Below are 86,321 nucleotides of genomic sequence, written 5' to 3' on the forward strand. Positions count from 1 at the left end.
TCCCTTCTTCTCGCCCACACTTCACAATGTAAACCTTGGGAGTCGCTTTATAGTTCGTCAGTAGCTACGCCTATGTGGACTTCCACCATAGAACACGGGCATGCCCGTCATACAAAAATAGTGGGGTATAACATTGCTGATGTTATACCCCGTTTATTGCGAATGAATCCTACACTTCCTTATAAATCCACATAAATTATTAAGAATACCGTTTATCGTTAGTTATGTTTTTATTTATTATCATTCATAATCATTTTACTTTATGTCTGCTAAATCTACGGCAGTATCTCCCAGTCCGTAACAGGTTCATTTCTTGAGTAATTATATAATCTCCTATACAATACATTATCAACCACCTTATATTGGTATCTTATATCATCTTTCCGTTCAACAATATCAGATGTATTAGCTTCAGTATAACCACCGTTTACAGGTGTCGAAGCCCATGCTGACATTGCGTTCAACGAAACTAATGCTATTGTACAACAAACTATAAATCTTTTTTTCATTTCAATTCCTCCTTATATACTGGTAAATCTTTAAAATCTTCGTGAATTTTAGAAGTCTTATAGACACATTCGCCACCTATATATAATCTATAAATTGTACCATCCCATATGTAATAAGATAATTCTTCATTCCCTTCAAACACTTCATTCCCCATTTCGTCATATGTTGGTCGAAAAGATGGTTCAAAAACAAATGTGAAAGAGCAAATAAATAAAATAATGCTTACTATAATCCCTTTGAATGTAAGTCCATTTACTTTTGAGCTTATAATACAATTCAGCCTTTGCAATATATTTAATGGATGTTCATCTGACAAAGCATAAATAGGTTTTCTCTTCTTTTTATTTTTACAAATATAATCTGCTGTTTTCGATATAACATTTAAATATACAAGCTTTTCATTTTTAGTCAGCCCTTTACTTGCTTCGTAATCAACATTTAATTCCTGAACATGATTTATGATATCAAATAGATATATACGTATAACAGGATTCCACCAATATGCCGCTATCAGGAAATCTGTGGCCACCTTTATTATAAAATCGCGATGCTTTAAATGTATCAGTTCATGATAAAAAACAAACTTTAATTCCTCTTCTGTAAATAAAATATCCGGCAGTATTATAATGGGATTCGGTGATAAAAAAATCGCCGGGCTACTTAAAATATTTGACTGAACAATTTTTATATCAAATTTCCTGTCCTGAGGAAATATAGTATAAAAAACATCCTCACAAATTTGTAAAGCGCCTGCCTTATTATAGAGTGGCGCTGAATTTATAAATTTGTTAAAGGCAAAGTAACCATATATTTTTTTACATAACATCCAAATCCATCCAATTATAAAAATTATGAGTGTTATCTGCCTGACAGTCATAATTTTTCCGCCTGCATTTATCTTATAATAGAAAATTTCTCTCAGAAAAGGAAGCACCTTATGTGAATAAAAGCTCGTGGTTAAATTTATCTTATAAAAATCAAAAGGAAGATAACCTCGCATTAAAATCAGAATCACCAACACATACAGACCCGTGATTCCGAACTTCAATATAGTATCCGTTTTATGCATGATAAACTTTAGCACAAGCAGTAAAAGCACTAATCCAAGTGAAGCCGCAAAATACGAAGATAAATCGAACTCCATGTATTAATCCTCTTCATTTTCATACGTATCTATAATTTTCTTCATCTCATCAATAAATGCCTCGTCAATACTGTCCGACGAAACTAACGTAGATACAAACGATAACACCCCCTTCTGCACGCTGGTATCCTTTTCTACCAGGGAAAATAAATTTTTCTGATGCTCATATTCTTCTTTCGATACGATCGGCGCATAGGCCCTTCCATACCGCGTAGCTGTCTTTACAAGTGAATCTACTTTTAAATATTTCTTCTTCTCCAGCAAGACCAGAACCTTGGCAAGAGTATTTCTCTTTTGGGATGGATCATGTTTCAATATCTCAGAAATAATGCATGGATGTCCGATGTCCCATATCGCATACATAATCTCTTCTTCTTTCGGGAACAATGGTAACATTTAGTTCCTCCTCTCTCTGTAGATGTATCTCTGATGCATATTATAAGGTATATTACTCCAATTTTCAAGTAAAATTTGAATTTTTAATGAATCTTTAAATAAATCAATAATATGAGTTGACAATATCTGCACGTTTTTGTATTATTATTACATAATATAAACTGGTTTTGTTCTGTTCATTTACAGGAATTATGTTTTTATTCAGAACAGAATGCATACACTCCAAGATCCTTTTTCATCCCGCAAGATATACCCTGATCATATTGCCCGGGCGGACCTTTATGATTGCTCGGTTGTGAAAACAACGCCTTATGCATGAGGCACATTTATCGCCGCCATTGCTGTGATTATCACCCCTGTTTTGTTGTTTAAACAAAACAAGGCCATCCTACAGTTGATCATACTTGACCGCATTTCCCTTCACCTTCTCTACAGGGTACTTTGCCGCGTTTTTAACCATCTTTGCTCGCACAATATCGTCTGCATCCAGTCCCAGCTTATCCAGCATGTCCTGGCAATATATGATTACATCCGCCAGCTCCTCTTTGACATGCTCCGGATCATAATCCGTGTCACTCCACTGAAAACATTCCAGCAGCTCGTTTGCCTCAATGGATATGCTCTTCGCCAGATTGCCCGGTGAATGAAACTTGTCCCAGTCACGATCAGCTATAAACTTTCTGATAATGTCAACGGTTTCCTTGTTCAAAATATTCTCCTTTCAATAAAAATTTTTACAGTTTCCTTTAATTCATCACTGAAGCCCTCGAGATCCGCAAAATGGATAACGCCTTCATCGATAAGGGAAACAAGATTATCAATCAGAACGGATCGTCTCATATCCAATTGAACTCCTGCGCCTTTTTTATCTTTCCTGACACGTTTTTCCAGCTCCCAGAACTTATCCGCTGGGTTCATATCCCGGCTTAACAGCTCTATATATTCCTTATTGAGCTTATCCATATGGGCTTCCTGCCAGTCAACTGCTTTCTTCCTGAAAAGCTTCCAATCCTTCTCTGTAAATCTCTGTCCCTGCATCATCCTTTTCTCATCTTCTCTTTGCCATGATTACGCCGACTCATCCCTGCGGCGCTGCCCCTGATTAGCGCTATCTCTTTTAGTATATCATATGATGGGAAAAATAGCGCGAACAATTTCGCCGAAAATGAATTGACAGTATGAAAATATTACATATAATGAGCTTATAGGTGAGTTCCTGTATGTTTTTCCGAATTCGATTAGCTCAGAGAAAAGCAGGGATTTCATGCCCTTAAGAGTATTGCTCAAAAACCGGGATCTCCTTTAGGAAATTATGAAACAACTGCAAGGGAACCCGGACATAGATTTTTAAAACACATATCCGGTTTCTTTATACTCAAATTTATCGGGAAAGGGGAATATGATCCATGGCATTAACACAGAACCAAATCCATACAGTCAAAGACATCTACGATTTGCCAGAGGGACAGCGGGCGGAACTGATTGACGGGCAGATTTACAGCATGGCTCCGCCAAAAAGGATACATCAGAGATTAATTCATCAGCTTGATAAACGGATTGGAAACTACATCGATACAAGGGGAGGAGACTGCGAAGTTTATCCTGCCCCATTTGCAGTCTTTCTCAGCGCTGATGATAAAAACTATGTTGAACCGGATATTTCTGTAATATGTGACAAAAATAAGCTCGATGAATATGGATGCAATGGCGCGCCGGATTGGATTATTGAAATTGTCTCCCCCAGCACGGAGCGGATGGACTATGGCATAAAACTTTTTAAGTACTGTTCTGCAGGCGTGAGAGAATATTGGATCATTAATCCTGTGAACCGTACCGTCAACATCTATGATTTTCAGAGCAATGAAAAGACCGGCCAATACAGCTTTGATAACGATATCCGTTCTTGTATTTATGATGATTTGAGTATTAAAATAGCGGATTTGCTTTTATAGAATGGGGAAGTCAAAAATCATCTGAGAAAGATATTTATTTGTAACCGTTCAGTGTTATCTGAACGGTTACACTTATTATACGACGTACTGATTAGATCTGTATATCCACACCCTGCCGGTAAACGTCCAAAATGCCGGTATCTTTTCTGATAATCACCCGCATCGCTCAGGCTCATACCGGGTGTGCCATAGGGATTCCCTTGCGTTCTCTGAGAAATCCCTCCAATCCGCTGTTGCTGCTGACTTTGCACTATCTCCGTAATTATCATAGAATAATCTCCTGTTCATCTGACTGTTAATCGAAAATGGTTTCAATTTTCGCCGTAAAACCCATTTTTACTATATTGCGCCCATTTTAAATACATCTCATGATAATTATCTTTTATAAATGCCTCTATTTTTCTTATATCTCTGTCACTCAGAATCCCCTTGTTTTGCAACTCACAGTCACCATTAGCTTTAACAAAAAATTTGGCGGATCCGCCTTCGGTTAATGTCCTGTCACTGGCATGAACATGCATACACTCAACTGTGCAAAATGACGTGAAGTACAAATAATATCCAGCTACTTTAAACTGATAGTATTTCGGCACATCAATCCTCCATATATTTTCTGTTCTTTTCCAAATAATTTCTGGTTATATCAAGTTCAATATCATCCATTGTAGTTTCCAACACTTCACCTGCCTGTGAGAAAACCGCCGCACATTCCGGATGATTCAGATTAAGAACCCGAAATCCTAAATGACATTTTGTAAATGCGTATCCATTCACAATCACGTCTGCCGCATCCGCTACTTCCTGAATATCAATCATACCGAATCCTCACCTCTTTTATTTGGCTTACAAAACTATCTGCATCTATATATAAATCTTCCAAAATCGGAATTAAATCAATATATTCCTCTTCGTCTTCTTTATTATGGCTGTATTTTGCCATGACAACTAAATAACCATTTTCCCACGCTTTTACAGACGAGTAATACTCTAATGAATATGCTGTTTTAAACCTGATAATCCGATTATGGAATCTAAATATTGTATAATCTTTTTCACTGCTTAGTATTGCATACTCCAAATTTACACCTTCTTTTAGCTTTTATCAATCTTAGCAGGCGTTTGCGAAACGCCAGAATCCGCATAAATACGGGATTTCTGCGGATTTGATGTTGTCCCGGACGCTTCTAAATTCACCCGCTTCAAACAGGATTTCTTATTGGACTTACACTCTTAATCTCTGTCCCTGCATCATCCTTCTCTTTGCCGTGCTTACGCCGACTCATCCCTGCGGCGCTGGCCCTGATTAGCGTCATCTCTTTTAGTATATCATATGATGGGAAAAATAGCGCGAACAATTTCGTCGAAAATGAATTGACAGTATGAAAATATTGTAGCAGTTCAGATAGCAATGGCATTTAGTTAAGCGGCACGGTTGCGGGGTTCCGTTGGATACAGGAGCTGGCGACGGCGGCCTCTTCACAATGAACCATAGCTCATATACACCTTAACTAAATGCCATTAGTTCAGTGTTATCTGAACGGTTACATTTATTTATTATTCGACGTACTGATTAGATCTGTATATCCACACCCTGCCGGTAACCGTCCAAAATGCCGGTATCAAAAGGCTCGCCCCAGTTCCAGCCCGGGTCGTGCTGATGGACAAACTCGCCAAGCCTGGCGGCCTCGCTGTGGAACATCTCATTCAGTGTCCAGGACGCGCTGAGCCGCTGTTCCGGCGCCAGAGACATCGTATAGTCCCGGATGACCTTGCTGATGTCCTCGCCATCACTGACCCCATAGCCGTTTTTCATGTGGTCAAACGCGATCTGTCTGACCTGCTGCGCCACATCCTCGTCCACGGGAACCATTTTCTGATAATCACCTGCATCGTTCAGGCTCATACCGGGTGTGCCATAGGGATTGACATGGGGTTTCCCCTGCGTTCTCTGAGAAATCCCTCCAATCCGCTGTTGCTGCTGACTTTGTACGATCTGCGTAATTGTCATAGAATAACCTCCTGTTAATCTGACTGTTAATCGAAATATGATATCTGTCAATCCCTTTTTCAATTTTTATCCTTTTTTATTATGTCGGCATTTCATGATGGAAGTTAAGCGTTTGGGTGAAACGCATATGAGGGGCAATGCGAGTGTGCCACACTGCGCGATTCTGCCCGGCCGGGCCTGCTGGATTTGCTTGTCAGTTTGCCCATTTTGCCATATCCCGCCGTTCGCCAAAACAGATATTCTCACAAAAAGCACAAATATATCTTGCAAAACGCTCCGATATATGGTATTAATATATTATAACAATATATGACGTCTGTATCGAGAGGCGGGCAATTTGCCGTTTTCAGTTCCCGCCGCTTCAAAGCGGACAGGCCGGCCGCCGCGGACATGAAATAACAGGGAAAGGAGAATGTGTATTCGCTATGGAGTATACGGTATGAGGTATGAAGATGGTGCGTTCTGTCGGAAAAGCGATTGGCAAAGTGAATGATGTCCTGGAAGTCTTTACGGGATATGCGATCTTTGTATTTATGCTTCTTTTATTCCTTCAGGTGGTGATGCGCTTCGTATTTAAGCGTCCCATCTACGGAATTGACGAAGCGGTGGTTGCGCTGATGATCTGGTCCATGTGCCTGGGGTGGTGTACGGTATATTGGGACAATGGCCATGCGGTTCTGGAATTTATCATGAACCGTATGCCGGGGGGATTTCGCCGGGTTATCTTTACGCTGACCAACTTCCTGGTGGTTGTGATTAGCTGGGTGTACATCCCGGCATCCTGGCAGCTATTCCAGATGCAGAAGAAAATGCCGCCTGTGGGCGGGCTTCCCTTCAGCAAGGGATACTATTACGCGCTGCCTGTTCTGGTAATGAGTGTGGTAATGTTGATTATGTCAGTATATAAGGCGGCTGCCTATCTGCTGACGGGTGATGAATCCATCTGTGTTCCGGTGGAAAAGGAAGGAGGCGGTCTGCTTGACTAATCTGGATCCGTATCTGGCGGTCTATTTTATCACCTTTGTGGTGTTGATTCTCCTGGAAGTGCCGATTGCCTATGCGATGATGGCCTCTGCCTTTGAGTTTATTATATTTAACAACCAGTCCTTTGTGATGTTTGCCCAGAAGACGGCTAATTCTCTGGCTGATTTTAACATGCTGGCCCTGCCCGCCTTCCTGTTTGTGGGCTGTTTTATGAATCAGGTGGGGCTGACTGACCGGTTGTTCGGCATGTTTGAGAAATGGATCGGCCATCTGCCGGGCGGCCTGGCCCATGCCAATATCCTTTCTTCGATGGTATTTGCCGGCATGTCCGGCTCGGCTCTGGCTGACGCCGGCGGCCTGGGAACGATCGAAGTGTCTGCTATGACCAAGGCAGGCTATGATCCCAGCTTTTCCGTGGCCGTGACAGCGGCTTCCGCCGGAATCGGACCGATCATCCCGCCATCCATCAACTTTGTGGTCTGGGCATTTTTAAGCCAGACCTCCACGCTGGCCATGTTCCAGGCCGGCATGGGGCCTGGTGTGCTGATGGGCCTGGCCATGATGATTTGGGTTCCCATTGCGGTGAAGACACAGCATATTCCTTGTCCCCGCGCCCCCAAAGCAAGCTGGGGAGAGAGGATGAAATCCATGTATACGGCGCTCCCGGCTCTGGGCGGCCCGGCCATCCTGGTTCTGGGAATCATGGCCGGTATTTTCACGCCCACTGAGTGTTCCGTGGTTGCAGCCATGTATTGTGTGATTCTTTCCATCATCCTTAAGAAGTTTAATCTGAAAATGCTGACGATTGCTTTAAAAGAGACGCTGGCCAGCGCCGGTATGTCCATGTGCCTGTGCGCCACGGGCCTGGTATTTAACTGGGTGATCGTGACCAGCGGACTGATTGGCTGGATGACCAGCCTGCTGATGTCACTGGGAAACCGGATCCTGATTCTCCTGGTGCTGAACGCCATGCTCCTGTTTTTGGGCTGCTTCATCGGTTCCATGCAGATCCTGATCATGGTGGCTCCCTTACTGATGAACCTGGCCAATGCCCTGGGCATGAGCTATGTGCAGATGGGCGTTATGGCGGTTCTTAACGTGACGCTGGGCCTCATTACCCCGCCGATGGCGCCTGCCCTGTTTGTGACGGCCAAGGCCACGGGCAACAAGTTTGAGGCGGCGTTAAAGTACACGGTGCAGTTCCTGATTCCCATGTTCATCACCCTGTTACTGACCACCTTCTGGGAGCCGCTGACGATGTGGCTGCCTAAGTTTCTCGGCGCTGTCTGAACAGCGTCTGAAATAACCCCGACGCAGTTATGAGTTACGGCAGGCGCAGTGAGCTGTGACAGGCGCAGTGAGCTGTGACAGGCGCGGTTAAGCTGTATCAAACTCAATATGAGCTGTGACAAATGCAATATAAGCTGTATCAGATGCTCTTTGAGCTGTGACAGGCACAGTTGTAAGTGACAACAAAAAAATGAAAATAAAAGGAGGCTACTGTTATGAAGAAAACGATTGCAATGAGTCTTGCGGCTGTAATGAGCGCCGCCGCTCTCGCAGGCTGCAGCGGCGGCTCTTCTGCCCCGGCCGCAACGGCGGCGGCAGAGACGTCAGCAGAAGCAAACGGGGCGGCGGGAGTAAAAGATACTCCGGGAAATGCCCGGGTTGTAAAGTTCGGCAACTCCGGCGCCATCGGCGAGCCGGCGCCCCAGACCTGCCAGGAGTTCTGCGATATTGTGAATGCGAAGATTGGCGATCGCTATTACTTTGAGTTTTACCCGGCAGAGCAGCTTGGCAATGAGACAACGATGCTGGAGAATATCCAGGTGGGGCTGCAGGAGGGCATGATGTGCGCCCTGGATACGCTGGCCACCTATGAGTCTGACTTAAATATCCTGTCCATGGCCTTTGCGTTCGACAGCTATGACAACATGATCGATTATTTAAAGAGCGATGTGGCCGCTCCCATCTGGGAGACGCTGGACGGTCAGGGTATTCATGTCATCAACTTTGAGTTCCAGAAGAATCCCCGTATCTTCTTTGCCAACAAGGAGTTAAAGAGCCCGGCTGACATGGTTGGCATGAAGTACCGCATACCGAACCTGCCGATTTTCGAGAAGAACGCCAGGGCCATGGGCGCGACTCCGGTTGTCGTGGCCTGGTCTGAGTATCCGTTTGCTCTGATGCAGGGCGTGGTGGACGGGGGCGAATGCTCAAAGGACTCCTATCGTTCCGCGGGCCTTTATGAATCCGCCAAATTTGTGGCTGATGTGGATTATGCGTACCCGGTTGAGCAGATTTGCTTCTCCACCCAGTTCTGGGACAGCTTATCTCCCGAGGATCAGAAGATCATCGAGGACGCGGCGGCTGAGGTTGCCTCCCATCACTCTGAGAGAACCCTGGATCAGTGGAATAAGGACAAGGAGTGGCTGATCAGCGAGGGCGGCGTAACCTTCTGTGACATTGACCGTCAGGCATTCATCAATGCAGCGGCCCCTCTGGGCGCAGAGCTGCAGTCCGAGGGATTCTTTACCACCCCGGATCTGTATGATCAGACCCGTCAGTTCAACCAATAAGGGAATGCGCTGACCGGATAACAGTCCCCGCTGCGGATTTTGGGAGGAATTAGGTATGGTTAAGGTATTAGGACTTGGAGACAATGTCTGCGATGTGTATCTGCACACCGGGCTGATGTACCCCGGCGGGCAGGCCGTCAATTTCGCTGTATTTGCCAGAGAATTGGGCGCAGAGGCCGATTTCATGGGCGTGTTCGGAATGGATGCCGCAGCGGATCACGTGCAGGCATCCCTTCAAAAGCATGGCGTGGGCTGTACTCACTGCCGATGTTATGAAGGGGAGAATGCTTTCGCGCGGGTGGCGCTCGTGGACGGCGATCGGGTGTTTCGCGGAAGCAACCGGGGCGGAGTTTTGCAGCAGCATCCGATTTACCTGGACGAGGCGGATCTTGCCTATGCGGACGCCTTTGATTTGATTCACACCACCAATAATGGCTTTATTGACGGACTGCTTCCGGCCCTTCATGAGCTGCGGCCGCTGATCAGCTATGATTTCTCTTATCGCTGGAACGAGGAAGACAGGGTGGATCAGGTCTGCCCCTACATTGACTTTGGATTTCTCTCGTGCAGTGATTTGGGAGATGAAGAAACCAAAGCCCTGTGCAGGCGGCTTTATGAAAAGGGCTGCGGCGTGGTGACAGCCACCCGGGGAAGCAAAGGGGCTGCGGTTTATGACGGCGCGCAGTTTTACAGCCAGCTTCCAGACTATGTGACGCCAATAGACACCATGGGCGCAGGGGACAGTTTTGCCACGGCGATGCTGGTGGCGATCCTCCAAAATATGGAGAAGCTGGGCCGAACGGATTGGGAGAATGCGATGCTGCGGGCGCATATTCTTCCCGGAGCTTTAAAAACAGCGGCCGCCTTCTCTGCCCGTACCTGCCTGGTAAATGGCGCTTTCGGCGGAGGCGCGGCGGTTCCGGAATCCCTGCGGGCGCGGTTTTACAGGGAAATCTGAACGCTTAAGAGCCGTAATTGATTTGAATGAAACATTTCTGATAATGTATTTCAGTTTATAGGGAGGAAATCGTATGTCTTATATGATTGGAGTAGACGTGGGCGGTACGTTCACCGACTTTTCCGTCTTTAATCAGGAGACGGGCGAACTGTTCAACTATAAGGACAGCTCCACACCGTCTGATCCGTCCAGAGCGATTGTAAAGGGTGTCCGGGATGTGCTTGAGCTGAGAAACGCGTCCCCGGAGGAGGTCATCTACCTGGCTCACGGAACGACGGTGGGAACCAACGCCCTGATAGAGAAAAAGGGCTGCAGGCTGGGACTGATCACCACGAAGGGATTCAAGGATTTAATGGAGATCGGCACGCAGCGCCGCCCGGCTCTCTACAATTTGCAGGCGCAAAAGCCGTATCCGCTGGTTCCGTCGGGGTTTAACTGTACCGTAACGGAGAGAATCCGCTATGACGGCAGCGTCGAGACTCCCCTGGATGAAGAGGATGTCCGGAAGACGGTGCGCTGGCTGAAGGAGCAGGGCGTTGCGGCCATCGCGGTCTGCACTCTCTTTTCCTTTATCAACCCTGTGCATGAAGAGCGGATCGAGGCTATCATCCATGAGGAATTCCCGGAAGCCTACGTGACCATATCCAGTAAACTGGCGCCTGAATTCCGTGAATTCAGCCGTATGAGCACCACGGTGATGAACAGCTACTTAGGGCCGGTGATGGAGAAATATGTCAATAACTTCCGTGATTCGATTGCAAAGATCGGCATCCGTGCAGAACCATATGTGACACAGTCCAATGGATCCATCATTTCGATTAAGGAGACGATCGACTGCCCTATCAAGACCGCCCTGTCCGGCCCGTCTGCCGGCGTTATCGCAGCGGCCTTCATAGGGAAACAGTGCGGCGCGGATAAAATTATTACATTTGATATGGGCGGAACCAGCGCAGATATCTCCCTGATCGAGAATTTCACGCCACAGGTGTCCAATGAGCGGTATGTAGAAGGCTATCCGGCGAGAATCCCGATGATCAACATCATCACCATCGGCGCAGGCGGCGGTTCTATTGCCAGAATCGATGAGGGCGGCGCGCTGAAGGTCGGACCCAGAAGCGCAGGCGCAACGCCCGGCCCGGCCTGTTATATGCGGGGCGGTGAGAATCCCTGTGTCACGGACGCCAATATCGTTCTGGGGAAACTGAACCAGACAAAGATTCTGGGCGGCCGGATGGATGTGGATATTGAACTCGCCAGGAACGCTGTCAGAACCAAAATCTGCGATAAGTCAGAGCTGGATATGAAGCGGGCCGCCAATGGCATCATTACAGTGGTAAACTCCAACATGGTCCGCGCCATCCGCAGCGTGTCTGTGGAGAAAGGCTATGATGTCCGGGAATTCAGCCTTATGGCATTTGGCGGCGCGGGCCCTTTACATGCCTGCGAGGTCGCCCGGGATCTGGGCATGAAGGAAGTGCTGATTCCGCCGAATCCCGGCACACTGTGCAGCCTCGGGCTTTTGCTGGCGGACACCCGGTTCGATCTTTCCCGCACCAAAGTCGTAAGCGGCGCGGCAAAGAACCTGAATACTGTCAACGAACAGTTTGACAACATGGTGGAACAGGGAACCGGCCTTCTGGACAGGGAAGGCGTCCCGGCAGAGCGGCGTTACTTTGAATTTGCTATTGATATGCGCTACCAGCGCCAGAATTTTGAAATCAGTATTCCCGTTCCGGCGGGCCGCATGACAGAAGAGACATTAAAGAAAGCGCTGGCTGATTTCCATGCAGAGCACAGGAGAAGCTACGGATACTGCAAGGAAGAGGCTGTCGTCCAGTTTGTCAGCTACCGCGTATCGGCTGTCGGCGTTATCGATAAACCCCGGTTGGAAGCGGAAGAACTGCGCCCTGAGGCAGCGCTGCCGGCGCCTGTCGAGACCCGTCAGGTGTTGTTTCAGAACAGCGACTACTATGTGGCGACTCCGGTGTACTTAAGAGACGACCTGGTTCCCGGCCAGTCGATTCCCGGCCCGTGCATCTGCGAGCAGATGGATACCACCCTGGTAGTTCCCAAAGGCTGGGTGATCCATGTGGACGGCTACCGCAATTTAAAGATTCACGACGAGGAGGCGAAGTAAAATGGCAAATCATATTGATACAGTAACGGTTGAGGTAGTGCGAAACCTCCTGATGTCCATCGCCGAGGAGACATACGGAATTATCGTCCGCAGCGCCTATTCCACCAATATGAAGGAGCGCCGCGACGTGTGTACCGCCGTCATTGATCCTGATGGAAACAGCGTGGCCCAGGTGGAGAGCCTGGCCGCCCTTCTGGGCTCCATGCTGAATGTAGTGCCCAATATCTATGAGAAGTTTGGCAAGGAAAATATCCGCCCCGGCGATATGTTTATCGCCAATGATCCCTATCACGGCGGGGGAAACCACCTGCCGGATATCGTTATCGCGGCCCCGGCCTTTGCGGGGGACAGGCTGATCGGCTGGATCGCCAATATCGGCCATCACTCTGACATCGGCGGCAAGGTTCCTGGTTCCACCTCCGGCGACGCTGACAGCCTGTTCCAGGAGGGCATCCGCATTCCGGTTCTGCGCATCCATCAGGACGGAAAACTGATTCCCAGCGTCATGGATCTGCTTCTGGACAACACCCGTGTTCCCCAGGAACGCGAGGGTGACTTAACAGCCCAGATGTCCGCCAACTTAATCGGCGTGCAGAGGATTCAGGAAGCCTATGAGCGGTATCAGGATGATCTGCCTGCCTGTATGAGGGAGCTGGTAAACTATTCTGAACGCCGTGTGCGCGCCGTGGTTTCCGGGCTTCCTGACGGCGAATACTGCTATACGGACTATGTGGACGGCTGCGGCGATAAGTACCCGGATCCCCTCCCCATTCAGGTGAAAGTGACGATCCGTGGCGACGAACTGACGATTGATTTCACCGGTACGGCAGAGCAGATCAAAGCTCCTATCAATGTGCCTTACCCCTGTACCAAGGCGGCGGTATTCTTCTCTGTGAAGGCATTGATGGGCGACGATATACCGGCTAATGAAGGAATCAACCGGGCGGTGAAGATCATTGCCCCCAAAGGCTGCATTGTAAACCCCACAGAGCCAAGCCCCATCGGCGCGCAGATCGACTGCCAGCAGCGGATCCCGGATGCCATCTTCGGCGCGCTGGCTCCCATCTTCCCGGACACGGTTGTAACCGCCGGAAATGGCGCCTGCACCACGACGATCCTGGCTGGCGAGGGCGCTATCGGAACAGACAGTGTATTTATCTTTCACGAGGTAATTGCAGGAGGCGGCGGCGCATCCCGGAATCAGGACGGCTTATCCGGCGTGCAGGTGAATATGACAAACACCTCCAACATGCCTATTGAGGCCACGGAGATGGAGTTTACGAAAATACTGGCCCGGAAGTATGAGCTGAAAGCAGATACCGGCGGCGCAGGGCAGTACCGCGGCGGCCTGGGCATTGAGCGCGAGCTGGAGGTGCTGCAGGACGACGTAGCCTACACGGGGCTGGGCGATCGCCACAAATTCCGCCCCTGGGGCCTGGCTGGCGGCAGGGAAGGCGCGGCAGGCGCATTTTACCGGGTGGCGGCAGCCGACAAAACGGTGACCCGCATGGGACACAAGACGACCAGCTTACCGCTTAAAAAGGGGGATATCATCCGCGTCATCACGCCCGGCGCAGGCGGCTACGGCGATCCCTTCCGGCGTAGTCCGGAACTTGTTTTGAAGGACGTGGTTGAGAGCAAGGTGTCGCCCCAGGCGGCAAAAAAGGAGTACGGCGTTGCCATTGTGTTTGACGGCGTTCATTACAGCGTGGATGAGACGGCTACAGCGGCGCTGAGGGCATCGTTTCAGCCAGCTTCAGATATGTAAGAATAGTGTACTCTCAGAGTCTCTCTGCACCAGAGGGATTCCGGGAGCGCATAATTAAAGAAAGAGAGGAAACCTCTATGATTAAGGGAATGCAGGAAGTCATTGACGTAATGGAACGGGTGAAATCGGATCTGGATAAAAACGGCGGCTTGAAGCAGGTAGTGTTTGTGGCCTGCGGCGGTTCTTTTGCCTCCTCCTATCCGGCCCGCTTTTTGCTGAATCAGGAGAGCGCGCTCCGGGTACAGGGCTACAACAGCAGTGAGTTTGTACACGCGACTCCAAAAAACATTGACAGGAATACGCTGGTGATCGGAACGTCCACCAAGGCGACGGCTGAAACGGTGGAGGCGCTGAAGGCCGCTAAGGAGAGAGGCGCGGTCACAGTGGGCCTGTCCGGCTATGCGGATTCACTGACGGCTCAGACGGCGGATTATTATATTACATATTATCATGCGGACGAATGGTATCAGGATCCCACCCTGATCCATTACAACAGCCAGGGAACAGCGCTTAAAATCGCCTTCTGGCTCCTGAAAGAGTATGATAACTACGCGGCCTATGATATGGCCCTGGAGGGCTTTGAGAAGCTGGAGGCTGTCTATGGCAGGGCTTACCAGAGCGTGAAGGCCGACGCGGCCAGGTTCGGTATGACCTACAAGGATGACCAGGTATGGAATGTGATGAGCAGCGGCGCTGCCTGGGAGGTTTCCTACTCGGATGCCTTCTGCTTCTTCCAGGAGATGCAGACCGTACACTGTGTGCCCATCCACTCCGGCGAGTATTTCCACGGTGCTTTTGAGACCTGTGAGAAGGATCTGGCGATCCTGCTGTTTAAGAGTATCGGACGCACCCGCCCGGTGGACGAGAGGGCGGAACGGTTCCTGAATCAGTTCGGCGGCCATCACTGGATTATGGATGCCAGGGACTTTGGTTTGGATGAGCTGGATGAGAGGGTGGCGGAATATTTTAACTCCCTGCTGTTCCATCCGCTGTCCAAGCAGTTTATTACGGCCATGGCCGATGTGAGAATGCATCCGATGGGATACCGGCGGTATATGTGGAAGTTTGATTATTGACTTGATTGTTGAAGCGGGATATATTTCATCGTGGGAAGAGGCGCGTAACAGTTCAGAGGTTGTCTGAACTGTTACAGAGGCGCATGTTTCGATAGGGTTGCATTAAAAAAATGAGTTGTAAGAAATGGTTGTAAATGGTAATATATATTATATATAACATTATATAACTACCTTGCCGCGGGATCTTATTTCTGCAATGCTTTAATACCTGCTGCTTTGTGCGCTTGTAAGGCAGATTTATTTGGATTGGTTACGGGCAAAAGCATTGACAGACAGATGAATATACATACGGATGCGGAAGAAAATCAGGAAAATGGCGGGCAAGGGCGGAGGTAGGCTTGATGGATGCAGCAATGAACCATGACAGTATTATCCCTTTATATGCGCAGGTAGAGGAACAGCTCAAGCGGGATATAGAAAACGGCGTATACAGCAAAAACGGGCGAATTCCCACTGAGGCGGAGCTGGCAAAGCAGTATAATGTAAGCCGGATCACGGTGCGGCGGGCTGTCGAGGATCTGGTCAGCCAGGGCCTGGTGGAGAAGAAGCAGGGCAAGGGAACCTTTGTGACGGCGCAAAAGTTCTCAAGGCGGCTGGACACCGGGCCGATGGGATTTACGGAAATGTGTGAATCCGTTGGACTGACACCCAGCGCGCAGAACTTAAAAGCGGAGATCTGTGTGCCCAAATCCGCGGAGATCCGCAAGTTCCTGCAGCTTCAGGACAGAGAACCGGCTATCCATATCAGCCGGCTGCGCTGCGGCAACAGCAAGCCCATTGCTTTTGAGGAGAGCTATTACCCGATGATATACTCGGATCTGCTGTCGCTGAATCTGGAAAAGGAATCGATCTATGCCTATCTCCGGGAGGTGAAGGGGATTGAGCTTCGCTCCACTACGATCCGTCTGAGCATCATCAAGGCTGATGCCAGGCTGGCCAAACTCCTCTGCGTGCCGCGCAACGCCGCGCAGCTTGAGATCAGGGGATTTGTCATCCAGCCTGACGGTCAGCCGGTGCATACCAGTTATCAGGTGGGGTATGGGGAAAATTTTGAATTTATTGTGAGGTAAGGGAACTGTTAGAGATTTGCTGCCCGCCATATGCAAAGTTATTTTTAACAGTTCCTAATGCGGTTCTTTTCCATACGCCGCGGCCTTGCCTGTTTTTATTGAGCATGATTATGTGAATTACTTAAAGGTTCCGCCAGGCCCTTAACTAATACATTGCTTCCATGATACAGTGTCATTGAAATCTCCCTTCAAATTTCTCAATTATTTCACCAGACGGGATTAAAACAGGCATACGGCCGTTTTCAAATTCTATATTCATATCGGTCTTTACGGCCATAGTTGTATCCTCTGTAAATAAATGCGTAATATAATTTACCATTACCCATTGTATCATAATAACCAGCCCGCAGCAAACAGCAAAAAAGAGAATCCCCTGCACAGCCCCCAATCCCGGCTGTACAGAGTCTTCTCTTCCCCCATCCAAACGATTATCCATCATCACGTCACAGCATCAACCGCGCTCCTCTTCACACCTCTTTTATGAGCACCAGCTTCTCCCCGACTGCCGTCTCATCTCCTGTAAGCCCGTTGATCTCCTTCACGTTATCCACGGTTGTGTGGAATCTGCGGGCAATTTTCCACAATGAATCCCCGGGCTGTACCACATAGCCCACAATGCCCGGCATTTCCTGCAGCTTTTTCATGTCAAGCGGCTCGGCCCGCACCCCGGCCACTACCTGTTCGCGGATCGGCTGCAGCACAAGGAGGTCGGCGGAAATGACAGCTTTTACCTCCACGGAATCGCCCCCGAGCATGACGGCGGTCATCTGATCCACGCCCATATTGAGCTGCCAGACGCTTTCCGGATTGATTCCGTCCGCCTCGGCTACAAAATGGAAGGGGATCACCTCTGTCGAAGCGCCGACCGGCTCTGTGTCGTCGTCGGTCAGGTACAGAAGGCTTACCTCCAGAACGCCCTCGATGTGGAGTCCGTCCTCCCCCGCCTCGGCCTCATCCAGCTTCACCGTGCCGTTGCTGTGGCATATCTGCAGGATGCGCTCCGGCTTTTGCAGCTTAAGCTGCTCGTTTACCTTGCATTTACAGATATTTCTTGTCAGCAGCTTATCAAAACATGCCTCGGTCGTATCCAGCACCAGCTCGCGGTCCGTGGCATAGAGATCGCTTAAGAGCTCGATATTTTCCTCGCGGTACAGCTTGATATCCAGATCCAGGACCGCGTCCAGATCAAACTCCCGCATCTCCCCGTCATAGTCAGGCTTTATCTCGATTCCGCGGTGCAGGATGCGGACCCCCACGGCCGGGATCATATCCTCTGTGGACTCGGAGAGCTCTACCTCGCCGGAAAACGGCACGCTTTCCTCGATCCACTGGACTGGCGTGTGCTCCCCTTCCGCCGCGTAGATCAGAAAGACCATCAGTTCTCCGTCAATGTGTACGGCCCCGTCCATGGGACGGCATGAAACGCCGCGCAGCCTCATATCAGTCCAGAGAATGCTCTCGACATTCGGCTTATTTCCGGATATCTGGATTGTTTCTTTTATGCGGTAGGTGTCCTTGCGCCGCACAGCGATCGCCGCGACGTCGATATTGCGCTTTAAGACCTCTGTCTTGGCCTCGTCTGTCTCGATATCCACGGCCGCCTCCGCGTCGGAAAGGCTCTCTACGCGCACCTCAAGCGTCACAACGGCCTTGATACTGAGCTTACGGGAATTGATCATACTGGCGTTCAGATCCTCCAGCACCCAGAGGCTCTGGATGTAATCCCTCTCTTCCAGATCCGGCACATTGATAACCTCGTCAAAGGGCGCTTCTCCGCCCAAGGCCTGCAGGCCGCCTCCTGCCTTCCGGTATAAAACCCTGAACAGAAGCTTTCCCCTGATTAAAACCTTATCTCCCTGCGCCCGTGTAGATTCAATCTGAATCTCCCCATTGTCCAGAAGCACCTGGGACACGTCTTCCATTGCATCCGGAATGATAAAATCGTCGTCCAGGGTGATCTGCGATACCGCGTTTCCTTTCTGCCGGTTCATATGTATATTTTTCTTTATCAGTTCCATCATAACCGTTTACACCTGCCCTTTCCACAAAAATTCCTTTATGGAAATTTATGCTTGCAAACGGGACAATATTCGCGCCTCAATAATTTTCCAGGAAATGATGCCTGGCGCCGTCTTTCACATATCCGATACAGGCGTCCAGATTGACATTTTCTACGCTCTTAAAAATATTTGTCTCTATATGGGAATTGATGCTCCGGAACCGGTTTATCAGCTCCTTCATCTCCTGTCTTTTGGAGAGATGCTCTCCCGCCAGCCCGGCCGCCTCGGCCGCTTCTGTGAAACGGCAGGCGCACTGCAGAAAGGTAAGGCTGTGATACTCCTTCCATGCCAGGATATCCGCCTCTTTTACCAGATACAGGGGGCGGATCAGCTCCATACCCTCGAAATTCGTGCTGCGCAGCTTGGGCATCATGGTATTCACCTGAGCGCCGTAGAGCATGCTCATGAGAATCGTCTCGATCACATCGTCAAAATGATGGCCGAGCGCAATTTTATTGCAGCCCAGCCTGCGGGCGTTCGCATACAGGTACCCGCGCCGCATTCTCGCACAGAGGTAGCAGGGGGACTGATCCACATCCGCCACAGCGTTAAAGATATCGGATTCAAAGATCGTGACCGGAATCCCCAAAAGCGCCGCGTTTTCCTCGATCTGCCTCCTGTTTGCCGGATTGTAGCCCGGATCCATCACCAGGAAATGCAGTCCGAACTCCATTTTACCGTGACGCAGGATTTCCTGCATGCATTTAGCCAGCAGCATGGAATCCTTTCCCCCGGAAATGCAGACCGCAATATGGTCGCCTTCCTGAATCAGGTCATATTCATTCAGCGCTTTGACAAAAGGACGCCAGATCTCCTTGCGGAATGTCTTTATAATGCTTCGTTCAATCTCCCGGCAGCGCCCGTCTGCCCTGGCAGAGGCTTCCTGCCGCCCCCCGTGCTCCGCTGTCCGTTCCGGCTGTTCTGCCATTCGCTCCTTCTGTTTAGCCGCCCGTTCCGGCTGCCCTGCCATCCGCTCTTTCTGTTCTGTCATTCATTTCCGCCTTTCGCGCCCTTTAGTTCTGAAAGCTCCTTTTTAAGCGCCTCTACCTGTTCTTTCAGCTCCGCCACCTGTTCCTGGAGCTTTCTGCTGTCCTCGCCGATTATCACCTTTGGTTTTGCAAGCGGAACCCCGTCTTTTTTCACTGGACGGGCCGGAATACCGACGGCTGTAATATTTTCCTCCAGAGGGCGCAGAAGAACCGCGTTGGCCGCGATCGAGCAGTTGTCTCCCACCTCAAAGGAACCCAGAATTTTGGCCCCGGCTCCCACGGTTACGTTATTTCCCAAGGTCGGGTGGCGCTTTCCCTTCTGCGTTCCCACGCCTCCCAGTGTTACGCCCTGATAGATCGTACAGTTATCCCCCACCACAGCCGTCTCTCCAATCACCACGCCGCTGCCGTGATCGATGAGGATCCCATGCCCCAGCTCCGCTCCCGGGTGTATCTCTATCAGCGTAAAAAAACGCGCGATCTGCGAAAGCAGCCTCGCTGTAAAAAACATGTGGCGCACATAAAACCAATGCGCTATCCGGTGCCAGATCAGGGCGTGGATCCCCTGATACAAGAGCAAAACCTCAAATGCGCTCCGCGCTGCGGGATCCCTCTCCTGCACAGCCTTCACATCCAGCCAAATATCTTTAAAAATCATTCTCTCTGCCTCTACTTTCCATGTCAGCCCTCACTCCGATGTATGTCTCTAAGGGTGAAGTATATCTTATTTTATTCTATGCTGTCAAGATTTTGCGGTGTAACCGTTCAGACATTGCGTATCAACAGGGGAACATTTCAGACAGATCCGCGCAATCTCCGCACGGCCATACGAACACGCAGCAGCCGCGCGGAGAAACAAGCTTAAGGGACGCTCCCCAAAATGCGAAACGTCCCTCAACTATCTTATCCACTTCACATTTACCGGCTCAGATACCTGCGCACTCTCCCTTACTTCCGCCAAACACCCGCCTGCACAGCTCCACATACTCCTGATACTCCGGCATACCGTCAAGCTCTCTCAGAAGCTCAATCATGGACGTATAATACCAGGCGTGCAGCTCCTTCTGCCTGACATTAAACCGCTCCCAAAGCCCTTCTCCGACCAATATATAATCTCTGGCCATGCTGCGGATGTTGCTGAGCTTATCAGCCAGCGTCAGAAGCTTTGTATCGCGATCCGCGTCCTTTAAATGCGCAAGGGTACATCCCTTTCGTTCCAGCCAGCTTTTTGACTTGTCCTCGCTCTCCTCAGCAACAAGCCTCGCCACCCTGACGCCGAATTGCTCCTGCAGCTCCCTGTACGTAACGCCGGCGTCCTCCACCGTGTCATGGAGCAGCGCTGCCGCTATCAGCTCCTCATCATCTGTCATCATCGCCGTGATCAGGGCCGTCTCCAGAGGATGTGTAATGTATGGGATCGAAGTTCCCTTGCGGAACATCCCCTTATGCGCCTGTTCTGCAAATTTAGCTGCTCTTGTTATCATCCGGTATTCCTTTCCATCGTCATTTAACGATATGGACATCTACCTGGCTGAATGGAATCTCAATTCCAGCCTCATCAAATGAAAGCTTGATCGTTTCCAGCAGATCCCATTTGGCCTTCCAGTAATCGCCTGGCGCCGTCCAGCCGCGCACGCCCAGCGTCACCGCGCTGTCTCCCAGGCTGTCCACAAATACCGTAATATCCTCTTCCTTACATATCAGAGGATGTTCCCTGAAGCTGCGCTCTAAAATTTCCTTCGCCGCCTTTATATCAGCCTGATACCCGATCCCCACCAGCAAATCCAGCCGCCGCTTCTCCATAGCCGTCACATCCGTAACCGTGGAATTGGCCAGCGAACCATTGGGAATCGTAATCCTTTTATTGTCTGCCGTCAGGAGCGTCGTATAGACCAGCCCAATCATGGATACCGTCCCCTCTCCCTCCGGGCAGATGATATACTCTCCCACCTTAAAAGGCTTTACCAGCAGCAGAAGCACTCCGCCTGCAAAGTTCTGCAGGGTTCCCTGCAGGGACAGGCTGAGGGCCAGGCTGGCCGTGCCTAAAATGGTGACCAGCGAGGCTGTGTTCAGCCCGAGCTGCCCTGCTATCATGAAAACCAGAATCCCGTATAGACATACCTCTATCAGAGATTTTAAAAACTTTGAAGCCCCCGCCTCCACGCCGGCCCGCTCAAAAGAGCGGCCCGCAAAACGCCTGATAAAGCCAATCGCCTTTTTTCCTATCAAAAAGACGGCCAGGGCTATCAAAAGCTTCCAGCAAAGGTTCAAAAACCACGGCCCCGCCTTCTCAAGCATCGCTGTAAACGCCCCCATGTCCACCGTTTCAGAGGGGAGCTCTGCCAGTAACAACAATCTGTCCGAAATACTCATCCTGTCTGTCCTGTCCTATATCCTCTCATGCCTTCTGACCGCGTGATTTTGACCCTTTTTTACTCTTCTTTGCCGGGGCGCGCTTCGCCGCTGCGCCGCTGCCCTTTGCAGATGCTTTTTCGGCCGGGACGTCGTCCTCTTTAACAGATGGCGCCTCAGATATTGTACCTTTTTCTTTCACAGGCGTCTCGCCGGACGGCATATCCGTTTTCTCTGCCGCTTCCTCCTGCGCCGCTACAGCCGCGCCGTTCTCCTTCACAGATGCCTTCCCTGCTGCTGCGCTTTTTCCTCTGGCAGATTTTTCCGCGGCTGACGCGCTCTTTGCATTTGCGCTTTTCTTTGGCTCCTTCTCCGGCGTGCAGCTAAATACCAGAATTCCCAGCGGCGGGATCTGTACCGTGATGGAATTCTCCTTCCCGTTGCACTCCTCCTCTTTTGAGCTCTTCTGGCGCGGATTGCCTGTTCCGCTTCCGCCGAAGCGTTCTGCATCGCTGTTAAAGATCTCTTTATATTTTCCTGCAAACGGCACGCCCAGCATATATTTTTCATGGAGCACCGGGGCAAAGTTGCAGACAAACAGAAGCGTCTCCTCCGGTTTCTCCGTCTTGCGGACAAAGACTACGATATTATTCATATAGTCCATGCAGTTCATCCACTCAAACCCGTCGGGATGATAATCCTTTTCGTACAGGGCCGGGTGCTGCCTGTAGAGAGCGTTTAATTCCTTTACATACTCCTTCATCTGGCTGTGGATCGGATACTGCAGAAGCTCCCATTCAATGCTGGCATTCTCATTCCATTCATCCATCTGGCCAAAATCCTGGCCCATGAATAGCAGCTTCTTGCCCGGATGGCCCATCATAAAGCCATAGGCCGCGCGGAGATTGGCAAATTTATCCTCCGGCCGCCCGCCCGGCATCTTATTTACCATAGAGCCCTTTCCATGCACCACCTCGTCATGCGAGAAGACCAGTATAAAGTTCTCGCTGTAGGAGTAGATCATGCTGAAGGTCAGTTCATTATAGTGATGGCATCGGAAAAACGGATCATACCGCATATAACCCAGGAAATCATTCATCCAGCCCATGTTCCACTTATAATCAAAGCCCAGGCCCTCATCCTTTACGTTGCCTGTGATCTTCGGCCAGGCCGTGGATTCCTCTGCGATCAGTATCGCGCCGTCCCCGCGGCCCTTAAACACGGAATTTAAGTGCTTGAGGAACTCCACCGCCTCTAAATTCTCATGCCCGCCGTACATATTCGCCACCCATTCTCCCGGATTCTTTCCGTAATCCAGATACAGCATGGAAGCGACCGCGTCAAAGCGGATGCCGTCCGCATGGTAGCGATCCGCCCAGAACATCGCATTCGCGATGAGGAAATTCGATACGCCCGGACGGCCGTAATTGTAGATGAGCGTCCCCCAGTGAGGATGCGATCCCTGTCTCGGATCCTGGTGCTCGTACACGCATGTCCCGTCAAACTGCGCCATGCCCCACGAATCGCGCGGGAAATGCGCCGGAACCCAGTCCAGAATCACGCCAATCCCCTGTCCATGCATATAATCCATGAAATACATAAAATCATCCGGCGTACCGAACCGGCTCGTCGGCGCATAATACCCTGTCACCTGATAGCCCCAGGAGGCGTCAAGCGGGTGCTCCATCACCGGAAGCAGCTCAATATGGGTATAGCCCATCTCCTTCACATATTCCGCCAGACTCACGGCGAGCTCCCGGTAATTATAAAACTCGGATCCAGGCTCCTCCGCGCCTGTCTCGTCCACCTCAATCGGCTTCCTCTTCCAGGAGCCCAGATGCACCTCATAGATCGACATCGGCTCTGTCCGGGTATCCTTTTTCGCCCGCGCCGCCATCCACTCCTGATCCTGCCACTGATACCGGTTCAGATCCCATACCACGGAAGCTGTATTTGGCCGAAGCTCCGCATAGCTGGCATATGGATCCGCCTTCAGCGCCGGATCTCCGTTCCTGAATTTGATCTCGTATTTGTAAATCTCGCCTTCCTTTACGCCCGGAATGAAAATCTCAAACACTCCGGAATCTCCCAGACGCCTCATCTGATGACGCCTGCCGTCCCAAAGGTTAAAATCTCCCACCACGCTGACGCGCATCGCACATGGCGCCCAAACGGCGAAATAGACGCCGCTCACCCCTTTTATCTGCATGGGATGAGCCCCCATCTTCTCATAAATACTGTAATGGATCCCCGCTGCAAATTTCTTCAGATCAGAATCTGTCAGTTGGGGGGCATATGCGTATGGATCATGAATTTCACTCAAGGTTCCGTTGTCATAAAATACTAAAAGCGTATAATCTGTCAGCGTCTTGCGCGGAATCAACGCTGCAAAAAAGCCTGCTTCATCCGCCATTTCCATCTGGTACTGCTTACCTGTGGATGACAGCTTTACCGTGATATCCCTGGCTGTGGGTATGAATGCCTGAACCAGCATCCCTTCCTTTGTCATATGGGATCCCAGCATCGCATGGGGATCCGAAGCCTCCGAATACACGATTTCCTCAATCCCTGCCCAGTCCATCAGATCGTATAATGTTTTTTCCATAAATACGCCCCCTTCTTATCATACAATTCTTAATTACATTTTAACATTCCGCGGCAAATAATACAATCATTTTCCGGGTTGCTTTGGGGAGATTTCGAGGGGGCGATAATTGGGGGATCGTGGAAAGGCCGCCCCGGGCTACGTGACTGGCCGGCTGTAAGTGGGCGGCGGGCATATAAACGGTTTGCGTTCTACGGCCCTTTTCTGTTCTCATACCAGGCAAGCAGGAGATCTGTAACCCTGCCGTAGCTTTTCACTCCTTCGGGCTGGCTGTTGGCTTTCAGATAGTGGTCATTCATAGCCTCTGCCGCTTCTGAGACTCTGGACTCAAAGCGGTTCCAGAACTGTGAATTTTCTTTTAAATCTTCTCGTACCTCCGGCCGCAGTGCTCTGTAGCATTCGGAATAGAATTCGATGTCTTCGGCTGCCAGCGCGTTGCCTGCATAGATCCAGGCGCTCAGGTAGCCGCTGTAGCAAAATTCCGGATCGTCCGAGGCGGCGCATGCCAGAAATCCGATAAAGTTGGCCTCTTCTTCCCTCATAAATCCGCGCAGATGGGAAAGCTCATGGCAAATGGTGTGGGGGATATTATATGCGGTCATCTCGTTATTGTAATTGGCCTCAATGGTAAAGGGCGAGTATATCCCGCTTAACTGCTGGACAGATAAAATACGGGACACAATGAGCGGTTTTGGCTTTGGATAGGGCCCTTTTAATGCGGGATACCGTTCTCCCAGCCCTTCCATGGCGTCTGCGCCGGCTTCCTGCATCTGCCTGGACGTCTTTGTCCCGGTCTCTGTCCAGGAGGCATTTACCTGCCCTGTAAGCCATTTGCACAGCTCTTTAAGCTGCTCCCTTGTATAAACGTCCGTCTTATACTCCAGATAAGCTGAAAACGGCTTCCTGTAATAATTAACGCCGCATCCTATTGTATACAGAAAAAATAAAAACGCCGCGGCCAGATATGTATTCTTTATGTATGTTTTAAAATACCACTTTCTTTTCCGGCCCAATATGGCATACAACAGAATATAGATTGCCCATACCGTATATCCGGCCATTAAGACATATAAAAGGACTTCTGATACGGAAAACGGCAGCCATCCAGCCATCCTTCCCAGCGTCCCTGTCAAAATCGGGTACACAGACACTGCATACCACTGGCCAAATCCCGGAATATTCCTTGCCGCAAGCTGAAGCGCCAGAGCCGCGCCCCAAAAGCCGGTTCCAACTGCAGCTCCCATGTCCCATTTTTTAATTCTTTCGCCCTGCTCCATTTCGTTTCTCCTGATTATACAAATCATCCGCCCACCCAATCCGCAAATAAAAACTTCTGCAACAGTAACAATATTCTTTATGAAATTTCTTTGAAAAGCTTGATAAATCGAAAAAACTCATATACACTATTATATTGCAAAGTAAACCCATTCGTCAAACAGGAGAAATTTATGGAATATAAAGACCAGAAAAACCCAAAAACGGAAGATCCTCCCATAGAGGATCTCGACAAAATGCTTGAACAGCTCAAGTCCGGCGCTATCGGCATTAATCAGGATCTCCCCGGAGACACTCCGGACGAAGCAGAAGCAGAATCCGAAACCGGCACGCCAAAAGAAACCGCCCTCTCTCCCGTTCCCGGCAGTGAGGACAGCCAGGAGGACAAAGAACCCTTTAACCTGAAAAAAGAGCTGATTAGCTGGGTTCAGGTATTTGTCACCGCCGCGCTGATCGCCCTGTTTATCAATCATTTTATTATCGCTAACAGCCAGGTGCCCACCGGCTCCATGGAAACGACGATCATGCCCGGCGACCGTGTGATAGGTTCGCGCTTAAGCTACCGCTTCGGCGATCCGGAGCGCGGCGATATTGCAATTTTCATCTATCCGGACGATGAAGCGCTGGGAATTAAAACCTATTATGTGAAGCGCATTATCGGTATGCCCGGCGATACGGTTGATATTGTGGACGGCCAGGTATACTTAAACGGCTCTGACGTTCCCATTTCCGAGCCGTATCTGCGCGAGCCCATGGAGCCCGAACCGCCCCAGCATTTTGAGGTTCCGGAGGACTGCTATTTTATGATGGGCGATAACCGGAACCACTCCAATGATTCCAGAAGATGGAGAAATCATTTTGTTAAACGCGAAAAACTGGTTGCAAAGGTTCTGATCCAGTATTTTCCAAAAATACGCGTACTTCACTGACACACATACTTCACTGAACGGGAAGACCGGAATGTACTTGCGGAGAAATTCCAAGAGTATATTGAACAAAAAGGGAGGAACTATGAAGAAAGTGGTAAAATTCGGCGGCAGCTCTCTTGCCAGCGCGAAGCAGTTTAAAAAGGCCGGGGAGATCATCCGGGCCGATAAAGCAAGGCGCTATGTTGTGCCGTCCGCTCCGGGCAAGCGCAGCAAAACGGACGAAAAGGTGACGGATATGCTCTACGCCTGCTATGACGCAGCTTCCACAGGGGCAGGCTACGGCAAGCTTCTCTCCAAAATCAAGGAGCGCTTTGAGCAAATCATCGACGGGCTTGATTTAAATTTAAACCTGGATTTTGAATTCAAGACCATTGAGGAAAATTTTATCGCCAAAGCGGGGCGCGATTATGCCGCTTCCCGCGGGGAATATTTAAACAGCCTTATTATGTCCCATTACCTGGGTTTTGAATTTGTGGATGCCGCTGAGGTGATCTTTTTTGACGAAAACGGCGCGTTTCTGGCTGACAAGACCAACCGGGAGCTGGCGCAGCGCCTGGAACACTTAGAGCGCGCTGTTATCCCCGGTTTTTACGGATCGAAGCCGGACGGCTCCATCAAAACCTTTTCACGCGGCGGATCCGATGTCACCGGCTCGATTGTATCCAGGGCCATTCACGCGGATCTGTATGAAAACTGGACCGATGTATCCGGTTTCCTGGTAACAGATCCGCACCTGGTGGAAAATCCTGTTCCGATCGAGACGATCACCTACCGGGAGCTTCGGGAGCTGGCATACATGGGGGCCAGCGTACTCCATGAGGACGCCATTTTCCCGGTCCGCAAGGAGGGAATCCCAATCAATATCCGCAATACCAATAAGCCCGACGATCCCGGCACCCTGATCGTGGAAAGCACCTGCCGCAAGCCCAAATACGTAATCACCGGCATTGCAGGGAAAAAAGGGTTCTGCTCTATTAATATCGAAAAGGCGATGATGAACAGTGAAATCGGGTTCGGCAGAAAGGTGCTTGATGTGTTTGAGCGCTATGGCATTTCCTTTGAGCACATGCCCTCCGGTATTGATACCATGACCATCTTTGTTCATCAGTCGGAATTTGAAGAATACGAACAGTCCGTAATCGCCGGGATCCACCGCGCCGTACAGCCTGATTTTCTGGATCTCGAGTCGGATCTGGCCCTCATCGCGGTTGTGGGGCGCGGCATGAAATCGGCGCGCGGCACCGCGGGACGGATCTTCTCTGCTCTCGCGCATGCGAGGATCAATGTGAAAATGATTGATCAGGGATCCAGCGAGCTGAATATTATTATCGGTGTAAAAAATGATGATTTTGAGCCTGCGATTAAGGCGATATACGATATTTTTATTCTGTCGGAAATATAGAAAGGTATGGCTTAAGGCCGCCTTAGCTGCTGCAGAAATAGAAGGGGTTCAGGCTGTCTGAACCGCTAAAAAGGAGCGCCCGGGGCCACCTGCGTAAACTTCGCGGGGGCCTGTGCGCTCCTTTTCCAGATAATGTACTCCAGGAAAATCAGCCGCAATGGCAGGCGCGGAGAGACTCCGGGAGTACATGATATACCAGTAGAACTTTAAAGAACCTTATAATTTAGAAACCTTCTTCAATCCCATTCCTCCGCCTCAGAAGCGCGTTTCTTCGGAAACACAAGCCTCACCTTAAACAGATCCGCCTCGATAGACACGTCCATCGCCCCGCCCATGAGTTCTGTAAAGCTCCTGGCGATCGCCAGCCCCAGCCCGGAGCCTTCCGTATTCCGGGACGTGTCGCCGCGCACAAAGCGTTCCGTGATATCCTCCCCGCTCAGCGTGATTTCCACAGCGGAAATATTTTTAAAGGAAATCATCGCCGTCTCCTTCTCCTCCCGGATTTCCACATAGGCCCGCGTCCCCGGCATTGCATATTTCACGATATTTACCAGGAGATTTTCAAATACGCGGTATGCTTTTTCACTGTCCAGGAGCAGAAGAACTCTCTCATCCGGCAGATGGAAGCGGAAATCGATCTCCGAACCGCATATCTTGTCATCCAGCTCAAGCCTCACCTGCTTCATAAGGCTGACCACATCCGCCTCTACGAGGTTCAAAGTCACATTATTGCTGTTTGCCCGGCTGATCTCAAACAGGTCCTCTATCAGGCTTTTCAGCCGCATGGATTTCTGATCCAAGATACGGATATACTCTTTTTTTTCCTCCTCCGTCGTATCGTCTTTTTTTAGAAGGTTGACATATGTGATAATGGCCGTGAGCGGCGTCTTTAAATCATGGGAAACGTTTGTGATCAGCTCAGTTTTCATGCTGCGGCTGCGCACTTCCTCGTCCACCGCCTTTTTAAATCCGTTCCTGATTTTCGTGATTTCTCCGCGCAGGGGCTCAAAAATGCCCAGCCCGCCTTCGATTTCCACATCAAGATCGCCCTGCGCCATCTTTCCCGCGGCATCCAGGATTATCTGATATTTGCCCTGCAAATTGCTGTAAATCCGGCGGAGCAGGAAAAACAGGACGACAGAGTATACGAGCAGCCCAAAGATGCCGAAAAACCAGAAGCAGCTAATCACAGACAGCAACAGGAAATTTACTCCCACAATCTTTAAAAGCCGTTTTGTGGAATCCTCACGGAAATCAATCGTCTCGATCAGCTCGCATGTATTCCTCACCGTCCGGCCGCCCCACAAAAGAAACAGGCCCGTCAGGGTGCGCTCCTTAAACCAACGCTTAATCCCCAGCGTAAAGATAGACTGTGCGCTCACAACGAGCCAGCAGATAAACAGAAGGCAGACAAACCACACCGTCACATTCAGCGCGGCCACAAATGCCCCTGCCGGCCCGTACCCCATGTACAGCTCTTCCATCAGCTCTGTGCGAAGCTCTCCTGTCACAGTATGCCATACCAGAGACTGAATATCTCCAAAGAATTCGTTCAGCAGCGCCGCGGCACAAAATCCAACTGCCACCAGAAGTTCAAACGGCATGGAAAACAGCCTGCTCCGCGTCAGCCCAAACGAGCGGTTAAGCCCCGCCAAAAAGGCAAGGAGCGCTGTCATGGTAAACGCGGCAGACGCGATCCAGAACACTAATGCATCTACTCTCCAGGTATCAGAAAAGACGTAATACTGATCTCCGATTTCCGCGCCGTAGCCGCTCCATTCTCCCGTCCCGCCTGCTCTTATGGCGATATTCTCGGCCCCCTCGAACGCCTGCTGCCGCAGCCACGGATAAAGGGCCATAATACAGGCTGTCCCGGCCGTGGCAATCAACAGCAGGATAAGCATGCCTAATATATGGTTATTTTTCGATTTTATATCCAACTCCCCACACCACCTTTAAATATTTCGGGCGCTTCGGATCCAGTTCGATCTTTTCACGGATATTCCGCACATGGACCATCACCGTGTCCGTATTGACTGCCCGTTCGTTCCAGACGCGTTCATATATCTCATCTGCCGAGAATACTCTCCCGGCGTTGCGCATCAGCAGCGACAAGATCTTAAACTCGATCGGCGTCGTCTTCACCGCGCTCCCGTCCACCAGCACCTCCACGGTGTCCTCATTCAGCTCCAGGCCCCGGATACGGTATACGTGCCCCTCCCTCTCCGGCCCGGCCTTTGTCCTCTGCTCCAGAAGATCCAGAAAACGGCGGTACCTGCGGAGCTGGGAATTGACGCGGGCCAGCAGCTCCATAGGCGTAAACGGCTTTGTAATGTAGTCGTCCGCCCCCATATTCAGGCCCATGATCTTATCCACCTCTTCTGACTTTGCAGACAGGAAAATGACAGGAAAATCATAGCTCTCCCGCAACTTTACCACCATGGTTACACCGTCCATGCGCGGCATCATGATATCCACAATCGCCAGATGGATCTCCTCCCGCTCCAGTATGGCCAGCCCTTCCAGCCCGTCCGCGGCCTGAAAAACCTTATAGCCCTGTCCGCGCAGAAAAATTTCAATGCCCTGCCGGATCTCCCTGTCGTCCTCTGCCAGAAGGATGTTGTTCTCCTCCCTGTTCCTGCTCAGCGCCCGTATCTCCATGTCCTACATCTCCACCATCGCCCCCGGCCGCTTCCCAAATCCCGGCTGTCCCCAAAACAGGGCCGCCCTGTCCGGAACACGGCGTGGCTTTCTTTCTTTTTTTCTGTCCATTATACTATAGTTTTTGATTTCCTCCATGAGAAGTAAGAGAAAATTAAGGAATAAGCTGAAACCAGCCGCAACTCCTGATAGTGTAATGATAATCTGTGCAAATGCCTGCGGCGACATACGCGAACCTCCTTTTTTGTTGATGGGATTAGTATAGCGGGGAAATCCAAAGAGAGGGGGGAGGAAAAATGAAAGATTTTCTAAAGAATGCCTGCCTGTACCGGCAGGTACAAGGCAGGCTTATTATTTTCGGTATGTTTTTTAAGGAAGAAAATCCTGGTTATCACATGATTCAAGATTTGCATTCTATTTCCGGTTCGCCTTCTCCATATGAACGCTCTTGCCTTTTATCTTCACATCCTTCATGGCCTGAAGCACCACATCCGCATGCTCTCTGGGAACCTCGACGAAGGTATATTTATCGTACATATCGATACTGCCGACCATTCTGCCCGGCATACCGGATTCGCCGGCGATAGCGCCCAGGATGTCTCCGGGCTTTACGCCCTGGTTCTTGCCGATATTAACAAACAGCCGGGCCATGCGATCGCCCCCGCGGCGTTCGTAGCGCTCATACCGGTCTGAGCGCCCGTAACGGCCGCCCCGTCCCCGGCCGCCATGGCCGTAGTCGTCCAAATCATCCAGGGAGCGCAGCGGCTGTCCCTCGTCCATGATCTCCTCGTTGTCGTCTCCCATCACCATTTTAAGAAGCGCAGCCGCCAGATCAAGCGTCGTATACTCTTCCTCCAGCACCCTGTTCTCGACGATGCGGATCACCTTATCCAAATCACTGTCGCGGATATATTCTTCCACGCTGTCCAGCGCTTTCTCCGCCTTTATGGCTGTGATATCGTTCAATGACGGGATCGGCTGCGGGAGGATGCGCGTCTTGCAGTAGCGCTGGATTTCGCGCAGCTTGTAGACCTCGCGGCCCACCACCAGGCTGAATGCCTTTCCCTCGCGGCCCGCGCGGCCGGTGCGCCCGATCCGGTGGACATAGTATTCGTCGTCCTGTGGGATATCGTAGTTAAATACAGCCTCTACGTCGTCCACATCGATTCCTCTGGCCGCCACGTCGGTCGCCACCAGGATATCAGTTCTCCCGTTGCGGAAGCTGTTCATCACGCGATCCCTCTGCACCTGCTTCAAATCTCCGTGCAGCCCTTCCGCATAATATCCCCTGCCCTGCAGCTTCTCGACCAGCTCATCCACCTGCTTTTTTGTGTTGCAGAATACAACGGAGAGCTTCGGATCATACAGATCCAGAAGGCGGCACATCACCTCCACCTTATTCTTGGGCTTGACCTCATAATAATACTGCGTCACCTCCGGGACGGTGAGTTCCTTTTTCACGACCTTTACGAGCTGCGGCTCCTTCTGGAATTTTTTTGCGATCTCCGCAATCGCCTGCGGCATGGTGGCGGAAAACATCACGGTCTGCCGTTCTTCAGGAAGCTCGCTCAGGATCGTCTCCATGTCCTCTAAAAAGCCCATATTCAGCATCTCATCCGCTTCGTCCAGAACCACGGTATGGATCTGCCCCAGCTTCACCGTCTTCCTGCGCATGTGATCCATCACGCGCCCGGGTGTTCCGATAATCACCTGCACGCCGTCTTTCAGGGAGCGGATCTGTCTTCCTATCTCCTGCCCCCCGTAAATAGGCAGAACCTTGATTCCATGCATATATTTTGCCAGGCGGTGGATTTCATCCGAAACCTGGATAGCCAGCTCTCTTGTTGGGCACAGGATAATCGCCTGCGGCTTTTTAAGCTTCGGATCCACCTTCTGCAAAAGCGGAATCCCGAACGCCGCCGTCTTTCCCGTCCCGGTCTGGGCCTGGCCGATAATATCCAGTCCCTCAAGCTCCAGCGGAATGGACCTCGCCTGAATCGGCGAAGCGGCCTCAAACCCCATATCGGTTACAGCACGCATGATCTTTGCGTCTAAATTCAAATCTTCAAATCTGATTGCATCCATCTTGTCCCTTTCTATTCTCACCTTACTGTATCTTTCACTACAGTCTGCACGATTTTATGTTCTGAAAAAAAGAAGATTCAAGATACGTTTCAGTTCTTGAACCTTCTCGCTTCTAAATTTCTATTAAACTATAGCAGATTAGAGGTTTCTTGTCAATTTTAAAATTGATTTTCATCTACCGGTATTTCGCATAGATACAGTCATCCTGAAGCTGCCCGTTCTTATAAAGCGCCTGCTTCATCACTCCCTCCAGGACAAACCCGTTCTTTTCCATAACCTTTCTGGAGGCCGTATTGGCGGCAAATACATAACCTGTCAGCCGCACGATATCCATTTTCTCAAACGCCCTTTTGCATGCCTCTCCTACTGCCCAGGTTGCGATTCCCTTTGATTCCTCCCGGGTTTTGAGCAGATACCCGATTTCCGCGTCGCGGCAGTGCACATCCTCCATACGTTCAACGGTAATAAATCCCACATACTCCTCATCCGCGAGAATCGCGTAAAACAGTCCCTCTGTCTCGTCCTTTTTCGCCGTCTCGTCCAGCCATCGCTGCGCCTCCCGGACCGGGTACGGCGTCGGCCTGCGGTTTGAAGTGTAATCTCGCCTGGAGCTGTTAAATACATCGGAGAGCCGCTCTGCGTCCTCTGTCGTCCATGGTTTCAGTGTAAGCTTCATAAGATTCCCCTTTCATAATTCATCTACTCCCGAAATCTCGCTGTACACAGCAAAAGCGCGGCTCCCGTCACAGGGAAACCGCGCCGCCTTTATAAATATCACTCTTAATCGCAGGAATAGGGCATAAGCGCCAGGTGTCTGGCTCTCTTGATCGCTACCGTAAGGGCTCTCTGATGCTTTGCACAGTTGCCTGTGATTCTTCTCGGAAGAATCTTTCCTCTCTCGGATACGTATCTCTTTAACTTATTTACATCCTTGTAATCGATGACTCCGTTCTTCTCACCGCAGAATACACAAACTTTTTTTCTTCTGCGCATACCGCCTCTCCTTACTTTGGAAGCGTCTGCTCTGTCGCCTTTATTGAATGCCATTGGTATTTCCTCCTTTACAAAATAAGCGGTGCCGCCGCTTTATGGGCCTTTCCCGTCCTCTCCGGGGGACCGATTCCCGGAATATCGCGCTTAGTTAAAAGGAAGGCCCTCGTCTTCAACTCCGTCAGGAATATTCATAAATCCATCGCCGATTGCGCTGGACGGCGTCGGGCGTTCAGCCGGGCGGTATCCGCTGTCTGCGTTCCCGGCGCCGGATGATGCGTTCTTGCTCTCCGCAAACTCCTGATCCTCTACGATTACCTCTGTTGTATATACCTTCTGACCGTCTCTATTGGTGTAGCTGCCAGTCTGGATCCTTCCGGTCACTACAATCTTAATGCCCTGGCGGAAATAGCGCTCCGCAAACTCGCCCGCCCTGTCAAAGGCGACGCATGGAATGAAATCCGCTGTCTGCGTCCCGTCGTCATTGCCGCCTCTGCGCCCTCTGCGATCGACGGCCAGCGTATATCTGGCAATCGCCATTGCGCGCTCGCCCTGTGAATATCTCACTTCCGGATCCCTGGTCAATCTTCCCATCAGAATTACTTTATTCATACGATCACTCTTTCTTTATCTATGCATCCTCTCTAACGCATAAGTAACGGATAACCGGCTCCATGATGCGAATGTGGGCCTCTACCTCGTTCGGGCATACGGAATCAGACTCAAAGTGTACGAAATAATAGAAGCCTTCTTTCATCTTCTGAATCTCGTAAGCCAGTCTCTTCTTACCCCACTCGTCAATGCCAGTTACAGCGCCGCCGAAACGTGTGATGTATCCTGTCACCTTTTCCATCGCCGCGGCTCTCTCCTCGTCCTCGAGCTTTGCGTTGAGAACAACTGCCAACTCATACTTGTTCATGTTCTTTTTACCTCCTTGTGGTCTCTGACCCCCTGACTCCAGCAGGGAGTAAGGAACTTAGTTAATATATCACGAGTATCTATAATATCAGGTTTTTTCCGTGTTTGCAAGTTTTTTGCGCTATTCTTCCGAAAATTTTACAATTACCACATCGCCCATAAGCGCCATGGATCCGGCAGACGGCCAGCAGGGCATGGACGCGCCGTATTCCTTAGCCTTTATAAACTCCTCCTCGGTCGCCGCTTCGTAGGGAAGGCCGTGAACCCTCATAAAGCCCGCTCCCCGGTGCGACACGCCCGCCGGCCCCTGATGATCCCACTCAAAGATGGAGTATCCCACGGATTCCCTGCGGATGGAAACGCTTATGGGCATAGACGGGTGGTACTGGCCAAGCATCGCGATCCGCGTTCCGGCTTCTGAGACGCCCAGACGCCTTAGCCCTTCCGCAATCTGCATGGCAGTCATCCGATCCGCCTCATACGTCATCTGGGCTGTCAGTACAGCCCGCGACGAGGTCGTCCCCTGATTGATGCCGCAGACAACGAGAACTGCGGCTGTCAGGAATGCAGCCGGCTTTTTCACGCTTCCGGCCGCATGCCCTGATAAAGGCGCGGAGACAAAATACGCCAGCGACGCCCCGAAAAAGGCCGCTGCAAAGGGAAGGCTCATCTGTGAACGTATCAGAATCCCGCCGCCCTGATAAAAGCACAGGAAAAATGGCGACAGCGCCAGGGCAAGGGCCGCCAGCGCATAGAGCAGAAATTCTCTGCGCCTCTTTCTTCCCCAGACCCACAAAAGGCGCAGGGCAAAAAGGAGGGCAAAGGGAAAAAACGTCGCCGGATAGAATTCCTCTTTCCCCAGAAGAACGTCGCGGATATAGCTCTTCATAAACGCCATACACGTCTGCACAGAGCCGGTCCTCCATAAAATCTGTCCTTCCAGATAGTCGCCCTGAAACTCCGGGCCAAACAAGTAAAAGGTAACCGCTTTTCCGATCAGCACATACAGCGCATATCCGGCCAGAAAAGCCGCCAGATGGCGGAGAGCGCATTTTAAATAAAACATTTTTTCCTGATTATCATGAAATTCAAAATAAATAAGATAAATTCCCAGCGCCGCCGCCATATAAAAGGGAACCAGAGCCTGATAACCGCCAAAGCCAAAGGCCATCAAAAGCACGCCGGCCGCGCCCCAGCCCCATGCTGCCCCGCACGCCCACCTCGCGCTGCAAAACGCTGCCGCAAGACAGCCCAGCATACACAGCGCCACCTCAAATGCCTGTAAAGTAAACACATACTGTTGGACATAGCAGGGATGCGTTAAAAGCAGCAGCGGAAATACGGCGCAGAAGCCCTTCATATTCGGCGATCCGCCGCTGAAGCTGTAAAACATAAAAGAAGAGAATATCCCGCACAGCGTCAAAACCGCTATCATAAGCAGGTTTTCCGCAAACGGGTTCAGCATCCGCATTCCGAACAGGTTTTTAAGCCATACCAGGCTATAGCGGTTAATTGAATACCAGCTCCTCATAAGCGCGTCCGGATTATACATATTATACTCTGAATCCACGCCGATCCGAAGCCCGCTCAACATGACCCCGTAGCTGAGCGCTGCCGCCGCCGCGCAAATCCACGGCGTCAAACGATTTTCCCGGATAAACGTTCCCCACTCTGATTGCAAATTTTCCATCGCACTCTCCACCAAACTCCTGTAATTTTAACTTGCCTGAAAAAGAAAGCTGCCGCAAAGGGACTCAGTTCCATTGCGGCAGCCCGGGATTCGTCTCAGACGACCCTTAATTTAAATTTCTGCGCCTCTTTGTCTGAGTCCACTTTCTCTATCATAGCGCCCAGGCCCTGAAGCTTTTTTTCAAAATTCTCATATCCTCTCTGAATATATCCGATTTCATCCACAGTCGTGTAGCCGTCGGCCGCCAGCCCGGCAATCACCAGCGCAGCTCCGGCCCGCAGATCCGGCGCGTTCACCTGCGCGCCTGTTAGCTGCTTCACTCCGCTGATAATCGCTGTATTTCCTTCCACCTTTATGGAACCGCCCATACGCGCCAGCTCGTCCACATATTTGAAACGATTTTCAAATATACTCTCTGTCACAATGCTGGTTCCCTCTGCCAGCGCCAGAGTTACAGTGATCTGCGGCTGCATGTCCGTGGGAAATCCCGGATAAGGCAGCGTCTTGATATCCGTATGGCGGTGCCTGGGCCTTCCCACAACACGGACCGCCTCGTCAAACTCCGTCACCTCGCAGCCAAGTTCGATCAGCTTGGCGCTGATCGCTTCCAGATGCTTTGGTATCACATTCTGTACCATCACGTCGCCGCGGGTGATCGCCGCCGCGCACATAAATGTGCCGGCCTCAATCTGATCCGGTATGATCGAATACTCCGTCCCGTGCAGGTGCTTGACGCCCCGGATCCGGATCACATCTGTCCCGGCTCCCTTGACATTGGCGCCCATGCTGTTCAGGAAGTTCGCCACATCCACGACATGCGGCTCCTTGGCCGGGTTCTCAATAATCGTCTCGCCTTCCGCCAGGGTAGCTGCCATCATGATATTAATGGTAGCGCCCACAGATACGACGTCCAGATATATATGGCTGCCCACCAAATCTATCGCGTGGGCCACCACGGCTCCCTTCTCCACTTCCACCCTGGCCCCCAGAGCGCGAAAACCCTTCAGATGCTGGTCAATGGGCCTGCTGCCGATATTACAGCCGCCCGGGAGCGGGACCTCCGCGCTCTTATATTTTCCCAAAAGCGCTCCGATAAAATAATACGATGCCCGGATTTTGCGGATATATTCATCATCCACGCTCACCCGGCGTATATGGCTTGCATTAATACGGACCGTGTGACGATCCGTGCGTTTCACACGCGCTCCAATCTTCTCAATCGCTTCCAAAAGGACGTTGATATCCCTCACATCCGGAAGGTTCTCTATCAAAACATCATCATCTGTCATAATTGACGCGGCTAAAATTCCGAGAGCGGCATTCTTGGCCCCGCTGATCGTGACCTCTCCCGCCAGAGGGCTTCCGCCCTTCATAATATACTGTTCCATGTGGCACCTCTATATATTGAAACGAATACTCGCTATATGCTGTTGAATCAGGCAGGCACAATCGAACAGGGAATAACATTCTTCCCCTGCCCGCCGCGCGCCCGTCAGCGCTGGCTGACAATCTTCCTCTGGGCGCCCGTGTGCATAAAAGCCCTTTTGTGGATATTATAACCACAAAACGCCGATTTGTAAAGGCGCGATTTCCCTGTTACTGCTCCAGGAAGCATACAAAATCGTTTCTGCCTGTGCTTTCAAAAAAGGCTGTGGCGTCGTTTAGCCCCATTTTATCACTGTAGGCATATTCTGTGCCCGGGTACCAGAGGCACGAAATATTGTACTGATCATAACCGTAGATCAGCCCATAGCTGTCATCCCCTAAAAAGGCCGCTACCGGCTTTCCCTGTGAGACGAAATACAGAACCTGCCCCAAGGAAAGGCCGCGGGCGTCGATGAAGCAGACGCCGTCCGATGACATCTCTTCTCCCCTCGCAAGCTCTGACAGATACCGGCGCGCCAGCGTCTCTTCCCCGGATATTTCACGGATCGTCCTTGCCGGGCTCCGGTTTACCCGGTTCCAGAACACACAGCCGTTTTCGTCGGTCACCAGTCCCATCCCGTCGTAAGCCGCCATGACTGCGCTGGTAAAATCTACATACATCCCATTCATACGGCCCTGGCTGTACGCATAGTAGACTCTGCCTTTCAAATCATGGTTTGCCTTCAGATAGATTGTATTATTTTCTTCTGCCACCACCTTTTTCGGAACATGGATCTGGATATCGCGACCCTGCGTCTCCCCGCTCTCAAGCTGAACAAAATAGATGCGGCCATATTCATTGTCCGCCAGGTATCCGATGCCGTCCAGGGGATCCATCACGACCTCCTCATTGCACACCAGCGTATCCTCGTCCACTATCTCATAGGAAGCGCCGTTTCTCCTCATGCGCGTCAGATGGACGCGGCTGTCCTCTATCTCCACATTCTGCAGGTAAATACCATCCTTTTCATACCGGGTTTCCGTCTCCATCCCGCTTCCGACTATCTCGACCGCATAGAGGGGGAGTCCTGTGATACGTCCGCCCGAAGTCAGGGTATCCCCTTCACGCGCCAGGCCGTAAACCAGATCGCTCCCCACAAAGCCAACCAGACGGATGGCTCCATTGTCTCCCGGCCGTATCTCATCCTTTTTTCCGGTCGTCAAATCCATCACATTCAGTCTGGAGGAGCTGTAAATATCATCCCCTTCCTGCCACGCGATCCTCGCCCCGTCGGCGCTGACGGCGAAATTCTCCTCCGTCAGGCCGTCCGCCACGACCACATACTCCTTTCCGGGCAGATCCACACCGTATACAGCGTGATCAAGGTAGAGGTAAAGCGTATGATTGTCGCTCAAATAACTCAGCCTGCCGATATCCTGGCGAAGACTTCCGTAATCCTCATCCACCGGAAGATAGAGCCGTTCGGTCAGGGCATTGTCCGCGCTCTCATAGCGGTAGAATGCCACGCCGGTCGTACCTTCATGGTTTCCCCGCCTCATATAGCCGTAAACCAGAAAATCGATACTGCCTTCCTCGCTGACTGATAAGATCCGCACGCTGTGCGAGTTAAAATTCATGCGCAGATCGTCCTCGCTCTTGCGGAACGCAAATACCTTTGTGCTCTGCCGGCTGACCGTGTCAAACAGCCAGAGCGCACGGTTCGCGACAAATGCCTTATAGGTCCCTGACGAATCGCTGACCGCCTGCAGCTCGTCCTCATCGGAAATTCCCAGCATAATCCGCCGATCCCAGTACAGCCGATCCTCGCCGGAAAAAATCTGATTTACGCGCCTGTCATAGTCCATCATATAGATTCGCTCCGTGCCCCAGCGCATGGTAAAGCTCTCCGTCACGTCATAGTATTCATCGCTCCCGCTCTCCGTCTCGCGCCCGGCCACATACTCCAGCTCAATCGTACACATAATGCCCTGCATTTCCTTCAGATGAACCGAAGCCTCGCTGAGCCGCGTCATCCCCATGCCGCGCCAGGTAAGCTGCGTAAAACTGTTTTTCAGGCTCGTCCTGCCCAATGTGCTGTTATCCGCATTGAGATCCGTCTCCAGATAGGTCGTAAGGGCCCTGGCTTCATTATAATCAAAGGATTTCTCCGAAAAATCCATCGCAAGCTGAAGCATGGCCTCAATATAGGAATTCTCGGATGAGACAATCCTTGTGAAATAATAAACAGCCGGATGCTCCTCTGTAGAAAGGGTGAGCGTCATTAAATATTCCTCATCCTGAGCCAGAAGGTTCTGGATGGGAAGCTTTGCGTGGATCCCGTCTTCCTCTGTCCGCCACTCCTCAAGATCCGTCCGCTCGACCAGTCTCTCTCCGTCCAGACTGCGAATCTCATACCGGATCCCCAGGACACGGGAATCCACATCGGCAAAATATACCTGGAGCTGCCGATCCGGAGGCAGAAGCGTCAGATCGCCCCGGCCGGCGCTTCTGGGGAGGTTTTCCACAAAGCCGTACAGGGCGTTCATACGCCTTCCGAAGATCTCCATATGGGCAACCGGCAGGTTTGCGTCCTCAATGGACGTATAGACTGCGCTGTCCTCTTCACTTTTTAACAGGGATACGCCAAAATATGCCAGAATGGCGGCTATAAATATAAACAGTAAAATCAAATTTTTCCTGATGAATTTTTTCATATATAGAATTTCCTTTGAATAGCTGAGGGGGTTGGTCTGCTGTTGGTTATTATAACACAGGTTGGGGGAAAATACTATTGGTTCGTTTACAGATAGTGGGACAATTGACGTGAGAGGGACGCCGCAAGCGGGCCATATATCCAACGGAACCCCGCTTCCGCTCAGAGAAAAGCGCCGGCGGTTTTCTCTGGGTTCCTTATGGATATATGGCCCGCTCCCGGCTGTACTGTTGGCCGGCTATTGGGATGATAATCCGTTGTCTCTCTTTGCCGCGGCATTTTAATCATAAGGCAGTTTTATGTTTCATCTATGTTAGCCTTTTGGGGGACAGGCTTTATCTGCAGCGCCCGCTGCGGCAGCGTCTTCCCTGCAGTTCGTTAAACAGGAGGACACTTAACAGATCTCCAAGGAAGTTCGGCTTTCCCGGGCGCGGCGGCGGGGGCGGCGGGCCCCACGGACCGGGCGGCGGCGGGGGCGGCGGACCCCAGGGACCCTGCGGGGGGCGTGGCGGGCCCCACGGGCCGGGCGGCGGCGGGGGCGGCGGCCCCCACGGGCCCTGCGGCGGACGGGGCGGACCCCATGGGCCGGGCGGCGGCGGACCCCACGGACCCCGCTTTGGACTGGCGGCGTCCTGTGCGCGGACGGCTCTGGCCTCCTGGATTTTTACCGGGGCGGTTTCCCAGGTCTGATATCCCTCCGGGACTTTTTTGCATTCTCCGCGAAGCGGGCCGTAGGATACGCGCACATATGCGGGATCCTGCCTGGATCTAAGCTCCTGGATTTGTGTTTCTTCCGGAGCGCCGGCCGCCGGCCCGGCAGGGATAGATTCTTCCGGCAGAACCGCGGGCGGTTCCTGCGCGGCAGATGACTGCGTTTCAGGCGCTGCGGCTGCCGGCGGGGCCGGCGGCTCGCCTGCAGCCGGATCCCATGCGGCCTCTTCCGGCTCCTGCATCTGCAGGGCGGCTGCTTTCAGGCTGATTTTCTGCAGCATCTGTTCTATCAGAATACGATCCGGGTATTCATCATAAATAGGGCTGCCCTCGTATTCCATTTCATCGCAGACCTCTTCCACATATTGCTGCAGCCGTCTTGCTCCTAATGGGTACATGCTCTTAAAATACTCAAAATCTCTGATTAAGCTCTGAGCTTCCGGCAAAAGATTCTGATCCCGCCGATATAACTGGTAGGGTTCCGGCCTGGACACGGCCTCCTGGCCTCTCAGTCCTCTGCCAAAAAAATCCTGCATCTGATTCCCATACCTCCCATGGCATTCGGTTATATGGTATCATATGCAGGATAGACGTAAAATGTGTACGTTCTCTTTGTTATATCGTGTTTTCTTCCCAGCCCGCTACAGTCTCTCCGGATACACCCCGGACCGTATCAAATCCCGGATGGAATTCGCCACGCTTTCCTTGTCCTCCTTATACGTCACGCCAAACCAGCGATCCTTTGTCCCCAGCACCGTCACCCTGGCGCGTTTGCTCCGGATCATCTTATCAATAATTGCGGGAAGCAGATACTCGGATTTAATATCCCCCTCTTTAAGCCCGGACAGAAATTCCGGAAAGCCCTTTTCGAGTTCCTTTACAAAGGCGGGCGTCAGACCCCAGGTATTCATGGAAACGTACTGATCCGCGCGCACCTCCACCGGATTCCCGTCCTCATCCGTGGCGTACATCCCATCGGCTTTCTTTTCTATATTATAAGTCTCCGTCACCTTTTGAAGGCTGCCGTCCTCTGCCACCTCGCAGACGCCTCTGGTCACGCCGCCGTTTTCGCTTAAGGTGTTGGAAAGGATAAATCCGCCCATGCAGATATCATAGACAGAGGCTTCCTCGTCCATCTCATTTGCCATGTAATCGTGAATCTTTTGGAACACTTCTTTGCCGTAGTAGTCGTCTGCGTTGATCACAAGGAACGGCTCCCGGATCATGTCCCGGATGCTCAAAACAGCCTGGCCTGTGCCCCAGGGCTTCTGGCGCCCCTCGGGGACCGTATAACCCTGCGGAAGATCCTCCAGTTCCTGATATGCATAGGAAACCGGAGCGATCTTCTCGATCCGCTCTCCAATCACCCTCTTAAAATCTTTCTCCAAATCACGGCGTATCACAAAGATAATACGGTTAAATCCCGCCTCCAGGGCGTCGTGGATCGAATAGTCCATAATGATCTCTCCGCCGGGCCCTACCGGCTCCAACTGTTTGATCCCGCCACCGAAGCGGCTTCCAATCCCGGCAGCCATGATTACCAGTGCAGTTTGTTTCATTTTTCCTCTCCTCATTGTATATTCTCTGTTACAGTATACACACTCATAAAGTTTCTGTACCTGCGGACATTATAGCATACCGGGCCTTTTTGTGCAAATATGTTAAATTATGCGATCATTTTGTTGTTGAAATCAGGCAAAGCTGATATAATAACGTTAATAAAAAACTTTGGAGGAATGAATCATGAAAGGAAATGTAATTGTTGGACAATCCGGCGGTCCCACTGCAGCCATTAACTCCAGCCTTGCGGGCGTATACCGTACAGCCATTGACAGGGGAGCCCCGAAGGTATATGGCATGCGGCACGGGATCGAGGGCCTTCTGGATGAGAACTATATCGATTTATCCGAGCACATCCAGAGCGACCTGGATGTTGAGCTTCTTAAGAGGACGCCCGCCGCTTATCTCGGCTCCTGCCGTTATAAGCTTCCGGAAATTCACGAGAGCATTGAGACATATGAGAAGATTTTTGGAATTCTTGATAAGTTAAATATTGAGTGCTTTATCTACATTGGCGGCAATGATTCGATGGATACCATTAAAAAGCTCTCGGATTACGCGATCTTAAAAGGCCATCCCACGAAGTTCCTCGGTGTGCCGAAGACGATCGACAATGATCTGGCCCTGACGGATCACACGCCTGGCTATGGAAGCGCCGCCAAATACATCGGCACCTCCGTTAAGGAGATTATCCAGGACAGCAACGCCCTGGTGTACAATAAGGGCCTTGTTACGATTGTTGAGATCATGGGCCGCAATGCCGGCTGGCTGACCGGTTCCGCCGCGCTTTCGAGGGGCGAGGACTGCAACGGCCCGGATCTGATCTATCTTCCGGAGCTCGCCTTTGATATTGATGATTTCCTGGCCCGCGTAAGGGCTCTCTTAGAGCAGAAAGCGTTCGTGGTTGTAGCCGTATCAGAGGGAATCCGCCTGTCAGACGGCCGGTATGTATGCGAGCTGACAGACGGCATTGACTTTGTTGACGCATTCGGACACAAGCAGCTCACCGGCACAGCCAATTATCTGGCGCGCCGCCTCTCCCAGGAGATCGGCTGCAAGACCAGAAGCATTGAGCTGAGCTCCATGCAGAGAGCCGCCTCCCATCTGGCATCCCGTATTGATATCCTGGAGGCGTTCCAGGTCGGCGGCGCTGCCGTTAAGGCTGCGGACGAGGGCGATACCGGCGAGATGGTTATCCTGACGCGCCTCTCGGACGACCCCTACCAGTCCACTACGGATCTGCGCAATGTGCATAAGGTGTCCAATGTCGAAAAGACGGTTCCCAGAGAGTGGATCAATGAGGACGGCACCTACGTAACCGAAGAATTCATCAACTATGTCCGCCCCCTGATTCAGGGCGATGTATCCCCTGTTATGGTGGATGGAATCCCGCGGTATTTATACCACAAAAATAAATAAGCTTTGCGATGATAATGCCGCTGCAGTTATTCCGGTATCCGGATGGCGCAGCGGCTTTTTACATGACAGTTCTGACTTTCCTTCCGGTTCCGGCGCAAAGAGCAGGCGCTGAATTTACCGTTACTTACGCAATGATGTACCAGCCTCAAAAAGCCGGAACATGCGCCGGGCAGCGCATGAATACAGCTCTTCAGCCCGCTCCATCGCCTCCTCTGTTCGCATCGGCCCATTGATCGTTGTGACAATGCTGCTGATCCCGTGCCGATAGATCTCTTCCGCTCCCTTTCCCATGCCGCCCACAATCGCTACGGCAGGAACTCCGGCGAGGCGGCAGCGCCCGCCCACGCCTCCGGGAACCTTTCCGAAGGAGGACTGCCAGTCAAGCCGCCCCTCTCCTGTCACAACCAGGGAAGCGCCCTTAAGCTTTCTGTCAAATTCCACAAGATCCAGAACCGTTTCTATACCCGGTTTCATTTCCGCATGCAGAAATACGGCCAGAGCGGCGCCCAGGCCCCCGGCCGCGCCGGATCCCTCCCGCCGGCCGGCCTCCGGCCCATACGCCTCTATTAAAACCTCTTCATACCGCCGCATCCCCTGTTCCAGGCGCTCCAGCGTCTTAAGCGTCCCGCCTTTCTGGGCCCCAAAGGTGAGAGTCGCCCCATCCGGGCCGGTCAGCGGATTTTTGACATCGCACATTACGGTAAAGCGGGCCCCGCGTATAAGGGGACAAATGCCTGTCTCATCGATCCCCGCGACTCTCTCCAGATCCTTTCCCCTTCCGGAAAGCTCATTTCCATCCTTATCCAGAAAACGGATCCCCAATGCGCGCATGGCCCCCATGCCGCCGTCATTCGTGGCGCTTCCGCCGATCGCAATGGTAATCCGGCGGTATCCGCGCTCCAGGGCGTCGCGTATCATTTGCCCTGTCCCAAAGGAGGTCGTCTCCAGGGGATCGCGCTCCTCGGGGCGCAAAAGCGGCAGGCCCGAGGCCGCGGCCATCTCGATCAGGGCCCGGTCTTCGTCCAGGCCCGCGTACGCGGCCCGGATACGCCTCCCCAGAGGATCCAGGACCTCTGTCTCCAGTAAAACGCCTCCGCGCGCCTGCAGAACGGCTTCCATCGTCCCCTCCCCGCCGTCCGCCACAGGAAGACACACGCACTCACAATCCGGAAAGCACGCGCGCGCCTCCTGTTTCAAAAGCTCTGCGATTTCCATGGATGACAGAGATCCTTTAAACGAATCCGATGCAAATACAAATTTCATAACCAATCCCCTTTCCGCTATACGGCCGCCCGGCCCCTCCCGCTCACCGCATCCGCGCGATCGCTTTATTGATTCACCACATTCACCGAAACGCCGTTCATAAACTGTCTTAAATTATCCACCGCTATATCCATCAGCCTCTGCCTGCTTTCTTTCGCCCCCCAGCTTATATGAGGCGTTATGATGCAGTTTTTAGCAGTCAGGAGCGGATTATTCCCGCGGATCGGCTCAGTGGAAACCACGTCCACGCCCGCGCCGTAAACCTTCCCGCTGTTCAGCGCCTCCGCCAGATCGGCCTCCACAACCAGGGGCCCCCTGGAATTATTGAGCAGGATCACGCCGTCCTTCATCTTCGCGATCGTTTCCTTATTGATGATCCCCTGTGTGGACGCGTTCAGCGGACAGTGCAGGGCAATGACATCCGACTCGGCAAGAAGCTTTTCAAGATCCACATACTCCGCAAGCGCCCGGCCGCTTTCATTTGGATATTCATCCACAGCCAGCACGCGCATCCGCAGCGCCGCCGCCATCCGTCCTGTCGCCTGCCCGATACGCCCAAAGCCGATGATCCCCATCGTCTTGCCCGCCAGCTCAATCAGCGGATAGTCCCAGTAACACCAGTCCTGGCAGTTCTCCCATCTCCCCTCATGGACCGTGCGGTCATGATGTCCGATATGATGGCAGATCTCCAGCAAAAGCGCGATAGCAAACTGGCCCACCGCATCGGTCCCATAAGTCGGGATATTCGTGACCGTAATCCCCCGCCTCTTTGCAGCCTCGACATCCACCACATTATAGCCGGTTGCCAGCACTCCTATGTACCGCAGATTACCGCACGCCTCCATCACTTCGTCCGTAATAACCGTTTTATTCGTCAGAATCGCCTCCGCGTCGCCGATCCGGCTGACCGTCTCCCCGGCCTCTGTGCGGTCATAGATCTCCGTCTGCCCCAGCGCCTTAAGCGGCCCCCAGCTCAAATCTCCCGGATTCTCCGTGTATCCGTCTAAAACAATGATCTTCACTCAATAAACCTCCTTTTTCACATTTTATTCCTCTGATTCTTGATGAGACAGCAATTATCAATATATCCCATCCAAATAAAGCATGCAATTTTCGTGCCATAACTCCCTTTTTTCCCCGCCAAAAAATCTCCGCCTGAAAACAGGGACTCTCCCGCCTGTCCGTTATTCACAATTCTGCCGCGGTTTCACAGGCTTATCCCCAAAAATGTTTCACAAAACACATTTTCCTGTTATCTGAAACACATTGAAGCTCACTCCTGCTCCCCCTTCGTTGCCCGCCACAACGTCGTCCGGCTGATCCCAAGCAGCTTTGCGATCTGCTCCCGGTTATAAGAAAATATCCTCTTAAGCGCCCCCACCAGCTCCGGAGTCGCGCCTTTTTCCCTGAAATCATACGATTCAAGGATATTATTCTTAAGCCTTTCCTCCCCCACCGCGCGGATCATGCATTTGCGGATCAGCGCGTCGCTGCACCTTGCCGACTGCTTCAGATACAGGCAGAAGCGCTCGCAGACGTTCTGCAGCTCCCGTATATTTCCGGGCCAGTGGTACAATTTAAGAATCTCTTTCGCCCCTTCGGTCAGTTCGACCTGATGGATGCTCATATCGCGTTTTTTCTTATAATAGAAATCAAACAGCTCCGCGACATCATTCTCCCGTTCCCGAAGAGGCGGGATATTTAACTCCAGCACATTTAAGCGGTACAGCAGATCCCGGCGGAAAGCCGAGGCGTCCATCTGTTCCAGCCCCTTATTGGTAGCTGCAATGATGCGCACATCCACAGGGATGATCCGCTGCCCGCCCACATGCATGATCTCTTTTTCCTGAAGCACCCGCAAAAGCCTGGACTGCAGACCGGGAGAGAGCTCGCCGATCTCGTCCAGAAACAGGGTTCCGTGATCCGCCAGCTCAAACAAGCCCTTTTTGCCTCCCTTGCGGCCCCCGGTGAACGCGCCCTCGTCATAGCCGAACAGCTCGGTTTCCAGAAGGTTCTCCGGCAGGGCGGCGCAGTTGACTGCGATAAACGCCTCATTTTTTCTCCTGCTCTGGTTATGGACGCTCTGCGCGAATATCTCCTTCCCGGTTCCCGTCTCGCCGTAAACCATCAGATTCGACTCGCTTTCCGCATAGAACCTTGCATCCTCAATACACCGGCGGATTGCCAGGGAGGAACCGATGATATCCGAAAAATTCCGTTTTGCCTTAAAGCCCTTTTCTTTTCTCTGGCGTTCCTCCTTTTCTCCCTGACGGATCTGATGCTTTAATTCGTCTAAGTAATACATCATGATCACCGCGCCGTCAAACTGGGAGCGGCGGTTGTCAAGCCGCACGATATTGCAGAACATCTCCTTTCCTCCCAGCCTGATGATCCGCAGCGCTTCCTGTGCGCTGCCCCAGACAAATTCGTTCAGCTTTAAATTCGGCAGGATCTGATCCAAATACGAATATTTTAATTTCTCACGTTCTATGGCCGCCAGCTCCACCGCCTTTTGATTGAAGTCAATGACTCTGCATAAGCTGTCCACCAGAAAAATACCGTTGACGCTGCAGTGCAGAAGCCCGTTGATATACTGATTCTTATTCCGCTCCTTTTCAAGCTCCCTGGCCAGGTTCTTTGCCTCGGCAATGGTGTCCAGGATGCAGGCAAAGCTCGGGTAAAGCAGCACTGTCTTCCGGCCCAGGCGTTTCCCCACCTCCACGGCGTGCGTCGCCCCGATGATCACATCCGCCCGGCTGTCGGAGAGCGCCTCCTGCAGCTCCTCCGTATCCTCATAGACAATATTTTCCACCTCTCTGCCGATGATCTGCAGATATTCCTTCATACTCTTCGATATGGGCTGCTGGTATGTGACCACCGCAGGCGCACCCCCCAGCTTAAGCCCCTGCTCAACCGCTGTCAGATAATCAAAATCCGTAATGCGAAGCTGCAGCACCGGTATCTGAAAGGCGGCCGCCGCGATCTGCGCGTTCGCTCCGGCCGCGATGGCGACATCCGCTCCCTCAATCACCTTCCGCTTCTCCTCTTCGAGGATCTCGGTCCGCAGGCCTTCCACGATGCTGAATTCCACTTCTTTGTCCTGATAAGACTCCAGCGCCTCGCGCACCAGCCTGTCCACATCCTTATACGTAATACAGCAAATCCGGATCATGCGCCGTTCCCCCTTTCCTGTCTGAACTGCCTTACTGTCTCCCGCGCCGCGCATCCCATCGGCTGTCCTGTATTTCTTTCACTATAACTATATCGTATAAAAAACAAAAGCTCAAGCCGCGTATTTCTCCCAAAAAAACTTGTGATTTGCATAAAAATGATATATAATTGGATAGAATTGTTATTGTTTACATCCATTTCGGATTGCGCGCCGAAACAAGCTGTGTAAATTTTGGAGGAATTTATGAAGGATTGGCCTGATATTTTTCGACATCTTACTATGCTGAGTCAGATCGGGCTGTCCCTGGCGGCCCCGCTTCTTATATGTATTCTTTTATGCAACTGGCTGTGCAACCGCTTTTCCATGGCCGGCTGGATCTACCTTCCGGGCTTTTTTTTTGGCCTCGGCGGATCTGCCGCGACGGCCTGGAAGGTGTATCTTGCCATTATGAAGCAGGAGAATACGAAGAGAAAAACCGGCGTAGGTTTTAATGAGCATAAATAGCTTCTGCCCGCGCGGCATCCCCTGTACACGTTCAGGCCGGCGGGATTCTTTACGTCAGCTGCAAAATCAATATATAGCTTTCATAGAAAGGAGACATCTTGCCCATGCAGATTCAGCCCGCCGTAAAAAAGGAAAGCATCTATACCGCGGCAGGAACTTTTGCCGGCGCTTTTGTCATGTTTCTGGCATTCTGGCTTCTTCATCGGTCTGTGCCCGATGCGGTTCCCTTTGATTACAGGGTGATCGCCGCCGGACTCGCCGGCTCTGCGGTCGCCTGTGCGAATTTCTTTTTCATGGGGCTCACGATCCAGAAAATCACAGGCACAGACAACCAGGACGAAGCCTATAAGGCCATGAAGGCCAGCTACCGCTTCCGCACCCTGTCACAGCTTTTGTGGGTGGTACTGGCATTCGCGCTGCCCTGCTTTAACGCCGCGGCAGGCATCATTCCGTTATTTTTACCCAGTATGTGTATTAAGCTACGGGGCATGCTGGGTATAATAAAATAAAAACCAACTAAAATTTAACAGAAAGGAGATGAACATGAAAGCATGAATATTGATATTTCAGGTCCCGTCATTTATTACAGGATTCCAACAGGCATTCCCATCCTGGGCGATATTCTGATCACACAGACGCTTGTAGTCAGTTGGATAGTGATGGCGCTGATTACAGGGGCCTGTATCTGGCTTACCAGAGATCTCAGAGTGGAGAACATTTCAAAACGGCAGGCTTTTGCCGAGATGCTTGTGGAAATGGCGAACAATCTGGTCCGCAATAATACCGGCGGAACGCGGTTCGATAAACTGATCCCGTTCGTAGCCGCCCTGTTTGCGACAAGCGTTGTATCAAACCTGATCAGCCTGATTGGGCTGCGCAGCCCCACAGCCGATCTCTCCACTGAGGCGGCCTGGGCCGTTGTCGTGTTTATCATGATCACGGCAAACAAGATCAAAGCCGGCGGCCTTGCAGGATACTTAAAGGGCTTTACCCAGCCAATCCCGGTAATGACCCCTTTTAATGTTCTGTCTGAGCTCGCGACGCCTGTCAGCATGGCCTGCCGTCATTTCGGCAACATCCTGTCCGGCGTTGTAATCAGTACGCTGATCTATGCCTCTCTTGCCGTCGCGACCACCGCGCTGCTTGGCTGGCTTCCGGGCGCGCTGGGACAGGTTCTGGGAAGTATCCCGTTCCTTGATGTGGGCATCCCCGCTATCGCCGGCGTTTATTTCGACTGGTTCTCCGGCGTGATGCAGGCATTTATTTTCAGTATGCTGACAATTATGTATATCGCCAACGCCGCGGAAGGTTAAGGCGGTTCCCGCCGCCTCCCTGTGTGGCAATTTTCAACACACCTATTTTTAAATTCAGTTAGGAGGAAATCATTATGACAGACTTTCAGTTGCTCGCTCGTGGTATTGCATTAGCAGGTTGCGCAATCGGCGCAGGCTGCGCCCTTATCTCCGGTGTTGGACCTGGTATTGGTGAAGGTAACGCGGTCGCAAAGGCCCTTGAGGCCATCGGACGCCAGCCCGAATGCAAGGGCGACGTGACGAGCACCATGCTCCTTGGCTGCGCCATCGCAGAGACAACCGGTATCTACGGCTTTGTAACCGGCCTGCTGCTCATCTTCGTAGCCCCCGGCGCATTCATGAACTTCCTGGGCTAATCACTCTGCGGAAAATCGTAATTTCCACAAGACAGGAGGGGAAAGATGCAAACACAGGAATTAGTAACTATTATACCGTGGACCTTTATTGCCCAGATCCTGAACCTCTTTATACAGATGTACCTGATAAAACGTTTTCTGTTCAAGCCGATCAACGCCATGCTGGATAAGCGCAAGGCGATGGCTGACGCTGAGATCCAGCAGGCAAGGCGGGAAAAGAATGAGGCCATGACCTTAAAATCCAGCTACGAGAACAGCTTAACCCAGGCAAAGGCCGAGGCAAATTCCATTCTCCAGAACGCGCAGAAGGACGCTGCCGCACGCAGCGAGGCGATCATAAACGACGCCCAGTCCCAGGCCGCGAACTTAAAGGCAAAGGCCGAGGCCGATATTCTTCAGGAGAAGAAAAAGGCGGTCAACGACATCAAAAATGAGATCGGCGGCATTGCTATGGAAATTGCCGGCAAGGTAGTGGAACGCGAGATCAATGAAGAGGATCACAAAAAACTGATCGACGAGTTTATTGAGAATGTAGGTGAGGCATCATGACAAAAACTGCCAAGCTTTACGGCGGCAGCCTCTATGACCTTGCCGCTGAAGAATCGCTCACAGAGCCTGTGATGGAGGAGATGGATTCGATCCGTCAGATTTTCCGGGAGAATCCCGATTATCTGGTTCTTTTATCCGAGCCGTCCATCCCCAAGACAGAGCGGGTCGCTCTCCTTAATAAAGCCTTCGACGGCCAGATTCAGCCCTATCTTCTGAATTTTTTAGGGATTTTATGTGAAAATGGCGCGCTGCGGGAATTTGGCGGCTGCTGCGACGAGTTCCGCTCGCGCTACAATGCGGATCACAATATCGCGGAGGCTGTCGTCTCAAGCGCCGTCGCCTTAAGCGAGTCCCAGGCCGAGGCCCTTAAGAAGCGCCTGGAGGACATGAGCAAGAAAACCATCGTACTTACACAGAAGGTGGATGAGGGCCTTCTGGGCGGACTGCGCGTGGAGCTGGAAGGAAAGCAGCTCGACGGCACGGCCCAGGCGCGCCTTTTAAGCCTGCGTAAGAAGATTACCGAAATCATCGTATAAAGGATGTGAATGGAATGCAATTAAAACCAGAAGAAATATCCAAGGTCATTCGCAGCCAGATCAAATATTACCAGAATGCCATTGAGCAGAGCGAAACCGGAACCGTACTGATGGTCGGAGACGGTATCGCCAGAGTGAGCGGGCTTACCAACTGTATGTCCGGCGAGCTTCTGGAATTTGAGGACGGCACCTTCGGAATGGCCCAGAACTTAGAAGAAGCGAGCGTTTCTACCGTGCTTCTCGGCTCTGATCAGGGGATCAGCGAGGGGCAGACCGTAAAGCGCACAGGAAAGGTTGTTTCCGTACCTGTAGGCGAAGCTATGATCGGGCGTGTTGTAAACGCCATCGGCCAGCCCATCGACGGCGCGGGCCCCATTGAGACGAGCGAGTTCCGCCCCATTGAATCCCAGGCGCCCGGCATCTGCGACCGCCAGCCTGTAAAGGAACCGCTCCAGACAGGCATCAAGGCCATTGATTCCATGATTCCCATCGGAAGAGGCCAGCGCGAGCTGATCATCGGCGACAGGCAGACCGGTAAGACGACGATCGCCACAGACACGATCTTAAACCAGAAGGGCAAGGACGTTATCTGTATCTATGTGGCCATCGGCCAGAAGCGTTCCACCGTGGCGGGCCTTGTGTCCGACTTAACCGCAGGCGGGGCCATGGATTACACGATTATCGTGGCTGCCACAGCCTCTGAGCCCAGCCCCTTACAGTACATCGCGCCGTATTCCGGCTGTGCGATGGGCGAATATTTTATGAACCAGGGCAAGCATGTCCTGATTATTTATGACGATTTGAGCAAGCATGCGGTGGCGTACCGCGCCCTGTCCCTGCTGATCCGCCGTCCGCCGGGACGTGAGGCGTATCCGGGCGATGTATTCTATCTGCATTCCCGTCTGCTGGAGCGCGCGGCGAAGCTCTCCGCCGAAAAAGGCGGCGGCTCTCTCACGGCGCTTCCGGTGATCGAGACGCAGGCCGGCGACGTTTCGGCGTATATTCCGACCAATGTAATTTCCATCACAGACGGGCAGATTTTCCTGGAGACAGAGCTGTTCCACTCCGGCATCATGCCGGCCGTAAACCCCGGTATCTCCGTGTCGCGCGTAGGCGGCAACGCCCAGATAAAGGCCATGAAGAAGGTGGCCGGCACGCTGAAGCTGGTTTACTCTCAGTTCCGCGAGCTGCAGAGCTTTGCTCAGTTCGGTTCGGATCTGGATGCGGACACCAAGGCGCGTCTGGCTCAGGGCGAGCGTATCGTGGAGGTATTAAAGCAGGGCCGCAGCCTGCCCGTACCGGTCGAAAAACAGGTCGCGATCCTCTACGCCGCGGTAAACGGAATTCTGACCCGGATCGAGACGGCTGATATCCAGGAATATGAGGCGGGTCTGTACCCATTCCTCGACACAGACGGAAACGGCGCGGCTGCCATGAGCGCCATAAAGAGCACCGGAAACCTGGATAAGGACACAGAGGAGAAGCTGAAAACCGCTCTGAATGATTATACGGATAAATTCCTGAAAACAAGATCATGATGCTTTTTTATAAAGGAGGAAAACCATGGCCGCTAATATGAAAGCCGTGAAGCTCCGTATGAAGAGCATACAGAGCACCATGCAGATTACAAAGGCAATGGAGCTGGTAGCATCCTCCAAGCTGCGTAAGGCTAAGGAGCGCGCTGATTTAAGCCGCCCTTATTTCCAGACACTCCACGACACGCTGACGGATATTGCCTCCGGCAATACGGACTTTACATCCCCTTATACCAAAGCAAGTGACAGCCCGAAATGGTGTTATGTCATTATCGCCGGCGACCGGGGACTGGCCGGGGGCTACAACTCCAATCTGTTTAAGCTGCTGGAGAGCCAGGCAAAGGGAAAGGACTATTCGATCCTTCCCATCGGAAAGAAGGCGGTGGACTACTGCAAGCGCCGGAAGGTACACATTCTGACCGAAGAATTCGCCGAGGCAGGGGACATCTCTGTGTCTGACTGTTTTGAGATGGCAAAGCTTTTGTGCAGCGCCTACTGCAAAGGAGATTTCGGCCACATTGCTCTCTGCTACACCAGCTTTCTTTCCATGCTTTCGCAGAGGCCGGATGTTTCTTCTCTTCTGCCCCTTGACGATTTCACGGAAAAGGAAGACGGACATGATCCGAAGCATATCCGTTCCCTGATCCTGTATGAGCCGGACAGCGAGAGTGTATTTAACGCCATTGTGCCAGAGTATCTGGCAGGCTTAATCTACGGCGCTATGTGCGAGTCCGTGGCCAGCGAGCTGGCCGCCAGAAGAACCGCCATGGATGCTGCCACAAAGAACGCAGGCGAGATGATTGAACAGCTCAGCCTTTATTATAACAGGGCGCGTCAGTCCAGCATTACTCAGGAAATTACGGAGATTGTGGCAGGCGCCGAGCAGCCCTGATGAGGAGATTGTTATATGAGTGAGAAACATATTGGAAAGGTGGTTCAGGTAACCGGCCCCGTACTTGACATCCGTTATAACGAGGGTGAGCTGCCTGCGCTGCTGAACGCGATTGAGATTGATGTAAATGGCCGCAGGCTGGTGGCTGAAGTCGCCCAGCAGGTCGGGGACGACGTGGTCCGCTGCATCGCCATGAGCTCCACAGACGGCCTGGTGCGCGGCGCGGACGCGATCGATACGGGCAGCCCCATCACCGTTCCGGTCGGGGACGCATGCCTGGGCCGCGTATTTAACCTTCTGGGAGAGCCCGTGGACGAGATGCCCGCCCCTGAGGCAAAGGAGCGCTGGGCCATCCACCGTCCGGCTCCTTCCTATGAGGAGCAGACGCCCGCGACCGAGATTCTGGAAACCGGCATTAAAGTCGTAGACCTCATCTGCCCCTATGCAAAGGGCGGTAAGATCGGCCTGTTCGGCGGCGCCGGCGTGGGAAAAACCGTGCTGATCATGGAGCTGATCCACAATGTGGCGACCGCTCACGGCGGACTGTCCGTATTCACCGGCGTAGGCGAGCGCACCCGTGAGGGAAATGACCTCTACGGCGAGATGAAGGAGAGCGGCGTTATAGACAAGACAGCCCTGGTATACGGCCAGATGAATGAACCGCCGGGAGCGCGTATGCGTGTCGGCTTATCCGGCCTTACCATGGCGGAGTATTTCCGTGACGTGAAGAATCAGGACGTACTTTTGTTCATTGACAACATTTTCCGTTTCACACAGGCCGGATCCGAGGTGTCCGCGCTGCTTGGACGTATGCCGTCCGCCGTAGGCTACCAGCCCACGCTGGCCACGGAGATGGGCGCCCTGCAGGAGCGGATTACCTCCACCAAGAAGGGCTCTATCACCTCCGTACAGGCCGTTTACGTGCCTGCCGATGACTTAACAGACCCCGCGCCTGCCACCACCTTCACCCACTTAGACGCTACGACCGTGCTTTCCAGGGAGATCGCCAGCCAGGGTATCTACCCGGCCGTGGATCCCCTTGACTCCACCAGCCGTATCCTGTCCCCGGAGGTTGTGGGAAACGAGCACTATGAGATCGCCCGTTCCGTTCAGCGCGTGCTGCAGCGCTATAAGGAGCTGCAGGATATCATCGCCATCATGGGTATGGATGAGCTTTCCGAGGAAGATAAGCTGACCGTTTCCAGAGCGCGTAAGGTACAGCGTTTCCTGTCCCAGAGCTTCTCGGTTGCCGAGCAGTTTACCGGCATGCCGGGACAGTATGTGCCGTTAAAGGAGACGCTGCGCGGATTTAAACTGATTCTGGACGGCGAATGCGACGAGATTCCGGAGAGCTGCTTCTTACTTGCCGGAACGATTGACGATGTATTTGAAAAAGCAAAGAATCAGAAGCTGTAGAAGGGAGGGGAGCAAACGCTATGGCAACCTTCCATTTACAAATTGTATCCATGGACCGTCTCGTCTTTGACGGACAGGTGCAAAGCGTATCCTGCCGCACCATCCACGGCGATCTGGCGATTCTGGCCAGGCACTGCAATTACTGCACAGCCATCGGTATGGGAACCGCGCATATCGTGACAGAGGACGGCAGCAAGCGCAGCGCCGCCTGTATCGGAGGCATGCTCTCCGTCATGAACGGCGTGTGCAGGCTGATCCCCACCACCTGGGAGTGGAAAGAGGAGATCGACGTGGATCGCGCCCGGACGTCGAAGCAGAAGGCCGAAGGGATCATGAAGCAGACCGGGCTTTCGGAAAAGGATTTAAAGCTTGCGGAGGCCAGACTCCACCGGGCGCTTGTCCGGATCGGAACCGCCGGGGAGTAAGGCGGCAGGCAGACAGAATGCCTGGGCCTGAATTGATGCAGATATAAAGTTCAACACCCCCGTTGCAAGCAGCGAGGCATCAAACTTGCAGCGCTGCAGAGCAGCGGAGTATTTGACCCTCGCGGCAGTCGCCAAATGTGCATGCAAGCATGCCCACTTGGCTCGTTGCTCGCGGGAATAAAACCCGCCGGGCGGGAAGAGCGATTTGACGAATGCTCTTTCTGGCTGGCGGTTTTTTTCGTTATAAATTTAGAAACCTATCCAAAAATAATATAAAGAAAATATTGCAGTAATCACTAACTATTCTCATTTATCTTCCAATATCCTTTTCTTCTTCCACCAATCCTTTCGATAACGCCAATCTTTTTTAAGTCTTCCACTGCCTTTGCATGGTTTTATATGACACACCTAAACGGTCAGCTATTTCGGACAATGAAATGTCCGTTTAAACAGTTATAAGTCCTAAAACCATCGCATTCATAGTCTTTTCTTTTCGGACATCATTTGTCCTATTAGAAATTTTATTTGATATCGCAGTAAACTTAACTGTAATATCATCTCCAAGAATGTTATATCCAGGAATCTTAGCGCCAATCAAGTCACATTCTTCACAAATTTTTTGAATACCCCGCCCCATGATTCTATTTACCCCGCTCTGAAAAAGGTATTCGCCAAATCCGGATTATATGGTCTGGATTTTGGGTTTTCATAAGATTTTCCGTTGTCCAGTCACTTGGAAATACACAGGCGTTACTACTGATATGCATGACTTCATCTTCTATTCGGACTTGAATCGGAATACTATCCTTAGCACAGTAACGATAAGTACAACGCCTTTAAATAAACCCAATACTCGTAAACAGATACACCCACAAAAAAATCGTCACAACCGACGCGGCCGTGCTCAGCACCACAAACTGGCCCGCCAGCTCCCCGTCTCCGCCCATGTTCTGAGCCATAGAGTAGGAAGCAGTCGCCACCGGCGTGGCGTACATCTCAAAAATTACGAACCGTTCCACATTGCTGAATCCCAGAACCGTAGCAAGCGCCGTGATCAGAAGAGGCAGAAGCGCAAGCTTGAGCGTCATGGACGGAACGATATACTTCAGATTACCGCGGATCGCTGAAAAATGAAGCGTGCCGCCCAGCACAAACAGCGCCAGCGGCGTTGTCATCCCTGCAAACTGGGACACAGGCCCTTCCACTGAGGACGGCAGTTTGATTCTCAGTGCAAAAAAGACAAGTCCCACAGCCGCCCCCAGAATCAGCGGATTTGTACACACATTCCTGACCAGAACCAGAGGATTCGTCTTTCCTCCGTCGCCCCTGAACATCTCCAGAATGATAACCGCCGTCACATTATACACCGGAATCACGATAGCGACCATCATCGAAGCCAGGGCCGAACCATCATCGCCGAACAAATTCGCCGCCAGCGGAATCCCAAACAATACAAAATTGCTCCTGTATATGGCCTGGATAATAACGCCCCGGCGCGGGTTCTCCTTCACCAGCCTGGGCACAACCAGCAGCAAAAGCGCCTGCAGAAACAGGACGCTTAAAACTGCCGTCGCCACCAGCGTCAGATTCAGGCTGAAATCCCGCTTGAGCTGATACATATTGTTAAACATAAGCAGCGGAAAAAACGCCCTGAAAACCACCTTATTCAGTTTATTCATAAACGCCTCGTCCGCCAGGCCGCTCTTCACTACCCCGTACCCGAACGAGATGTAGATTAAAAACGGCATTACCGCATTTACCGCAATCAGAAAGCTTTCCATTTGTCTACCTGCCATTTCTCTGATCCCTGTTTAAAACGGAATATATAGATCCATTTTGGGGATTTCTTATTATAATTCTAGCATATATGGGGGCTGGCTTCAACTGATTCTGTGTGAGGCCGAGGGCGGGATTTTTGAAGGCTGCTGTTCATACTTAAATGTTATGATGTCGGGGTCAAAAGGTCTTTTGACCCCTTTGATGCCGGATTGCTCTGTACTTTGTGCTCCCGCAATCCTCAAAAACATTCAAAATCCGCCCTGATCGGGCTCCTTTTTCATGTTTTTGGCAGGTCCCAGGTTCAAAAATCCTCATCCAAGCGAGCCTGCATCGAATTTTAGACCTTTAGACCCTGGTATCATGTTATGAACTAAAGAGATGTCGTGAGCGGGCCGCCAGGGGCAGCCCTTCTGCATAAAAATCGCCGGAAACCCCTAGAGCAGGATTTCCGGCATATAACGCCTAACAGCGTCTCCTACAAATCAAACCCAAAATACGCAGCCGCGTTATTATAACAAATCCCCTTAATCATCCTCTCCAGAACCGCCTCATCATCCGGATACTCTCCATTCTCTACCCAGCCCCCGATCAATTCGCACAGAATTCTCCGGAAATACTCATGCCTGGTATAAGAAAGGAAGCTCCTGGAATCTGTCAGCATTCCTACAAAGTTGCTCAGCATGCCAAGGTTTGCGAGGGACGTCATCTGCTCCGTCATCCCTGTCTTGTGATCATTGAACCACCAGGCCGAGCCCTGCTGGATCTTGCCTGCGGCGCTGGAATCCTGGAAGCAGCCCAGAATTGTTCCAATCACAGCATTATCATTCGGGTTCAGCGAATAGAGGATCGTCTTCGGAAGCTGATCCGTGCTGACAAGGTGGTTCAGGAAATCCGCAAGCTGGCTGGCGGGGGCATAATTATTGACACAGTCATATCCCGTATCCGGCCCAAGCCTGTCAAACATCAGGCCGTTATTGTTGCGCTTGCAGCCGTAGTGAAGCTGCATCACCCAGCCAAGGCGGTGGTATTCCTTTCCGAGGAACAGCATAAACGCAGTCTTATACTTCGCAATCTCCGCCGGCGTCAGGGCCTCCTTTGCCAGCCCTTTCCGGAAAATAGCTTCAATCTCATTGTCTGCAGCCGGCTCATACATCACATAGTCCAGGCCATGGTCTGACACACAGCAGCCTCTCTCATCAAAATACGCCATACGGTTTACAATTGCCTTTTTCAGATCCGCGAAGCTTTTTATCTCCACGCCGCTGACTCCTGCAAGCTTCTCAATGTACTCCGTGAATATGGCTGCGTCGATATTGGTCGCTTTATCCGGACGCCAGGCCGGGAGCACCTGCACGTCAAAGCTTCTATCCTCTTTGATCTTCTGGTGCCATTCCAACGAATCGACCGGATCGTCGGTGGTGCATAAAAGTGTCACGCCGGACTGCTTAATGATGTTTCTGACGCTCATCTGGGGCGTCCGTAGCTTTTCATTGCACAGGTTCCAGACCTCCTCGGCCGTTTCCCCGCTCAGATGGCCCTTGTATCCGAAATATCTCTGAAGCTCTAAGTGCGACCAGTGATAAAGCGGGTTTCCGATCAGCGTCTCCAGCGTCTCCGCCCATTTCTGGAACTTTTCGCGATCCGGCGCGTCCCCGGTGATATAATACTCGTCTACGCCGTTTGAACGCATCTGGCGCCATTTGTAGTGATCCCCGCCGAGCCATACCTCCGTGATATTGGAAAACTGCCTGTCCTCGGCAATCTCCTGCGGATTGATATGGCAGTGGTAATCCAGGATCGGCATATGTTCTGCATAATTGTGAAACAGCTTCTGAGCCGTCTGTGTGCTTAAAAGAAATTGTTCGTCCATAAATGCTTTCATATCAGAATTCCTCCTAAAATATATGTTTTATTCCCGCGGACAGCGGTCCGGACAGGCTGGCGGGAGCCCCTTGCGCCTTTCCGGACGGCTGGCAACAAAACGGTTGCGGCCCTGTCTCTTTATACATATCCCATCAGTCCCGGCAGCCACAGGGACAACTGGGGGATATAGGTTACCATCATAAGCACGGCAAAGATAGCGGCAAAATAAATCAAAAGCTGCCTGAACACGGTTTCTATCTTGACGCCCCCGACCTTCACGCCGACAAAGAGCGTGGTGCCTACAGGAGGCGTGATGGTTCCGATACAGAGGTTAAAAATCATCATGATGCCAAAATGTACGGTATTCATCCCCAGCGCCTGGCATACGGGCAGGAAGATGGGTGTGAATATCAGGCAGGCAGGCGTCATATCCATGAAGGTTCCGACTACCAGGAGCAGCACATTGATCATCAGGAAAATAACGATCTTATTGCTGCTTATGGAGAGCAGGCCCGACGATACAGCCGCCGGGATATTGGTAAATGCCATGACCCAGGACATGATGCTCGACACGCCGATCAGGAAGATGATGATACCCGTCATCTCCGCGCTGTCCTTTAAAATCTGCGGAATGTCCTTCACCTTAATGGACTTATATCCGAACAGAGACAGAAGCAGGCTGTACACAACCGCTACCACGGATCCTTCGGTGGCTGTAAAGATACCGCCGATGATGCCGCCGATTACGATGATAATCAACATCAGGCACGGAAGCGCCTGCAGGAAAATATTCCACTTTTCCTTTGCCGTAAAACGGGTTTTGCTGCGGTAACCGCGCTTTCTGGCAATGATGTAAATAACCAGCATACATGCCAGCCCCCATAGGATTCCCGGGATATAGCCCGCCATGAAAAGCGCCGCTACTGATGTTCCGCCGGATACCAGCGAAAAGGTGATCATAACATTACTCGGGGGAATCAACAGGCCCGTCGGCGCGGTCGCAATGTTCGCCGCCGCGGAAAAGTTCGGATCATAGCCCTCTTCCTTTTCAATCGGCCCGATAATCGAGCCCATCGCAGAAGCCGCCGCTGTTCCGGAACCGGAGATCGCGCCGAACAGCATGTTGGCCAGCACATTTGTCTCTGCCAGGGCCCCCGGCATCTGGCCTGTCACTACCTTTGCAAGGTTAATCAGGCGGACAGCGATGCCGCCTTTATTCATAATATTGCCTGCCAGGATAAAAAACGGAATAGCAAGCAGGCTGAATACGGAAATACCGGAAAAAATACGCTGCGCGCCTGTAACTACAGCGATGCTGGTATCCATGATCGGAAGGATTGCACAGATGGAGGAGATCCCCAGCGCAACCGCAATCGGCACTCCTGCCAAAAGCAGGACGACAAGTACAGCTAAAATAATCAGGCCGCATATAATCGCAGTATTCATAAACCTTTCACTCCCTTCTACGCCTCAGTCTCCCCGCCCGGGGCCTTTGCATAGCCCGTGGCCAGGTCAATGATGTTCAGTACCGAATAAATGACAATCAGGATACCGGAAATGGGGATGATGGTGTAAACCACACCCATCGGGATACCCAGGGACGCTGTGGACTGCGTCATGGTCAGCTTCATGATAGAAAAACCGCCGTATATCATTACACTGCCCGCCAGAAGCATAATCAGTATCTCTGCGATAATGCTTAATATCTTCCGCCCTGCCTCGCTGAATTTATCCGCCATAAAGCCCATGCGCATGTGATCCATTTTCCCAAATACATATGCGGTTGCTAAAAGCGCCATCCAGGTAAAGCTGTAGGTCAGAAGCTCCTCGGAAACCGTGCTGGGGCTCCGGAATATAAAACGCGTCACGATCTGGTAGGTCCCGATGGCCACCATCGCCGCAAAAATCAGGGCGCACGCGGAATTTAAGACGGTGTTAAGCCCTTTTCTGAAGGCATGTAAAGCTTCCATATCTTATTCCCCCTTCTGTGTATTGTCTGCCGCATCACCCGCCGCCGCGGATCCTCCGGCGGCCGCGCCGGCATATTTCTCATTTACACTCTGGATATAGGCATAGAGAGCGCGAATATTTTCATTTTCATCCAGCATCTCCTGCTGCACGTCGGAAACCTTATCCTTGAAGATCTCGACATCCACATCAATAAATTCCACGCCCATCTCCTCGCCGGCGATCCGTTTTGCCTCTTCTACCTGCTCATCCCAGTACTGCATCTCCTCTTTGGTGGATAAAAGGGCCGCCTCGCGGAAGATTGCGTACTCCTCGTCGCTTAATCCCTGCAGGAATCTGAGATTTCCGATCAGCATATCCGGAACCATCTGGTGCTTATTATAGGAGTAATACTTGGCCACCTCGCCGTGTTTGTTATTTGTCAGGGCAAGTTCGTTATTCTCCGCGCCGTCAATGACGCCCTGCTGGATCGCGGTGTATACTTCGCCGAAGCTCATCGGAGAGGCCGCGGCCCCGAACGCGTTGCACATATTTACGCTGGCCGGGCTTTGCTGCACGCGCATCTTAAGACCTCTCAGGTCGTCCGGCGTATTAATTGGCTTCTTGGCATAAAAGCTTCTCGTCCCGGCATTGTACCAGGTCAGCACACGGAAGCCAGCCTCATCCGTGGACTCATAGACTTGTTCCATATACTCTGTATCGTTCATCACCTCATGATAGGCATCCTCGGATGTAAACAGATACGGCATGCTGAATACCTCATACACGTCCGCGAAATTTTCCAGATTTGCCGTGCCCGCCACCACGAAGTCAATCGCGCCTGTCTGTGTCAGCTCGATCGCCTTCTGCGCGCCTCCGAGAAGCTCGTTGGGATAAATCTGAACCTCATATTTATCGCCGAGCTTTTCCTCAATATACGCTTTAAATTTAAGGAGTCCCAGGTGCTCAGGGTGTGTTTCGGACTGCGCATGTGAAATCCGCACAATACGCTTCTCACCCTTTATGCCGCAGCCGCCAAGGAGCGCCATGCACCCGAGCGCCGTTCCTGCGGCGAGCGCCGTGAAACCGGTTCTTTTCCATGATTTCATTTTTACGTTTCCTTTCTTTCAAATTTGCAGCCGATCAGACGGCCTGAACAGTTCCCCTGTCCGCCGGCGCCGCGTGTCTGTAACGGCGCCGCGAACCTGTAAAAGCATGCCTGAACGGATACGCTTATTCGCCTCCGGAATCAGAAATCGGTTGTATTCCGCTTGATCAGATGGCATTTCACCATCTGCCTGTGCCTGACGTCTGACCCGGCCCCGCTTAGCACAGTCATCAGCGAATCAATCGCCGTTTTGCACAGAACCTCCACCCGGTTGTCAACCGAGGTCAGCTCAGGCTCGCAGCTTATCGAGAGCTCGGAATTATTATATCCTACGACATTAATTTCTCCCGGCACCTTTAATCCCCTTATACTGGCATATTTGAGCGCCCCGATGGCAAGGCCGTCCTCTGTGGCAATCACGCAGTCAATATCCAGGTTCCTCTGGCGCAGGAGGAGATCCCTTGTGGCATGGATCGAATTCTCAGAGTAGAGAAACAGCCTTGGATCCGGCTCAAGGCCGCGATCCCGCATAGCTGCCTCAAAGCCGCTGCGCTTGCGTCTCGCGCTGTAGGAGACGGAATTCTCAAGGAACAGGATTCTTCTCTTTCCATTAAAGAGCATTTCCTCTGTCACATCATAGACAGCCTGATAATCATCCGCCAGCACGCAATAGATATTCTCCCCTTCCATAAAACCGTTAATAAGGAACACCGGGATCTGCTCCGCCGCCTTTGCAATATAATCCGTATTGCCCGGTCCCGAATAATCGGATCCGACCAGCAAAAGCGCGTCGATCCGCTTCTTAAAAATCAGCTCAACCGCCTGCTGCTTATCCTCTTCCTCATAGCTGCTGCAGTACAGCACGCAGTCATAGCCGTAGCCGCGCAGATTCTTTTCCAGATAAGAGACTGCTTTTGCCATATAAGTATCTGCAACATCCGGACATACGATACCTACGGTTTTTATTGAATTCAGGCCCAGCCCTCTCGCAAACACATTGGGCGTGTAATTATTTTCTTCCATAATCCTGCGCACCTTTTCGCCTGTCTTTGCGCTGACCTTGGGACTGTCGTTTACCACTCTTGATACAGTGGCAATCGAAACGCCCGCCAGTTTTGCAATGTCGTATATATTCATCATCCCACTTCCTCTCATTTCTTTTCCGAAGTGTAAGCCCTTACACTGATTATATTATATCAACAAAAATCGTAAAATCAAGTCTCTTAAAATCGAAATATTGCACAATTTTCAGATTGAATTATTAGTGAAAATGACGATTTTGTATTGTTATGTGAAAATATCATTGACGTTTTTTATATCACAGTATATTTTAATTGTAAGCCCTTACATTTGCAGACAGGCTGCTTTCAACCAGCCTGCGGCCCGGAAAAATTTCCATTTTGGCATATTCGCTCCCGGCCAAATAACCGACTTGTATAATTTACGCGAATTAAAGCAAAATGAAACTATGAAAAATTGGTGATTGGTATTATAATAAAAGGAGGTTACTGCGCTGTGCAGACATTTTTAAGAATCCATCCTGACGATAACGCGGCGGTCGCGTTAAAGCCCCTGCGGGCAGGGGATGTTCTTACCGCCGACGGAACCAAAACCACGCTTATCGAGGATATCCCTCAGGGACATAAATTCTCACTGTGCGATATCCCGGCCGGCGGGGCTGTTATAAAGTACGGGGCGCCCATCGGAGCCGCAAAGGAGGACATCCGCAAGGGCTCCTGGATCCACACGCACAATATGAAAACGGGCCTTGGCGATGTGCTTACCTATACGTACCAGCCCCGGCCCGCAGCCAAGCTCACGTCAGATAAGACCCATGTATTCCAGGGCTTTAAGCGGCCGGACGGCAGAGCGGGCGTGCGCAATGAGATCTGGATCATCCCCACTGTGGGATGTGTAAACAACGTCGCCTCCGCTATCGAAAAACGCGCCCAGGCGTACCTGGCCGGAAGCGTTGATTCCATTCTGGCTTTTTCACACCCCTACGGCTGCTCTCAGATGGGGGAGGATCAGGAGAATACCCGCCGCATCCTCGCAGACTTAATCAACCACCCCAACGCAGGCGGCGTGCTGGTGCTTGGCCTGGGATGCGAAAACAGCAATATTGATATTTTGAAAGAATACATCGGCGAATATGACGAAAACCGCGTGAAATTCCTCGTCTGTCAGGAATCGGAGGATGAGATACAGGACGGCTTAGAGCTTGTGAAAGAGCTTACAAAGTATGCGGGCGCATTTACACGCGAGCCGATCCCATGCAGCGAGCTGATCATCGGCATGAAGTGCGGCGGCTCAGACGGGCTTTCCGGCATCACGGCCAATCCGGCCGTGGGCGCATTTTCCGACCTGCTCATCGCCAACGGCGGAACCACCATCCTGACCGAGGTGCCGGAGATGTTCGGGGCCGAGACGCTGCTTATGAACCGCTGTGAGAATGAAGAGCTGTTTGAACAGACCGTAAAGCTCATTAATGATTTCAAAAACTATTTTACCAGCCATAACCAGACCATCTACGAGAACCCTTCCCCGGGAAACAAGAAGGGCGGGATCTCCTCGCTGGAGGACAAGTCCCTTGGCTGCACCCAGAAGTCCGGCTCTGCTCCCGTTAGAGGCGTATTGTCCTACGGAGAACCGGTAGCCGTGCATGGACTGAACCTTTTAAGCGCCCCCGGAAATGATCTCGTAGCCTCCACTGCGCTCGCCGCCTCCGGCGCTCACATCGTACTGTTTACCACCGGGCGCGGAACCCCGTTTGCATCGCCTGTGCCCACGGTCAAGATCTCCAGCAACTCTGCTCTTTACGAGCACAAAAAGGGCTGGATTGATTTTAACTGCGGAACGCTTGTGGACGGAAAGCCTTTAAAGGAACTCGGGGAAGAGCTGTTCCAATATGTGCTTGATGTCGCGTCCGGAAAAAAGGTCAAAGCCGAGGAAGCGGGCTTCCATGACATGGCGATTTTCAAACAGGGGGTTACGCTCTGATGCGCGCGCTTCTCCCCGTTTCACGGGATTATAACGGTTTTTAAGGAGGAATAAAGAAACCATGAAAACATTATCATACGATGTCCTGAAGGAATTAAACTACGGCGGTTATCTGCTTGAGCATGCGCCGGAGCGCGTGCTGCAGTTCGGGGAAGGAAACTTCCTGCGCGCTTTTGTCGATTATTTTATTGATGTTATGAATGAAAAGGCCGGCTTTAATTCCAAGGTCGTCCTCGTGCAGCCGATCGAGGGCGGGGAAGCGGTCAAAAACTTTATCAATGAGCAGGAGGGCCTCTACACCCTGTTCCTGCGCGGCAATGAAAACGGGCAAAAGGTCAACGCCAAACGCGTGATCTCCAGCGTCAGCCGCTGCTTAAACCCGTACAGCGACTACGAGGCTTACATGGAGTGCGCCAAAAATCCGGATCTGCGTTTCATTGCCTGCAACACCACAGAGGCCGGCATCCGCTATGACGCGTCCTGCGGCCCCAAGGACAGGCCCGCGGCCAGCTACCCTGCAAAGCTTACGCAGTTTATGTATGCCAGATATCAGGCATTTGGCGGTGAGAAGGGAAAAGGCTTTGTGATCCTCTCCTGCGAGCTGATCGATAACAACGGCAAAGAGCTTGAAAAATGTGTCCTTAAACACGCCGAACAGTGGGGCCTTGGCGCAGACTTTATCAATTGGGTAAAGGATGAGAATATCTTCTGTTCCACCCTGGTTGACCGCATCGTAACCGGTTATCCGAGAAACGAGGCCGCCGCCATCTGTGAGGAGCTCGGCTATGTGGACAATATCATCGACACCGGAGAGATCTTCGGGTTCTGGGTCATCGAGGGCCCGGAAAGCCTCAAAAAAGAGCTTCCGTTTGACAAGGCCGGGCTTCCGGTGCTGATCACGGACAACCACAAGCCCTATAAGCAGCGCAAAGTGCGCATTTTAAACGGCGCGCACACCTCCATGGTCCTTGGCGCTTACCTCGCCGGCCAGGATATCGTGCGCGACTGCATGAAGGACGACGTGATCCGCGGCTTCATGAACAAAACGATTTATGAGGAGATTATCCCGACCCTCACGCTCCCGGAAAACGAGCTTCTGGACTTTGCCAAAGCCGTGACGGATCGCTTCAACAATCCGTTCATTGATCACGCGCTGTTAGCGATCTCCTTAAATTCCACCTCCAAGTGGAAGGCGAGAGTCCTGCCGTCCTTTAAAGGCTATGTGGAGAAATACGAACAACTGCCGAAATGCATCACCGCATCCCTTGCCTTTTACATCGCATTTTACAGGGGCATACGCCTCGAAGACAGCGGCCTCATCGGCGTGCGCGGCGGCAGCGAGTACCTGATTAACGACGACCGCCCGATACTTGAATTCTATCACCGGCATAAGGACGACGACGCAGCGACCCTCGCGGCCGCGGTTCTTGCAAATACCGATTTCTGGGGCGAGGATCTGACCAAAGTCCCGGGCCTTCTGGACGAAGTGACAGCGGATCTTCAGGTGATTGAAGAAAAGGGCGCTTACGAGCTGATGAAACAGTGCCTGGAGCGTATTTGAAAATTCATTTCCGGCGTCTGCGAAAAACTGCCCGGATTTACCACATTGATACAAAAGCCTGCCAAACCAAGCTGAAACGGCAGCCGCAGGTTTTTAAATAAATTACTGCCCTGCAAACGGCAGAGAATGGAGAGTCATATGAATTTAAATGTAAGGCCCAAAGAAGAATGTAAGTTTGACGCAGTGTCCCTGGGAGAGGTTATGCTTCGCCTGGATCCCGGCGAGGGACGCATCCGCACCGCGCGCTCCTTCCGCGCCTGGGAAGGCGGCGGGGAGTACAATGTGGTAAGAGGGCTCCGCAGATGCTTTGGCATGAATACCGCCGTTATCACTGCCTTTGCAGATAACGAAGTGGGTATGCTGATGGAGGATTTCATCCTGCAGGGCGGCGTGGATACCTCTCTGATCAAATGGATGAAGACCGACGGAATCGGACGCGTGTGCAGAAACGGCATCAACTTCACTGAGCGGGGCTTTGGAATCCGCGGCGCGGTTGGCTGCTCTGACCGCGCGAACACCGCCATCTCCAAGGCCACGCCCGAGGATTTTGACTTTGACTATATTTTCGGGACGCTCGGCGTGCGCTGGCTGCACACCGGCGGCATCTACGCGGCTCTCTCCGAGCAGTCCTGCGAGACTGTGCTGGCCGCTATCAAGACCGCAAAGAAATACGGAACCATCGTTTCCTATGACTTAAACTACCGCCCGTCCATGTGGAGCGCCATCGGCGGACAGGCAAAGGCCCAGGAGGTCAACAAAGAGGCGGCCAAATACGTGGATGTCATGATTGGCAACGAGGAGGACTTCACCGCCTGCCTTGGCTTTGAGATCGAGGGCAACGACGCGAATTTAAAGGAGCTGAACTTAGACGGCTATAAGAAAATGATCAACGAGGCGGCGCACGCTTACCCGAACTTCAAGGCTGTGGCGACAACGCTGCGCGAGGTAAAGACCGCCACGGTCAATGACTGGAGCGCGATCTGCTGGGCGGACGGCGAGGTCTACAAGGCAAAGGATTACAAGGGCCTTGAGATCATGGATCGCGTCGGCGGCGGAGACTCCTTTGCCAGCGGCTTAATCTACGGCCTTATGACGACCGGCGACGCGGAACTGGCCGTAAACTACGGAGCCGCGCACGGAGCGCTGGCTATGACCACGCCCGGAGACACCACCATGGCCAGCAAAAAGGAAGTAGAGGCCATCATGGGCGGCGCCGGCGCCCGCGTGCAGAGATAGGCAGAGGGCTTTGCTATGGAACATATGAATCCACTGTTAAAAGACAATAACAGCGAACACCGTTTTATCACTATCGGCGAGATCATGCTGCGGCTGACGCCGCCGAACTATGAAAAAATCAGGATGACCTCAACCTTTGAGGCCAGCTACGGCGGCAGCGAGGCGAACATCGCGCTCGCGCTCGCCAACCTGGGCGTTGACAGCACCTTTTTTACAGTCGTGCCGAACAACAGCCTTGGAAAGAGCGCGGTGCGTATGCTCAGAAGCAATGACGTGCACTGCACGCCCGTTATCTTAAGCACGCCGGAGCAGACTCCCACGCACCGCCTGGGAAGCTATTACCTTGAAACCGGCTACGGCATCCGCCCCAGCAAGGTCATCTATGACAGGAAGCACAGCGCCTTTACAGAGTTCGATTATTCGGCGCTTGACTTGAGGGAGCTTCTCGGGGGCTTTACCTGGCTGCACTTAAGCGGCATCACGCCGGCTCTCTCAGAGGGCCTGCGAAAGCTGATTCTGGACAGCATGGCCATCGCCAGGGAAATGGGAATGACCATCAGCTTTGACGGAAACTTCCGCAGCACCCTGTGGTCCTGGGAGGAAGCCAGAGATTTCTGTACGCAGTGCCTGCCCTACATAGATGTGCTGATGGGGATCGAGCCCTACCATCTGTGGAAGGACGAGGAAAACCACAGTAAAGGCGATGTAAAGGACGGAGTTCCCCTCCAGCCCGGCTATGAACAGCAGGACGCGGTCTTCCAGGCATTTATTGAGCGCTATCCGAACTTAAAATGCATCGGCCGCCATGTGCGCTATGCGCACAGCGGCAGCGAGAACAGCTTAAAGGCTTATATGTGGTATGAAGGGCATACCTTTGAGAGCAAGCTGTTTACCTTTAATATCCTCGACCGCGTCGGGGGCGGGGACGCTTTCGCCAGCGGGCTCATCTATGCTATGATGCATGGGTATAAGCCCATGGATATTGTGAATTTTGCCGTGGCCAGCAGCGTGATTAAGCATACGATACGTGGGGATGCGAATATTACGGATGATGTGTCGGCGATTCAGAATCTGATGAATATGAATTATGATATCAAGAGGTAGATGTAGCAGGTAAGTATTGGAAAGATTGCCAGAGCGTGTTTGAAAATTGCTTTCTGGTAGCTGTGCGTGCCACTTTGTGGGAGATTTTGGCCAAATGAACGCGGCGCAGCGGGCTGCGTTAAGTGAATTTGGCACAAATATACCGCGAAGTGGGGCGTGCAGATGCCAGGAATGAATTTTCAAACACGCTCTAGCTGCGTTGTGAACGGGCCAGGGAACAGATACCCTTAAATATTCTTATATTATTCGTTTATTCTTCCTGATTTTAGTAGTAGTACCCTGCCAAATCCTCGTATCCGTCTGTAGAAGGAAGGGATACGTTGACCGGCTGGCCGGGATTATTTATGTCAGATTCGATTAGCAATATGATTGTCATCTTCTGATCCATTACGCTCATATCCATGACCATATAGATATCCATGGATGTGCAGTAATCTTCCTGATTGATCACGTATTCGCCTTTTACCTGACGGATATTCATGTTCATTATATAGTCGGCGTCTCCCAGCATGTCTCTCATGACTTCTTTCACATAGCCGTCTACTGCGGATGCGTCTGCTTCGTAGCTGAGGATCTTCATGCCGTTTTCTTCGCGGACGGATAAATTTCTCATCAGGGATGCTTCCAGTTCAGGGGCGATGGATGCCGTGCTTTTTGCCCTTTCGATTATTGAGTTCAGATCCATGGGGTATTTAAACTTTGACCCGTCCATGTCCATGTAATAGTAACCGTCTTTGTAGAAAACTACGGCATACTCCTCCATTCCCATAAGATTCATAGCCATCTCTGCTTTATAGCGCAGGTTTCCGGAATTGATCTCAGCCATCTGCATGTTCATCGCCATATCCATGTTCGCACTCAGCGGTTCATCATATTCCGGGTACTCAAGCTGTATTACCGCATGAACGCCCGCTTTGCAGTCCATCGAATCAAGAGTGCTGTTTTTGGCGTTCACTCTCTCCAGAAGCGCGGCCGGATCTTCTGCGGCGAGGGCTGATATGGACATCGATACCATCAGCAGCAGAGTAAGAATGATTGACATAATCTTTTTCATTTTGCATTTCCTCCTGTTTTTTCTTACAAATTATTGATATTTAAAGTATATTCTATTTTATAAGGTTTTTCAAGCATTTATTGTATGTCTTTTTAGGAATGCTATCGTTCTGGCCCAGCCATTCAGACAGCCTCCGAACGGTAACGTTCTGGTTACTGGGCACAGCCCGGCAGGGGGGTAAACAGCAGCGCCAAATATATTTATTTTAAACATTGCACAAAAAAGATTGACTAAAACGGATTTATAGTGTACATTATATACAGATGTCAGAGAAAAAGAGCACATACATCCACTAAGAGGGGATGTATGCTCTTTTTTTCTATGAAAGGGGGAACTACCAGATGGTAAAAAACTTTGCTCACAGGGGGTTCAGCGGTAATTATCCTGAGAATACGATGCTGGCCTTCCGCATGGCCTGTGAGACGCCGGGCTGCGATGGAATTGAGAACGACGTACACCTGACAAAAGACGGAGAGGTGGTGATCATCCATGATGAGACGCTTGACCGCACCTCTACCAACGGAAAAGGCTTTGTTCGGGATTATACATACGAAGAGCTGAAAAAGTTCGATGTATCGTTCCGCTTTGCCGGCCAGTGCGAGCCGCAGCACATTCCCACGCTCCGCGAATACTTTGAGCTGGTGAAACAGTATGACATCATCACCAATATCGAGCTCAAGACAGGCATTTTTGAATATCCGGGGATTGAGAAGAAGGTGTGGGATCTGATTCAGGAGTTTGGATTAAAGGATAAGATCATCATTTCTTCCTTTAATCATTTCAGCATCCGCCGGATGAAGGAACTCTGTCCGGATCTGAAATGCGGGCTTCTGACAGAAACCTGGCTTCTGGACGCCGGACGTTATACGAAGAACTGCGGCGCTGAATGCCTGCACCCCATCTTTTGCAACATGACGGAAGAGGTGGTGGCTGAGGTCAAGAGCCATGGTATTGAGATTAATACCTGGACCGTGAATGAGGAGGAGGACATCCGTACTATGATCCGCCGCGGAGTGGACTCCATCATCGGCAATTTCCCGGACCGCGTGACCAGGATCCGTCAGGAGATGCTGGGATAACGGCAATGAACCGGGAATAAAAATCATGGAATGTGATAATGCTTTTATCAAAATGATTTTACATGTATTTTACAATTCCATGATAACTGATTTGATACAATATCAGTATCATAAAAAGGGTCTGGTGTTTCCAGAAGCCTGTTTAGTATTGAAGGAGGAACGAAATGAAAAAATTTAAAAAAGTGTTAAGTCTTGTGACAGCGGCTGCGCTCTGTTTTTCTTTGACAGCTTGCGGCGGTAAAAAGGAAGCTCCGGCTGAGGGCGGGGATGCGAAGGCGGAAAATGCAGCGGAAGGCGGCGGACAGGCATCTGCGGATGATTTTCATCTGGTGCTCAGGCTCAGCCATGTATTCGCGCCGGGCGAGCAGCTCACAAAGACCATGGATTCCATTGCAGCTGCCATTCTTGAGAGGACAAACGGCGCGATTGAGATTCAGACCTTCCCGCAGAGCCAGTTGGCCGTTTACAAAGACGGCGTGGAGCAGGTAGTACGTGGTGCTGACTTCATTTCCGTAGAGGATCCGTCCTATCTGGGCGACTATGTGCCGGATTTCAATATCCTGGCAGGCCCGATGCTCGTCAGCTCCTATGAAGAATATGAGTACCTCCTTCAGACTGACGCGGTGAAAGAGATGTTCGCGGCGGCTGAGGAAAAGGGCATTAAGATTTTAAATCTCGACTATATCTTCGGCTTCAGGAGCATGATGACCAACAAGGACATCACAACGCCGGATGATTTAAAGGGCTTAAAGATCCGCACGCCTGGCAGCCAGCTCTATGTAGATACCTTAAATCACATGGGCGCGACAGCGACTCCGATGGGCTTTTCTGAGACTATCTCTGCTGTACAGCAGGGCGTTGTAGACGGCTTGGAGGGAACCATTGATGCTTATGCCACCAACGGAAGCGCTGAGGTTGCCAAGAAAATGGCTCTGACCAAGCACCTCCTCGGCGTATGCGGCGCTTACATCAGCGTTGATGTATGGAACAAGATTCCGGCAGAGTATCAGACTATTATTCAGGAAGAGTTCGACAAGGGCGCGCAGGAGATGGTAAAATTTATCTCTGAGAGCGAAGCGACCACCAGAGAAAAGCTTGAAAAGGAGATGGGCATTACCTTTAACGAGGTTGATACAGAGGCATTCCAGAAAGCAGTCGCTCCGATCTATGAGAACATGCAGGGCGTTACCCCGGGACGTTATGAGGAATTTAAAGAGTCGATTGCAAACATGCCGAAATAAGTTTTAACAGGGAGGAGGCATTCTCCTCCCTTCTTCGTAGAGAGGAAGCAGATATGAATAAAACCACAAAATTTTTGCTGAATCATTTCGAGGAGATACTGGCCAGTATTTTTATTGTGATCACAACGATGCTCGTCCTTGTAAATGTATTTCTTCGCTATTTTATGAAAACCGGCCTTTTCTGGACAGAAGAGGTGACGACAAGCTGCTTTGTGTGGAGTGTGTTCCTCGGATCCGCCGCGGCCTACCGCAGGGGACAGCATATCGGGGTGGACATCCTCGTCAACAAGTTCCCAAAGCCTATACGGAACTTAATTAAACTCATTGTCAATGCTATCCTTGTCTTTACAAACGGATATCTCCTGTATCTGAGCGCGGTGTTTGTAAGTATGTCCTACGTTAAACCGACCGCTGTGCTGGGCGTATCCTCTGCATGGGTCAGCGGTGCTCTGATCGTGGGCTTTGGCCTTACGACGTTTTACTCCATCGGGTACTTATTAAAATGCATCAGAGACATTGCAGCAGGAAAGGAGGTCTGAGCAAATGGCATTTATCCCGGTTATTATCGTATTTCTATTATATTTTTCAGGGATCCCGATCGCATATGCCCTCTTTGCGTCCTCCCTGTTCTACTTTGGCGTGATGAATACCGGCTCGCCGACGGATCTGATTTTACAGAAATTCATTACCAGCACCCAGTCCTTCCCGCTCCTGGCCATTCCCTTTTTCGTAATGGCAGGTTCTATCATGAACTATGCGGGAATCAGCACAAAGCTGATGAGCTTTGCCGATGTGCTGACCGGACATCTCCCCGGCGGCCTTGCCCAGGTAAACGTTCTGTTAAGTATGCTGATGGGCGGCGTATCCGGTTCTGCAAACGCGGATGCGGCCATGCAGTGTAAAATGCTGGTTCCGGAAATGGAAAAGCGCGGCTACAGCAAGGGCTTTTCCGCGGCTATCACAGCCGCCTCCTCAGCCGTTACGCCCGTTATTCCGCCCGGGATCAACCTGATCGTATACGCGCTGATTGCCGGCGTCTCGGTGGGCAAGGTCTTCATGGCCGGTTATGTCCCCGGATTTTTCATGGCGATATGCCTCATGATCACCGTGCATGTGATTTCCCGCAAGCGCGGTTATGCGCCCAGCCGTGAGAGGCGCGCATCGGGAAGGGAGATTCTCCATCAGGCCATTGATTCCATTTGGGCGCTTCTGTTCCCGTTCGGAATCATTCTGGGACTGAGAATCGGCCTGTTCACGCCTTCGGAGGCCGGCGCTGTGGCTGTGCTTTACTGCATTGTTGTCGGAACCGTCTGCTACCACAATTTAAAGCTTGAGCATATTCCGATTATCCTGCGCGAAACGATAGAGGGAACCTCAAGCGTTGTCCTCATCATCGTGGCAGCCAATGTATTCGGCTATTACATGAGCTGGGAGCGCATTCCCCAGATGCTTACAGGCGTTCTTCTCGGCATCACGCAGAACAAATATGTCATGCTGATGATTATCAACGTGCTCCTGCTGGTTCTGGGTATGTTCCTGGAAGGCGGCGCGGCATTGATCATTCTGGCCCCGCTGCTCTGCCCTGTGGTGAGCGGCCTTGGCGTGGATCTCGTTCACTTTGGCCTCGTGTGCATCGTTAATATCATGATCGGCGGCCTCACGCCTCCGTTTGGCTCCATGATGTTTACGTGCTGCTCGATTACCAACTGTGAGCTGACCACTTTTGTAAAGGAATGTATTCCGTTCATCATAGCGCTGTTGATTGCGCTGATTATTGTCACCTATATTCCGGGACTGACCATGTTCATCCCTGATCTGCTTTACGGTTAAGCAGAATTTCTAAAATGATTGCATAAATACGGCTGTGTACACAAAAGAGAGAGCGAAGGAAACACGGCGGCTGCCTGGTTCCTGCCGCTCTTTCCTTTTACACGAATCAGAATGAATGCGTAACGTCAGAGGATGACCTGTTACGGGAAAGCAGAGGAACAGGGAAATGGACAGAGAACGGCTGCTCTGTGAAACAGAGCTTTTTGTACTTGATATGGACGGAACCTTTTACCTTGACGATCAGATTTTAGATGGATCTCTCGATTTTCTCCGGGAGGTGGAGCGGTTGGGAAAGCGCTTTGTATTTTTTACCAACAACTCATCGAAATCGCCCGGAACCTACATCAAACGGCTGGCCGGAATGGACTGCCATATAAACCGTCAACAGATCATCACCTCCGGCGACGTGATGATTCAGTATTTAAAACAATTTTATCCGGATAAACAGATTTATCTTGTCGGAACCCCTGACCTGGAGGAAAATTTCCTGGAAAATGGGATCCGCCTGACAAAGGACATGCCGGATGCGGTCGTAATCGGCTTTGACATGACCCTGACATATGAAAAGCTTGAGCGGGCGTGTACTTATATCCGAAATGGCGCGCATTTCCTTGCCACCCACCTGGACATCAACTGCCCCACAAAGGACGGCTTTATACCCGACTGCGGCGCGCTGTGCGCGGCTGTCAGCCTTTCCACAGGGCAGAAGCCGAAATATGTGGGAAAGCCCTTCCGGGAAACGGTTGATATGGTTCTCACACTTACAAAAGCCAGGCGCGAGGCTGTATCCTTTGTCGGGGACCGCCTGTATACGGATGTAAAAACAGGGGTGGAAAACGGAGCTCACGGTATCCTAGTATTGAGCGGGGAAACGAAACCCCAGGATCTTCCCGTCTCTGACGTCGCGCCGGATGCAGTCTTTGAGAGTTTAAAGGAAATGGGTGAATTCATGAAGCGGTTCTGACGCTGTGGTTCAGACTTCGGCTTTTTAAACCAGATATCGGAATTCAGATTTCAATTTTGATTCCGTATAACCGGCGGCAAACCATCAGAGGGCCAGACCACAGTCTGAACTGGGACATTTGAACTGCTTCACATGTACTCTCGGAATCTCGCTGTTCCTGATTTTGTGAGATGATTTTAGATGCGCACAAATTTATGAGGCGTACGTGGAGCGTACGTTGATTAAATTTGGGTGCATCTGGCGGAAAATCAGCCGCAAAGGCAGGCGCAGAGAGATTCCGAGAGTACATTCACATGAAAGGGAGGCAATAGAGGTATGAATATGATGGAGTTGCTGGAAACATCGCCTGTGATTGCTGCAGTAAAAAGCGAGGACGGCTTAAAAGCGGCCCTGGAATCAGACTGCCAGGTGATTTTCCTGCTGTTTGGAAGCATCTGTGACGTGGATCAGCTCGTGGATCGGATCAAGAAAAAAGACAAGACGGCTGTCGTCCACGTTGATTTTATCGCCGGACTGAATACAAAAGAGGTAGCTGTGGAATTCATCAGAAAAAACACGCATGCGGACGGAATCATCAGCACCAAAGCGCCGCTGGTAAAGCATGCCAGGGAGCTGGGGCTTCTCAGTATACAGAGAACCTTTGTGGTAGACTCGATCGCCCTGTCCATGCTCAAAAAACAGATCGACGCCTTTCACCCGGACGCAGTCGAAATCATGCCCGGGGTGATGCCTAAGATCTTAAAGGTGATCCGGGAATACACCAATATGCCGCTAATCGCAGGCGGGCTGCTGTCTGATAAAAAGGATGTGATGGCGGCGTTCGCGGCAGGAGCGGATGCGGTATCTACCACAAGGCAGGAATTGTGGTATGTGTGATGTATGACGTATGATGGCGATGTGGCGGGATGGCTGGCAGGCGTATAAGGTATCCGCAGCCGGGTTCTGAATCAACAGAACCCGGCTGTGGCTGCATTACCGGCAGGCTGTTTTACCGGACTGCAATCATAGCCGTCAGGATATGGACAGTAAGCCATGTCAGAAAATGGGATGGTAATAATTTAGACAGCGCTTACCTGCAGCGCTGACATTACGATTACGCGGTGACAGCGGGGCATCTGCCTATCGTGAAAGCGAAGGTGTTTTTTGTGATTGCAGCGCAGCGAAAGTCACAGACAGCGGGCCCTCTTGGGTCAAACCCGGGAGCAACAGCGCCAAACCGCATTTTTTGCGGTTTGTGCGCATCGCGAAGCGTGTTACTGAACACAGCCCGGCAGGGGTGTGTTCAGTAACAAATGGCAAAATTTATGGCAGAAATTTATGATAAGTTTTAGAATGAAATTCGACAAGAGGTTTTAAACCTCTGCCGAATTTCTTTTTTTATTGAAATTGCAGAGAAAAAAGGAGAGCGTGCAGAGTGTAGAAACTCTGACACGCTTATTTTTTTACAACGAAAGAGAGGTAAACAGTATGAAGTTGAACAAAGAGAGATTTTTAAGGACAGAGTTAGGCGGCAGCTTAAAGGATTGTATAACAAGCTGGGATATAGCATTAGGCGCTTGCAGGAAACACGCATACTATACGGACGAATATAAAAAGGAGAGAAAAGTTGCGGATTGGTGTCAAGCACAGTGGGAAGTTTACAAAATGGTAATAAAGCAGTTTTACGGCGTAGAGTATTGCTTTACCAGAACTGATAAATATTATGGGCTGGTTACGGAAAATGAAACAGACTGGCTTTTTAAAGTTGAAAGAAAGGAGAGTAAGGACAGTGGCAAGGAAGTATAAAAGATTACGCTATGAGGACAGACGGACAATAGAAAAGATGCTTAAGGCTGGCGACAGCGTAGTAATGATTGCAGGAGCGCTGGGAGTGCATAGAGATACGATTTACAAGGAACTTAACCGCAGCGGCACAGACCAGCACACATATACAGCCGACGTAGCGCAGGCGACACTTTAAGCCCAGAGAGGCAACGAAAGAGAGGTAAACACAATGGCACGCACAAAGGTAGTACCGACAGAGGGATTATTAAGCGATTTGGAGTATACCAGCGTAATAGTAAGCTACTCAAACGGGATAGACAGCACGGGGGCGCTGTACTGGGCGGTTAAGAACTTCCCTAAAGAAAAGATATATCTGCTTTATTGTGATACTGGCTGCGAGTACCAAGAAAACGTAGCGCTGTTTTACAAGGTGGCGGCGTTCATGGGAGTTAAGCCCGTTCTGTTATCGGATACCAGAGGCTTTTTAGGGCTGCTGCTGAATGAGCGGCTTAAGTTTCCAGATATGAAAAACAGATGGTGTACGGCTTATCTGAAAACGGCGGTAACTGATAAATGGATACGGCAGCATAGGCAGCAGTTAGGCGCAAAGTGCTTATTTGTATCTGGGGAGCGCAGGGACGAAAGCACGGGGCGGGCAAAGCTGCCAGAACTGGAATATCACAGCACGACGCTTAAGACAAAGCGGGTAGCAGATTTTACGTGCCATTGGTATAGACCTTGCCTAGATTATGAAAAGGGCAAAATGTTTGAGCAGGGCAGGGAGCTTAAGCTAGAGCCGCACCCGTGCTATGAATACGTCGGTAGGTGTAGCTGTATGTTTTGTATGTTTATGCCAGAGCGCCACGCCGCAGAGAATATGAAGAGATACCCAGAAATGGCGGCAGAGTATGTACGGGCAGAAATGAAGATACAGCACACATGGAAAAAGGCAAAGAGCCTGCAAAGCGTTTTCAATGAATGTATGGATATAGACGACATAGACGAGGACATAAGGCAGGAAAATAGGAAGTTAAGCATATTTGACGAGTAGGCGGCAGCTGCCGCCAGCACCCGCCCTTAATTCAATGGCAGAATACCGAGCTTGAAACTGACTATAGCAGTACAAGCCTATAGCGGGGCGCTGGTTCAATTCCAGCAGGGCGGTTTTGGTAGCAGGCATGGCGAGCCTGCACCAGAGGGCAGCAGGCTAATAGCTGCATCTGGATACTGTGAAAAAATAGCAGCGGTCATACCAGCTAGAGAGTATGTGGACGGTCAACAAGTTTTCTGCGGCTTTTTAATGTGAAAAGCAGCCCACACAGTAAATAAATACGCCAGAGCAGGAGTAAAGCGGCATGGAAAGACAGAGAGCGCCGCCGAAAGGAAAGGTTTAAGGGATTTGGCAAGGCAAGGAATTGTATATCACGGTGGCGGCAGTAGTAATGCGGGCTGCCGCCAGAAGAGGCAGGGAATGAGAGCAGTATATAGGGAATATGGGGACAGCTATATAAACGGCTACGCAGATGCTTTAGCGGATATGCGGCGCTGGCAGCAGACAAGGCGGCAGCAGGAATGGGAAAGACAAGCCCGCCGCTGGTACTTCCTTAAGCAGAGGGCGCTAGGGGCAGTGCTGCTGGCAGTTACCGTGCTGGCGGTATGGATTTTAGAGGGCGACGCTACAATAGCGCTTATCACAGTACCGCTGGGGCTTGCGCTGGTATTCAGTAAGCAAATGCTGGTAGTGAATGAGTATTATTTTAGGACAGAAGAGAGGCGGGCAGGAAATGGCAATATATAGGGAAGTACGCACAGAGGTATACTGCGACATATGCGGCGAGCAGATAGCAGCCTTTAAGAACGCAGGCAGGACGGGTGGCGTAAGCAGGGAATGGGCGGCGTATTTTGCACGTCAAGAGGGCTGCACAACGGGCAAAAAGGTTATCTGTAAAAGCTGCCGCATAAGCAGGCGTATAGAAAAATGTAGCCTACAAAAGAAGTGCGGAGAGGCAGGAAAGGACGGGGACGGTACTTGTCTGGGATTTGGAAAACCGTTTGACGACGAGCCTATAGAGCAGTGCAAACGCTGTATTGCGTGTACTTCTTTTAACTGGGAAGAGGAAAAACATAGGTTAAGCATAGAGGGCAGAAACAGAAAGCGAGGCAAATAATGAGTGAGGTATACATACGCAGCCAGAACCACGAAGAGATATATACGCTGAATGGTTCATATGCGATAAAGTACAAAGAATTTAGTGTTAGTAAGGAACACCGTATATTTATATGTTTGAGTGCAGAGTCAATGTACACGCTGGGAGTATATGAGAGTAAAGAGCGCTGCATAGAGGTACTGGACGAGATACAAGCAGTATGCAGGAGTTATTTAAAAGTAGAGGGCGGCGCTGCGTTGATGCGGGGCGGCATGGACGTACAGCCAGCAGCTTTTACAGTACCGAGATTTTACCAGATGCCAGAGAAATAGTATGGCAGAAATCATATTACACCCATGCCACCCAGACTATTGTAAGGAATGTATTTTTTATGGCAGCAGTAATGGCGGCTGCCAGAGCGAGGATTACATACAGAACAGCTACAAAGTAAATTGCGTGTGGCATTACTGCAAATACAAGCGGAAGAGGCACACAGAAAGCGAGGTAAGAGAATGAAATACAGATATTACAGCACACAGCGCCCAGTATCGGCGGGGACATATCCAAAGCCAAAGGATAACCCAGCTATGCTTATTCACAATTACAATGAGCGGCAATACGTGACAGAGATAGGGCGGCTGGCATGGGGATATATTGAGTATGATAAGCCGCTGGAAAATGCAGACATTGACGGCTACGAGCTTATACCAGCTGCTTTTTTCTCATAAAGAAAGCGAGTGGAAATATGTACACATGGAAAAACGGGAACTATCAGCACGTAGGCGCAAACATTCAGAAGAGCATAAAAATTGACGCTGAAACACTGGAAATCATAGAGGCGGTAGCGGGGCGCAGCTTTTCTGACAAAGTGCGGAACATGGCGGCAGAGTATGTACGGCTAAAGTGTGACGAGCTGGCGTCTAAAAAGTAATACCTATTCAGGATTAAGTAATACTTTTGCGAAAGTGAGGGCGGCGCATGGAAGAGAACGACGAACAGCGCAGGGCACTTATTCACGAATACTACCAGATATACAGAGCATTACAGAAGAGGCACAGCTTAAGAGAGCATAGCCATTTTGACATATACGGCAATAACCTTATTGAAATCTGGGAGTATGAGGGCGAAAGGAAAGGGCGCTGCATCTGCAAAGTGAAAGAGGATACAGAAATAGCCTGCTACCAGCGGGCAATAGAAATGCTGGAAAACTACAGCGGAAAGGAAATAGTAAGGCATGAAAAGAGAGCGGGATAAAAAGCCAGACTTTTTACGGGACATTAACACGGCGATTATGGAAGAGCTGACAGCGGGCGGCATTAAGGACAATGCAGCAGGGCTGGCAGGGGAGCTGAAAGAGGTTGAAGAGGTTACGGAGCTTTGCGGGCTGCGCTTTAACGGCTATCTGGCAAAGGTTGAAACGCCACGCCCACGGGGGACGCTGGACGAGGTTATAGTAGCCTTTACGGACGGAAAAGTAGACGTAGGGCAGCAGAGGGACGGGCGACCGATTAAAGAGTTTCTTACAGAGGGCAGCAAAGTTATTGTATCTGGCATAGTGCAGACGCTTAAGGACTTTGAAAGCGGTAAGGTGCTGGTATTCATTCTGGCAGACTTTCTGGCAATGGTTAAAAATCCCATGATGCAGGACGACGTAGCGCTACGTGGCGTTATTGCGCATGAGCCAGTATATAGGACGACACCGAGGGGCAAGCGTATTACGGATATTTCCGTAATGGTAAAAAATGAGCTGACGGGTAACAAGTGCTTTATTCCCTGCATCTGCTGGCAAGAGCAGGCAGACGAGGTAGCGGGCTGGCAGCAGGGCGACACGGTAGAACTGCTGGGGAGATACCAGAGCCGCCAGTATGAAAAGGTTATTGATACCGACAGCGGCAGCAGGGAGCGGCGCACGGCTTATGAAATATCGGTACAGCTGATTAACAGAAAGGAGCTGGCAGGGAATGAGAGTTAAAACAATAGTAAACGGCAAGGGAGAGCCGCAGGCTACAGAGATAGCAATACCGATAGAGGGGACGGGCGGCGAACTGGGGCAGCGGGCAGTTATAAATTTAACTTCCCTTATAAGCGGGCTTAAGACCATGAAAACAGAGCAGGACGTAGTAACGCATTACCACATAATCTGCGGTTTTGCTACGTGCTGCGAGTTGTGCGGATTTATGACGGAGAAAAGCACCAATGACTTAATGCACATGGTAGAGCATCTGGTAGAAAATGAGCTTGCAAGAGTAGCGGCGCATGACTGACCGTGAAATCTGCCGCAGCTACCATAACGCACGCCATAAGGCGCAGCAGATACAGGTACTTGCAGAGCTGAACGACATAGACAGTCTGGAAATAATCAAGGCTTTAGTGCGTGGCGGGGAGAGGCTGCCAGACAGCACGGTAAACAAGCTATATAAGAGGCTTGACAAGCTGGAAATGGAGATAAGGGAAAGAGAGCGGGAGTATAAGGCGATTGCGGCGGCACTGAAAGGAGAGGAATAGAGTGAGGACAGTATACATATGCAGCCCGTATAGGGCGGCTGACAGCGCCCAGCTGGATAGAAACATAGATTATGCGCAGGCGCTTACAAAGCAGGCGATAGAGGCGGGATTAGCTCCGATTACGCCACATTTATATATGACGCAGTGCTTAAACGAGGACAAGCCAGAGGAACGGGCGGCAGGCATGGCAGCAGGCTTAACGCTGCTGAAAAGATGCGACTTTGTGATAGTGGGCGTTAAGTACGGGATAAGCGAGGGAATGAGCGCCGAAATAGCGGCGGCAGATGCGGCGGGCATAGAGGTAGTGAACGCAGACAAGCTGCGCTATAAGCTGGAACATGACCGCAGGGCGTGGCTGGAAGAGTACGCAAAGCTGCACGCCTGCGAGTTTTGCAGGGGCAGCAGGATACACACTTGCACGGGCTACCGCTGCCAGCAGCCATACAGAGAGGCTTACAAGTATGCAGAGGCACTTTTTACAAGCGGATAAAGGAAAAAGCCCCTACGGTACGGGAATACCATAGGGGCTAAGCTATACAGCTTTTACAACCTAAACCCAGTATATCGCTGTATGGCGAAAAAATCAAGGAAAATGCGGGCTGCGAGCCTGCTTTAACACTTGATAAAACTATTAGCTTTAGGACAAGGATAGCCAAAAAGGAGTAAAAAATATGCCATACGTTGAGAGGATTACAAGGGCGGGTAAAACGATAGAGATAGAGCGTTATTTTACGAGCAGATATAAAAAGCAGGGGATAAAGAGGGGGGATAAGGTAAAGCCCACCACAGAGCAGCAGGAGAAAATAAACACAAGGCAGGCAGAAAGAAAGTTGCGTATTCTGATAAATGCCAACTACGGCTATGGCGACTATCATTTAGTGCTGGACTACATACGGAAAAAGGGAGAGCCAGAGAGAACTAGGGAGCAGATGCGGCAGGACATGGATATATTTCTAAGGGAGTGCAGGAAAGAGTATAAAAAGGCTGGGCTAGAGTTTAAATACATACACGTAATGGAGATAGGCAAGAAAGGTGCAAGGCATCATCACTTAGTCATAAACAAGATTGATACAGAGATATTGCAGCGCTGCTGGTATAAGGCGTATGAGGGGCATAACAGAATAAAAGTGTTTCCTCTGGACGACAGCGGGAACTATGCGGAGCTGGCAGCATATTTGATTAAATACACAGACACGCACAGAAAGGCAGAGGACGGGGCGCTACAAGGCAAGCGCTGGAACTGTAGCAGGAATTTAGTAAGACCAGAGCCAGAGATACGGATAATTTCAAGCCGTGAATGGTTTAAGGCAGAGGCAAGACCGATAAAGGGCTACTACGTAGACAAGGACAGCGTAAGCAAGGGGGTACACAGCCCAGAGTATTACGGCTATGGGTATTTCAGATACACGCTTGTAAAACTGGCAGGAGAGGGGGGATAAGATGCAGGCAGTAAAGGTTATAAGGATTGCGGCAGCAGTCATAGGGGCAGGGCTTTTGAGTGCAGGACTGGCGGCAGCAGGCGCACTGGCAGTAGCCATACAGCACGCCAGCGAGGATATGAGGAACTGGGAGCGCTGGAACGATAACGACGACAGAGGGGTATAAGGGAATGAGGCAGAGGCTTAAGTATTGGCTATTCCAGAGAGGCAAGAACTGTAAGCACTGCTGTCTATGGTGTGAGTATTTCAGCATATGCAGCGGACAGATAGAGCAGGAGCGGCAGACATATAAAGCGAGGCTGCCAGACGGCAGAGGAATAGCCATAAAAACAGTGCCAGAAAGAGAGCGGCAGATACAGCGCCGCATACTGAAAAAAATATGCACGGAAAGGAGAGAGCGGGAACATGAGAAACTTTAGGCTGGACGACGAGAGCGGGCATCAAGAGGCGCTATTTAGCTGGGCGGCATACCAGCAAGGGCGTATGCCAGAATTAGAGTATCTGCATCATGTACCAAACGGCGGCAAAAGGGACAAGGCGACAGCCACGGCGCTTAAGAGGCAGGGCGTTAAGGCGGGAGTGCCAGACATTGTGCTACCAGCAGTACGGGCAGGATACCACGGGCTGTACATAGAGCTTAAGGCTGGAAAGAATACCACAACGGACAATCAGAAACGCTGGTTAGAGTATCTGCGGCAGCAGGGATATTATACGGCGGTATGCTATGGCTGGCAGCCAGCGGCAGAACTGATAGAGCGGTATTTACTGCACCCAGAAGAGCTTACACAAGAGCAGGAAACAATTACAATGCGCTAGAGGCGGCGCAGAAAGAGAGGCAGAGAATGAAAACAATAAGCATTTTGAACTTAAAGGGCGGCGTAGCCAAGACCTTTACAGCGGCAAATATGGCGTATGAGCTTTACCGCAGGGGCTATAAAGTCCTGCTGCTGGATAATGACAAGCAGGGTAACTTAAGCAAGGCATACGGAAGATACGACGCAGAGAGCGTAGCGCCGATAACAAAGCTGCTTAGCGGGGAATGGTTAAACCCAGAGGAAATAATACAGCATACGGAGTATGAGGGCATAGACATTATCACGGCGAATATGTCACTTTTCGGCGCTACATGGAATTTAACCAAAGAGGAAAACGAAAACCAGACGGAGCGGTATAGCGCTTGCAAGTTATGGCACTATGATTACTGCATCATAGATAACCCGCCAGACATAGGGCTTAACGTGATAAATGCGTTGGCAATAACGGACGAGGTTATAGTACCCGTAAAGCTGGATAATTACGCTTTAGAGGGGCTGGACATTGTGGCAGAGCAGATAGAGGACGTAAAAGAGTATAACCCAGCAATTAAGCTGGCGGGCGTTCTGATTACGTCATACCAGAACACGGACGGGGAGAGCGCAGGCGTGGAGTGGCTGGAAGAGCAGGGAATATATAATATTCTGGGGATTGTAAGATATTCAAAAAAAGTAGCGGAAAATTCTTTCCTGCAAAAGCCTATCTATGAGTATAGCCCGTGCTGCGGGGCGGCGCAGGGGTACAAGAAATTTGTGACGGCATATACGGGGAAAGCGAGGTAAAGAAAATGGGAAAAGAAAACTATAGAAAAGATTATCAGATAGCAGGATATAGATTTGTTGAGTGCATATTATGCGGGAAACGTTATAATGCTGGGCGTGGTGGAAATGGTGCAGGGGTAAGGTACTGCCAAGCGTTAAAAAATGATTGGTGGGCTAGGCATATAGGGGAAGAAAGCGAAGAGAAAATACACGTACAAGAAAAAGACATAACATTGTGTGAAAAGATGAAAGCGAGGTAAAGAATATGGCAAAGTTTGGTATAAATGACATTTTGAACGCAAAGACAAAGGCAGCGGGAGCGCCAACAGCGGCAGAGGGATACAAAGAGATTTATTTAAGCCCGTATGAGGTAAAGGCGGCGCAGGAGAACACGCACCAGAGCTTAGAGAACATAGAGGAACTGGCAGACAGCTTTTTACACGTAGGGCAAGAGCAACCAACGGTTTTAGCGAGGATAAAGGGCGAGTATTTCATAATCGACGGACACAGACGCAACGCCGCTAATATTCTGAATTTGGAGCGGGGACACAAAGAGTATGAAAAAGTCCTCTACCGCTATATGGATATGAGCGAGGCTATGTATGAGCTGCGGCTACTGGCTGGCAATGGATATACACAGCCGCTTACAGCCTATGAAAAAACAAGATTAGTAGAGCGAACCAAAGCGGCGCTGATGCGGGCAAAAAAAGAGGACGGGCTAGAGATACAAGGCAAAATGCGTGATTTGATAGCCGCTATGCTGAATGAAAGCCCCACGAATGTAGCCAGAATGGAGAGCATAAACAATAACGCCACGCCAGAGGTAAAAGAGCAGCTTAAGAGCGGCAATATGGGTAT

The 86,321-nt window shown here is 51.2% G+C and carries 91 protein-coding genes, 1 tRNA gene and 1 pseudogene; 53 read left to right on the forward strand and 40 right to left on the reverse strand.

The features are described from left to right. Positions 1 to 275: 275 nt before the first annotated feature. From NFS31_RS12270 to NFS31_RS12290, 5 genes are all read right to left on the reverse strand, one after another. On the reverse strand, positions 276 to 509 hold the full coding sequence (locus tag NFS31_RS12270) for a hypothetical protein (protein WP_251495429.1): 234 nt from the start codon (positions 507 to 509) through the stop codon (positions 276 to 278). Then, entirely contained in the window at positions 506 to 1,654 is a 1,149-nt protein-coding gene (locus NFS31_RS12275; protein ID WP_251495430.1) for a M56 family metallopeptidase, read from the reverse strand. The genes NFS31_RS12270 and NFS31_RS12275 overlap by 4 nt, the downstream gene beginning before the upstream one ends. Before the next feature lie 3 nt (positions 1,655 to 1,657). Beyond that, positions 1,658 to 2,050 (reverse strand): BlaI/MecI/CopY family transcriptional regulator, encoded by a 393-nt coding sequence (locus tag NFS31_RS12280; RefSeq protein ID WP_251495431.1) that lies wholly within the window; start codon positions 2,048 to 2,050, stop codon positions 1,658 to 1,660. Between the two features lie 388 nt (positions 2,051 to 2,438). Next, entirely contained in the window at positions 2,439 to 2,759 is a 321-nt protein-coding gene (locus tag NFS31_RS12285; protein WP_251495432.1) for a nucleotide pyrophosphohydrolase, read from the reverse strand. Then, the gene (locus tag NFS31_RS12290; protein WP_251495433.1) at positions 2,756 to 3,091 is read right to left on the reverse strand and encodes a multidrug transporter; all 336 of its coding nucleotides are present in this window, start codon (positions 3,089 to 3,091) and stop codon (positions 2,756 to 2,758) included. The genes NFS31_RS12285 and NFS31_RS12290 overlap by 4 nt, the downstream gene beginning before the upstream one ends. A gap of 365 nt (positions 3,092 to 3,456) precedes the next feature. Here NFS31_RS12290 and NFS31_RS12295 point away from each other — a divergent pair, with 365 nt between their 5' ends. Beyond that, entirely contained in the window at positions 3,457 to 4,002 is a 546-nt protein-coding gene (locus tag NFS31_RS12295) for a Uma2 family endonuclease (RefSeq protein ID WP_251495434.1), read from the forward strand. A gap of 311 nt (positions 4,003 to 4,313) precedes the next feature. Here NFS31_RS12295 and NFS31_RS12300 read toward each other — a convergent pair whose 3' ends face one another. The 4 genes from NFS31_RS12300 to NFS31_RS12315 form a co-directional block, all read right to left on the reverse strand. Continuing rightward, positions 4,314 to 4,595, reverse strand: coding sequence for a DUF4160 domain-containing protein (locus NFS31_RS12300; protein WP_251495436.1), 282 nt, complete (start codon positions 4,593 to 4,595; stop codon positions 4,314 to 4,316). A 1-nt stretch (position 4,596) separates the two neighbouring features. After that, positions 4,597 to 4,818, reverse strand: coding sequence for a DUF7723 family protein (locus tag NFS31_RS12305; protein WP_251495438.1), 222 nt, complete (start codon positions 4,816 to 4,818; stop codon positions 4,597 to 4,599). Then, complete coding sequence (locus tag NFS31_RS12310) at positions 4,811 to 5,080, reverse strand: DUF7724 family protein (RefSeq protein WP_251495441.1); 270 nt, start codon at positions 5,078 to 5,080, stop codon at positions 4,811 to 4,813. The genes NFS31_RS12305 and NFS31_RS12310 overlap by 8 nt, the downstream gene beginning before the upstream one ends. A gap of 492 nt (positions 5,081 to 5,572) precedes the next feature. Continuing rightward, the gene (locus NFS31_RS12315; RefSeq protein ID WP_251495444.1) at positions 5,573 to 6,010 is read right to left on the reverse strand and encodes a DUF3879 family protein; all 438 of its coding nucleotides are present in this window, start codon (positions 6,008 to 6,010) and stop codon (positions 5,573 to 5,575) included. Positions 6,011 to 6,456: 446 nt separating this feature from the next. Between NFS31_RS12315 and NFS31_RS12320 the strand changes: the two genes are divergently transcribed. From NFS31_RS12320 to NFS31_RS12355, 8 genes are all read left to right on the forward strand, one after another. Then, positions 6,457 to 6,996: a TRAP transporter small permease gene (locus NFS31_RS12320; RefSeq protein ID WP_251495447.1), complete on the forward strand. Its 540-nt coding sequence runs from the start codon at positions 6,457 to 6,459 to the stop codon at positions 6,994 to 6,996. Next, positions 6,989 to 8,284, forward strand: a complete 1,296-nt coding sequence (locus tag NFS31_RS12325; protein ID WP_251495450.1) for a TRAP transporter large permease — start codon at positions 6,989 to 6,991, stop codon at positions 8,282 to 8,284. The genes NFS31_RS12320 and NFS31_RS12325 overlap by 8 nt, the downstream gene beginning before the upstream one ends. Before the next feature lie 215 nt (positions 8,285 to 8,499). Next, a complete protein-coding gene (locus NFS31_RS12330; RefSeq protein WP_251495454.1) occupies positions 8,500 to 9,573 on the forward strand; it encodes a TRAP transporter substrate-binding protein in 1,074 nt (357 codons plus the stop codon). A 55-nt stretch (positions 9,574 to 9,628) separates the two neighbouring features. Beyond that, the gene (locus NFS31_RS12335; protein WP_251495457.1) at positions 9,629 to 10,531 is read left to right on the forward strand and encodes a PfkB family carbohydrate kinase; all 903 of its coding nucleotides are present in this window, start codon (positions 9,629 to 9,631) and stop codon (positions 10,529 to 10,531) included. A 73-nt stretch (positions 10,532 to 10,604) separates the two neighbouring features. After that, on the forward strand, positions 10,605 to 12,668 hold the full coding sequence (locus tag NFS31_RS12340) for a hydantoinase/oxoprolinase family protein (protein ID WP_251495459.1): 2,064 nt from the start codon (positions 10,605 to 10,607) through the stop codon (positions 12,666 to 12,668). A 1-nt stretch (position 12,669) separates the two neighbouring features. Then, a complete protein-coding gene (locus NFS31_RS12345) occupies positions 12,670 to 14,436 on the forward strand; it encodes a hydantoinase B/oxoprolinase family protein (protein ID WP_251495462.1) in 1,767 nt (588 codons plus the stop codon). Between the two features lie 77 nt (positions 14,437 to 14,513). After that, positions 14,514 to 15,512, forward strand: coding sequence for an SIS domain-containing protein (locus tag NFS31_RS12350; protein ID WP_251495465.1), 999 nt, complete (start codon positions 14,514 to 14,516; stop codon positions 15,510 to 15,512). Positions 15,513 to 15,853: 341 nt separating this feature from the next. Beyond that, positions 15,854 to 16,582, forward strand: a complete 729-nt coding sequence (locus NFS31_RS12355) for a GntR family transcriptional regulator (protein ID WP_251495468.1) — start codon at positions 15,854 to 15,856, stop codon at positions 16,580 to 16,582. 467 nt (positions 16,583 to 17,049) lie between these two features. On the opposite strand, the gene NFS31_RS12360 is transcribed toward NFS31_RS12355, so the two are convergent. From NFS31_RS12360 to NFS31_RS12390, 7 genes are all read right to left on the reverse strand, one after another. Beyond that, positions 17,050 to 18,600, reverse strand: coding sequence for a DUF3794 and LysM peptidoglycan-binding domain-containing protein (locus NFS31_RS12360; RefSeq protein ID WP_334303085.1), 1,551 nt, complete (start codon positions 18,598 to 18,600; stop codon positions 17,050 to 17,052). 79 nt (positions 18,601 to 18,679) lie between these two features. Beyond that, positions 18,680 to 19,633 carry a tRNA 2-thiocytidine biosynthesis TtcA family protein gene (locus NFS31_RS12365; RefSeq protein WP_251495474.1) on the reverse strand — a complete coding sequence of 318 codons (954 nt, stop codon included), beginning with the start codon at positions 19,631 to 19,633 and terminating at the stop codon, positions 18,680 to 18,682. Continuing rightward, positions 19,630 to 20,289 (reverse strand): serine O-acetyltransferase, encoded by a 660-nt coding sequence (cysE, locus tag NFS31_RS12370; RefSeq protein WP_251495477.1) that lies wholly within the window; start codon positions 20,287 to 20,289, stop codon positions 19,630 to 19,632. Before cysE ends, NFS31_RS12365 begins: the two co-directional genes overlap by 4 nt. Before the next feature lie 268 nt (positions 20,290 to 20,557). Beyond that, a complete protein-coding gene (locus NFS31_RS12375) occupies positions 20,558 to 21,115 on the reverse strand; it encodes an HD domain-containing protein (RefSeq protein WP_251495480.1) in 558 nt (185 codons plus the stop codon). 19 nt (positions 21,116 to 21,134) lie between these two features. Continuing rightward, positions 21,135 to 22,004, reverse strand: coding sequence for a mechanosensitive ion channel family protein (locus tag NFS31_RS12380; RefSeq protein ID WP_251495482.1), 870 nt, complete (start codon positions 22,002 to 22,004; stop codon positions 21,135 to 21,137). Between the two features lie 25 nt (positions 22,005 to 22,029). Beyond that, positions 22,030 to 24,588, reverse strand: a complete 2,559-nt coding sequence (gene glgB, locus NFS31_RS12385; RefSeq protein WP_251495484.1) for a 1,4-alpha-glucan branching protein GlgB — start codon at positions 24,586 to 24,588, stop codon at positions 22,030 to 22,032. A gap of 191 nt (positions 24,589 to 24,779) precedes the next feature. Next, on the reverse strand, positions 24,780 to 25,865 hold the full coding sequence (locus tag NFS31_RS12390; RefSeq protein WP_251495486.1) for a DUF3810 domain-containing protein: 1,086 nt from the start codon (positions 25,863 to 25,865) through the stop codon (positions 24,780 to 24,782). 234 nt (positions 25,866 to 26,099) lie between these two features. On the opposite strand from NFS31_RS12390, the gene lepB reads away from it, so the two are divergent. Together lepB and NFS31_RS12400 are read left to right on the forward strand one after the other, a co-directional pair. After that, the gene (gene lepB, locus NFS31_RS12395) at positions 26,100 to 26,792 is read left to right on the forward strand and encodes a signal peptidase I (protein ID WP_416389460.1); all 693 of its coding nucleotides are present in this window, start codon (positions 26,100 to 26,102) and stop codon (positions 26,790 to 26,792) included. An 82-nt stretch (positions 26,793 to 26,874) separates the two neighbouring features. Beyond that, positions 26,875 to 28,194 carry an aspartate kinase gene (locus tag NFS31_RS12400; RefSeq protein WP_251495488.1) on the forward strand — a complete coding sequence of 440 codons (1,320 nt, stop codon included), beginning with the start codon at positions 26,875 to 26,877 and terminating at the stop codon, positions 28,192 to 28,194. 236 nt (positions 28,195 to 28,430) lie between these two features. On the opposite strand, the gene NFS31_RS12405 is transcribed toward NFS31_RS12400, so the two are convergent. From NFS31_RS12405 to NFS31_RS12465, 13 genes are all read right to left on the reverse strand, one after another. Next, complete coding sequence (locus NFS31_RS12405) at positions 28,431 to 30,134, reverse strand: sensor histidine kinase (protein WP_251495490.1); 1,704 nt, start codon at positions 30,132 to 30,134, stop codon at positions 28,431 to 28,433. Continuing rightward, entirely contained in the window at positions 30,112 to 30,855 is a 744-nt protein-coding gene (locus NFS31_RS12410) for a response regulator transcription factor (protein WP_251495492.1), read from the reverse strand. Before NFS31_RS12410 ends, NFS31_RS12405 begins: the two co-directional genes overlap by 23 nt. A 3-nt stretch (positions 30,856 to 30,858) precedes the next feature. Then, positions 30,859 to 31,083: a hypothetical protein gene (locus NFS31_RS12415; RefSeq protein ID WP_251495496.1), complete on the reverse strand. Its 225-nt coding sequence runs from the start codon at positions 31,081 to 31,083 to the stop codon at positions 30,859 to 30,861. A 186-nt stretch (positions 31,084 to 31,269) separates the two neighbouring features. Then, positions 31,270 to 32,940 carry a DEAD/DEAH box helicase gene (locus tag NFS31_RS12420; RefSeq protein WP_251495499.1) on the reverse strand — a complete coding sequence of 557 codons (1,671 nt, stop codon included), beginning with the start codon at positions 32,938 to 32,940 and terminating at the stop codon, positions 31,270 to 31,272. A 175-nt stretch (positions 32,941 to 33,115) separates the two neighbouring features. Continuing rightward, positions 33,116 to 33,616, reverse strand: coding sequence for a GNAT family N-acetyltransferase (locus NFS31_RS12425; RefSeq protein WP_251495503.1), 501 nt, complete (start codon positions 33,614 to 33,616; stop codon positions 33,116 to 33,118). Positions 33,617 to 33,720: 104 nt separating this feature from the next. Next, positions 33,721 to 33,987 carry a 30S ribosomal protein S18 gene (gene rpsR, locus NFS31_RS12430; protein ID WP_160227854.1) on the reverse strand — a complete coding sequence of 89 codons (267 nt, stop codon included), beginning with the start codon at positions 33,985 to 33,987 and terminating at the stop codon, positions 33,721 to 33,723. 90 nt (positions 33,988 to 34,077) lie between these two features. Next, the gene (locus NFS31_RS12435) at positions 34,078 to 34,542 is read right to left on the reverse strand and encodes a single-stranded DNA-binding protein (RefSeq protein WP_251495506.1); all 465 of its coding nucleotides are present in this window, start codon (positions 34,540 to 34,542) and stop codon (positions 34,078 to 34,080) included. 19 nt (positions 34,543 to 34,561) lie between these two features. Next, the gene (gene rpsF, locus NFS31_RS12440; protein ID WP_251495509.1) at positions 34,562 to 34,849 is read right to left on the reverse strand and encodes a 30S ribosomal protein S6; all 288 of its coding nucleotides are present in this window, start codon (positions 34,847 to 34,849) and stop codon (positions 34,562 to 34,564) included. Positions 34,850 to 34,969: 120 nt separating this feature from the next. Then, positions 34,970 to 36,538: a glucosyltransferase domain-containing protein gene (locus NFS31_RS12445; RefSeq protein ID WP_251495512.1), complete on the reverse strand. Its 1,569-nt coding sequence runs from the start codon at positions 36,536 to 36,538 to the stop codon at positions 34,970 to 34,972. A 95-nt stretch (positions 36,539 to 36,633) separates the two neighbouring features. Next, positions 36,634 to 37,926 (reverse strand): UDP-N-acetylglucosamine 1-carboxyvinyltransferase, encoded by a 1,293-nt coding sequence (locus tag NFS31_RS12450; RefSeq protein WP_251495516.1) that lies wholly within the window; start codon positions 37,924 to 37,926, stop codon positions 36,634 to 36,636. Between the two features lie 208 nt (positions 37,927 to 38,134). Further along, the gene (locus tag NFS31_RS12455; protein WP_251495519.1) at positions 38,135 to 40,618 is read right to left on the reverse strand and encodes a hypothetical protein; all 2,484 of its coding nucleotides are present in this window, start codon (positions 40,616 to 40,618) and stop codon (positions 38,135 to 38,137) included. A gap of 334 nt (positions 40,619 to 40,952) precedes the next feature. Then, positions 40,953 to 41,864, reverse strand: coding sequence for a hypothetical protein (locus tag NFS31_RS12460; RefSeq protein WP_251495520.1), 912 nt, complete (start codon positions 41,862 to 41,864; stop codon positions 40,953 to 40,955). 105 nt (positions 41,865 to 41,969) lie between these two features. Then, a complete protein-coding gene (locus NFS31_RS12465) occupies positions 41,970 to 42,887 on the reverse strand; it encodes a nucleotidyltransferase family protein (protein WP_251495523.1) in 918 nt (305 codons plus the stop codon). Between the two features lie 184 nt (positions 42,888 to 43,071). On the opposite strand from NFS31_RS12465, the gene NFS31_RS12470 reads away from it, so the two are divergent. Then, a complete protein-coding gene (locus tag NFS31_RS12470) occupies positions 43,072 to 44,307 on the forward strand; it encodes a 6-phosphofructokinase (protein ID WP_251495526.1) in 1,236 nt (411 codons plus the stop codon). A 120-nt stretch (positions 44,308 to 44,427) separates the two neighbouring features. Here the strand turns inward: NFS31_RS12470 and NFS31_RS12475 are convergent, their stop codons facing one another. The 3 genes from NFS31_RS12475 to NFS31_RS12485 form a co-directional block, all read right to left on the reverse strand. After that, a complete protein-coding gene (locus NFS31_RS12475; RefSeq protein WP_251495529.1) occupies positions 44,428 to 45,570 on the reverse strand; it encodes a glycerate kinase family protein in 1,143 nt (380 codons plus the stop codon). A 65-nt stretch (positions 45,571 to 45,635) separates the two neighbouring features. Then, entirely contained in the window at positions 45,636 to 46,592 is a 957-nt protein-coding gene (locus NFS31_RS12480; RefSeq protein WP_160305481.1) for a D-2-hydroxyacid dehydrogenase, read from the reverse strand. 251 nt (positions 46,593 to 46,843) lie between these two features. Then, on the reverse strand, positions 46,844 to 48,796 hold the full coding sequence (locus NFS31_RS12485; RefSeq protein ID WP_251495532.1) for a sigma 54-interacting transcriptional regulator: 1,953 nt from the start codon (positions 48,794 to 48,796) through the stop codon (positions 46,844 to 46,846). A gap of 189 nt (positions 48,797 to 48,985) precedes the next feature. On the opposite strand from NFS31_RS12485, the gene NFS31_RS12490 reads away from it, so the two are divergent. The 10 genes from NFS31_RS12490 (at position 48,986) to atpC (ending at position 56,268) form a co-directional block, all read left to right on the forward strand. Further along, positions 48,986 to 49,246, forward strand: a complete 261-nt coding sequence (locus tag NFS31_RS12490) for an AtpZ/AtpI family protein (protein ID WP_160305479.1) — start codon at positions 48,986 to 48,988, stop codon at positions 49,244 to 49,246. A 104-nt stretch (positions 49,247 to 49,350) separates the two neighbouring features. Further along, positions 49,351 to 49,755: an ATP synthase subunit I gene (locus NFS31_RS12495; RefSeq protein WP_160228050.1), complete on the forward strand. Its 405-nt coding sequence runs from the start codon at positions 49,351 to 49,353 to the stop codon at positions 49,753 to 49,755. Between the two features lie 42 nt (positions 49,756 to 49,797). Beyond that, a complete protein-coding gene (locus NFS31_RS12500; protein ID WP_160305478.1) occupies positions 49,798 to 50,559 on the forward strand; it encodes a F0F1 ATP synthase subunit A in 762 nt (253 codons plus the stop codon). Positions 50,560 to 50,633: 74 nt separating this feature from the next. Then, entirely contained in the window at positions 50,634 to 50,915 is a 282-nt protein-coding gene (atpE, locus tag NFS31_RS12505; RefSeq protein WP_160228048.1) for an ATP synthase F0 subunit C, read from the forward strand. Positions 50,916 to 50,960: 45 nt separating this feature from the next. Next, a complete protein-coding gene (gene atpF, locus NFS31_RS12510; RefSeq protein WP_251495534.1) occupies positions 50,961 to 51,464 on the forward strand; it encodes a F0F1 ATP synthase subunit B in 504 nt (167 codons plus the stop codon). Beyond that, positions 51,461 to 52,000 carry an ATP synthase F1 subunit delta gene (gene atpH / locus NFS31_RS12515; RefSeq protein ID WP_251495537.1) on the forward strand — a complete coding sequence of 180 codons (540 nt, stop codon included), beginning with the start codon at positions 51,461 to 51,463 and terminating at the stop codon, positions 51,998 to 52,000. Before atpF ends, atpH begins: the two co-directional genes overlap by 4 nt. Before the next feature lie 14 nt (positions 52,001 to 52,014). Continuing rightward, entirely contained in the window at positions 52,015 to 53,538 is a 1,524-nt protein-coding gene (gene atpA / locus NFS31_RS12520; RefSeq protein WP_251495538.1) for a F0F1 ATP synthase subunit alpha, read from the forward strand. A gap of 25 nt (positions 53,539 to 53,563) precedes the next feature. Further along, complete coding sequence (atpG, locus tag NFS31_RS12525) at positions 53,564 to 54,427, forward strand: ATP synthase F1 subunit gamma (protein ID WP_251495541.1); 864 nt, start codon at positions 53,564 to 53,566, stop codon at positions 54,425 to 54,427. A 15-nt stretch (positions 54,428 to 54,442) separates the two neighbouring features. Further along, positions 54,443 to 55,843, forward strand: coding sequence for a F0F1 ATP synthase subunit beta (gene atpD / locus NFS31_RS12530; RefSeq protein WP_251495543.1), 1,401 nt, complete (start codon positions 54,443 to 54,445; stop codon positions 55,841 to 55,843). A gap of 20 nt (positions 55,844 to 55,863) precedes the next feature. Continuing rightward, complete coding sequence (gene atpC, locus NFS31_RS12535) at positions 55,864 to 56,268, forward strand: ATP synthase F1 subunit epsilon (RefSeq protein ID WP_160305474.1); 405 nt, start codon at positions 55,864 to 55,866, stop codon at positions 56,266 to 56,268. A gap of 836 nt (positions 56,269 to 57,104) precedes the next feature. Here atpC and NFS31_RS12540 read toward each other — a convergent pair. The 6 genes from NFS31_RS12540 to NFS31_RS12565 all read right to left on the reverse strand — a co-directional run bounded on the left by NFS31_RS12540 (position 57,105) and on the right by NFS31_RS12565 (position 64,105). Continuing rightward, positions 57,105 to 58,064, reverse strand: a complete 960-nt coding sequence (locus NFS31_RS12540) for an AEC family transporter (protein ID WP_251495546.1) — start codon at positions 58,062 to 58,064, stop codon at positions 57,105 to 57,107. A 458-nt stretch (positions 58,065 to 58,522) separates the two neighbouring features. Beyond that, a complete protein-coding gene (uxaC, locus tag NFS31_RS12545) occupies positions 58,523 to 59,929 on the reverse strand; it encodes a glucuronate isomerase (protein ID WP_251495549.1) in 1,407 nt (468 codons plus the stop codon). Between the two features lie 119 nt (positions 59,930 to 60,048). Then, on the reverse strand, positions 60,049 to 61,356 hold the full coding sequence (locus NFS31_RS12550) for a TRAP transporter large permease (protein ID WP_251495552.1): 1,308 nt from the start codon (positions 61,354 to 61,356) through the stop codon (positions 60,049 to 60,051). Positions 61,357 to 61,373: 17 nt separating this feature from the next. Beyond that, positions 61,374 to 61,880, reverse strand: a complete 507-nt coding sequence (locus NFS31_RS12555; protein ID WP_251495555.1) for a TRAP transporter small permease — start codon at positions 61,878 to 61,880, stop codon at positions 61,374 to 61,376. Between the two features lie 3 nt (positions 61,881 to 61,883). After that, the gene (locus NFS31_RS12560) at positions 61,884 to 62,906 is read right to left on the reverse strand and encodes a TRAP transporter substrate-binding protein (RefSeq protein ID WP_251495613.1); all 1,023 of its coding nucleotides are present in this window, start codon (positions 62,904 to 62,906) and stop codon (positions 61,884 to 61,886) included. 200 nt (positions 62,907 to 63,106) lie between these two features. Further along, positions 63,107 to 64,105 carry a LacI family DNA-binding transcriptional regulator gene (locus NFS31_RS12565; protein ID WP_331482616.1) on the reverse strand — a complete coding sequence of 333 codons (999 nt, stop codon included), beginning with the start codon at positions 64,103 to 64,105 and terminating at the stop codon, positions 63,107 to 63,109. A gap of 375 nt (positions 64,106 to 64,480) precedes the next feature. On the opposite strand from NFS31_RS12565, the gene NFS31_RS12570 reads away from it, so the two are divergent. The 4 genes from NFS31_RS12570 to NFS31_RS12585 all read left to right on the forward strand — a co-directional run bounded on the left by NFS31_RS12570 (position 64,481) and on the right by NFS31_RS12585 (position 69,866). Continuing rightward, the gene (locus NFS31_RS12570; protein ID WP_251495558.1) at positions 64,481 to 65,965 is read left to right on the forward strand and encodes a UxaA family hydrolase; all 1,485 of its coding nucleotides are present in this window, start codon (positions 64,481 to 64,483) and stop codon (positions 65,963 to 65,965) included. A 61-nt stretch (positions 65,966 to 66,026) separates the two neighbouring features. Beyond that, positions 66,027 to 67,526: a tagaturonate reductase gene (locus NFS31_RS12575; RefSeq protein ID WP_251495561.1), complete on the forward strand. Its 1,500-nt coding sequence runs from the start codon at positions 66,027 to 66,029 to the stop codon at positions 67,524 to 67,526. A 138-nt stretch (positions 67,527 to 67,664) separates the two neighbouring features. Then, a complete protein-coding gene (locus tag NFS31_RS12580) occupies positions 67,665 to 68,762 on the forward strand; it encodes a sugar kinase (protein ID WP_251495564.1) in 1,098 nt (365 codons plus the stop codon). 15 nt (positions 68,763 to 68,777) lie between these two features. Continuing rightward, entirely contained in the window at positions 68,778 to 69,866 is a 1,089-nt protein-coding gene (locus NFS31_RS12585) for a sugar kinase (RefSeq protein WP_251495568.1), read from the forward strand. A 21-nt stretch (positions 69,867 to 69,887) separates the two neighbouring features. Here the strand turns inward: NFS31_RS12585 and NFS31_RS28330 are convergent. Then, positions 69,888 to 70,037: pseudogene (locus NFS31_RS28330) on the reverse strand (DUF6783 domain-containing protein); the annotation flags it as partial. Here NFS31_RS28330 and NFS31_RS27705 point away from each other — a divergent pair. Then, complete coding sequence (locus tag NFS31_RS27705) at positions 69,993 to 70,097, forward strand: DUF6783 domain-containing protein (RefSeq protein WP_465223436.1); 105 nt, start codon at positions 69,993 to 69,995, stop codon at positions 70,095 to 70,097. The pseudogene NFS31_RS28330 and the gene NFS31_RS27705 overlap by 45 nt on opposite strands. Positions 70,098 to 70,131: 34 nt before the next feature. On the opposite strand, the gene NFS31_RS12590 is transcribed toward NFS31_RS27705, so the two are convergent. Next, positions 70,132 to 70,920: a DUF6612 family protein gene (locus NFS31_RS12590; protein WP_251495570.1), complete on the reverse strand. Its 789-nt coding sequence runs from the start codon at positions 70,918 to 70,920 to the stop codon at positions 70,132 to 70,134. Positions 70,921 to 71,261: 341 nt separating this feature from the next. Here NFS31_RS12590 and NFS31_RS12595 point away from each other — a divergent pair, with 341 nt between their 5' ends. From NFS31_RS12595 to NFS31_RS12720, 26 genes are all read left to right on the forward strand, one after another. After that, positions 71,262 to 71,999, forward strand: coding sequence for a glycerophosphodiester phosphodiesterase (locus NFS31_RS12595; protein WP_251495572.1), 738 nt, complete (start codon positions 71,262 to 71,264; stop codon positions 71,997 to 71,999). A gap of 164 nt (positions 72,000 to 72,163) precedes the next feature. Beyond that, the gene (locus NFS31_RS12600; protein ID WP_251495574.1) at positions 72,164 to 73,240 is read left to right on the forward strand and encodes a C4-dicarboxylate TRAP transporter substrate-binding protein; all 1,077 of its coding nucleotides are present in this window, start codon (positions 72,164 to 72,166) and stop codon (positions 73,238 to 73,240) included. A gap of 53 nt (positions 73,241 to 73,293) precedes the next feature. Beyond that, entirely contained in the window at positions 73,294 to 73,779 is a 486-nt protein-coding gene (locus tag NFS31_RS12605; RefSeq protein ID WP_251495576.1) for a TRAP transporter small permease, read from the forward strand. A 4-nt stretch (positions 73,780 to 73,783) separates the two neighbouring features. Then, positions 73,784 to 75,070 (forward strand): TRAP transporter large permease, encoded by a 1,287-nt coding sequence (locus NFS31_RS12610; protein ID WP_251495578.1) that lies wholly within the window; start codon positions 73,784 to 73,786, stop codon positions 75,068 to 75,070. Between the two features lie 166 nt (positions 75,071 to 75,236). Further along, positions 75,237 to 76,034, forward strand: a complete 798-nt coding sequence (locus NFS31_RS12615; RefSeq protein WP_251495580.1) for an HAD-IIA family hydrolase — start codon at positions 75,237 to 75,239, stop codon at positions 76,032 to 76,034. 315 nt (positions 76,035 to 76,349) lie between these two features. After that, positions 76,350 to 76,910 carry a glycerol-3-phosphate responsive antiterminator gene (locus NFS31_RS12620; RefSeq protein ID WP_251495582.1) on the forward strand — a complete coding sequence of 187 codons (561 nt, stop codon included), beginning with the start codon at positions 76,350 to 76,352 and terminating at the stop codon, positions 76,908 to 76,910. A gap of 591 nt (positions 76,911 to 77,501) precedes the next feature. After that, the gene (locus NFS31_RS12625) at positions 77,502 to 77,819 is read left to right on the forward strand and encodes a hypothetical protein (RefSeq protein WP_251495584.1); all 318 of its coding nucleotides are present in this window, start codon (positions 77,502 to 77,504) and stop codon (positions 77,817 to 77,819) included. Beyond that, positions 77,803 to 77,994 carry a helix-turn-helix domain-containing protein gene (locus NFS31_RS12630; protein WP_120436414.1) on the forward strand — a complete coding sequence of 64 codons (192 nt, stop codon included), beginning with the start codon at positions 77,803 to 77,805 and terminating at the stop codon, positions 77,992 to 77,994. Before NFS31_RS12625 ends, NFS31_RS12630 begins: the two co-directional genes overlap by 17 nt. Positions 77,995 to 78,027: 33 nt before the next feature. After that, the gene (locus tag NFS31_RS12635) at positions 78,028 to 78,849 is read left to right on the forward strand and encodes a phosphoadenosine phosphosulfate reductase domain-containing protein (RefSeq protein ID WP_251495586.1); all 822 of its coding nucleotides are present in this window, start codon (positions 78,028 to 78,030) and stop codon (positions 78,847 to 78,849) included. Positions 78,850 to 78,869: 20 nt separating this feature from the next. After that, positions 78,870 to 78,963: transfer RNA gene (locus NFS31_RS12640), tRNA-OTHER, on the forward strand. Positions 78,964 to 79,269: 306 nt separating this feature from the next. After that, complete coding sequence (locus tag NFS31_RS12645) at positions 79,270 to 79,596, forward strand: hypothetical protein (protein WP_251495587.1); 327 nt, start codon at positions 79,270 to 79,272, stop codon at positions 79,594 to 79,596. After that, positions 79,583 to 79,966 carry a hypothetical protein gene (locus tag NFS31_RS12650; RefSeq protein WP_251495588.1) on the forward strand — a complete coding sequence of 128 codons (384 nt, stop codon included), beginning with the start codon at positions 79,583 to 79,585 and terminating at the stop codon, positions 79,964 to 79,966. Before NFS31_RS12645 ends, NFS31_RS12650 begins: the two co-directional genes overlap by 14 nt. Continuing rightward, complete coding sequence (locus NFS31_RS12655) at positions 79,966 to 80,277, forward strand: long-chain fatty acid--CoA ligase (RefSeq protein ID WP_251495589.1); 312 nt, start codon at positions 79,966 to 79,968, stop codon at positions 80,275 to 80,277. The genes NFS31_RS12650 and NFS31_RS12655 overlap by 1 nt, the downstream gene beginning before the upstream one ends. 180 nt (positions 80,278 to 80,457) lie before the next feature. Further along, positions 80,458 to 80,673: a defense against restriction DarA-related protein gene (locus NFS31_RS12660; RefSeq protein WP_251493163.1), complete on the forward strand. Its 216-nt coding sequence runs from the start codon at positions 80,458 to 80,460 to the stop codon at positions 80,671 to 80,673. A gap of 17 nt (positions 80,674 to 80,690) precedes the next feature. Then, positions 80,691 to 80,876, forward strand: coding sequence for a hypothetical protein (locus NFS31_RS12665; protein ID WP_251493161.1), 186 nt, complete (start codon positions 80,691 to 80,693; stop codon positions 80,874 to 80,876). Positions 80,877 to 80,923: 47 nt separating this feature from the next. Then, positions 80,924 to 81,199, forward strand: coding sequence for a hypothetical protein (locus NFS31_RS12670; protein WP_251495590.1), 276 nt, complete (start codon positions 80,924 to 80,926; stop codon positions 81,197 to 81,199). Continuing rightward, positions 81,180 to 81,917 (forward strand): single-stranded DNA-binding protein, encoded by a 738-nt coding sequence (locus NFS31_RS12675; protein ID WP_251495591.1) that lies wholly within the window; start codon positions 81,180 to 81,182, stop codon positions 81,915 to 81,917. The genes NFS31_RS12670 and NFS31_RS12675 overlap by 20 nt, the downstream gene beginning before the upstream one ends. Next, positions 81,907 to 82,209, forward strand: coding sequence for a hypothetical protein (locus NFS31_RS12680; protein ID WP_251495592.1), 303 nt, complete (start codon positions 81,907 to 81,909; stop codon positions 82,207 to 82,209). Before NFS31_RS12675 ends, NFS31_RS12680 begins: the two co-directional genes overlap by 11 nt. Next, the gene (locus NFS31_RS12685) at positions 82,202 to 82,450 is read left to right on the forward strand and encodes a hypothetical protein (RefSeq protein ID WP_251495594.1); all 249 of its coding nucleotides are present in this window, start codon (positions 82,202 to 82,204) and stop codon (positions 82,448 to 82,450) included. Before NFS31_RS12680 ends, NFS31_RS12685 begins: the two co-directional genes overlap by 8 nt. A 1-nt stretch (position 82,451) precedes the next feature. Further along, positions 82,452 to 82,940, forward strand: a complete 489-nt coding sequence (locus tag NFS31_RS12690; protein ID WP_251495596.1) for a DUF7768 domain-containing protein — start codon at positions 82,452 to 82,454, stop codon at positions 82,938 to 82,940. A gap of 181 nt (positions 82,941 to 83,121) precedes the next feature. Next, complete coding sequence (locus NFS31_RS12695) at positions 83,122 to 83,889, forward strand: rolling circle replication-associated protein (protein WP_251495598.1); 768 nt, start codon at positions 83,122 to 83,124, stop codon at positions 83,887 to 83,889. A gap of 1 nt (position 83,890) precedes the next feature. After that, positions 83,891 to 84,055 carry a hypothetical protein gene (locus tag NFS31_RS12700; RefSeq protein ID WP_251495601.1) on the forward strand — a complete coding sequence of 55 codons (165 nt, stop codon included), beginning with the start codon at positions 83,891 to 83,893 and terminating at the stop codon, positions 84,053 to 84,055. Between the two features lie 239 nt (positions 84,056 to 84,294). After that, entirely contained in the window at positions 84,295 to 84,705 is a 411-nt protein-coding gene (locus NFS31_RS12705; RefSeq protein WP_251495603.1) for a VRR-NUC domain-containing protein, read from the forward strand. A gap of 26 nt (positions 84,706 to 84,731) precedes the next feature. Further along, positions 84,732 to 85,484: a ParA family protein gene (locus tag NFS31_RS12710; RefSeq protein ID WP_251495605.1), complete on the forward strand. Its 753-nt coding sequence runs from the start codon at positions 84,732 to 84,734 to the stop codon at positions 85,482 to 85,484. Between the two features lie 5 nt (positions 85,485 to 85,489). Then, on the forward strand, positions 85,490 to 85,723 hold the full coding sequence (locus NFS31_RS12715) for a hypothetical protein (RefSeq protein WP_251495607.1): 234 nt from the start codon (positions 85,490 to 85,492) through the stop codon (positions 85,721 to 85,723). A gap of 5 nt (positions 85,724 to 85,728) precedes the next feature. Further along, positions 85,729 to 86,321, forward strand: a 593-nt coding sequence (locus NFS31_RS12720) for a ParB N-terminal domain-containing protein (protein ID WP_251495609.1), incomplete at its 3' end; no start/stop codon positions are given.

Origin of the sequence: Otoolea muris, from assembly GCF_943193115.1 — a bacterium.
GTDB classification, from domain to species: Bacteria; Bacillota; Clostridia; order Lachnospirales; family Lachnospiraceae; genus Otoolea; species Otoolea muris.

Coding starts and splice junctions, on each gene's coding strand:
- NFS31_RS12460 (WP_251495520.1), bottom strand. CDS start 41,864: ATGCAGGATTTTTTTGGCAGAGGACTGAGAGGCCAGGAGGCCGTGTCC.
- NFS31_RS12680 (WP_251495592.1), top strand. CDS start 81,907: ATGAGAGTTAAAACAATAGTAAACGGCAAGGGAGAGCCGCAGGCTACA.
- NFS31_RS12645 (WP_251495587.1), top strand. CDS start 79,270: ATGAGAGCAGTATATAGGGAATATGGGGACAGCTATATAAACGGCTAC.
- NFS31_RS12715 (WP_251495607.1), top strand. CDS start 85,490: ATGGGAAAAGAAAACTATAGAAAAGATTATCAGATAGCAGGATATAGA.
- NFS31_RS12305 (WP_251495438.1), bottom strand. CDS start 4,818: ATGATTGATATTCAGGAAGTAGCGGATGCGGCAGACGTGATTGTGAAT.
- atpH (WP_251495537.1), top strand. CDS start 51,461: ATGACAAAAACTGCCAAGCTTTACGGCGGCAGCCTCTATGACCTTGCC.
- NFS31_RS12450 (WP_251495516.1), bottom strand. CDS start 37,926: ATGGAACAGTATATTATGAAGGGCGGAAGCCCTCTGGCGGGAGAGGTC.
- NFS31_RS12560 (WP_251495613.1), bottom strand. CDS start 62,906: ATGGCGCTCCTTGGCGGCTGCGGCATAAAGGGTGAGAAGCGTATTGTG.
- NFS31_RS12550 (WP_251495552.1), bottom strand. CDS start 61,356: ATGAATACTGCGATTATATGCGGCCTGATTATTTTAGCTGTACTTGTC.
- atpE (WP_160228048.1), top strand. CDS start 50,634: ATGACAGACTTTCAGTTGCTCGCTCGTGGTATTGCATTAGCAGGTTGC.
- NFS31_RS12270 (WP_251495429.1), bottom strand. CDS start 509: ATGAAAAAAAGATTTATAGTTTGTTGTACAATAGCATTAGTTTCGTTG.
- NFS31_RS12685 (WP_251495594.1), top strand. CDS start 82,202: ATGACTGACCGTGAAATCTGCCGCAGCTACCATAACGCACGCCATAAG.
- NFS31_RS12375 (WP_251495480.1), bottom strand. CDS start 21,115: ATGATAACAAGAGCAGCTAAATTTGCAGAACAGGCGCATAAGGGGATG.
- NFS31_RS12315 (WP_251495444.1), bottom strand. CDS start 6,010: ATGACAATTACGCAGATCGTACAAAGTCAGCAGCAACAGCGGATTGGA.
- NFS31_RS12635 (WP_251495586.1), top strand. CDS start 78,028: ATGGCACGCACAAAGGTAGTACCGACAGAGGGATTATTAAGCGATTTG.
- NFS31_RS12625 (WP_251495584.1), top strand. CDS start 77,502: ATGAAGTTGAACAAAGAGAGATTTTTAAGGACAGAGTTAGGCGGCAGC.
- NFS31_RS12280 (WP_251495431.1), bottom strand. CDS start 2,050: ATGTTACCATTGTTCCCGAAAGAAGAAGAGATTATGTATGCGATATGG.
- NFS31_RS12475 (WP_251495529.1), bottom strand. CDS start 45,570: ATGAAATTTGTATTTGCATCGGATTCGTTTAAAGGATCTCTGTCATCC.
- NFS31_RS12675 (WP_251495591.1), top strand. CDS start 81,180: ATGAAAAGAGAGCGGGATAAAAAGCCAGACTTTTTACGGGACATTAAC.
- NFS31_RS12580 (WP_251495564.1), top strand. CDS start 67,665: ATGAATTTAAATGTAAGGCCCAAAGAAGAATGTAAGTTTGACGCAGTG.
- NFS31_RS12380 (WP_251495482.1), bottom strand. CDS start 22,004: ATGAGTATTTCGGACAGATTGTTGTTACTGGCAGAGCTCCCCTCTGAA.
- NFS31_RS12700 (WP_251495601.1), top strand. CDS start 83,891: ATGCAGGCAGTAAAGGTTATAAGGATTGCGGCAGCAGTCATAGGGGCA.
- NFS31_RS12330 (WP_251495454.1), top strand. CDS start 8,500: ATGAAGAAAACGATTGCAATGAGTCTTGCGGCTGTAATGAGCGCCGCC.
- NFS31_RS12615 (WP_251495580.1), top strand. CDS start 75,237: ATGGACAGAGAACGGCTGCTCTGTGAAACAGAGCTTTTTGTACTTGAT.
- NFS31_RS12540 (WP_251495546.1), bottom strand. CDS start 58,064: ATGGCAGGTAGACAAATGGAAAGCTTTCTGATTGCGGTAAATGCGGTA.
- uxaC (WP_251495549.1), bottom strand. CDS start 59,929: ATGAAAGCATTTATGGACGAACAATTTCTTTTAAGCACACAGACGGCT.
- NFS31_RS12620 (WP_251495582.1), top strand. CDS start 76,350: ATGAATATGATGGAGTTGCTGGAAACATCGCCTGTGATTGCTGCAGTA.
- NFS31_RS12320 (WP_251495447.1), top strand. CDS start 6,457: ATGAAGATGGTGCGTTCTGTCGGAAAAGCGATTGGCAAAGTGAATGAT.
- NFS31_RS12420 (WP_251495499.1), bottom strand. CDS start 32,940: ATGGATGCAATCAGATTTGAAGATTTGAATTTAGACGCAAAGATCATG.
- NFS31_RS12605 (WP_251495576.1), top strand. CDS start 73,294: ATGAATAAAACCACAAAATTTTTGCTGAATCATTTCGAGGAGATACTG.
- NFS31_RS12650 (WP_251495588.1), top strand. CDS start 79,583: ATGGCAATATATAGGGAAGTACGCACAGAGGTATACTGCGACATATGC.
- atpF (WP_251495534.1), top strand. CDS start 50,961: ATGCAAACACAGGAATTAGTAACTATTATACCGTGGACCTTTATTGCC.
- NFS31_RS12705 (WP_251495603.1), top strand. CDS start 84,295: ATGAGAAACTTTAGGCTGGACGACGAGAGCGGGCATCAAGAGGCGCTA.
- NFS31_RS12435 (WP_251495506.1), bottom strand. CDS start 34,542: ATGAATAAAGTAATTCTGATGGGAAGATTGACCAGGGATCCGGAAGTG.
- NFS31_RS12655 (WP_251495589.1), top strand. CDS start 79,966: ATGAGTGAGGTATACATACGCAGCCAGAACCACGAAGAGATATATACG.
- NFS31_RS12335 (WP_251495457.1), top strand. CDS start 9,629: ATGGTTAAGGTATTAGGACTTGGAGACAATGTCTGCGATGTGTATCTG.
- NFS31_RS12410 (WP_251495492.1), bottom strand. CDS start 30,855: ATGGAGATACGGGCGCTGAGCAGGAACAGGGAGGAGAACAACATCCTT.
- NFS31_RS12390 (WP_251495486.1), bottom strand. CDS start 25,865: ATGGAGCAGGGCGAAAGAATTAAAAAATGGGACATGGGAGCTGCAGTT.
- rpsR (WP_160227854.1), bottom strand. CDS start 33,987: ATGGCATTCAATAAAGGCGACAGAGCAGACGCTTCCAAAGTAAGGAGA.
- cysE (WP_251495477.1), bottom strand. CDS start 20,289: ATGATTTTTAAAGATATTTGGCTGGATGTGAAGGCTGTGCAGGAGAGG.
- NFS31_RS12350 (WP_251495465.1), top strand. CDS start 14,514: ATGATTAAGGGAATGCAGGAAGTCATTGACGTAATGGAACGGGTGAAA.
- NFS31_RS12355 (WP_251495468.1), top strand. CDS start 15,854: ATGGATGCAGCAATGAACCATGACAGTATTATCCCTTTATATGCGCAG.
- NFS31_RS12290 (WP_251495433.1), bottom strand. CDS start 3,091: ATGATGCAGGGACAGAGATTTACAGAGAAGGATTGGAAGCTTTTCAGG.
- NFS31_RS12665 (WP_251493161.1), top strand. CDS start 80,691: ATGTACACATGGAAAAACGGGAACTATCAGCACGTAGGCGCAAACATT.
- rpsF (WP_251495509.1), bottom strand. CDS start 34,849: ATGAACAAGTATGAGTTGGCAGTTGTTCTCAACGCAAAGCTCGAGGAC.
- atpD (WP_251495543.1), top strand. CDS start 54,443: ATGAGTGAGAAACATATTGGAAAGGTGGTTCAGGTAACCGGCCCCGTA.
- NFS31_RS12610 (WP_251495578.1), top strand. CDS start 73,784: ATGGCATTTATCCCGGTTATTATCGTATTTCTATTATATTTTTCAGGG.
- NFS31_RS12495 (WP_160228050.1), top strand. CDS start 49,351: ATGCAGATTCAGCCCGCCGTAAAAAAGGAAAGCATCTATACCGCGGCA.
- NFS31_RS12365 (WP_251495474.1), bottom strand. CDS start 19,633: ATGACAGAACAGAAAGAGCGGATGGCAGGGCAGCCGGAACGGGCGGCT.
- atpG (WP_251495541.1), top strand. CDS start 53,564: ATGGCCGCTAATATGAAAGCCGTGAAGCTCCGTATGAAGAGCATACAG.
- NFS31_RS12555 (WP_251495555.1), bottom strand. CDS start 61,880: ATGGAAGCTTTACATGCCTTCAGAAAAGGGCTTAACACCGTCTTAAAT.
- NFS31_RS12600 (WP_251495574.1), top strand. CDS start 72,164: ATGAAAAAATTTAAAAAAGTGTTAAGTCTTGTGACAGCGGCTGCGCTC.
- NFS31_RS12695 (WP_251495598.1), top strand. CDS start 83,122: ATGCCATACGTTGAGAGGATTACAAGGGCGGGTAAAACGATAGAGATA.
- NFS31_RS12485 (WP_251495532.1), bottom strand. CDS start 48,796: ATGCGCGGCGCGGGAGACAGTAAGGCAGTTCAGACAGGAAAGGGGGAA.
- NFS31_RS12565 (WP_331482616.1), bottom strand. CDS start 64,105: ATGATGAATATATACGACATTGCAAAACTGGCGGGCGTTTCGATTGCC.
- NFS31_RS12595 (WP_251495572.1), top strand. CDS start 71,262: ATGGTAAAAAACTTTGCTCACAGGGGGTTCAGCGGTAATTATCCTGAG.
- NFS31_RS12455 (WP_251495519.1), bottom strand. CDS start 40,618: ATGAAAAAATTCATCAGGAAAAATTTGATTTTACTGTTTATATTTATA.
- NFS31_RS12415 (WP_251495496.1), bottom strand. CDS start 31,083: ATGTCGCCGCAGGCATTTGCACAGATTATCATTACACTATCAGGAGTT.
- NFS31_RS12490 (WP_160305479.1), top strand. CDS start 48,986: ATGAAGGATTGGCCTGATATTTTTCGACATCTTACTATGCTGAGTCAG.
- NFS31_RS12465 (WP_251495523.1), bottom strand. CDS start 42,887: ATGAAACAAACTGCACTGGTAATCATGGCTGCCGGGATTGGAAGCCGC.
- atpA (WP_251495538.1), top strand. CDS start 52,015: ATGCAATTAAAACCAGAAGAAATATCCAAGGTCATTCGCAGCCAGATC.
- NFS31_RS12500 (WP_160305478.1), top strand. CDS start 49,798: ATGAATATTGATATTTCAGGTCCCGTCATTTATTACAGGATTCCAACA.
- NFS31_RS12670 (WP_251495590.1), top strand. CDS start 80,924: ATGGAAGAGAACGACGAACAGCGCAGGGCACTTATTCACGAATACTAC.
- NFS31_RS12470 (WP_251495526.1), top strand. CDS start 43,072: ATGAAAGGAAATGTAATTGTTGGACAATCCGGCGGTCCCACTGCAGCC.
- NFS31_RS12360 (WP_334303085.1), bottom strand. CDS start 18,600: ATGGAACTGATAAAGAAAAATATACATATGAACCGGCAGAAAGGAAAC.
- NFS31_RS12445 (WP_251495512.1), bottom strand. CDS start 36,538: ATGGAAAATTTGCAATCAGAGTGGGGAACGTTTATCCGGGAAAATCGT.
- atpC (WP_160305474.1), top strand. CDS start 55,864: ATGGCAACCTTCCATTTACAAATTGTATCCATGGACCGTCTCGTCTTT.
- NFS31_RS12585 (WP_251495568.1), top strand. CDS start 68,778: ATGGAACATATGAATCCACTGTTAAAAGACAATAACAGCGAACACCGT.
- lepB (WP_416389460.1), top strand. CDS start 26,100: ATGCTTGAACAGCTCAAGTCCGGCGCTATCGGCATTAATCAGGATCTC.
- NFS31_RS12575 (WP_251495561.1), top strand. CDS start 66,027: ATGAAAACATTATCATACGATGTCCTGAAGGAATTAAACTACGGCGGT.
- NFS31_RS12400 (WP_251495488.1), top strand. CDS start 26,875: ATGAAGAAAGTGGTAAAATTCGGCGGCAGCTCTCTTGCCAGCGCGAAG.
- NFS31_RS12295 (WP_251495434.1), top strand. CDS start 3,457: ATGGCATTAACACAGAACCAAATCCATACAGTCAAAGACATCTACGAT.
- NFS31_RS12710 (WP_251495605.1), top strand. CDS start 84,732: ATGAAAACAATAAGCATTTTGAACTTAAAGGGCGGCGTAGCCAAGACC.
- NFS31_RS12425 (WP_251495503.1), bottom strand. CDS start 33,616: ATGAAGCTTACACTGAAACCATGGACGACAGAGGACGCAGAGCGGCTC.
- NFS31_RS12345 (WP_251495462.1), top strand. CDS start 12,670: ATGGCAAATCATATTGATACAGTAACGGTTGAGGTAGTGCGAAACCTC.
- NFS31_RS12660 (WP_251493163.1), top strand. CDS start 80,458: ATGAAATACAGATATTACAGCACACAGCGCCCAGTATCGGCGGGGACA.
- NFS31_RS12590 (WP_251495570.1), bottom strand. CDS start 70,920: ATGAAAAAGATTATGTCAATCATTCTTACTCTGCTGCTGATGGTATCG.
- NFS31_RS12340 (WP_251495459.1), top strand. CDS start 10,605: ATGTCTTATATGATTGGAGTAGACGTGGGCGGTACGTTCACCGACTTT.
- NFS31_RS12275 (WP_251495430.1), bottom strand. CDS start 1,654: ATGGAGTTCGATTTATCTTCGTATTTTGCGGCTTCACTTGGATTAGTG.
- glgB (WP_251495484.1), bottom strand. CDS start 24,588: ATGGAAAAAACATTATACGATCTGATGGACTGGGCAGGGATTGAGGAA.